Origin of the sequence: Stenotrophomonas sp. 1337, assembly GCF_031455455.1 — a bacterium.
GTDB classification, from domain to species: domain Bacteria; phylum Pseudomonadota; class Gammaproteobacteria; order Xanthomonadales; family Xanthomonadaceae; genus Stenotrophomonas; species Stenotrophomonas indicatrix.
The window spans coordinates 56,845-172,187 of the sequence record NZ_JAVDSR010000002.1; the positions used below are offsets into that span (position 1 = coordinate 56,845).

Genomic DNA, 115,343 nt, shown 5'->3' on the forward strand with positions numbered 1-115,343 from the left:
GTCGGTGACGATGGCACGCTCGCTACCGGCCAGCGCGTTCAACAGCGAACTCTTGCCGGCATTCGGTGGGCCGATCAGCACCGCATGCAGGCCATCGCGCAGACGACGGCCACGCTCTGCGTCGCGACGCAGCAGGGCCAGATCGCTGCGCGCCTGTTCCAGGCCACGCCGCACCTGTGCACCGCCGAGTGTATCCAGCGGTTCGTCGGCGAAATCGATGGCCGCTTCCACGTGGATGCGCAGCAGCACCAGCTGTTCGACCACCGCCTCGATGCGGCGCGAGAACACACCGTCCAGCGAGCGTCGTGCTGCGCGCGCCGCTCGGTTGTCACCGGCGGCGATCAGATCGGCGATGGCTTCGGCCTGTGCCAGGTCGAGCTTGCCGTTGAGAAACGCGCGCTCACTGAACTCGCCGGGCCGCGCCTGCCGCGCCCCCAATGCGATGCAGCGTGCGACCAGCTGCTGCAGCAGTACCGGGCTGCCATGGCCCTGCAGTTCCACCACTTCTTCGCCGGTGAAGCTGTTCGGCGCCGGGAACCACAACACGATGCCATCGTCGATCACTTCACCGTCTGCATCGCGCAGGCGCGCGTAGTGCGCATGCCGCGGGCGCAACGTCGGTGCGCCGAGTGCGTTGGCAATGGCTGCGGCACGCGGGCCTGACAGGCGCAGCAGGCCCACGCCGCCCGCGCCGGGCGCGCTGGCAATGGCCACGATGGTCTCGGTGCGCTTCATATCGTTCATCGCTCAGAGCTTCTCCAGCTGCGCGCGGGCCTGCGCCGCACCGCTGCCTTGCGGCTGCAGCGCCAGGTAGGTGGTGTAGGCCTGCTTCGCCTTGGCCTTGTCGCCAACGTGGAAGTAGGCATCGCCCAGGTTGAGATGGGCCACCGCGCGCGACGGATCGATCTTCAGCGTGTTCTCCAGCCAGCGCGCCGCTTCGGCGTAGCGCTGCTGCCGGTAGTAGACGAAGCCGAGGTTGTTGGCCGCCTGGGCAAAATCCGGGCGCAGCTTCAGCGCCTCGGCGAACTGCACGGCGGCTTCGTCGTAGCGCTTCTCGCGGTACAGCTGCAGGCCACGGTCGTTGGCCTGCTGCGAGCGCTGGCGGTCCGAGGCCGGTCCGGCCGTCGGCACCACCAGCTTGGCCTTGCCGCCCTGCAGGTCGGCCACGGTCACTGGCGCTTCACTGTTCTTGGCGTCCTGGGCAGCGTCGACCTTGTTGTTCAGGGCGATCGCATCGGCGGTCAGCTGGCGCGTATCGGCGTTGAGGTATTCCTGGCTGTCCGGCACCTGGAACACGAACTCGCCCCCCTGCGAGCCGGGCAGGCTGCCGAACGCCGGCGTCTGCTGCGAGACCGCCGACACCGCCGGCGCCACATAGGCCGCCAGCTCGGTACCGGTGATCAGGCCATCGCCATTGAGATCGCCCTTGCCAGCCAATGCCTGCAGCAGCACCCAGGTAAACACCGAGTGGCCGTTCGGGCCCGCATCGGCCACCTGCTGGTCGGCACCGCCGGCGGTCAGCATCTGCCGCGCGCTGCGGCGTGCGTTCTCGCGCAGGAACGACGATGACGACGGGCCGCCGCGGGTCAAGCCCAGACCGCTGTAGCAGGCGTCCATCACGAACATCACATGCTTGGCCTGCATGCTCTCGGCGATGTTCTGGATGTCGGTCATCGCGATGGCATCGGTGGCGAATTCCTTCGGGTCCGAATCAACCGGAATGATGTAGCCGAGGTCGCGCCCGGATGCCAGCTGACGGGTAGCACCGTGGCCGGCGAAGAACACGAACACGCGATCATTCCTGCCGGTGCGGTCGTCGGACAGCCGGTCGTGGAAGGCGGCCAGGATGTTGTTGCGGGTGGCCTGCTCGTTCTTCAGCACGATCACCTGCGAGGAGGGGAAGCCGAACCGCCCGGTCAGCGTATCGGCCACGGCCTGGGCATCGTGGCTGGCGTATTCCAGCTTCGGCCACTTGGCGTAGTTGTCGATGCCGACCACGATCGCCCACGATTTTTCATAGCCGGTGGTGACGGTGGCATCGCGGTCGCTGCCCTTGCGCGGTCGGGCGACGCTGAAGTCGCGGCCATTCCAGCCGGCGAACTGGTAGCCGTCGGCGATCAGCCGGTCCAGGATCTGCGGCAGTGCCTTCACCGCGCGGTCGTGGATATCGTGGAACAGGATGATGCCGCGCTGTTCCTTGTTCACCTGGTCGAGCACGCGCTGCACGATCGATTCGGGCACCGGGTCGGCCCAGTCCATCGAATCGATGTTCCACATGATCGACTTCAGGCCCGCCTCGTTGAGCAGCTGCAGGCCTTCGGCGTTGCGTGCGCCATACGGGAAGCGGAACAGCGGCGCGCGCTTGCTGTCCACGTCCTTCAGCAGGGTGTCGGTGTCCAGCACCTGCTGGCGCAGCGCATCGCCGGTGGTGCGCGACAGCTGCGCATGGGTCAGGCTGTGGTTGCCGACGGCGTAGCCCTCTTCCATCAGGTTGCGGCTGATCTTCGCCATCGGCCCGAGGCTGACCTTGCCGTCGGTGTCGACCTTGCCCAGGTTGCGACCGACCTCGAAGAACACGCCCGGTACGTCGTAGCGCTTGAGGATGGCCACCACTTCATCGGTATAGGCCTTGTGCGGGCCATCGTCGAAGGTCAGCACCACCGTCTTCGGCGGCAGGTCGCGGCCGAAGATCTCGCGGTCGCTGTCCTTCATCGACATCGGGTACGGCTCGATCACGCCGTAGTCGCGCAGGATCGCTTCGCGGCTGTAGTCCTTGTGCAGGTGCGCGATGTAGTCGTCCCACTTCTCGCGCTTCAGTTCGATGGCACGGGTGCGCTCGAAGCGGCTGAAGATGCGGGTCAGTTCCTGGTTGTAGTTGCGCTCGATCTCGTCCAGCGCCTCCAGGTCTTCACCGATGCGCTGGTGCAGCTTCACCGCCGGCAACGAGGAATCGGCGCCGATGCGTTCGTGCAGGTCACGCAGCACCTCGCGGAACGCCAGGCGATCGGCATCGAACAGTTCGGGCGCCGACTCGATGTAATCCAGCACCGTGCCCAGGGTAGCGAAGCGCTGCGGGCTGGTGCCGCGCAGCAGGGTGTCGAACTGCGTGGCAATGGCGCCGCGCTGTTCCAGGCCATCGTGGAACAGCTGCTGGCCGATGCGGGTGGAGGTGGTGCGATCGGCCGCGGACTGCTGTTCCTCATCGGCCAGCAGCACGATGATCCGTCGATAGCCGTCGAGCTGCTTCTGCAGTGCGCCCAGCAACGGCGCGGCGGCCGGGTCGGCGGCAGCGGCAGCCTGTGCGCTCGGCTGGGTAACCGCCGCTGGTGCCTGCGCGTCGTTGTCGCCACAGCCAGCCACGAGCAGGGTCAACAGCAGGCTGGGCAGAAACAGGCGGAACGACGGCGCACGCGGCATGGCGGACTCGAACAAAGGGGAATGGTGTGCCGGCGATTCTAACGCCGCATGCGAAAAGCCCGCCTTGCGGCGGGCCTTTGCTGGGTCAGCCGGCCAGCGGCCGGCGCTACCCGTCGGCGCAGACGCGCCTTACTTTTTCTTGGCCGGAGCGGTGGCTGCCGTGGCCGGCACCGGATCGCTGCCGTGGCGCTTGGTCATCCACCACTGCTGCAGCAGGCCCAGTCCACCATTGACCACCCAGTACAGGACCAGGCCGGACGGCATGAAGGCCATCATGACGCCGAACACCAGCGGCATGAACTGCATCATCTTCTGCTGCATCGGGTCCATGCCCGGTGCCGGCGTCAGCTTCTGGGTGAACCACATCACCGCTACGTTGATCACCGGCAGGATGAAGTACGGGTCACGGGCGGTCAGGTCCTGGATCCAGCCGAACCAGGGCGCCTGGCGCAGTTCGACCGATTCCACCAGCACCCAGTACAGGGCGAAGAAGATCGGCATCTGGATGAGGATCGGCAGACAGCCGCCCATCGGATTGATCTTTTCCTTCTTGTACAGCTCCATCATCGCGGTCTGGAACTTCTGGCGGTCATCGCCATAGCGTTCCTTCAGCTGTGCGATGCGCGGCTGGAAGCGACGCATTTTGGCGCCACTCTTGTACTGCGTCGCCGACAGCGGGTACAGCACGATCTTCAGCAGCACCACCAGGCCGACGATGGCCCAGCCCCAGTTGCCCACCAGCTTGTGCACTTGGTTGAGCACCCAGAACAGGCCCTGGCCGATCACCGCCATCATCGAGAAGCGGCTGTAGTCGACCACACGGTCCAGACCCGGCACGTCTTCCTTGGCGATCAGGTTGACCAGCTTCGGGCCGACCCACAGGCGGGCCTCGGTGCTGGTGGACTGGCCCGGGGCCACGGTGAAGGCCGGGCCACGCGCTTCGATCAGGTCACGACCGGCCACCTGCGACAGCACGTAGTGTGCGGTCTGGTCCTTCTGCGGGATCCAGGCGGTGAAGAAGTGGTGCTGCAGCATCGCCAGCCAGCCGCCGGTGATGTTCTGGTTCAGCGCGCCATCGTCCAGGTAATCCTTGAACGCACGACGCTGGTACTTCTTGTCGTTGTCGTACCAGGTGGCACCGTTGAAGCTGAACGAGTCCGGGTTGGTCATGCTCCGCGACAGGATCGTCGGGCTGCGGTCCAGGGTGCGGTAGACGTAGCCGTTCCACGGCGCGGCGCCGGCATTGCTGACTTCATCCTTGAAGCGGATCGCATACTCGTTGCGGCCCACGATCAGGGTGCGCTTGATGGTCACGCCGTTGTCGGCGGTCCATACGAACGGAACCTGCAGTTCGTTCTGGCCCTTGGCCAGCACGAAGTCGCGGGTGTCACCGACCAGCTTGAAGCCGTCGGCACCCGGCACCGGGGTGTTCTTGTCTTCGCTGGCCCAGCCGCTGATCGCGCTGTAGGGATGCGCGGGATCTTCGGTCAGCAGGCGCACCGGCGGGCTGCCTTCGTCCTTGCTCTGCGGGAACTGCAGCAGTTCGGCGTCGAGCACGCGGCCGCCATCGAGCTTCAGGCGCAGCACGTCGGTGGTGATGGTCACGGTCTGTGCGGACGGGGTGGCGCTGGCCTGGGCCTGTGCAGCGGCCTGACCCGGGGCACCGGGAACCTGCGCGCTGGGGATGCTGCCCGGGGACGCGCCGGGGACGCTCTGGGCGGCGGCCGGGGCCGAGCTGGTCGTCGGCGCCGGGGTCGGGGCGGACTTCTCACGGCTCCACTCCATCCACAGCAGCACGGCCACCATCAGCCAGGCAAAGATCAGGAAAACACGGGTCTGGTTCATCAGCAGGCAGGCTCAGCGGGGCCGGGACGCGGTGCCGGCTCGGTGACGGAGGAAATGGCAATGCCATCAGGCGGCGGCATTGTGCCGTCCACGCCCGGCGCGGGCAATGCGCGCAGGCGCCGCAGCAGGCGCAGGAAGGCCTGGCGGATATCTTCGTTGCTGGCATGACGCGCAGCAGTACGAGCCACGACGACGAAGTCGCCTGGCTGTATGTCGGTTCGTGTCTGACGCAAGGCGTCGCGCAGGACGCGCTTGATCCGGTTACGCCCAACGGCGTGAGGATCGACCTTGCGGGAAACCGCCAGACCCAGCCTGGCCGGCCGGTCAGCCGGTAGCCAGTGCAGGGTCATCAGCGGATCGGACACACGGCGGGCGCCGTTGAAGACCGTTGAATATTCGGCACGCGTGCGAACCCGCGCAGAGCGAGGGAATCGCTTGCGCGGGTCTGCAGTATTCACTGTCGAATGGATTGCGTCTGCCGCTGGATGCGGCATGGCAATCAGGCGCTCAGGACTTTGCGGCCCTTGGCGCGGCGACGCGACAGGATCTTGCGGCCGTCAGCGGTCTTCATACGGGCACGGAAGCCGTGGTCGCGCTTACGCTTGAGGTTGCTGGGCTGGAAGGTGCGCTTGGTGGCCATGTGGGCCTCTCGTATGAATGGGACGGAAAGAACCGGAAATTTTAGAGAGGTGTCCCCCCTCCCGTCAACCCCTGTCTGCTACGCCAATTCACCGGGCTGTGCAATAGCTGTGGATCTTTTTGTGAATAAGTAGGGGACAAGCATTCCGAAGGCGGGCGCTCGGTGGTAGGCTGAGCCATCCATTTCCCCCCTTTCAGGCCTGTGTTTGGGCGCCTTTTCGCGCCTATGCATCGGCCACCGGACAATTATTGCTGATGGATGCCTGGTCACGTAGTCTCGAGCGACTCGAGGCGGAGTTCCCGCCCGAGGATGTTCACACCTGGTTGAAGCCGCTGCAGGCAGATCTGCGCGCTGACAGCCTGGTGCTGTATGCACCGAATGCCTTCATTGTCGATCAGGTGCGCGAACTGTACCTGCCGCGGATCCGCGAGCTGGTCACCCACTTTGCCGGTTTCGGCGACGTATTTCTTGAAATCGGCTCGCGTCCGCGGCCCGTGGACGCGCAGATCGCGCCGGTTTCCAGCCATTCGGCGCAGGCGCCGGTGCAGCCGCAGGTCCCCTTTGCCGGCAACCTGGACAACCACTACACCTTCGCCAACTTCGTGGAAGGCCGCAGCAACCAGCTGGGCCTGGCCGCAGCATTCCAGGCGGCGCAGAAGCCGGGCGACCGCGCGCACAATCCGCTGCTGCTGTACGGGGGCACCGGCCTGGGCAAGACCCACCTGATGTTCGCCGCCGGCAACGCGATGCGTCAGGCCAATCCGGCCGCCAAGGTGCTGTATCTGCGTTCGGAACAGTTCTTCAGCGCGATGATCCGGGCCTTGCAGGAAAAGACCATGGATCAGTTCAAGCGCCAGTTCCAGCAGGTCGACGCGCTGCTGATCGATGACATCCAGTTCTTCGCCGGCAAGGATCGCACCCAGGAAGAGTTCTTCCACACCTTCAACGCGTTGTTCGATGGCAAGCAGCAGATCATCCTGACCTGCGACCGCTATCCGCGCGAAGTCGAAGGCCTGGAAGCGCGCCTGAAGTCGCGGCTTGCCTGGGGCCTGTCGGTCGCCATCGAGCCGCCGGACTTCGAGACCCGCGCTGCGATCGTGCTGGCCAAGGCCCGCGAGCGTGGTGCCGAGATTCCCGATGACGTTGCGTTCCTGATTGCCAAGAAGATGCGCTCCAATGTGCGCGACCTCGAGGGTGCGCTGAATACCCTGACCGCCCGCGCCAATTTCACCGGCCGTGCGATCACCACCGAATTCGCCCAGGAAACCCTGCGCGACCTGCTGCGCGCCCAGCAGCAGGCGATCAGCATTCCCAACATCCAGAAAACCGTTGCCGATTACTACGGGCTGCAGATCAAGGATCTGCTGTCCAAGCGTCGGACCCGGTCGCTGGCCCGTCCGCGCCAGGTTGCCATGGCGCTGACCAAGGAACTGACCGAACACAGCCTGCCCGAAATCGGCGACGCCTTTGCCGGTCGCGATCACACCACGGTGCTGCATGCCTGCCGGCAGATCCGCACCCTGATGGAAGCCGACGGCAAGCTCCGCGAGGACTGGGACAAGCTGATCCGGAAGCTGAGCGAATGATGCACGTACGCCGATGAGGCGTCACCGCATAAAACGGTGCAGAATCCGGTAGCAAGCGCGGGACAGGGTGTGGATAAAAATGCCGTTGGATTTCCCGGAAGATTTATCCACAGCTTTCCCCACCCCTTGGGGGCTGGTAATGCAGAGGGTTTCGAAGCCTGAAACCCTTTTGTTTACAAATACTTAGCTGTGTTTTCCAGCGATTCTGGCTGTACCAGCACCACCAAGCTTTTGATTTATTCCACATTTTTTTAAAGCATAGGGGCACGGAACCACATGCGTTTCACACTGCAGCGCGAAGCCTTTCTCAAGCCGTTGGCACAGGTCGTCAACGTGGTCGAACGCCGCCAGACCCTTCCGGTTCTGGCCAATTTCCTGGTGCAGGTGCAGAACGGCCAGCTGTCGCTGACCGGTACCGACCTGGAAGTGGAGATGGTGTCGCGGATCGCGGTTGAAGATGCCCAGGACGGCGAAACCACCATTCCCGCCCGCAAGCTGTTCGAGATCATCCGCGCCCTGCCTGATGGCAGCCGGATCACCGTCTCGCAGACCGGTGACAAGATCACCGTGCAGGCAGGACGCAGCCGCTTCACCCTGGCCACCCTGCCCTCCAACGACTTCCCGTCGGTGGACGAAGTGGAAGCCACCGAGCGTGTCGCGATCGGCGAAGCAACCCTGAAGGAGCTGATCGAGCGCACTGCGTTCGCGATGGCCCAGCAGGACGTGCGCTACTACCTCAACGGCCTGCTGTTCGACCTGCGCGGAGATGCGCTGCGCACTGTCGCCACCGACGGTCATCGGCTGGCCCTGTGCGAAACCGATCTGGCCAAGCCCAGCGGTTCCAAGCGCCAGATCATCGTGCCGCGCAAGGGCGTGACCGAGTTGCAGCGCCTGCTGGAAAGCGGTGATCGCGAGATCGAACTGGAAGTCGGCCGTAGCCACGTTCGCGTGAAGCGCGACGATGTGACCTTCACTTCGAAGCTGATCGACGGTCGCTTCCCGGATTACGAGGCAGTGATTCCGATTGGTGCCGACCGCGAGGTGAAGGTTGATCGCGAAGCACTGCGTGCCTCGCTGCAGCGTGCTGCGATCCTGTCCAACGAGAAGTACCGCGGCATCCGCGTGGAAGTTTCGCCGGGCAACCTGAAGATCAGCGCGCACAACCCGGAGCAGGAAGAAGCCCAGGAAGAGATCGAGGCCGACACCACGGTTAGCGACCTGGCCATCGGCTTCAACGTGAACTACCTGCTGGATGCCCTCTCCGCCCTGCGCGACGAAGAAGTGATCATCCAGCTGCGCGATTCCAATTCCTCGGCGCTGGTGCGCGAATCCAGCAGCGAGAAGTCGCGTCATGTGGTGATGCCGTTGCGTCTCTGACAGCTGCGCCGTTCCACGTGGAACACATGGACGCCCGGGATCTCCCGGGCGTCTTTTTTTTGTTCCACGTGGAGCATCGTTGCGAATGCTACCGCCTCCCTCGTCGCTCCTTGCCGATGAGAGCATCCGCGTTGCCCTGATGGGTTGTCGGCGCATGGAACCCACGGTCCCGCGAAGCCAGCTGTGGAATCCACATGCTGAGATGACGAGACACGTTGGATATGAGCGCGCAGCGGGATCCGATCCAGCGGCTTCCGCTTGCGTGCTGACCTCTCTGTCCACAGGCCTCGTTCGTAGGAATTCGGCGCTTCCCTAGCTTCTAAATCTGGGTATAAATCAAAAGCTTGGTGGTGATGGTAGGGCCAGATTTCATGTAAAAGTAGGCTATGTGCCTGTTTTAAAAAGCTTTTATAGGGTTGAAACCCCCTGTATATAGGCCATCAAGCCTGGGGGGGAACCTGTGGATAGTTTTACAGCCGAGGAAAAGTGCCTTTTTTATCCACAGCTCGCCCACACCTTGTGTATAAGTCATACAGACCCGCTGTGGATGGCGTGGAACTGCCGCCTTGAATTTCTTGAAATCTGTGGAACCTGGCAGGGGCCTTGGTCGCAGATTTCAAGAAATCTGGGGAGCACTGACTGCATTCTCGGTGTGGAGTCAGGCCATGAGCCGGGGAAACCGTCTTCGGAATGGCGAAATCTGGACGCCTTGAGCCTTGGCTTCCTGCTGGATTTGAACGATTTCGGCCACTGTCTCCGGCCGCCTGCATGCCGGCTGGCCTCCGCCACGTGGAACCCGTGTTCTCCAAGGCTGCAACGCTCCGCTGATGCCGGTCCACGTCCGATCCACGCTGGCTGGCTTGACCAATGCAGTAAGCTGGGTGATTCCCCGCCCCTCTACCGCCATGTGCGGATGGTCTGTCGCATCCCATGCAGATTCGTCGTCTTGCCCTCCACCACTTGCGTCGTTTCGATGCGGTGGAGCTGTCGCCCCAGCCAGGGGTGAATCTGCTGACCGGTGACAACGGCGCTGGCAAGACCAGCGTCCTGGAAGCGTTGCATCTGATGGCCTATGGGCGGAGTTTCCGCGGGCGGGTACGCGATGGCCTGGTGCGTCAGGGCCATGAAGCCCTGGAAGTCTTCGTGGAATGGGACGAGCAACGCGGTGATCTGCCCGTGCAGAGGCGAAAAGCCGGGTTGCGGCATAGCGGGCAGGAGTGGAAGGGGCGGCTGGATGGCGAAGACGTCGCCCAACTCGGAAACCTGTGTGCCGCCCTGGCTGTGGTGACCTTTGAACCGGGCAGTCACGCCTTGGTGAGTGGTGGTGGCGAGCCGCGACGGCGCTTTCTGGATTGGGGTCTGTTCCACGTGGAACCAGACTTCCTTTCCTTGTGGCGGCGCTATTCGCGCGCGTTGAAGCAGCGCAATGCCCTGCTCAAGCAGGGCGGGCCGTCGCGGATGCTCGATACCTGGGATCACGAGCTGGCCGAGGCGGGAGAACCGCTGACCAGTCGTCGGCAGCACTACCTGGAGCGGCTGCAGTCCCGAACCATCGCCCTGGCCGAGGCACTCGCTCCGCAACTGGGAATCGTGGGCCTGAATCTGAGTCCCGGCTGGCGCCGGCACGAGGTTCCGCTGGCAGATGCCCTTCTGCTGGCGCGCGATCGCGACCGTCAGGTGGGTTACACCTCGCTGGGCCCACACCGGGCGGACTGGAGCGTGGCGTTCCAGAGCATCCCGGGGCGCGATGCGCTGTCACGCGGCCAGGCCAAGCTCACCGCCCTCGCCTGTCTACTGGCCCAGGCGGAGGATTACGCCGAGCAGCGTGGCGAGTGGCCCGTCATCGCGCTCGACGATCTGGCCTCGGAGCTGGATCGCACCCACCAGGCCCGGGTACTGCACCGCCTGTTGGCGGCACCGGCGCAGATATTCATCACTGCAACAGAAACGCCTGCAGCACTGGAGACTCTGAGCAACATCACCCGGTTCCACGTGGAACATGCACTGATCGTGGCTGTGCCATAGTGGGCACGGCAAGGCCGCTCAGCCCCGGCTGGTATAATTCAGGCTGCTATCCCTTCATTCTCGGCACATCGCTCACAGCGGTGTCCGACCTGCGGAGCCTACGGCAAGCGCAATGACCGACGAACAGAACACCCCGGCAAACAACGGCAACTACGACGCCAACAGCATTACGGCCCTGGAAGGCCTGGAGGCTGTCCGCAAGCGCCCAGGCATGTACATCGGCGACGTCCATGACGGCACCGGCCTGCATCACATGGTGTTCGAGGTCGTCGACAACTCGATCGACGAAGCCCTCGCCGGCCATGCCGACCACGTGTCGGTGACGATCCATGCCGACGGCTCGGTCGGAGTGTCCGACAACGGTCGCGGCATTCCGACGGGCAAGCACGAGCAGATGAGCAAGAAGCTCGACCGCGACGTGTCTGCAGCCGAAGTCGTGATGACGGTCCTGCACGCAGGCGGCAAGTTCGACGACAACAGCTACAAGGTTTCCGGCGGCCTGCATGGCGTGGGCGTCAGCGTGGTCAACGCGCTGTCGCAGAAGCTGGTCCTGGATATCTACCAGGGCGGTTTCCACTACCAGCAGGAATACGCCGACGGCGCAGCACTGCATCCGCTCAAGCAGGTCGGTCCCAGCACCAAGCGCGGTACCACCCTGCGCTTCTGGCCGTCGGTAAAGGCTTTCCACGACAACGTGGAATTCCACTACGACATCCTGGCCCGTCGCCTGCGCGAACTGTCCTTCCTCAATTCCGGCGTCAAGATCGTGCTGGTGGACGAGCGTGGTGATGGCCGCCGCGACGACTTCCATTACGAGGGCGGCATCCGCAGCTTCGTGGAGCATCTGGCGCAGTTGAAGACGCCGTTGCACCCGAACGTGATCTCGGTAACCGGCGAATCCAACGGCATCACCGTGGAAGTGGCGCTGCAGTGGACCGACTCCTACCAGGAGACGATGTACTGCTTCACCAACAACATTCCGCAGAAAGACGGCGGTACCCACCTGGCCGGCTTCCGTGGCGCGTTGACCCGTGTGCTCAACAACTACATCGAGCAGAACGGCATCGCCAAGCAGGCCAAGATCAACCTGACCGGCGATGACATGCGCGAAGGCATGATCGCGGTGCTGTCGGTGAAGGTGCCGGACCCGAGCTTCTCCAGCCAGACCAAGGAAAAGCTGGTCAGCTCGGATGTGCGTCCGGCCGTGGAAAGCGCATTCGGCCAGCGCCTGGAAGAGTTCCTGCAGGAAAACCCGAACGAAGCCAAGGCCATCGCCGGCAAGATCGTCGACGCTGCCCGTGCCCGCGAAGCCGCGCGCAAGGCCCGCGACCTGACCCGCCGCAAGGGTGCGCTGGATATCGCCGGCCTGCCGGGCAAGCTGGCCGACTGCCAGGAAAAGGATCCGGCGCTGTCCGAACTGTTCATCGTCGAGGGTGACTCGGCAGGTGGTTCGGCCAAGCAGGGTCGTAACCGCAAGAACCAGGCGGTGCTGCCGCTGCGCGGCAAGATCCTCAACGTGGAACGTGCACGCTTCGACCGCATGCTGGCGTCCGACCAGGTGGGTACGCTGATCACCGCGCTGGGCACCGGCATCGGTCGCGACGAGTACAACCCGGACAAGCTGCGTTACCACAAGATCATCATCATGACCGACGCCGACGTCGACGGCGCGCACATCCGAACCCTGCTGCTGACGTTCTTCTACCGTCAGATGCCGGAGCTGATCGAGCGTGGTTATGTCTATATCGGCCTGCCGCCGCTGTACAAGATCAAGCAGGGCAAGCAGGAGCTGTACCTGAAGGACGATCCGGCGCTGGACAGCTATCTGGCCAGCAGCGCAGTGGAGAACGCTGGGCTGGTGCCGGCCAGCGGCGAGCCGCCGATCGATGGCGTGGCGCTGGAAAAGCTGCTGCTCGCCTACGCTGCCGCGCAGGACACGATCAACCGCAATACCCATCGTTACGACCGCAACCTGCTCGAAGCGCTGGTCGACTTCATGCCGTTGGAGCTGGAAAACCTGCGCAACGCAGGTCCCGGCGAAGGCCTGGACGCGCTGGCCAAGCACCTCAACCAGGGCAACCTCGGCAGCGCCCGTTTCACCCTGGAACTGCAGGAACCCAACGAGCAGCGTCCGGCTGCGGTGCTGGTCACGCGCAGCCACATGGGCGAACAGCACATCCAGGTGCTGCCGCTGTCCGCGCTTGAAAGCGGCGAGCTGCGTGGCATCCACCAGGCAGCGCAGCTGCTGCACGGTCTGGTCCGCGAAGGCGCGGTCATCACCCGTGGCGCCAAGTCGATCGAGATCGAGTCGTTCGCGCAGGCCCGCAACTGGCTGCTGGACGAAGCCAAGCGCGGCCGTCAGATCCAGCGATTCAAGGGTCTGGGCGAAATGAATCCGGAACAGCTGTGGGACACCACCGTCAATCCCGATACCCGTCGCCTGCTGCAGGTGCGTATCGAAGATGCGGTGGCCGCTGACCAGATCTTCAGCACCCTGATGGGTGATGTGGTCGAACCGCGCCGCGACTTCATCGAAGACAACGCGCTGAAGGTCGCCAACCTGGATATCTGACACAATCGGATGGTGGCCGGCGCGCGGGGAGGCGCGCCGGCTTTTGTCCCTTGATCGCAGGTAATCGATGTCCGCTTCCGCCCCGGTTTCCGCTCCGCCGCCGGTTCCACCGGCTACTGTCACGCCCCGCGCCTCCTCGCCGCTGGCGGGCTTCTTCATCGATCTGGGAATCGCGACAGTCGCCTTGTTCGGTCTGAGTGTCGTCTGCGGGGCGATATGGGGGCTCTACCGCAGCCTGCAGATCAGCGCGGCCAATGCGCAAGGCGCTGCCGCCGGTACTATCGCCTCTGTTGGCCAACCCGGTGCGCTGGGGCAGATCCTGATGGCATTGATCGCCACCGGTGGTGCGGCCCTGCTGGTCTACTTCTGGCGTCGCCCTGCCAATGCCGCTGAGCGCCAGCATTCGCGCCAGGCTCTGCAGCGACCTTCCACTTGGGGCTGGACTCTGCTGGTCGCCTTGCTGATCGTGCTGGGAAGCAACGGCATTGCCTTCCTTGCCAAGCAGATGGGCATCGAGCCGGTTCCCACCAATCTCGAACTGATGCAGAACGCGATTGCGCGTTTCCCTGTATTCCTGGCGCTGTTTGCAATCGTGCTGGCACCCGCCTACGAGGAACTGCTGTTCCGTCGCGTCCTGTTCGGGCGCCTCTGGCAGGCCGGGCGTCCATGGCTTGGCATTGTCCTCAGCAGCCTGGCCTTTGCCCTGGTCCATGAAGTGCCCGGGGTCAGCAAGAACTCCCTGCTCGGTACTGCCCAGCTCTGGCTGGTCTATGGCGGCATGGGCGCTGCGTTCTGCTGGCTGTACCGCCGCACCGGCACCTTGTGGGCAGCGATCGCCGCCCATGCGCTGAACAATGCCGTGGCGCTTGCGGCCCTGGTGTTTTTCGGGGCAACGTAAGGCGCTGTCCGCTTGACGAAAGATTAAGCAGACCCGTTACACACTGGGCTTCTGAACACGGGGGTGGGTCCATGAAACAACTGCTGCTGGCCATCGTCATCACCACTCTGGTCAGCGCCTGCGCGACCACCACTTCACCCACCGGCCGTCGGCAGATGGTGGGCGGTGTGTCGCAGGCACAGCTGGACCAGCTGGGTGCGCAGGCGTTCGCCGAAACCAAGCAGAAAGAGAAGATCAGCAGCGATGGCCGCCAGAACGGCTACGTGCAATGCGTGGTCAACGCGCTCGTTGCACAGCTGCCGCCTCAGTACCGTGGCGTACGGTGGGAAACGGCGGTGTTCGTCGACAAGGAACCAAACGCCTTCGCCCTGCCCGGCGGCAAGGTCGGGGTCAACACCGGCATCTTCAGCGTTGCCAAGAACCAGGATCAGCTGGCAGCGGTGATCGGCCATGAAATCGGCCACGTGATTGCCCGCCACCACGAAGAACGCATCACCCGGCAGATGGGCGCGCAGACCGGATTGGCGGTGCTAGGGGCGCTGGCCGGCGCCTATGGCGGCGAAGGCGCAGCCAGTACGGTCAACCAGCTGGGCGGGATGGGGGCGCAGACCGCGTTCCTGTTGCCCGGCTCACGCACCCAGGAGAGCGAGGCTGACGTGATCGGTCAGCGGTTGATGGCCGAGGCCGGATTCAACCCCGCCCAGGCCGTCGATCTGTGGCAGAACATGATGGCCGCCAGTGGCGGTCGCAGCCCGCAATGGTTGTCGACCCATCCCGATCCAGCCAATCGGATCAGGGAGTTGCAGCGTGATGTGCCGGCGCTCGGCCCCGTCTATCAGCAGGCGCAGGCGGCCGGACGCCGGCCAAAGTGTGGCTGAGTGCGCAGATTCATGCTGTATTGCAGCACATAAAACGATTTCTCACGCCATCTGTTTCTGATACGTTTGGCGGCTCAGATTTTTCTGACAGTCCGACTTTGCCGCTACCGGCGGTTCGATCGAGGTGAACGATGATTTTCCGTAACCACAAAGCTGTGCTTTCCGTCCTCATCGCCACTGCCCTGACCGGCGCCGTGGTCACCGACGCGTTCGCGCAGTCCTCGCGTTCGTCCGAGCGTGGCAACCGTGGCGGCAAGCAGGCCAAGGCCGAAGTGCTGTTCCCGAACGCGACCCGCCAGGAACCGGCAGCGAAGTCGTCGGCCAAGCTGGGCAGCAAGCTGCAGAAGATGATTGACAGCTACAACAAGGAAAAGTTCCCGGAGACCCGCACGCTGGCCGACGAGATCCTGGCCACCGACGGCGCCAACGAGTACGACAAGTCGCTGGCCGCGCAGCTCGCCTCCCAGGCCGCCTACCAGACTGACGACACCGCAGCCGCCATCGCGTACCTGAAGCAGGTGCTGCAGTTCAACGGCCTGGACAACAACGGCCACTTCCAGTCGATGCTGATGCTGGGCCAGCTGCAGATCCAGGAAGACCAGACCGCTGAAGGCCTGGCGACCCTGGACAAGTACTTCGCCGAGAGCAAGTCGACCAAGCCGGAAGAGCTGATCATCAAGGGCCAGGCGCTGTACCAGCTGGAGCGCTACCAGGAAGCGATCCCGGTGCTGAAGCAGGCCATCGCCGGCGCTGCCGAGCCGAAGGACAACTGGAACCAGCTGCTGATGGCCGCACTGTCCGAAGCCGGCCAGACCGGTGAGGCCGTGCAGGCCGCCGAGGCGCTGGCGGCCAAGAACCCGAACGACAAGAAAGCGCAGCTGAACCTGGCCAACATGTACATGCAGGCCGATCAGATGCCGAAGGCCGCCGCGGTGATGGACAAGCTGCGCAGCAGCGGCCAGCTCACCGAAGAGCGCGAGTACAAGCAGCTGTACTCGATCTATGCCAACACCGAGAACAAGGAAAAGGACGTCATCGCGGTCATCAACGAAGGGTTGCAGAAGGGCATCCTGAAACCGGATTACCAGGTCTACCTGGCGCTGGCCCAGTCCTACTACTACTCCGACCAGGTGCCGCAGGCGATCGACGCGTGGCAGAAGGCCGCCCCGCTCTCCAAGGACGGTGAGACCTACCTGAATCTGGCACGCGTTTTGCACAGTGAAGGTCGTGTCCCGGAGGCCAAGCAGGCCGCCCAGCAGGCGCTGGCGAAGGGCGTGAAGAACCAGGCGGATGCCAAGAAAATCATCAACCTGAAGTAAGTAGGAATAACGCCTGAACGCCTGCCCAGTTGATGCGCAAGCGCTCAGGATTGGTATAAGCTTGGAGGTTCCTGCGGTGTCATGCACCGCTGATCAGGGATCCCGCCCCCGGGATTCCGGCCCCACTATTGAGCTCTTGGCGCATGACGGAACAACTAGTCGTTCACCGGTACGAACAACCCGATGACAAGGGGCTGAGCTGGCCTCGCATCGTCGGTATCGCGTTTGTAATCGCCCTGCATCTGGCCGCCTTCATGATGCTCCTGATTCCTGCCGTGGCTCCCAAGGCCGTGGCGGAGAAGGAGCGCAACGTCATGGTGACCATCGTCGACGCACCGCCGCCGCCGCCACCGCCGCCGCCGCCGCCGCCGCCGCAGGACACCCCGCCGCCGCCGGTGAAGAATCTGTCGCCGCCGAAGCCGTCGCCCGTCCCGCCGCCGCCGCAGGCGCCGGTCGTCGACGTGCCGGAACCGCGCCCGAACGATATCGTCACCCCGCCGTCGCCGCCGTCGCCGCCGGCACCGCCGACCTCGATCGAGGCCAGCGTGGACATCTCGTCGAAGGCCATGAATCCGCCGCGCTATCCGCCGGCCGCCTTCCGCGCTGGTATCCAGGGCGAAGTGATCCTGATCATTGATGTCGATGCCAGCGGCAACGTCACCAATGTCACGGTGGAAAAGTCCAGCCGTAACCGCGATCTGGACCGTGCTGCGATGGAAGCTGCCCGCAAGTGGCGTTTCAACGCCGCCGAAGCTGGCGGTAAGAAGGCTGCTGGCCGCGTCCGCGTCCCGGTCAACTTTGCGCTGAACTGATGCGCCCGGGTGGCCGCCTGGCCACCCTCGCCTCCAGTTCGATTGTTTAGCTTAGCTACACCCTTTATCACCACACACAACAAAGGTAAGCGTCATGCTGCAGGAAATTTTCATCGCCGCTGCTGCCGGGGGCAATCCGTCCAACGCCCTGTCGCAGATGGGCTTCGAGCATCTGATCCACGAAATGACCACCAAGCCGGGTGATTTCGCGGTTTCCTGGGTCGTGCTGCTGACCCTGGTCGTCATGTCCGCCATGTCCTGGTACTGGACCGTCATCAACATCTTCCGTGCTACCCGCCTGAAGAGCGCCGCTGATCGCGTCGTCAGCCTGTTCTGGGATACCCCGAACGCGCAGGACGCCATCCGTGCAATGGAAGAGCAGCCGGCTTCGGAGCCGTTCTCGAAGATCGCACTGGACGCTGCACAGGCTGCTGCGCACCACCAGCGTGCTGAAGGCGGCGCTGTCGGCGGCGTGGGTGAGAACCTGAGCCGTTCGGAGTTCGTCGACCGCGCTCTGCGCCAGGCCGTGACCCGCGAAAGCAACAAGCTGCAGTCGGGCATGACCCTGCTGGCCACCGTCGGTGCAACCGCTCCGTTCGTCGGTCTGCTGGGTACCGTGTGGGGCATCTACGGCGCGCTGATCAAGATCGGTGCTACCGGCTCCGCTTCGATCGACGCCGTTGCCGGCCCGGTGGGTGAAGCACTGATCATGACCGCCATCGGTCTGTTCGTCGCGATCCCGGCCGTGTTCGCCTTCAACTTCTTCAGCAAGATCAACAGCGCGACCATCAGCAAGTTCGATACCTTCGCGCACGACCTGCACGACTTCTTCGCCACCGGTTCGCGCGTCCGCTAATTGCGACGCGCTGTACCCGCGAGAACGTAGTCACCAAGATCTAGACGGAGCCCGTTATGGCTTTCAGTAGTGGTAACAGCGGCGGCCCCATGGCCGACATCAACGTTACGCCCCTCGTGGACGTGATGCTGGTGCTGCTGATCATCTTCATCATCACGGCGCCGCTGATGTCCCACAAGGTCAAGGTGGATCTGCCGGAGGCCAATCTGGTCCAGAAGCCGGACGACACCAACGACCGCAAGGGTCCCATCACCCTGGCAGTCAAGGAAGACGGTTCGATCTACTGGAACGACGAAGAGATCGACAAGCAGACCCTCGAGTCGCGCTTGGCGACCGCCGCCCAGCAGACCCCGCAGCCGCCGTTGAACCTGCGTGGTGACCGCACCACCAAGATGCGTGTCATCAACGAGATGACCAAGGTCGCGCAGGAACAGGGCATGCTGGACGTCGGCTTCGTGGCGACCAAAGAGAAGGGGCAATAAGCCATGGCATTCAGTAGTGGTGGTGGCAAGGGCCCCATGGCCGACATCAACGTCACGCCCCTCGTGGACGTGATGCTGGTGCTGTTGATCATCTTCATCGTGACCGCGCCGATCATGACGTACCCGATCGCCGTGGACCTGCCGCAGCGCGTGCTCAACCCACCGCCGCAGCTGGTCGAACCGCCGCCGCCGATCGAGCTGAAGATCGACGCCAGCAACCAGGTCTCGTGGAACAACAGCCCGATCGGTACGCATGAACTGCAGCAGCGGATGGAGCAGGAGGTCCAGCGTGACCCGACCAACCAGCCGGAACTGCGGATCGATGCCAGCCCGGATTCGGAGTACGACGTGATGGCCAAGGTTCTGGCCGCCGCGAAGAATGCTCAGATGAAGAAGATCGGCTTCGTGCAGCAGTAAATCGCTACACCGCAATACATCAGTCATGACGCGACTGCAGACGCCCCTGGAAACAGGGGCGTCTTTTTTTGTGCGTGCAGGCGTCTTCCCGGCAACGCCGTTGGCAATGAATGCCTCTGGCCGGTGCCTGTCCCCGCTATGATCGGCGGATGCTCGCCCTCTTCGATTCCGTGCGCCATTGGCTTGATGGCATCGCCCACCTGGGAACGATCCTGGCGGTGGCCTATCTGCTGTATCTGCTGGCGTTGACGGGCTGGATCATGCTGCAGAAGCGCGAGCCGGTGGCCACGTTGAGCTGGATCCTGTCGCTGGCGCTGCTGCCCTACCTGGGCCTCTTCATCTATTACCTGCTGGGCCCACAGAAGGTGAAGCGGCAACGGCTGCGGCGCGGTCGCGCGCGCTCGGGCATGGAGCACTACAGCGATGTCTGCCCGCCCGATGCCGACTGCACCGAACTGGCCAAGATCGCGCAGGCGACCACCGGGCTGGCGCCAAGCACGGCCACCGAAGTGACCTGGCTGGTCGACGGCGCGGCCACCTACGCCGCGCTGCTGGAAGCGGTGGCACAGGCGCAGGACCATGTGCATCTGGAGTACTACATCTTCAATCCTGACCACGCCGGCACCGCGTTGCGGGATGCGTTGGTGGAACGGGCCAGCGCCGGCGTGCAGGTGCGGCTGCTGCTGGATGCGGTAGGTTCTTCGGCCGTGCGTCAGCACTTCCTGCAGCCGCTGTTGAACGCCGGCGCTGAGGTGATCTGGTTCCATCCTCGGCAACTGTTGAAACCATTCAAGCGACCCTGGTTGAACCTGCGTACGCACCGCAAGCTGGTGATCGTAGATGGCCGGCTGGCATTCACCGGCGGCATCAACATCACCGACGACGAAGACGAAAGCCGCAACCCGGATGCTTACCGCGATCTGCACATGCGCCTGCGCGGGCACGTGGTGCGCAGCCTGCAGCTGGTGTTCGCCGAGGACTGGCTGTACGCCAGCGGCCAGGACCACTCGCGGTTCGATATCGCCCGGCTGTGGCCCAGCGACATGCCCCTGCGCGGCGACGGCGCGATCAACGCGCAGGTGCTGGTGTCCGGCCCGGATTCGGGATGGGAGACCATCCATCGCCTGCACGTGGCCGCCATCCAGGAAGCACGTGAGCGGGTCTGGCTGGTCACCCCTTACTTCGTACCCGGTGAGGCGGCGCGGATGGCGCTGACCTCGGCCGCACTCGGTGGCCTGGACGTGCGCCTGCTGGTGCCGAAGATGAGCGACTCCTGGTTCGTGACCCAGGCCGCACGCTCCTATTTCGACGAGCTGCTGCATGCGGGGGTGAAGATCTACGAGTACGGTCCACGCATGCTGCATACCAAGGCATTCATCGCCGACGACGACGTCTGCATCGTCGGCAGCGCCAACTTCGATCACCGCAGCTTCCGCCTGAATTTCGAGCTGTCGATGATGATCAGCGACCGTGGCCGGGTGGCGGAACTGTCTACGTTGCTGCAGTCCGAATTCGAGCGTGCCACCCGTGTACATGACCAGGCAGGACGCTCGCTGTGGCTGCACCGGCTGCCCGAAGCCTTCGCGCGATTGGCCTCGCCGCTGCTGTGAGGCAGCGCTACACTGCGGCGGTGGCCCGGGGAGACTGACAATGTACTGGCTGTACCTGCTGCTGGCGCTGGGCTGCTTCACCTTTGCGCTGAAAACACCGAACATGGGCCTGATGTCGCTGGCCCTGCTGGGCACCCTCGCCTTCCTGCTGGCATGGGTACGCGGGAGATACGCCGCACGCTTCGGCGACCTTCAGCGTGATCCGGCGACACTGGTGGACAGCGATGAACTCAGGCGTCTGCGCGAGCAGGCCAAGGTTGCTCCGACCGACGGCAGCGACCCTCCCTCTCACTCCCCGTAGTCCCGTTCCATGACCCAGCTCAGCGTCAACGTCAACAAGATCGCCGTCCTGCGCAATTCGCGTGGCGGTGCCGAACCGGACGTGGTGCGTGCCGCCCAGGCCTGCCTGGATGCCGGCGCGCATGGCATTACCGTGCACCCGCGGCCCGACCGCCGGCACATCACCGCCGAGGACGTGCTGGCGCTGTCGGCGCTGACCCGTGCCCGTGGTGTGGAGTTCAACATCGAAGGCAACCCGTTCGCGCCGCCGCGTGAGGGCTACCCCGGGTTGCTGCCGCTGTGCGCGCAGACGCGCCCGGCGCAGGCCACGCTGGTTCCCGATGGCGATGGCCAGATCACCTCCGACCATGGCTTCGACTTCGAACGCGATGCCCAGCGCTTGCGCCCGCTGGTGGCCGAGCTGAAAGCGATGGGATGCCGGGTGAGCCTGTTCGTGGATGCCGGCAACCCGCTGCTGGAGCAGGCCGCCGATGTCGGCGCCGACCGCGTCGAGCTGTACACCGGCCCGTATGCCGAGGCCCATGCCGCCGGCGACGCCCGCGCCATGCTGGAACTGTTCGCCACCGCCGCGCGCCGTGCACAGGCCGTCGGCCTCGGTGTGAATGCCGGGCACGATCTGTCGCAGGACAACCTGCGTGACTTCCTGGCCGCCGTGCCGGAGGTGCTGGAGGTGTCGATCGGCCACGCGCTGATCGGCGAGGCGCTGTACGACGGCCTGGATGCCACGGTGAAGGGCTACCTGGCACTGCTGTAGCAGTGCATGGGACTTCCCCGCTGGGTTGAAGTCCGAAGACGTGCGGCAGGTCCCCGTGTTCCGGCCTGGCAAGCGCCCCTGTAGCCGATCTTCCCATCGCAGCTGCTGAGACACCCGTGGCTCATGCTGGCCTGCTGCGGCGATGGCGCGTGCCCGGTTCCAAGCCAGACGACCCTGTGGACAAGTCTGGGGTCAACGTGTCGCCCAATGCGCCTGCGCGCCTACAGCTACGTGAATCCTGGCCGCTTGCGCTGCCTGTGGTTAGCAATAATACTAATATCTCGTAACGGCCGGAGGGCAATATGCAGCACCCCCCTCGCAACGCCCAGGCCGCCATCAAGGGCCGGGGTTCCACGTCCCATCTTGCGGGACGTTTTGAAAGCACCGTCAGCGAAGCGGTGGACGACGGCTGGGCAGTGGACGACAGCGAGGAGTTCCTCGCCCCGCGCCTGCGCACCGAAGTACGCGCGGAGACCGCCCGCAGCATCATCAGCCGCAACAACTCCCCGGACGTCGGCTTCAGCCAATCGGTGAATCCGTATCGCGGCTGCGAGCATGGCTGCTCCTACTGCTTCGCCCGCCCTTCGCATGCCTATCTGAACCTGTCGCCTGGCCTGGACTTCGAGACCAAGCTGTTTGCCAAGACCAACGCGCCACAGCTGCTGCGCAAGGAACTGTCGAAGCCGGGCTACGTGCCGCAGCCGATCGCGCTGGGCATCAACACCGACGCCTACCAGCCGATTGAACGCAAGTTCAAGCTGACCCGCCAGCTGATCGAAGTGATGCTGGAGACGAAGCATCCGTTCTCGCTGATCACCAAGAACGCGTTGGTCGAGCGCGACATCGATCTGCTCGCACCACTGGCGGCGGAGAATCTGGTCAGCGTGCATTTCTCGGTGACATCGCTGGATCCGCATCTGTCGGCGAAGCTGGAGCCGCGCGCCTCGGCACCCCATGCGCGGCTGCGTGCGATGAAACGCCTGCACGAAGCGGGCATTCCGGTGGGCGTGATGGTTGCGCCGGTGATTCCGTGGATCAACGACAGCGAACTGGAAGCCGTGCTGGAGGCTGCGCATGATGCCGGCGCCAGCACTGCAGGCTACGTGCTGCTGCGCCTGCCGCTGGAAGTGGCGCCGCTGTTCCGCGATTGGCTCGATACTCATCATCCCGATCGCGCCGCGCATGTGATGAGCACCATCCAGCAGCTGCGAGGCGGCAAGGATTACGACAGTCAGTTCGGCACGCGCATGCGCGGGCAGGGTGTATATGCGGAGCTGTTGAGCAATCGCTTCAAGCTGGCGCGCAAGCGCCTCGGCTTCAATGCGCAGAACAGCCACTGGCCGAAGCTGGATTGCAGCCGGTTCGAGAAGCCGCTGCCGCCGAAGGTGGATACGCCCCAGGGTTCGCTGTTCTAGAGCACTGGACCGCTGTGCGATGTACCGGCAACAATCTGCACTTGGCCGGAGGGCCTGCAAACCAGGGAAGGGAGCAGATGGGTTACCTACGATCGGCGATGGCGCGATTCGGTCCGCATGGCGACGAATCGATTTGTCCATGAAGCGTCTACCTGCCCTCGGCTGTGGTGCGTTTCTGTTTGCCTGCAGCGCCGATGCAGAAGCTGCCCGTGCGTTTGTGGTTGAAGACGCTGCCATGCGTGACCTCGCCTGCCTCGGGGTGGAGCCCCGCCAGCTGCTCTTTTCCTGTCACCAGATCGTTGCCGGCAACAATCGTGTGGTCGGGCTTAGACGATTCCGGTCTTCGTGGCGGATCGACCATTCCACATTCAGCAAGCTCACGATCCAGCTCCCTGCTGATGCGAAGGCAGGAGACCGATTCGCTGCCGCAGGCGATCGAGTACGGATGTTCCATAGCAGCGGTTCCAGCGCATTCGCCGGAAAGACCGGCTGCTACGGAGTACCCGTCGCAGGGCAGATCACCGTGGTCTCCACCGGAGATTTCGGCATCGAGATCCAGATCGACGCAACGTTCCGCGCCACAAGCCCACTGCAATGGCCGGGAGAGTGCGACGCACCGACGACGGTGTCAGAGCGTTTGAGAGCCTTGCCGCTGTCGCTGCAGCATCTTGATGCATGGACGGGAGCGCATGATCCGGACGCATCACCCTTCGATCAGGCACACCCCTCCAATCGCTTGCATGACTGAACTCAGATCAGCAGTTTCTACACGATGAAACGTACTTGCTGCCTTCCGGCTAGCGCTCTCATGCTCTGCGTTGTGGCCCTGCAGGCGCAGGCCCGCGACATCCACGAATGCATCGTCGTTCCGCAGGCCACGATCGTCACTGACATGCCGGCTGGCCTGGACGAGTTCGAACAGCGTCTGTGGGTGGCGAATACAGGTCAGAGGGTGCGCAAGGGCACGGACACCCTCCTCCTGCTGCGCCTCTTCTCGGAGTCGCCGGGCGTGATCGATTCCCAGCAGTACATCAAGATCACGGGCAGCCTGAAGCGATACGCGCCTTCGTCGAAAGGGACGCCGGAGGTGGTGGATGCGCGCTTGACAAGTGGCGGCGCGGGCTTCGCGCACAAGGGAGACTACTGGCTGTCCGATTCAGCGGACGTCGAACTACATCAGCCGCACAGGGGCGATAGTCAGATCGAAGTCAAAGTGACGGCTGTTGGGTGGAACAGCTATCGAAAAGAAGACCGTTCCTTCTATCTCCAGTTCACCTGTCAACTCAAGGAAATCCCTGTCGAGAAGCTTAGTGCCTGGCAAGGAGGCAACGACAATCTCTGGGGATCCTTTGGACCCGCCAGATAACTGAGCGGCATCAATCTGTACCCAGCAACCACTGCACGCTATGGAATAGACAAGCGCCAGCTGCGGGGGCTGGAGAGAGGAGAGTTCAGCATCATGGATGCGGAACATATCCGCCTGCTGGTTCAAGTCGACGTATCCGAACCCATGAGCACATGACATGAAGATCATCTACTGGCTGGGCATCGCGTTCCTGTGGATGCTTCCGTTGAACGTTCTGCTGCTGACGGCCGGCACGCTGATGGCGGGTGAGGCGCTTGGAGAACAAGAGTTCGTCGGCCTGGGTGTGGCCGTGTTCGGTACCGTGGCGGGCGCGATTCTCTATCGCCGCCGCCCGCGGTAGCGCCGAGCAAGCGAGGGTTAGCAGCACGCGCGACCCTTACCCTCCAAACAGCTTCTGCGCGCTCTGGAACAGGATCCAGCTGGTGGCGATGAACTTGTCGCCGCCCTGCGGCCGGTTGCCGCGATGGGTATGGGTGAACGCAGTCGGCGCGATCAGCAGGCTGCCGGTACGCGGTGCGATCTTCCGCCCTTGGAACAGGAACTCGGTTTCGCCCTCTTCGAAGTCGTCGTTGAGGTACAGGGTCCACAGCACATGCCGGTGCAGGGTCTCGGCCTGCGCGTCCTTCGGGTACAGCTCGCAGTGCCAGTACGGGTAACCGCCCTCGCCCGCCGCATACCACTGCAGATTGATCGCGCCCGGGCGCAGGCAGGTGCGCGCCAGATCCGCCAGCTGCTCCGGCGCCATGTCGGGGAAATCCTCGGCCGACAGGCGTCGCGGCTGGCCGTTGCTGTCCTGGATCTGCAACATCAACGGCGCGATCAATGCCTGTGGATAACGGCGTAGATAAGTCTGCAGACCCGCAAATACCGCCTGTTGCAGCTGCTGGTCCACATCCTGCCAGCCATCCACGCCGCTGATCCGCAGATCCTTGCTGTGCTTGAGTTCCGGGAACACACCGCTGCCCACTGCGCCTGGTTTCAGGCTCTGGCTTGCACGCATGCGCGCGACGATCGCAGCGCACACGTCGCTGGGGACGGCGTTGTGGATGACCTCGATGAAATCGACCGGGCCCGGCTCGTGCATGCGTGCATTCCTTCGACGGCAAGGGCTTGATGGTGCCGTTTGCAGCTGCTGCTGTCACCCTGCGGTCATGTCATCAATCTGCCATGACCGCTGTAGGGATGGCCGCTGTCAGACGCTCTTTGCGTCATGCTCCTGGTGATAACGCACGGCCTCGGCGACCTCTTCGCGCGAACCGAGGAACACCGGCACGCGCTGGTGCAGCTGGTCGGGTTGCACATCGATGATGCGCTCGCGACCGGTCCAGGCAGCGCCGCCCGCCTGCTCCACCAGCAGGCCCATCGGGTTGGCTTCGTACATCAGGCGCAGCTTGCCGGCCTTGCCCGGTTCCTTCTTGTCCCACGGGTAGATGAAGATGCCGCCGCGGGTCAGGATGCGATGCACGTCGGCGACCATGCTGGCGATCCAGCGCATGTTGAAGTTCTTGCCGCGCGGGCCTTCCTTGCCGGCCAGCAGATCTTCCACGTAGGCCTGCATCGGCGCTTCCCAGTGCCGCTGGTTGGACATGTTGATGGCGAACTCCTGGGTGGCCGCCGGGATCTGCATGTTCTCGGTGGTCAGCAGGAACTCGCCGGTTTCGCGGTCGAGGGTGAAGGCGTGGGTACCGTGGCCGACGGTCAGCACCAGCTGCGTGCTGGGCCCGTAGATGCAGTAGCCGGCGGCGATCTGCTTGCTGCCCGGCTGCAGGAAGGCGTCATCGCCGGGCAGTTCGACGTTGGTCGGGCAACGCAGCACCGAGAAGATGGTGCCGACGGAGACGTTGACGTCGATGTTGGAGCTGCCATCGAGGGGATCGAACAGCAGCAGGAAATCGCCACGCGGGTAGATGTCCGGCACCGGCTGGCTGTGGTCCATCTCCTCCGATGCGCAGGCGGCGAGGTGGCCACCCCAGGCGTTGGCCTCCAGCAGGATCTCGTTGCTAATGACATCCAGCTTCTTCTGCGCTTCGCCCTGCACGTTGCCGGTACCGGCCTCGCCGAGCACGCCACCGAGGGCGCCCTTGCTGACGGCGATGGAGATGCTGGTGCAGGCGCGGGCGACGACCGCGATCAGCTGGCGCAGGTCGGCGTTGATGCGGCCGGCGTGCTGCTGCTGGATCAGGAAGCGGGTCAACGAGGTACGGGACATGGGCGGGCAGGTCTCGGCAACGGGAAAACGCCTATTGTCGCTGGTCTGACTTGCGCGTGGGTGAGCGGGGGTAGGCGTAATCGTTTCCAGAGGCGTTGCGGTCGTGGCGCCTTCCCTTCGTCGAGGCGCGCGGGAGGGGGAGACAATGCAGGACACGCTGCAAGTACGTCCATGTAAGCTCGATGGCGCCTTGCTCGTGTGCGCTGTCCTGCGCACACGGCAAGACCGGGGTTGGGCATCCTGCCCAACCCGCCCGAGGCATGCCTCGCGCCCATGGCGCCAACGGTCCTGCATTGCCTCCCCCTCCCGCGCGCTTCAGGGTTGGCCGCGAGCGCGGAGGGGGTGGCAAGGCAGTGCAAAAACAAAGGCGCCTTTCGGCGCCTTTGTTTCTACAGCTTGCTGGAGCGGTCGATCAGCCCTTGGCGACGGTGGCCACGGCCTTGGCGACGTATTCCAGGTTGTTCTGGTTCAGCGCGGCCACGCAGATGCGGCCGGTGCCGACGGCGTAGATGCCGAACTCGTCGCGCAGGCGCTCCACCTGTTCGCGGCTCAGGCCGGAGTACGAGAACATGCCCGCCTGTTCGTTGATGAAGCCGAACTGCGGGGCGCCGGCGGCGGCCAGCTTCTCGACCAGGCCCTGGCGCAGGGCGTGGATGCGCTCGCGCATCTCGGTCAGCTCCTGCTCCCACATCGCGCGCAGTTCCGGATTGGTCAGCACACCGGCAACCAGTGCAGCACCGTGGGTGGAGGGGCTGGAGTAGATCGTGCGGATCACGCGCTTGACCTGCGACTGTACTGCCTTGGCGTCAGCGGCGGTCGGCGCGACCATCGACAGCGCACCCACGCGCTCGCCATACAGCGAGAACGACTTGGAGTACGAGTTGGCGACGATGAAGCTGTCGATGCCCGCCTCGGCGATGATGCGCACCGCGGCGCCGTCCTGCTCGATGCCCTTGTCGAAGCCCTGGTAGGCCATGTCGATGAAGGGGAACAGTTGGCGGTCCTTCAGCAGCTGTGCGACCTGCTTCCACTGGCTGACGGTGAGGTCGGCGCCGGTGGGGTTGTGGCAGCAGGCGTGCAGCAGCACCACGGTGCCCGCTTCCAGCTTGCCCAGGTCGGCCAGCAGGCCGTCGAAGTTGACGCCATGGGTGGTCGGGTCGAAGTAGGTGTAATCGACCACCTCGAAACCAGCGGCGCTGAACACGGCGCGGTGGTTTTCCCAGCTCGGGTTGCTGAGTGCGATGGTGGCGTGCGGCAGCAGCTTCTTCAGCACGTCGGCACCGACGCGCAGCGCACCGCTGCCACCGACGGTCTGGGCGGTGGTGACGCGGCCGGCGGCCAGCAGCGGCGAGTCCTTGCCGAACACCAGCTCACGGGTGGCCTGGGTGTACGCCGGCAGGCCATCGATCGGCAGGTAGCCGCGCGGTTTGGCTTCGTTGGCGAGCTGCTGCTCGATCTGCTTGACGGCGCGCAGCAGCGGAATGCGGCCGCTCTCGTCGTAGTAGATGCCCACACCCAGGTTGACCTTGGTCGGGCGGCTGTCGGCGTTGTACGCCTCGGTCAGGCCCAGGATCGGGTCGCCTGGGACCAGTTCCACGTTTGCAAAGAAGGACACGGCGGTACTCGTTCGGTAGACGGAAAGGGGGAGGAATTGCGCCACGCGGCTTGCGGCCTGTCGGCCGAAACCGACCCATCGTAACAAAGCCTGCCGGGGCTGGCCGCCGCCATCGTCATCCGCTTGCCCGTACCATGGCGTGCGTTGCCGCCCGATCCATCAACCTGAATCATGAATCCCAGCGCACGACGCCAATGCCTGCCGCTTTCCGCCCTGCTGCTGCTGCCCTTGGTGGTGACGGCCGAGCCATTGCCGACCGCCCTGCCGACGGTGCAGGTACAGGCCGCGCGGGTGCCCGGCGTCGACCCCTTCGCCCTGCCCGCCAGCCTGGATACGGTGTGGATCGACGCCGACCGTACCGGCCCGGGCACGCAGCTGTCCGAGGCGCTGGGCGGAGTGCCGGGCCTACTGGCCCGGGACCGGCAGAACTTCGCGCAGGACACCCAGCTGTCGATCCGTGGCTTCGGCGCTCGTTCGACCTTTGGCGTGCGCGGGGTGCGGGTGCTGATCGATGGGGTGCCGGCGACCATGCCCGATGGTCAGGGCCAGCTGTCGCACGCCAGCCTGCTCGGTGCCGAGCGCATCGAGGTGCTGCGCGGGCCGTTCTCGGCCCTGTATGGAAATTCGTCCGGGGGCGTGCTGCAGGTGTGGAGCGCGCAGGGCCAGGCCGGTGACCCGTGGCGGCTGCGGGTGAATGCCGGTGCCGACAACACGCTCAGCGTCGGCGCGCAGCTGCGCGGGGCGGGCCCTGGCGTCGACTACAACGTGGCCGCCAACCATTTCAGCACCGATGGCTGGCGTGCCCACAGCCGCGCGCGGCGTGAATCGCTCAACGCGCGCCTTGGCACCGAGCTCGCTGGCGGCCGCCTGGAGCTGCTGCTCAATGCGCTGCACGCGCCCAACGCGCAGGACCCGCTGGGCCTGACCCGCGCGCAGGTGGCGGCCGATCCACGCCAGGCCACGGCGGTGGCTGAGCAGTACAACACCCGCAAATCGGTGCGCCAGCAGCAGGCAGGCCTGCGTTGGACCCGTGAAGCCGGTGCGCAGCGCTGGCAGCTGATGGGCTATGCCGGGCAGCGCGCGGTGACCCAGTACCTGCCGATTCCGCCGGGACCGCAGGCCAACCCATTGCATGCCGGTGGCGTGATCGACCTGGACGGCGGTTATGGCGGGTTGGACGCGCGCTGGGGCTGGAACGGCGATCTGTGGGGGCGCCCGCTGGACCTGGTGGTGGGCGTGAATGCCGATCGCCAGCGCCAGCACCGCACCGGCTACGAGAACTTCGTCGGCACCACCGTGGGGGTACGCGGCCGCCTGCGTCGCGACCAGATCGACATCGTGCAGAACGTGGACCAGTTCGCCCAGGCGTGGTGGCAATGGAGCCCGCGCTGGTCGCTGCTGGCCGGGGTGCGCCACAGCGCGGTGCGCTTCGAATCGGATGATCGCTACATCGTCGGGCGCAACCCGGACGACAGTGGTCGCCGTCGCTACCAGGCCACCACGCCAGTGGCGGGTGTCAGCTTCGAGGCAAGCCCGCAGTGGCGCCTGCACGCGGCGATCGGGCGTGGCTTTGAAACCCCGACGTTCAACGAGCTGGGCTACCGCGCCGACGTCCAGGCCGGGCTGGCGCTGGATCTGGCGGCCGCCCGCAGCCGCAGCGTGGAAGTGGGCAGCAAATGGCATGCGCAGGATGGAAGACAGCTCGATATCAGCCTGTTCCGTGCAGATACCGACGATGAGCTGGCCGTTGCCAGCAACACCAACGGCCGCAGCACGTACCGCAACATCGGCCGTACCCGCCGCCAGGGTGTGGAGCTGCAGTACCGGCAGCCGTTGGCCGAGCAGCTGGAGCTGCAGCTGGCCTGGACCTGGCTGCAGGCGCAGGTGCGTTCGCCCTATCTGGCCTGTGCGGCCAGCAATTGCGCAGTGCCCGACACCGTGGTTGCCGCTGGCAGCCGCCTGCCCGGCGTGCCCCGGCAGCAGGCGTATGCCCGCCTGCAGTGGTCGCCGGGGCAGTGGCAGTGGGGGTTGGAAGCTGCCGCCAGCAGCGATGTGGTGGTGAACGACATCGCCACCGAGCGCGCACCGGGATACGCGCTGCTGAACCTGGAAGCCGGTCGCCGCTGGACGCTGCAGTCGGGTGACCTGCGCGCATTCGCACGTATCGACAACGTGCTGGACCAGCGCTACATCGGCTCGGTGATCGTCAATGACGGTAACGGCCGGTTCTTTGAACCGGGGCCGGACCGCCGCGCCAGCGTTGGCCTGCAGTGGTCATGGCGTTAGGCGGGCCCCGGTAGCGCCGGCCCATGCCCGGCGAGCGCGCAGCGCGGACGTGACGGATCTGCCGGGCATGGCCCGGCGCTACCGATCAATCCGGGGCCTTGGCGGGCACGAACGGCGAGGTGGGATCGCTGGCCGGGAAGGTCTCTTCCAGCGCCTCGTCCTGGTTGTCGCTGGCGTGCTGCTTGCGCTCGCGCCGCTTCAGCGGACTTTCCTGGCCACCGCGATTGCGGTCACCGCAGTCCTTGCGGTCCTGTGCGGCCTGTTCAGGCCGGCGCACGACGGGCAGTACGCCCTCGTCCGGTGTCGACATGCCGGCGCCACGGTCCTCGGCGTCGGCCAGATCGTGTTTGCCGCGCTGCTCGCCCGGCTCGGGGGTGTGGTTCTCACGCAGGGGGTCACGGGTGGGGGTCATGGGGCGTTCCTCCGGTAGGCCTCCACTAGAGCGCGGACGAAGTAAAGCCACTGCGAACCTGGCGTCATGAACATCTTTGTCACGACTGGATAACGGCGGCGCGCGTATTCCTGCCCACCCGCCCTGCTGCAGGAGCCGGCCATGCCCCGTCTTGAACGCCCCGCCCCGTCCGTGTTCAACGCCCTGCTGGATCCGCTTGGCCAGCGCAGCACGCAGCGCCGGACGCGCCGCCTGGAGGATCCGCAGGCGGTGGCGCAGGATTACCTGCAGTACATGCTGAGCGACTACGAGGAACGCCGCGGGCAGGGGCATCGCAACTGGCGCGATCTGTGCCCGGTGTACGCTTTCGCGCTGACCACCCACGCCGCTGACTGGCCGCGTGGCGGCGAGGCCGATACCAGTGGCGAACTGGCCGAGCACTGGGACCAGATGCGCGGACAGTCGCGCCTGAACTGGGCACAGGCGCAGCCGGTGGTGGAAGATGCCTGGCGCGCGCTGGACCATATCCCCGCCGCTGCGGTGAGGCCGCTGCTGCAGTAGTGCCGGTCGCTGGCACGCATCGCCAGGATTCAAGGAGCTGCCGGCCAGCGGCCGGCACTACCGCATGGTCTGCACGTGGCCGACACGGTTGTTTCACGGTAGCCGGCTGAAGCTGGCTACCCCTGCTGAAACACAGGTGCGCATCATGGCCCGCCCGATCTGGACCGGTACGCTTTCCTTCGGCCTGCTCAACGTACCGGTCTCGCTGATGTCCGGCGAGCGCAAGGTCGACCTGCACTTCCGCATGCTGGATTCGCGCGATCGCAAACCGATCCGCTTCGAACGGGTCAACGCCGACACCGGCGAGGAAGTGCCGTGGAAGGACATCGTCAAAGCCTACGAGTACGACAAGGGCAGCTATGTCGTGCTGGAGGAAGACGATATCCGTTCGGCGGCGCCGGAAAGCCATGAAACGGTGGAGGTGGAAACCTTTGTCGACGCCAGCCAGATCGACCCGCGATACTACGAGAAGCCCTATCTGCTGGTGCCGGGTAAAAAGGCCGAGAAGGGCTACGTGCTGCTGCGGGAAACGCTGCGCAGCACTGGCAAGGTCGGTATCGCCCGGGTGGTGGTGCGCACGCGCGAGTACCTGTGCGCGGTGATGCCCAACGATGACGCGCTGGTGCTGATGATCCTGCGCTATCCGCAGGAACTGGTCGAGCCTGACGACTACAAGCTGCCCAGTGGAAAGCTTGCCGATTACCGCATCACCAGCAAGGAAACGGCGATGGCCGAGCAGTTGATCGAGTCGATGGCCGGTGACTGGGATCCTTCGCAGTACCACGATGAGTTCCGCGAACGCCTGCAGCAGGTGCTGAACAAGCGCATCAAGTCCAAGGGCGGCACCACCCAGGTGGAGGACGAGCCGGCACCGCGCGAGGACGCAACCACCAACGTGGTGGACTTCATGGCGCTGCTGCAGAAGAGCCTGGATGCCAACAAGCGCACGCCGGCGAAGAAGGCGGCCGCGCGCAAGGCTCCAGCCAAGAAGGCAGCGGCGAAGAAGGCACCGGCAAAAAAGGCCGCCAAGAAGGCGGCAAAGAAAACCCCTGCGCGACGCAAGGCAGGTTGAGCCATGTCGTTGCATCAGTACCGCCGCAAGCGTCGGCTGGGCGGGGGGAGCGGACAGACCCCGGAGCCGGACGATGCACCGGCACGAGGCAATCCGAAGCGGCGGCCGATCTTCGTGGTCCAACTGCACCACGCCAGCAGCCGCCACTACGATTTCCGCCTGGAAATGGATGGCGTGCTGAAAAGCTGGGCGGTGCCGAAGGGGCCGTCGCTGCGGGTGGGTGAGAAGCGCCTGGCGGTGGAGGTGGAAGACCACCCTCTGTCCTATGCCGGCTTCGAAGGTGATATTCCGCAAGGCCACTACGGCGCCGGCCACGTCGATGTGTTCGACCACGGCAGCTGGGCCTGCGAAGGTGATCCGCTGCAAGCACTGGCGGCGGGCAAGATCGACTTCGTGCTGCACGGGCAGCGCCTGGCCGGTGGCTGGAAACTGGTACGCACGGCGATGAAGGGCCGCCAGGTGCAGTGGCTGCTGATCAAGCGCGATGACGCGCAGGCACGGGATGCGGAGGCGGACGATCTGCTGCACACGCCAGCACTGAAATCCGCGAAGAGGTCTCGGGTTTCAGCGAAGAAGACGCCTCCAGCGCCACGTGCCGCACACTCACGCAAGGCCGATGCACGCTGGCATGCGCGCGCGCTGCAGCTGGACGAGGCGCGCGACAGAAGCTACCCGCACCAGTTCAAGCCACAGCTCACCGATCACCGCGACACCGCGCCCGATGGCGAGCGTTGGCTGCATGAGATCAAGTGGGATGGTTACCGGTTGCTGGCCGATCTGCACGAAGGTGAGGTGACGCTGCGCTCGCGCAATGGCCTGGACTGGACTGCCGATTTTCCCGAAGTGGTGCAGGCGCTGCAGGCGCTGCCGGTGCGCGATGCGCGTCTGGACGGGGAACTGGTGGTGCTGGACGACAACGGCCGCAGCGACTTCGCCGCGCTGCAGCGGGTGATCGACGGCAGCTCGAAACAACCGCTGCGCTACATCGTGTTCGACCTGCCGGGCGTGGCCGGGGTCGACATCAGCCGCGCGCCGTTGCTGCAACGCAAGGCACTGCTGAAGGAACTGATCGGCGATGCAGTTGGCACGTTGGCCTTCAGCGAGCACGTCATCGACCACGGCCCTGCCGTGTTCGAAGCCAGCGGCAAGGCGGGCTTCGAAGGCATCGTCAGCAAGCAGGTCGATGCGCCTTACGTGAACACCCGCGCACGCAGCTGGGTGAAAGTGAAGCACGAGGACACCGATGAATTCCTGATCATCGGCCACACCGCACCCAAAGGCTCGCGGGTGGGATTTGGTTCGCTGCTGCTGGCCACGCCGGACAAGGGCGGCCTGCGCTATGTCGGCCGCGTCGGTACCGGCTTCGACGATGAGGGGCTGCGCGCGCTGGCGGCCACGCTCGCGCCGCTGGTGGTGAAGGAGGCGGTGCTGGAGCTGCCGGCGCACGTGCCGTTGCGTGCGGCGAGCGTGCGCTGGGTCAAGCCGGTAACGGTGGCCGAGGTCGCGTTCCGCGGCTGGGGCAAGGAAGGGTTGCTGCGCCAGGCCAGCTTCAAGCGGCTGCGCAGTGACAAGAAGAAGGAGGACCTGGCGATGAGTGCAACACCGGCCGATGACGGCGACGACGTTGCCATCACCCATCCCGAGCGCGTGGTGTTTGCGAAGAAGAAGCTCAGCAAGGGTGACGTCGCCGACTACTACCGGCAGATGGCACGCTGGATCCTGCCGGAAATCAGTGGGCGACCGCTGTCGCTGCTGCGCTGTCCCGACGGCGTAGGCAAGGCGTGTTTCTTCCAGAAGCACCATGGCCAGGGCCTGGGTGATGCGGTGCATGCGGTGCCGCTGCAGCAGAAGAGCGGGCGCGAGGACTACGTCTATATCGATGACGAACGCGGCCTGCTGCAGCTGGTGCAGATGAACACCCTGGAACTGCATCCGTGGGGCGCGACGGTGGCCGATCCCGAACATCCCGACCGGTTGGTGTTCGATCTTGATCCGGGTGAGGGCGTGAGCTGGGCCGACGTGAAGCGCGGCGCGCGCGATGTGCGCGATCGACTGCAGCAAACCGGGCTGCAGAGCTTCGTGCGGCTGTCGGGCGGCAAGGGCGTGCATGTGGTGGTACCCCTGCAACCCGCAGCCGACTGGGACGACGCGAAAGCGTTCTGCGAAGCGTTCGCGCAGGCGATGGCCGAACAGGCGCCGGACCACTACGTGGCGACGATGAGCAAGGCCAAACGCAGCGGGGTGATCTTCATCGACTGGCTGCGCAATACACGGGGAGCGACCAGCGTGTGCTCGTGGTCGCTGCGCGCGCGGGAGAGCGCGGGAGTCGCGGTGCCGCTGCGCTGGGAAGAACTGGCGCGCGTGAGCGCGGCCGATGCGTTTCCGATGGACAAGGCGTTGGCACGGGCGAAGCGCTTGAAGGCGGATCCGTGGCAGGGCATCGACGCGCTGAAGCAGACGCTGCCGACGCTGCAGCGGTAGTGCCGGCCGCTGGCCGGCAACTGCAGGTTTGCTGGGCTTGCCGGCCAGCGGCCGGCACTACCCGTACCCGGGCATCGACGCGTTGAAGCAGCGGTTGCCGATGTTGCCTATGTCTGGACATTCACGGGCTGAAACAGCGGCGTTGCAGTGGTAGTGCCGGCCGCTGGCCGGCAACTGCAGGATCATCGAGGTTGCCGGCCAGCGGCCGGCACTACCGGTATCCGCTCAGCGCCGATCGCGCGATGCGCGGCGGCCGAACCACCAGCCCAGCAGCAACTGCACCGGCAGCGAAACCAGCAGGCCGATGACGAACCAGTGCGGGAAGTCGCCGCCCATCACCCACAGGCCATAGCCCGCGCCGAGCACCAGCAGAGACCAGATCGAGGTGCCATGCGCGCGTGGCCAGCACGGCGCGTAATAGGTGGCGAAGGCAATGGCGGCGATGCCACCCAGCACGGTGAATGCCAGGTCCCAGCCGAGCTGGGCCTCGCTTCCCGGCGTCATGCGCAGCAGCGATGGCAGCCAGCCCGCGGCACTGCTGACCAGGGCCAGCGCGAGCAGCGCGCCGATCAGCGCGAGCAGGGAGAGAAAGACGGTCTTGAGCGTGCCGGGCATGCGCGCATTGTACGGCCGCCGGGGTGCGCGGCGCTGCCGGCAGATCGGCATGGCCGCCGTGCCCGTGGGAGAGGGAAACGGACACGGCGGCCATGCACAGGGGGGTCAGGCAGCGAAGTCGATCACCACGCGGCCTTCGATGGTGCCGGCGTGCATGCGCGCGAACACCTCGTTGACGTTCTCCAGGCGGTCGGTGCTGACCGTGGCGGCAACCTTGCCTTCGGCGGCGAACTGCAGCGATTCCTGCAGGTCCAGGCGGGTGCCGACGATCGAACCGCGTACGGTGACGCCGTTGAGCACCATGCCGAAGATGTCCAGTGGGAAGTTGCCCGGTGGCAGGCCGTTGAGCGAGACCGTGCCGCCGCGACGCACCATGCCCAGCGCCTGTTCGAAGGCCTTGGGCGAAACCGCGGTGACCAGCGCACCATGCGCGCCACCGATCTCCTTCTTCAGGAACGCGGCCGGATCGGTGGTGCGCGCGTTGACGGTGACCTGTGCGCCCAGGCGCCTGGCCAGGGCCAGCTTGGCGTCGTCCACATCCACCGCTGCCACGTTCAGGCCCATCGCGCGGGCATACTGCACGGCCATGTGGCCGAGGCCGCCGATACCGGAAATGGCCACCCAATCACCGGGCTTGGTGTCGGTGACCTTCAGGCCCTTGTACACGGTGACGCCGGCGCACAGCACCGGTGCGATCTCCACGAAGCCCACTTCCTTCGGAAGCAGGCCGACATAGTTGGCATCGGCCAATGCGTACTCGGCGAAGCCGCCGTTGACCGAGTAGCCGGTATTGCGCTGCGTTTCGCACAGCGTTTCCCAGCCACCCAGGCAGTGTTCGCAATGGCCACACGCCGAGTACAGCCAGGGGATGCCGACCCTGTCACCTTCCTTGATGTGCCCTACCCCGCCTCCCACGGCCACGACGTGCCCCACGCCCTCGTGGCCGGGGATGAACGGCGGGTTCGGTTTCACCGGCCAGTCGCCCTCGGCGGCGTGCAGGTCGGTGTGGCAGACGCCGCAGGCCTCGATCTTGACCAGCACCTCGCCCGCCCCCGGGCGCGGTACCACGACTTCCTCGATGACCAGCGGCTTGCCGAACTCACGGACGACGGCGGCCTTCATGGTTCTGTTCATGCGTGCTTCTCCGTAGTGCGCTTGCAGACAGGATGGCGCCGGCCCCATGCCCGCGCCTTGATCCCGATCAATCCTCAGAAGAAGCCGAGCTTCTTCGGTGCGTAGCTGACCAGCAGGTTCTTGGTCTGCTGGTAATGGTCGAGCATCATCCGGTGGTTCTCGCGGCCGATGCCCGACTGCTTGTAGCCGCCGAACGCGGCGTGCGCCGGGTAGGCGTGATAGCAGTTGGTCCATACCCGCCCGGCCTGGATCGCGCGGCCCACCCGGTACAGCCGCGCGGCATCGCGGCTCCAGACGCCGGCACCCAGCCCGTACAGCGTGTCGTTGGCGATCTGCAGTGCTTCTTCTTCGGTCCTGAATGTGGTCACCGACACCACCGGCCCGAAGATCTCCTCCTGGAACACGCGCATGCCGTTGTGGCCCTTGAACACGGTCGGCTGCACATAGAAGCCGCCGGCCAGGTCGCCACCGAGCGCGGCCTTGTCGCCACCAATCAGCACCTCGGCGCCTTCCTCGCGGCCGATGGCGATGTAGGACAGGATCTTCTCCAGCTGTTCGCCCGATGCCTGCGCACCCACCATGGTGTTCGGGTCCAGCGGATTGCCCTGGCGGATCGCCGCCACGCGTTCGAGCACACGCTCCATGAAGCGTTCGTAGATCGATTCCTGCACCAGTGCGCGCGACGGGCAGGTGCAGACCTCGCCCTGGTTGAAGGCGAACATGACGAAACCTTCCACCGCTTTGTCGAGGAAATCATCGTCCTCGGCCATTACGTCGGCGAAGAACAGGTTCGGCGATTTGCCGCCCAGCTCAAGCGTCACCGGAATCAGGTTCTGGCTGGCGTACTGCATGATCAGGCGGCCGGTGGAGGTTTCACCGGTGAAGGCGATCTTGGCGATGCGCGGGCTGCTGGCCAGCGGCTTGCCCGCCTCCAGGCCGAAGCCGTTGACCACGTTGAGCACGCCCGGCGGCAGCAGGTCGCCGATCACCTCCATCAGCACCAGGATCGACGCCGGGGTCTGTTCGGCAGGCTTGAGCACCACGCAGTTGCCGGCGGCCAGCGCCGGCGCCAGCTTCCAGGCCGCCATCAGCAGCGGGAAGTTCCACGGGATGATCTGCCCGACCACGCCCAGCGGTTCGTGGAAATGGTAGGCCACGGTGTCGTCGTCGATCTGCGACAGGCTGCCCTCCTGCGCACGCAGGCAACCGGCGAAGTAGCGGAAGTGGTCGGCCATCAACGGCACGTCGGCGTTGAGCGTCTCGCGGATCGGCTTGCCGTTGTCCCAGGTCTCGGCGTGGGCCAGCAGTTCCAGGTTCTGTTCGATGCGATCGGCGATGCGGTTGAGCAGCAGCGCACGGTGGGCGGCCGATGTGCGGCCCCAGGCGTCCTTTGCGGCGTGCGCGGCATCGAGTGCGGCGTCGATGTCCTCGGCGTTGGAGCGGGCAACTTCAGTGAACACCTGGCCGTTCACCGGCGAGATGTTGTCGAAGTACTGGCCGCTGCGCGGGGCGATCCATTCGCCACCGATGTAGTTGCCATAGCGCGGCTTGAACAGGGAGCGCGGATCGGTGGCATGCGGGCGGGTGGACGGTACGGCGTTCATGACGGCTCCTGCGATGGACGTGGTGTTTCCACAGGCGCAAGGACGATGCCAATCCTGGCCTGCTGCGCTGCATCACGCCTTCATCGCCCGGCCGTCGGTGATCCTGTCGCGCACCCTGCGGCAGTGCAGCAGGTATGGCCGTTGCAGGCCGACACAGGGTGTGCTGTTAATCGGGACAGGTCCCGCAACAACTGTCGCAATGTGCGACACAGGAGGCTGTCGGTGTCCCCGCTTGCTCCCGATCCCCGCCTGGGAAGTGCCCGGCGCAGTTTCTTCGAGCGCGGCGCTGCGCCCGTCGGCGCGGTGCCCGAGGCGATCCTGCATTCCTGGCAACGCTGCCAACGGCACGGCCTGCTGGTGGATGCGCAGCCGGCCGCCGAACCACTGACCGACAACCGCCTGCGCGAACTGCGCCAGCGCCGCGAGCGCCTGTGGCGACAAGCGCGCCCGGAGCTGGACGGACTGGCGGCGGAAATGACCCACAGCGGCAGCATCGTGCTGCTGACCGATGAAGACGGTTGGATCCTCGACGCCGAAGGCAGTGCCGGTTTCCTCGACAAGGCGGGTCGTGTCGCGCTGATGCCGGGCATGCGCTGGGACGAGGGCACGGTCGGCACCAACGCGATCGGCACCGCGCTGGTGGACGGGCGCGCGCTGCAGGTGCGTGGCGGCGAGCACTACTTCGCCCCGCACGGCATCCTCACCTGTTCGGCCGTGCCGATCCTCGATCCCTACGGGCAATGCCTGGGTGTGCTCGATGTGTCCGGCGACGCGCGGCTGCCACATGTGCACGCGCTGGCGCTGGTGCGGCAGGCGGTAGCGCAGATCGAGCACCGCGGTTTCGCCGACGGCCTGGCCGACTGCGAGCTGCTGCGCCTGCATCATCAACCCGCGCTGCTGGGCAGTGCGCGCGAAGGCGTGCTCGGCTTCCGCGGCGGTCGCCTGGTCGCGGCCAATCGTGCCGGCCTTGCCTTGTTCGGGCTGGATCGCCAGGACATCGGCCGCACGCCGTACGAAGCGCTGTTCGAACAACCGCTGTCGCGGCTGGCAGATGACGGCGTACTGCTTGATCGCCAGGGCCGTCGTCTGTACGGCGTGCGCGAGGCCCGTGCGTCGCGACGCAGTGTGGCTACGCCTGGACCGACCGCGCCGTTGCCGGCGAGTGCGCAGGGCCCACTGTTTGATAGCGGGCAGCAACAACAACTGGCCACCGCAGGACGCGTGCTGCAGGCCGGGTTGCCGGTGCTGCTGCAGGGCGAGACCGGCACCGGCAAGGAAGTCTTCGCGCGGGAACTGCACGCACGCAGCACGCGTGCGGGAAAGCTCTTCGTCGCGGTGAACTGCGCGGCGCTGCCGGAAGGGCTGATCGAAGCAGAGCTGTTCGGCTACGAGGAGGGTGCCTTTACCGGTGCGCGCCGGCAGGGCAGCCCGGGCCTGCTGCGGCAGGCCGAGGGCGGTACGTTGTTCCTCGATGAGATCGGCGACATGCCGCTGGCGCTGCAACCGCGCCTGCTGCGCGTGCTGCAGGAACGCGAGCTGTCACCGCTGGGCGGCGGCAAGCCGGTGAAACTGGATTTCGCACTGGTCTGCGCCAGCCACTGCGAACTGCCGCAGGCGGTGGATGCCGGTCGCTTCCGTGCGGATCTGTATTACCGCATCGCCGACCACGTGGTGACCCTGGCGCCGTTGCGGCAGCACCCCGATCGCGCTGCCGTGGTGGATGCCCTGTGGCAGCAGCTGGGACAGGGCCATGCGTTGTCGTCGCAGGCCCGCGCGGCGCTGGCCGCCCATGCCTGGCCCGGCAACCTGCGCCAGCTGAGTGCCTGCCTGCGCACGCTGGCCGCACTGGCTGAGCCGGGTCAACCGGTGGGCCCGCAGCTGCTGCCCGCGGACGTGCGTGCTGGTACGTCCACCGCGCCAGCAGTGCCTGCCAGCGGAGCATTGGAGGAGATCGCCGAGGCGGCCATGCGCCAGGCGCTGGCCGAGTGCCAGGGCAACGTCAGCGCGGCCGCCAAGCGGCTGGGAATCAACCGCAGCACCCTGTACCGCCGGCTGGGTACGCCACGCGGCTGAACGGATGCGCTGGCGCCGGGTCTGTGCCCGGCCCCAGCAGGGGCCGAGGGATCAGCCCGCCAGCACCGCGGCCTCGCGTGCCAGGCGCTCGACGCTGTCCCAGTCGCGGGTCTGCATCAGCGCGGCGGTGGTCAGCCACGAACCGCCCACGCACAGCACGTTGGGCAGATGCAGGAACTGGCTGGCGGTCTGCGCACTGATGCCGCCGGTCGGGCAGAAGCGCACATCGCCGAACGGGCCGTGCCACGCCGACAGCATCGCCGCACCGCCGGCCTGCACCGCCGGGAAGAACTTGAAGGTATCCAGGCCGTGTTCCAGGCCGACGATCAGCTCCGAACCGGTGGCCACGCCAGGCAGGTAGGGCAGATCGGCATCGCGCGCGGCGGCATACAGCCGTGGGGTCGCCCCGGGCGACACCGCGAAGCGGCCGCCGGCCTGTTTCACCGCCTGCATCTGCGCGGCATCGAGCACGGTGCCGGCACCAATCACCGCATCCGGCACGGCCTCGACCATCGCCTGGATGGCTTCCAGCGCGCGCGGCGTGCGCAGGGTCACCTCGATCACCGGCAGCCCGCCACGGAACAGCGCCTGCGCGACCTGTACCGCATCGTCGATGTCATCGGGGGTGAACACCGGAATCACCGGTGCCAGTTTCAGTACCGCACGAACGCGTGGATCAGCGCCGGACATCGAATCGCTCCTCGCCCACCAGGGCCAACACATCAGCTTCGCTGACGGGATTGAAATCGCCGGGAATGGAATGCTTCAGGCCCCCGGCGGCCAGGCCGAAGCGCACGGTGGCGTCGGCATCGAAGGCCGACAGGATGCCATGCAGGATGCCTGCCGCGAAGGCATCACCGCCGCCGATGCGGTCGACGATGCCCTGCAGCTGGCGTACCGGGGCCTGTGCGCGGGTGCCATCGCGGCCCAGCAGCAGCGCGCCCAGCGCATGGTGGTCCACGCTCAGCGTCTGCCGCTGGGTGCAGGCCATCCACTGCAGCTGCGGGAACGCTTCGAACGCGGCCGCTGCCGCCGCTTCCACACGCGCGACCACGTCGGCCTGTTCGAAACGCTGGCCGAGGATGACCTCGATATCGCGGTAGTCGGCAAAGACGATGTCGGCCTGCGCGAACAGTTCGTGCAGGATCGCCCGCGCATCGCCACCCCAGCGTTGCCACAGCTTCGGCCGGAAGTTGCCATCGAAGGACACGCGTACGCCCAGTGCACGCGCGGCGCGCGCTGCGGCCAGGGTGGCCTGCGCCACGTCCGCGCCCAGCGCCGGGCTGACCCCGGACAGGTGCAGCCACTGCGCGCCCTGCAGCAATGCGGGCCAGTCGTAGTCGGCGGCGGTGCTGTTGGCGAATGCCGAATCGGCACGGTCGTAGACCACTTCGCTGGCCCGTTGCACCGCGCCGGTGGTCAGGAAGTACAGGCCCATGCGGCCCTCGGCATCTTCGCGCACGCCGCGCGTGTCGACCCCATGCCGGCGCAGTTCGGCCAGCGCATGCGCGCCGAGCGCGTTGCCGGCAACGGTGCTGACCATGGCCACGTCATGTCCAAAGCGGGACAGCGAGACAGCCACGTTCGCCTCGGCGCCGCCGACATGCACCTGCAGCTGCGGCGACTGCAGCAGCAGTTCGCGACCGGGCGCACCCAGGCGCAGCAGCAGTTCCCCGAAACACACGATACGACCCATTTCTGCTCCTTCACGCGTGCCGCCCGCATGTGACACTGGGCGGCGTGGTAGTGGACCACGCGTGGGGCGTGGAATTGGCTAGCGGTGTCATTTCAATCCCGCCCATCCTTGCCCTTAGCCTACCAAACTGTTGGAAGCATTGTCCTGCAAGCGTCTTGGAGACATTTCAGATCTGTTGCGGTGCAAGATGCCGGATCGGGAACGTGCTGTTAACGTCCGGCCTGACCAGCGGTGTCATCCCGCTGAAACAGCCGCGATACCAGACCTTTGGGAGAGGGGAAAGGCATGCATTCTCGGAACCATGAAAAAAAGACACCGGTTACCTTGCTCGCGTTGGCCGTCGCACTGGCCCTGGCAGGCAACGCCGGCGCGCAGCAGCAGAGCGCCAACCCGAACGCCACCGACCTGGATACGGTCACCGTCACCGGCTACCGCGCCAGCGTGGAGAAGGCGCTGGACATCAAGCGCGGCGAAGCCGGCGTGGTCGATGCCATCGTTGCCGAGGACATCGGCAAGTTCCCGGACCTGAACCTGGCCGAGTCGCTGCAGCGCATCCCGGGCGTGGTCATCACCCGCGAGGCCGGCGAAGGCCGCAACATCTCGGTGCGTGGCCTCGGCCCGGAATTCACCCGAGTGCGCATCAATGGCATGGAAGCGCTGACCACGGTCGGCGCCGGTGACCAGAGCGGCGGCACCAACCGCGGCCGTGGCTTCGACTTCAACGTCTTCGCCTCGGACCTGTTCTCGCAGCTGCTGGTGCGCAAGACCGCCTCGGCCGACGTCGAGGAAGGCTCGTTGGGCGCCACCGTCGATCTGCGCACCGCGCGCCCGTTCGACTACGACGGGTTCACCTTCGCCGCCAGTGGCCAGGCCAGCTACAACGCGATGGCCGAAAAGGCCGACCCGCGCATTGCCGCACTGGTCTCCAACACCTTCGCCGATGGCACCTTCGGCGCGCTGCTGTCGGTGGCCTATTCCGAGCGCCAGGCGCTGGAGGAAGGCTCCAACACCGGTCGCTGGGCCAACGGCCCGAGCAACGGCAACTTCGCCGCGTCCTCGCCGTTCGCCGCCGCGCGTGGCGCCGATGTGTTCCATCCGCGCTTCCCGCGCTACGTGCAGATGGAGCATGAGCAGAAGCGTCTGGGCGTGACCGGTTCGTTGCAGTGGAAGCCGAACGACGCCACCGAGATCTCGCTGGATGCGCTGTACTCGAAGATCGACGCAACGCGCGACGAGCACTACATCGAGGCGATTTCCTTCAGCCGTGGCGCCAATGCGAGCGCACGCCTGTCGGGCAAGCCGACCACCATCGTCAAGAACGGCGAGATCCGCGACAACGCACTGCTCTACGGCGAATTCGACAACGTCGACATCCGCACCGAGAACCGCCACGACGAGTGGAGCACCGAGTTCAAGCAGATCGCGCTGAACGGCCAGCACCGCTTCGGTGATGACTTCACCCTGTCCGGCAAGATCGGCATCTCGCGCTCCAAGCACGAGAACCCGGTGCAGACCACCGTCATCATGGACAAGTACGACGTCGACGGTTACAGCTACGACTACCGTGGCAACAGCCGTGCGCCGATCCTCAACTACGGCATCGACCCGACCAATCCCAACGGCTGGGAACTGGCCGAGATCCGCCTGCGTCCGCAGTACGTGGACAACGACTTCGACACCGGCCAGATCGACTTCAACTGGAACATCAGCCCGGGCTTCCGCCTGAAGGGCGGCGTGCTGGCCAAGGACTACACGTTCAAGACCGTCGAACTGCGCCGCGCCAGCGAACTGGCCGTGCCCAACTTCGCCGGCGGCACAAAGATCGTGCCGGTGAACCTGACCGAGCAGGCCGGACTGAAGGGCATCAGCGGCAGTCCGTCGAACTGGGTCGTGCCGGACCTGGATGCGATCGCCGAACAGCTCGACATCTACAGCAACAGCGGCACCTTCGCCGTCGCCCCGCGCGCCAACAACGTGCGCAGCGTCGAAGAGAAGGACCGTGGCGCCTACCTGATGGGCGAGTTCTCCACCGAACTGGGCTCGCTGCCGTTGTCGGGCAATTTCGGTGTGCGCTACGTGCGCACCAAGCAGTCGGCCACCGGGCAGTCGACGCTGGCCAACGGCACCGTCGAAACCACGGTCAGCCGTACCTACGATGACACCCTGCCCTCGTTCAACCTGGTGGCGGAAGTCACCCCGGACTTCCTGATCCGGCTGGGTGCGGCCAAGGTGATGAGCCGTCCGGGGCTGGGCAGCCTGACCCCGGGCGCGACAGTGGCCGTGGCCGGTGGTGCACGCACCATCTCCAGCGGCAACCCGATGCTGGATCCGATCCGCGCAACCAATGTCGACCTTGGTTTCGAGTGGTACTTCGCCGAGGGCGCAATGGCCGGCATCGGCCTGTTCTACAAGGACATCGAGAGCTTCGTACAGACCACCCGCGAAGTGCGTCCGTACAGTGACAGCGGCCTGCCGGCTTCGCTGCTGGTCGGCACCGGCGCCTCGGCCACCGATGACTTCACCTACAGCAAGCCGGTCAACACCCCGGGCGGCGAACTGCACGGCGTGGAGGCCAACTACACCCAGCCCTTCACCTTCCTGCCGGGCAAGTGGGCCAACCTGGGCATGCAGTTGAACTACACCTGGGTGGAATCGAAGATCCAGTACATCAACGCGGCCGGGCAGCCGGTGATGAAGACCGACCTGACCGGCCTGTCGAAGTCCTCGTGGAACGCCACGCTGTTCTATGAAGGCGAGAAGTTCGCCGGGCGCATCTCGGCCACCAACCGCGATGACTACCTGACCCAGGCACCGGGCCAGGAAACCGGCTTCAACCTCGATGGCTACCACGGAATGACCGGTACCACGGTGTTCGATGCATCCATCCGCTACAAGATCAGCGACCAGCTGGAACTGAGCCTGGAAGGCATCAACCTGACCAACGAAGCGTCCGACGAGTGGGTGTACTCGCCGCTGACCGGTCGCCTGCCGCTGCAGTACACCGAGACCGGCCGCCAGTACCTGCTGGGGCTGCGCTACAAGTTCTGAGCAACGCCGACGGCGTGCCACCCGGCACGCCGTCGTTCGCCACGACCGCTGCTGCGCCGCAAGGTGCCGTCGCGGCGTGGCCTTGCTACGGTCCGGCGGCCCTCGCCGGCCGTCGCCCGTTGAAAGGAAACGCCTGATGCCGCACCGCTCGACCCTGTCCCGCTGCCTGTTGCTGGCGGTGGCCCTGGCTGCCGGCCCCGCGATGGCCGCCGCCGATGCGCCCACGCTGCTGTTCCATGTCGATGCCGGCAAAGGCCTTGAGGCCGTGGTGGCGCAGGGTGAGGCGGTGCCGAACTTCCGCGACAAGGTCGACATCGTCGACGACGGAGCGCGCGGCAAGGCCATCCAGTGGCAGGACGACGGCGTGCTGGCCTGGGATGCACCCGGCAACATCCTCGCCCAGCGTGGCACCCTCGCCTTCGACTGGCGCGCGCGCTACGCGGTGGGCGAAGCACCGTTCGTGATCTTCCGCGTCGGCTATGCCGACCACAGCAGCTGGGACATGGCCTGGCTGCGCATCGACTGGAACGGGCATGGTTTCGATGCGTTCGTCACCGATGCCAACCTCGCCCGCACGCGCGTGTCGTTCCGCATGGACACGCCGCCACGTGCGGACCAGTGGCTGCACCTGGCCTTCGCCTGGGACGAAGACCAGGATGTACGCCTGTTCGTCGATGGCCGCGAGGTGGCGCGTGTGCAGGCCAGCGGCGATTACGATGCCGCGCTGGACCAGCTCGGCCTGGCCGGGCGGGTGATGGCGCCCTACCAGGTGCAGAGCCGCTACAACTTCCTGCGTGGCAGCGATTTCCAGCACATCCGCGTGTATGACCGCATGCTCGATGCTGCGGCCGTCAGTGCGCTCGCGCGCGGCAAGGCCGCCGAAAGCGCCGTTGCCAGCACTGCCGATGACCGTGCCTGGCGCCATCGCTTCGGCTGGGAAGGCGCGCCGCCACCGCCATTGACCGCAGCCAGCACGCGCATCCGCAAGATCGAATTCGACGATGCCCGCGACCTCAAGGCGTGGATGTGGAAGGCCACCGACGGCATCGCCGAGACCACCTGGCCGGGTGTCTACAACCGCTCGCGCCTGCCCGGCCGCAACGACTATTTCCAGTTGCCGGACTGGAACACGTATGTGGAAAGCGGCCAGCATCTGGACCTGACCGTGCCGGCCGGCGAGACCGTCAACCGGGTGGAGATCCGCGGCGCGGCCTTCGGCACGCTGGCCCATGGCCGCGACGCCGCGCACGCCACCCAGGTGCTGGCGACGCGTCCGCAGGGTGTGGTGCGCAGCGTGGACGACATCCCCGCACAGACCGGTGGCGTGCTGCGCTTCAGCAACGTTGAACAGGAAACGCCGATCCAGGAGATCTGGGCGTATGGCGTGAGCGAAGGTGCCGAGCCCGACGGCACGGTCAAGCAGACCTATGTCATCGACAGCCAGGCACTGCCGGACTACACCAACCTGGACACACTGCGCCGCTACATCGAAGGCCGCTACCCGGCGGCCGAACGCAGCACGGTGATGGCGCTACCCAAGGGGGCGGGCTCGCGCCGGCGCCCGGCCGATTCGTTGCCAACGCAGCCCAAGCCCATCGTGCACGTGCTGATTCCCTCCGGCGTGGGCGATGCGCCGGCCAACCAGCCGTTGATCCGCAGCTGGGCCTACAGCTGGGAGAACATGCATGACGGCCTGGATGGCGTGGCCATCGATATTCCCGCGCTCGACCTGCCGGCCACGCACGATGGCCTGATCCCGCTGAACCTCCGCATCAAGGATCCGATCTGGCCGGCGCGCGACATGATCGATGTATCGGTCTCGGTGCAGCCGGGGCAGAAGCGCACGCTGTGGCTGGACCTGCGCGACCGCATCCTCACCGCCGACAGCCTGTGGTTGAGCATCGCCTCGGCTGCGCCCGGCTTCGACGCCAAGGCACTGGACGGTGCGCAGGTGCGGCTGGTGTTCAAGCCACGCGCCGATGCGCTCAAGGAACACGTGGCCGACCGCTTCAACCAGGTGCGCGACAACTGGGGTTTCCTCGTGGAGGAACACACCACCTCCAAGCGCCAGCGCCTGTACGCGCGCGTCTACGCGGACCTGAGCGATCTGCTGCGCGTCGACCCGGACCACGAACTGGGCCGGTTGTACTGGAACTACATCAGCTACAACAGCCAGGGGCGACCGCCGTACACCGCGCCGGAGGTGCCCAAGGGCGTACCGACGTGGGCCTTCCACCAGGTGCAGGACCTGGCGCAGGTGCGGCAGTTCGTCGACTGGTGGATCGATCAGCGGCAGGTGGCCTACGGCGATTTCGGTGGTGGCATCTCCGATGATTCCGACCTGACCCAGCAGTGGCCCGGCCTTGCCCTGATGGGCGTGCAGCCGGACCGTCTGAATGCCTCGCTGACCGCATTGTCCGACGCGGTGTACCGCAACGGCATGTTCAGCAATGGCCTGAGCACCATCGAGACCGACGAGCTGCATGCCTACGAGGAAGGCATCAACACCAACAGCGCGATGCTGTACCTCAACTGGGGCGATCCGCTGACCCTGGAACGGCTGATGGAAACGGTGAAGGCGTTCGACGAGCGCATCATCCTGCGCAACCCGCAGGGCCATGTGCTGTTCTCCAGCAACTGGTTCGGTGGCAACAAGGTCTACCGCGAACCCAACTGGCAGTGGCAGAAGCCGTACTCGTTCCCGGTGCTGCACCCGGCGTTCCTGCTGGGCCAGTACAACGCCGACCCGACCGGGCGCCGGCTGGTGATCGGCCTGGCCGATGGCTATCTGGCCCACGCCGGCACCGACGACAAGGGCCGCTTCACCCTGCCCAACGAGATCAACTGGGCCACGGGTGCGACCCGCGGCGGCGAACTCAACAACGGTTCCGGCAGCGGTGACACGATGCACACCTTCTGGGCGGCATGGCGCTGGACCGGTGATGCGAAGTACCTGCAGGCACTGGACTATCGCGTGCAGCGCGGCGGCCCCGGCGCGCTGGCCAACCTTGGCGAGAACTATGTAGAGGCACTTGGCCGGCAGCAGGACTGGTACCCGCTGCTGACCGCCGAGGCCGACGCCGGAAAGACCGGTTTCGCCAGCCTGATGGCATGGCAGGCCAGCGGCGAGCGGAAGTACATCGATGCGCTGCATGCCGAGGGCCTGCAGGCCAAGGCACAACGCGCGTACATGAACACCGAGGGCCATTGGTGGTCCGACCGGGTGGAAGCACCGAGCGAGTTCCTGCAGCGTGCGCGGCTGGGCGGCATCGCCCTGAAGCGCAACCAGAGCTGGCCCGGGCACACCGTCAGCTGGCGCTTCGATCATGAGGGCGCCGCGGAACAGGTGGCACTGCTGGTGCATGCGCCCTCGCGTGAGCGCTTCACGATCACCAGCCACAACCTCGGCGCGCGCGTGATCGCCGCCGACATGACCGGCTGGAACGTGGGCAGCGGTTCCTGGCGCGTGCGCAGTGGCATGGACGCCGATGGCGATGGCCGCATTGACGGTAGGCCGCGCGAGCGCACGGTGCAGCTGGAGACGAGTGTGTCGGTACCGATGCAGTTCCAGCCGGGTCGCACCGAGGTCTTCGAATTCGAGCGTGTGTCTGCGGGCACGCCGGTGGAAATGCGTCCGGACCTGGGCGTGGGCCGTGGCGATGTGCGGGTGGACGGGCGCCAGGTACACGTGACCGTGCATGGCCTTGGGCATGTGGCCAGCGGTGTGGGCGTGGCGATACTGGAAGATGCGCGGGGCCGCGAGATCGCACGTACCGAGGTGCCGGCGATGGCGGCACCGATCGACCTGCTGCCGAAGACGGCGGTGGTGTCGTTGCCGTTGCCGGCAGGGGATCGCGGCGGCCTGCGCGTGCGAGTTGCGCTGGCCGATGGCGGAGAGGAAGTCACGCGGCTCAACAATGTGGTGGATGTGCCGCGATGAATTCCGCCTTCCGCCGGGCATGGCCCGGCGCTACCGATGAATCGGTGGGCCACAAGCCCTGATAGATAGCGCCGGGCCACGCCCGGCGGAACGCAATCAGGACGCCTCGGTCTCCATCACCTTCACCCGGCGCTGGTACCAGCCGTCATCCAGCGGATCGAACACCGCGCTGCGCTCCATCACGCCCTGGTAGACATGCACGGACACTGCCACGTCCTCGTCGCTGGCGTTGCGCAGCGTGTGGTACTCGTGCGGCGGAATCAGGCTGCCGGCGCTGCCACGGTGCCCGTACAGCGTGTCCTGCGCAGCGAAGCGGTGACGCTCGCCACGCTGTTCCAGCAGCGCGTACGGGGTCACGATCAGCTCGCCCTGCCAGACGCCCTCCACGCACCACATCGCATCGTGGTCGTGCAGTGGCGTGCCCTGCCCCGGCCCCCAGCACATCGCGATCACGCTGTAGCCCAGCGTGGCGCTTCGGTACAGTTCACGGCGCGCGTAATGACCATCCACGGGGCGACGTACGCAGGGCGGCAACTCGATCAGCGGATCGACGATGGCTTCACGCAGCACCCGCTGCAGCGCACCGGTGATCGCCTGCGGATCGACCAGGCAGACGGCGGCATCAATCCCTGCAATCAAGCGCTCGCGGCCGGTGAACGGCGGTGGCGTGAACATCGCTTCCATGAACCGACTCTAGCCGAGGCGGGTTAACAGAATGTTTGCACCGCGGTGTCATCACTGCGTGCCGCGCTGCACGAACGGCACTTTTGCATAGAGCGCACGCTCGCCGGCACGTGGATCGTCAACCACGTGGCTGTGCCGATCGAACACCATCGTCTGCCGTTGTGGCACGCCATAGGGAGCCCATTGCGACATTCCCGCGTGATTGGGATCGCCGGTACGCGCAAAGGCGATCAGCGCATCGCTCATCGTCGCTGCCAGTGCTCGGGCGTCTTCACCACCGCCGGTACGCGCGCCCGGCAGGCCGGCGTTGTCGAACACCAGCGGAATATCCAGCGTATGGAAGGCACGCAGGCGTCCGTCTTCCACCGGTGATGGCCAATCGAGCTGGTAGGCCCAGGTGGGTGCGGCCCCGGTTGTCTGCCGAGCGCGTGCTTCCAGTTCCTCCACCGCACCACGCCACGAGCGGCCGGCGGTGGTGGCCGCGAAGAACACCTCTGAGGGCGTGTAGTGCGGATACAGGCGTCGATATTCTGCGATCACTACCGAGGGCAGCAGATCGACGAACTGCTGCTTCTCCAGCTGCGCCGGCAGATCCTCCCAGGTCAGCGTGAAGTTGGCCGGGTCGTTGCCAAGGAACGCGCGCGTCTCATCGCGGGTGTTGCCGATCACCATCGGAATCGACGCGGACTGCGCCGGTGCCTGTGGCCAGAACGGGTGCACCGGCAGCACCACCTCATCCAGTACCGGGCCGAAGTACAGCGCGCTGCTTTCCACCCGCGAGGGATCGCGTGCGCGGGTGGCGGCCAGCAGCTCGGTCGCCGGCAGTCGCAGCAACGCCTGCAGGTCGCGCGCGGCCACGGTTTCCATCGCAATCGAAGTCCGTTGCGCCGCCGCACGTGGACCGGCGGCGGTCACCTGCTGCCCGCTCATCGTCCACGCGCGCTGGAACAGGCCTTTCGCTGCGGGCATCGCCATCAGCGTGGCGATCTTGGCGCCGCCACCGGATTGCCCGAACACGGTGATGTTGCCGGCGTCGCCGCCGAACACCGCCGCGTGCTCGCGCACCCACTGCAGCGCCTGCACCAGGTCGAGCTGGCCGACGTTGCCGGAGGCCGCATAGCGCGGATCGCCGAGCGCGCCCAGGTACAGGTAGCCGAAGGTGTTCAGGCGATGATTGACGGTGACCACCACCACGTCGCCGCGTCTGCACAATGCGCTGCCGTCGTACAGCGGATCGCTGCCAGAGCCGTTGTTGAAGCCACCGCCATGGATGTAGACCAGGATCGGCCGCTTGCCGCCGTCGCCCAGTGCCGGCGTCCAGACGTTGAGGAACAGGCAATCTTCGCTGCCCGGCCCGTCCGCTCCGCTCTGTGGCGCAGATGCGGCGTATTCCAGGGCGTCGGCGATACCACGCCAGCCCGTCTCGCGCCGTGGCGGCTGGAAACGGTAGGCGGAGGTGTCAGCGCCATAACGCAGACCACGGAACACGTGCACGCCGTGCTCGCGCTGGCCACGCACGCGGCCGGCACGCAGGCGTGCCACCACCTGTGTGTCATCACGTGGCCCAGGCACCGCGGAGGCAGGAAGCGCTGCGAGGGTGGCCGTGGCCAGCGCCCAGCGTGCACTGTCGCGCAGGAAACGGCGGCGCTGCAGGTTGGCATCCCCCTGGTTCAATGTGCCGCCTCCGTCGCCTGCAGCCAGCGTTGTGCCAGCAGCGGCCACACGGCCAGCGTTGAATCAGGCGGCATGCGCATGCCGAAGCCATGGCCGCCATGGGCGAACAGGTGCAGCTCGTGTTCGACACCCGCCTTGGCCAGTGCCTGCGCCATCACCTCGCTGTTGTGCACGTTGACCACCCGATCATCGTTGGCATGGATCAGCAGCGTCGGCGGCATGTCCGCGCGTACGTGCTGCTGCATCGAATACTGCGCGGCGAACGCCACATCGGGCTGCTCGCCCAGCAGGCGTCCGCGTGAGCCGCTGTGTGCATGCGCGCCCATGTCGATCACCGGATACACCAGCACCGCGCGTGCGGGACGCGCGCTGAGGCGATCGATGGCATCGCGTGGCGGGTAGACCGGCGCATCGAAACCGGTGGCCAGCCGTGCGGCCACATGGCCGCCGGCCGAGAAGCCCATCACCGACACACTGTCGGCATCCAGCCTGCGCCGTGCGGCCTGGTCGCGCACCACGCGCAGTGCGCGCTGCGCGTCGGCCAGCGCCGCCTGGCGGTCGCGGCCGGCCTGCGGCAGGCGGTAGCGCAGCACGAACAGGGTGTAGCCGGCACGGTCCACCCACTCCGGCACCAGCGCGCTGTCCTCCTTGTCGATCACCACGCGCTGGTAGCCGCCACCGGGAATCACCAGCAGCGCGCGGCCGTTGGCACGGGCCGGCGTGTGCACCAGCAGGTAGGGCGCATCGACCTGGTCGATGAAGCGATCGGGGTGGGCTGGATCATCGCTGCGCTCGACCACGCGCGCCGGCCGCGCCGTGCCCGTTTCACCGGGGACCTGCCCCGCCTGCCACAGCGGCAGCTGCTCGCCGGCAAGCTCCCGGCCCAGGTGTTCGCCTGCGCGCAACGGCACATCGGCCGCGGATGCGGGGACGGTCAGCAGCAGGCCTGACAGCAACAACAGCACACGGGAAAAACGCATGGTGGAAAGGGCTCCAACGGGGAGACAACAGAGTGGCCGAGGTCACCGGAAAGCGCTCGTGATGCGCTGCGGCTTGCACGATGACACCGGTTTACCATATACACCTCCTGCAGACGCTGTCGATGGGCAGTGCAACAACGCCAGAGGGAGACCGTTCTTGAGCAACGAACACGGCATACATGGGCAGACGCCGGCGCCGGACGATGCGGCCGCGATCGCCCACGCTTTCACCACCGCGCGCCGCGGCGGCCAGGCCCTGCCCGGCTTCCCGGGCCTTGTCCCGCCTGACCTGGTGGCTGCCTACCAGGTGCAGGATCTGGCCATTGCCAGCTGGGATGACCAGGTGGTGGGCTGGAAGGTCGGCTACATCGCCGCCGAGCGCCGCGATGCGTCCGGGGACGACCGCCTGCTGGGCCCGGTTTTCTCGCGTCAGCTGAAAAATGCTACCGGTGGAACAGTGGACATTCCGGTGTTCGTCGGCGGCTTCGGCGCGGTCGAGGCGGAGTACGTGCTGGAGCTGTTGGAGGACGCTCCCGCCGCACAGTTGCACTGGACGCCCGAGCAGGCTGAAGCGCTGCCGGCGCGCCTGTACATCGGCGTGGAAGTGGCCAGCAGCCCGCTGGCGACGATCAACGAGCTCGGCCCGCGCGTGGTGGTGTCCGACTTCGGCAACAACAACGGCCTGGTGCTGGGGCCGGAGATTGCCGATTGGACCGCCCGCGACGAAACCGACCTGCGCGCCGAAACCCTGATCGAGGGCGAGGTGGTCGGCACCGGTGGTGCCACCCGGCTGCCCGGCGGCCTGCGCGCGGCGTATGCGTTCGCGTTGTCCCGTTCGGCGCTGCGCGGCCGGCCGTTGCGACGGGGCGACCTGATCGCCACCGGCAATGCCACCGGCATCCATGACATCACCGTGGGGCAGACGGCGCTGGTGCGGTTTGCCGGCTTCGGCGAAATTGCCTGCAGGGCCGTGCCGGCCGGGTAACCGCCGCACGATCCGGTGAACACGCGCGGGAGGGCGCAGATGATCACACGACGACATTTCCTGGCCGGCGGCGCTGCTGCGCTGGCCACCCCGATGCTCGCGGCCTGTGGCCGCGGGCCCACCGATGCCATCGACGGCGGCCAGCTGCTGACGGCCACCGACGTGCACGTGGCCGACTATCCCACCGTGACCGCGGTGAAGTGGATCGGCGAAACCCTGCAGCGCGAAAGCAACGGTCGCCTGCGCCTGCGGCAATACCATTCGGGCCAGCTCGGTCGCGAATCGGAAGCGATCGACATGGCCCGTTTCGGTGCCATCGACATCACCCGCGTGTATGCCGGTGCGTTGAACAACGCTTTCCCGCTCACCCAGGCGCTGTGCCTGCCGTACGTGTTCGAGTCGGTGGCGCACCAGCGCGCCGCACTGGATGGCGGCATTGCCGATGCGGTGCTGCGTGGTTTCGAGAGCCGCGACCTGGTCGGCCTGGCCATCTATGATTCCGGCGCACGCTGCTTCTACAACACCAAGCATCCGATCGTGCAGCCCGGTGATCTGCACGGGCTGAAACTGCGTGTGGCGTCCTCGGACATCTTCATCCAGCTGATGCGCCTGCTCGGCGCCAACCCGACGCCGATGTCGCTGGGCGATACGTTCTCCGGCATGGAGACGCACATGATCGACGGCGCCGAGAACAACATGCGCAGCTTCCACTCCAGCCGCCACTTCGAGGCCGCGCACTACTGGTCGCAGAGCGATCACTCGTATGCGCCGGACGTGCTGTTGATGTCGCGCGCCAGTTTCGAGCGCCTGCAGCCGGCCGACCGCCAGCTGCTGCTGGAGACCGCGCGCGCCTCGGTGAAGGTGATGCGCGAGCAATGGGATGCGTCCGAAGATGCCGCGCGCCGCGCGGTGCTGGCCTCGGGCGTGAAAGCCAACGAGGTGGACCTGCCCGCCTTCCGCGCCGCCGCCCAGCCGCTGCTGCAGCAGTACCTGCAGCAACCCGAGCTGGCTGCGCTGGTCGCCCGCATCCGTGCCGCCGCCTGAGGACACTGCCATGACCGAGACGACGATTTCCACCGGACCCGGACCCGGACCCGGCCAACGCCTGCTGGACCGCATCGCCGACATCGCCATCCATGTCGCCGTGGCCGCGCTGCTGGGGCTGGTGGTGGTGCAGGGCTGGCAGGTGTTCGCCCGCTACGTGATCAACGATTCGCCCAGCTGGACCGAGCCGGTGACCCTGCTGCTGCTGGCCACCGCCATGAGCCTGGGCGCGGCCTGCGGCGTGCACACCAATCGCCACTTCGGCTTCTTCCTGCTGCACGCCTACATGGGCCCCGGCCTGCGCCGGGTGGTGGATGTGTTCACCCAGCTGGTGGTGGCCGTGCTGGGCGGTTTCATCGCGTTCTGGTCGGCCGACCTGCTGCTCGATGGAATGGACATCAAGACCGCAGGCGCCAACCTGCCGCAGAGCATCAACTACCTGCCGCTGGCCGTGGGCGGTGCGCTGATGCTGTTGTTCGCGCTGAACCGTGCGTGGAAAGCGCTGCATGCCACGGCAGCCGATGCCGACGACGCTGAAGGAGATCGTTGATCCATGGGCATCACCATCCTGTTCTCTGTTTTTGCCGCGCTGCTGCTGTTGGGCGTGCCGGTGGCCTACGCGCTGGCCGCCGCTGCGCTGGCCACCCTGCTCTACCTGGACATTCCCAGCATCGTGCTGGTCCAGCAGATCTCCGCAGGTACCGGTTCGGCCTCGTTGATTGCCATTCCACTGTTCATCTTCGCTGGCGAGATCATGATGCGCGGCGGCATCTCCGAACGCCTGATCGCCCTGGCGTCATCGCTGGTCGGGCGCATGCGCGGCGGCCTGGGCCAGGTCTCGATCCTGTCCTCGCTGTTCTTCGGCGGTGTATCCGGCTCGGCCATCGCCGATGTGTCGGCGGTGGGCGGCACGATGATTCCGCAGATGGTCAAGCGTGGCTACGACCGCGATTTCGCGGTCAACGTCAGCATCACCGCTGCGCTGGTGGCGCTGCTGGTGCCGCCGTCGCACAACCTGATCCTGTTCTCGGCCGCCGCCGGTGGTGGCCTGTCGATCGCTGATCTGTTCGCTGCCGGCATCGTGCCGGCGCTGCTGATGACCCTGGCGTTGATGATCACCGGCTACGTGGTCGCGCGTCGCCGTGGTTATGGCGTGGAAGTGTTCCCGGGCTGGCGCGCGGTGCTGCTGCGCATCGTCTCCGCCCTGCCCGGCCTGGGCCTGGTGGCGCTGATCTTCGTGGGTATCCGCGCCGGCATCTTCACTGCGGTGGAAAGCGCGGCCATCGCCGTGGTCTACGCCCTGCTGGTCACCACCGTGCTGTACCGGCAGCTGCGCTGGCGTGAGTTCTTCGACACCGTCATCCATGCCGCGCGCAGCACCGGCGTGATCCTGTTCGTGATCGCCACCGCGGCGGTGTTCGGCTGGTTGCTGGCCTACCTGCAGGTGCCTGCGGCGGCGGTGGACTTCCTGCAGTCGTTCGCGCACAGCCAGTTCATGGTGCTGCTGATGATCGTGGTGATGCTGCTGCTGCTGGGCACCTTCATGGACCTGGCACCGATGATCCTGATCTGCACGCCGATCTTCCTGCCGGTGGCCAAGGCCTATGGCATCGATCCGATCCACTTCGGCCTGGTGCTGGTGCTGACCGGTGGCCTCGGCCTGGTCACGCCGCCGGTGGGCTCGGTGCTGTTCATCGGTACCGCCATCGGCAAGATCAGCGTCGGCCAGAGCATGCGCACGATCTGGCCGTTCTGGTTTGCCGCGCTGGGCGTGCTGCTGATCGTCACCTTCTTCCCGTCGCTGTCGCTGTGGCTGCCCGCCGCGCTGCGCGCCTGATGAGCGGAGGCAATCACATGACACCGACGCTGCACCGCGCTGCTGCAACCGCCCTGCTCGGCCTGCTGCTGGCCGCGCTGCCTGCCCTGGCTGCAGATCCCGCGCCCGCGCAGTGGAAGCGCGGCATCGAGCACCAGCGCCAGGGTGACCTTGGCAACGGTACCTTCCTCAACCCGGTGCTGGCCGGTGACAGGCCCGATCCCTCGGTGCTGAAGGACGGCGAGGATTACTACCTCACCCTGTCTTCGTTCGACGCCTACCCCGGCCTGCCGATCTGGCACTCGCGCGACCTGGTCAACTGGCAGCCGCTCGGCCATGCGATCACGCAGAACGTAGGTGCGATCTGGGCGCCGGACATCGTCAAGCACCAGGGCCGCTACTTCATCTACTTCCCGGCGCGCACCGGTGAGCGCCGCAGCAACTTCGTGGTCTGGGCCGATGACATCAAGGGCCCGTGGAGTGCGCCGATCGACATCGGCCTGGGCGGCTACATCGACCCCGGCCACGCGGTTGGCGAGGACGGCAAGCGCTACCTGTTCCTCAGCGGCGGCGACTACGTGCAGCTGGCCGATGACGGCCTGAGCGTGGTGGGTACGCCCAAGCATGTGTACGACGGCTGGCGCTACCCGGAAAGCTGGGACGTGGAGGCCTACGCGCAGGAAGGCCCGAAGATCCACTTCCGCGATGGCTGGTACTACATGACCACTGCGGTGGGCGGCACCGCCGGCCCGCCGACCGGGCACATGGTGATCACCGCGCGCTCGCGCTCGATCCACGGCCCGTGGGTGAACGCGCCGAACAACCCGATCATGCGCACCCGGTCGGCCGCTGAACCATGGTGGTCGCGTGGCCACGCCACGGTGATCGAAGGCACCGACGGCCGCTGGTGGATGATGTACCACGGCTACGAGAACGGCTTCTGGACGCTGGGCCGGCAGGCGCTGCTGGAACCCATCGAATGGACCGCCGATGGCTGGTTCGTGGCCAAGGGCGGCGATCTCGGGCAGCCGCTGCGCAAGCCATCGGGCAGCGCGCTGGCACCGCACGGCATGGCCCTGTCGGATGCTTTCACCGGCCGTACGCTGGGCCCGCAGTGGGCGTTCTTCAACCCGGCGCTGGATGAATACCGGCGCCTGCGCTTCAGCGGTGATGGCCTGGTACTGCAGGGCAAGGGCAGCACGCCGCGCGACGCCTCGCCGCTGACGACCATTGCCGGGGATCCGGCCTACCAGTTCGAGGTGCAGATGGAGATCGCCCCCGGCGCGGTGGGCGGTGCCCTGCTGTTCTACAGCGACCGCCTGTATGTGGGCGTGGGCAGCAACGGCGAGCAGTTCGTCATGCACCGCTACGGCGAGGAGCGCCCCACCCGGCTGGCGGCCAGCGCCAAGGGCGGCCGGCTCTGGCTGCGGGTGACCAACAACCGCCACATCGTCACCATCCATTCCAGTGCCGATGGCCAGACCTGGCAGAAGTATCCGGTTCAGATGGAAGTGTCCGGTTACCATCACAATGTGGCCGGCAAGTTCCTGGCACTGAAACCGGCCCTGTATGCGGCCGGCAACGGTGCGGTAACCTTCCGCAGCTTCCGCTATCGCGCGCTGGACTGAGCGCGCGCTGGAATCCCCAGGCTTATCGGGTTCACTACATGTCAGTGCGCAACAAGAACGATGCCGCTACGCCGGCATTGGCAAAGGGCAAGGCAGCCACGATCAACGACATCGCGCGACTGTCGGGTGTATCCAAGAAAACGGTTTCAAGGATCATCAACAACTCGCCGCTGGTGCGCAAGGACACGCGCGACAAGGTGGAAGCGTTGATGCGCGAAGTCGGCTACACCCCCGACCCGCTGGCCCGTGGCCTGGCCTTCCGCCGCTCGTTCCTGATCGGCATGGTCTACGACAACCCCACCGCGCAGTACATCGTGGACATGCAGTACGGCGCGCTGGATGCGCTGCGTGGCTCCAGCTTCGAACTGGTGGTGCACCCCTGCGACAGCCGCAGCCCGGGCTACATCGACGGCGTGCGCCGCTTCGCCCAGCAGCAGAAGCTGCATGGGGTGATCCTGGTGCCGCGTGCGTCCGAAGACCAGGCGCTGGCGGACATGCTGGACGAGATCGGCTGCCGCTTCACCCGCGTGGCTGCGCTGCCGCTGGATGAAACCTCGCAGATGGTGGTCACCCACGACCGCGATGGCGCCGCCGAAGCGGCCGACTACCTGCTTTCGCTGGGCCACCGTGACATCGCCCTGGTGACCGGCCCGAGTGCATACCGCTCGGCGCACGAACGCACCGCCGGCTTCATCGAGGCGCTGTCGCAGCGTGGCATCGAGCTGCCGAAGGATCGCATCATCGAGGCCGGCTACACCTTCGAATCGGGTGTGGCCGCCGCCGAGAAACTGCTGCTGGGCAAGCGCCGGCCGACGGCGATCTTCACCGGCAACGATGAAATGGCCGCCGGTATCTACAAGGTCGCGCTGCGTGCGGGCATCAACATTCCGCGCCAGCTGTCGATCGTCGGTTACGACGACAGCCCGCTGGCCTCGCGCCTGTGGCCGTCGCTGACCTCGGTGCGCCGGCATACCCGCGACACCGGCCGCACCGCTGCGGCCATGCTGATCCAGCCCGAAGGCCAGCCTGCGCTGCAGATCGCCAGCGTGCGCCCGCACCTGATCGTGCGCGATTCCTGCCAACCGCCCGAGGATTGATCCCGCAGGGATCAATCCTGTAGGTCACGACCGTTGGTCGTGACACCTTCACGGATCAGTCCGGTAGGTCACGACCGTTGGTCGTGACACTCCACCCGCCCTCCCCCCAACGATCGCACCTGCCGATGCCGTCCAACCACCATCGTGCAGCGCAAAATGACACCGGTTTCCTGTCTGGCTAGAATCGACCGTGAACCGTGCCGGGGCCGAACCATCGGCCCGCCCCCTGCTCTGGAGAAGCCATGTACTGCAAGACCCATTACGCCACCCATCCCGACGCCATCAAGGGCGCCAGCAACGATCAGCTGCGCGAGCTGTACCTGCTCGATGGCCTGTTCAACGCCGATGCGGTGACCCTGAAGTACACCCACTACGAGCGCTTCGTGCTGGGCGGTGCGGCGCCGATCAACGGCCCGCTGTCGCTGCCGGCGCAGACCGAACCGGCGTCGGCCGCTGGCCATCCGTTCCTGGAGCGTCGCGAGCTGGGCATCATCAACGTCGGCAGCGGCACCGGTACGGTCACCGTCGATGGCACCGTGTACACGCTGGGGCCGAAGGATGGCCTGTACGTGGCGATGGGCAGCAAGGACGTCGTCTTCGCTTCGCAGGACGCCGCCAACCCGGCGCAGTTCTACCTGGCCTCGACCCCGGCGCATGCGCGCTTTGAAACCAGGCAGCTGTCGATCAAGGACGCGGTGGCACTGGATCGCGGCGCGCTGGAAACCAGCAACGAGCGCACCATCTACCAGTACATCGTGCCGGCCACCTGCCAGTCCTCGCAGCTGCTGCTGGGCCTGACCGTGCTCAAGCCGGGCAGCGTCTGGAACACCATGCCGCCGCACCTGCACGACCGCCGCAGCGAGGTCTATTTCTACTTCGACCTGGGCGACAGCGACCGCGTCTACCACTTCATGGGCGAGCCGGACGCACAGCGCCACGTCGTCATCCAGAACAACGAAGCGGTGGTGTCGCCGCCGTGGTCGATCCACATGGGCGCCGGCACCAGCAACTACGCCTTCATCTGGGCGATGGGTGGCGAGAACCTGGATTACACCGACATGCAGGTGCTGGACATCTGCCAGCTCAAGTAAGCGCCGGGCGGCCACCGCGCACGCTGTGCCGGTGGCCACCTGCCCCGCATCACGCACGCCTCTACCAAGGAACGCATACGCAATGACCAATCCCTTCAGCCTGGAAGGAAAAGTCGCTCTGGTAACCGGTGGCAATACCGGCCTGGGCCAGGGCATCGCAGTGGCGCTGGCTGCCGCAGGCGCCGATGTCGCCGTGGCCGGCATCGCCCCGCCCACCGAAACCATCGAGAAGATCACCGCGCTGGGCCGCCGCTGCCTGGCGGTGGAAGCCAACCTGATCAGCATCGAGCCGGTCGAGCGCGTGGTGCGCGAAACGCTCGAAGGCCTGGGCGGGCTGGACATCCTGGTCAACAACGCCGGCCTGATCCGCCGCGCCGACGCAGTGGACTTCAGCGAGCAGGACTGGGACGACGTGATGAACGTCAACATCAAGTCGGCTTTCTTCATCTCGCAGGCTGCCGGCCGCCACTTCATCGCCCAGGGCAGCGGCAAGATCATCAACATCGCCTCGATGCTGTCGTTCCAGGGCGGCATCCGCGTACCGTCGTACACCGCCAGCAAGAGCGGCATCGCCGGCATCACCCGCCTGCTGGCCAACGAGTGGGCGGGCAAGGGCGTGAACATCAACGCGATCGCACCGGGCTACATGGCCACCGACAACACCGCCGCGCTGCGCGCCGACCAGGACCGCAACAAGGCGATCCTCGAGCGCATTCCGGCCGGCCGTTGGGGTACGCCGGAAGATCTGGCCGGCGCGGCGGTGTTCCTGGCCTCGTCGGCGTCGGATTACATCAACGGCGCGGTGCTGCCGGTCGATGGTGGCTGGCTGGCGCGGTAATGCTTGGTTTTCGGAAGTGCCGGCCACTGGCCGGCATTTCCACCGACGCTCAACGCATCCATGAAGTTGCCGGCCAGCGGCCGGCACTACCGGGGCCCGGCCATGCGGAAGCTGTTGTTGCTGTTGCTGCTGTCGAGCGCCGCCGCGCATGCGGCGCCGGTGCGGTTGTTCATTGCCGGTGACTCCACTGCGGCCGAATACGGGCCCGAGCGTGCGCCGCAGGCGGGGTGGGGCCAGGCGCTGCAGAGCTACCTGGATCCGGCGCGCTTCGAAGTGCGAAACCACGCCAAGGGTGGGCGCAGCACGCGCAGCTTCATCGACGAAGGACGCCTGGATGCCATTGGGCGCGAACTGCGTCGCGGCGATGTGCTGCTGATCCAGTTCGGCCACAACGATGCGAAGTTCGAAGACCGGACGCGCTACACCGATCCGGACAGTGACTACCCGCGGATGCTGATGCGCTACGTGCAGGTGGCGCGTGACAAGGGTGCCACGCCGGTGCTGGTCACGCCGGTGGCACGGCTGCTGTACGACTTCGGTTCGCTGCTGGATACGCACGCGCGTTACACGTTGGCGATGCAGCAACTGGCCACACGCGAGCACGTTGCACTGATCGACCTCAACGACCGCAGCATGCGCTGGATCCGCGCGCTGGGCGAGCAGGGTGCACGCCCGTACTTCCTGTTCGTGCCCGAGCAGAAGAAGGCCGACGGCACCCATTTCAGCGTGGCCGGTGCGAATGCCGTGGCGTGCCTGGTGCTGCGCGAGGCGGTGCAGGTTCTGCCGGCGCTGCAGCCTGCACTGGTGCGCGATATCGACTGCGATGTAATGGCGGTGGGGCAGGGCGGCGATCCTGCGCGTGCCTGGCAGGTGGTGCACGAAGACACGCTGGCGCGCGCACAGCCGGGCCCGCATGGCGGCGCCGGGCCGACCACGGCGTACCCGTTCTTCGCCGATGCGCAGGGCCTGCCGTTCGTGCTGCGCAAGCGCGTGCTGCACAAGGGCGCGGGCATCGGCCTGCATCCGCAGCACAAGGATGAGATCTACTACATCGTGAGCGGGCAGGGCAGCTATGTGCTGGATGGAAAACAGCACGACGTGCGTGCGGGGCATGCGCTGCTGACGCGCAAGGGCAGCAGTCATGCGCTGCAGCAGGTGGGTGATGAGGATCTGGTGGTGCTGCTGGCGTATCCGCGGTAAGAGAAACGCAGCCGAGCGTGGGCTCGGCTCTACAACGGCTCCGGGCCGAAATGCTTCAAGCCCAGCCGGGCCAGATCTTCCGGGCGGGCGTAATAGTCGTCCTCGAAGGCATGCAGCGCCTCCTGCTCCTGCTCGCTCATCGCGCCGTACAGGTCGGTCAGTTCCTTGATCGCCGGGTCGTCTTCCAGCCGGTCCAGCAGACCACGCATGCCGGCCAGGATCGCGTGCGTCTGCGTTGCGCCCATCGCCTGCAACGCGCGCAGCGCCAGCTGGCAGGTCGGGTCGCCCCAGTTGCACAGGAACTGCATGAAGCCGCCGTTGTTGATGTCCGCTTCCATCCGCCACAGCGCCACCAGCTGCTGGTCCTCATCGGACAGCGCATCGAGCGACCATGCGGCCGCCTTCAGGCGCGCCAGCGCGGCTTCATAGCGGTCATCCCACACCTGGTTCGGAACATCGACCACGCCGCGTTCCTGCGCCGGCAGCAGCGCGGGCCAGTTCACGCCCAGCCCATCGGTCGTGAGCACCCACTGCGCACGCTGTTCAGCCGTGGCCTCGAACAGCGCAGGCGCCCAGCGCAACGGCTGCCGGGTGCGGCGGCCGTCGGCCAGGGTCAACAGGATGAAGTCGTCGTTGAAGGCGACGTCGGTCACGCGCAGGGTGGCAAACACATCAGTCATGCCGTGCAGGATAGCGGAGACCCAGGATTGACCCCCTAATCTTCAAAAGCTGCAGACGCTTTTGAAGTTTAGCCGGACCTCGGCTGTCGCCTCACACATCCCCGCCGTCCGCCCAACCCTCACCCGTACCCGCCTGGAACACGCGGTCGTCGGCCTGCACGTCGCCCGCCGGCAGGTGCGCCTGGTCGGCCAGCGCGGCATAGATCGGGGTGAAGTCCGGCGACGTCGCCTGCATCAGCTGCTCGAAGCTGTCGATGACGAAGTAGGTCTTCTGGAAGGTGTCGATGCGGTAGCGCGTGCGCATGATCCGCTGCAGGTCGAAACCGATGCGGTTCGGTGCGGCCGACTCCAGCGAGTACAGCGATTCACCCTTCGAGGAGACGATGCCGGCACCGTAGATGCGCATGCCTTCGGGCGTGTCGATCAGGCCGAACTCCACCGTGTACCAGTACAGGCGGGTCAGGTTCTGCAGCGCCTCCGGGCCGATCGCATGTGCTTTTACGCCGCCGCGGCCGTAGGCCTCCATGTAGTTGGCGAACACCGGGTTCATCAGCAGCGGCACGTGGCCGAACAGGTCGTGGAACAGGTCCGGTTCGGCGATGTAGTCGATCTGGTCGGGGCGGCGGATCCACCACGTCACCGGGAAGCGGCGGTTGGCCAGGTGGTCGAAGAAATCCAGTTCCGGCAGCAGGCCTTCCACGCCGACCAGGGTCCAGCCGGTGGCCGCGCCCAGCACTTCATTGAGCTGGTCGAAGCGCGGGATCATGTGCGCGCTCATGCCCATCTCGTCCTGCGCATCCAGGAACTCCTGGCAGGCGCGGCCGACCAGCAGTTCGCGCTGGCGCTGGTACAGCGTGCTCCAGGTGGCGTGGTCGTCGGCGGTATAGGTGTCCCACGGCTGCTCGACGAGCGCGGTGGTGTACACCGGCACGTAGCCCTTGTCGGTCTGCTGGTGTTCGACGCGGCGGGGCTGGGCGAGGTCCATGGAAGACTCCTTGACGGGATACCCACGATGCTAGGGCAGGGGGCGCGCAACAGGGTTGCAAAAGTTGCGCGGATTGACCTTGTTGGCGCAATATCCTTGCGTACTCACCATGTTGCGGGGCAACAATGGCCGGAGAAGTCCAGTTCGATCGCACGGATATACGTCTGCTGGCTGAAATCCAGCGTGATGGTCGCGCCACCAACGCGGAGCTGGCGACGCGGGTGAACCTGTCGCCGTCGGCCTGCCTGCGCCGCCTGCAGCGGCTGGAAAGCGAAGGGGTGATCGTCGGCTATGGCGCGCGACTGGAGCCACGCCGGCTCGGTCTGGGGCTGCAGGCGTTCGTGCGCGTCCAGCTGGAAAAGCATGACCAGGCCGCGATCGGGCACTTCGTCGACAGCGTGCAGGCCTGGGATGAAGTGGTGGCCTGCCACGCCCTGACCGGCGACATGGACTATCTGCTGCATGTGTATGTGCGCGATCTGGAGCACTTCTCGCGTTTCCTGCTGGACAGGCTGCTCAACGCCGGTGGCGTGGCCGATGCCAATTCCAGCTTCGTGCTGCGCACGGTGAAGGGTTTCCAGGCGTTGCCGTTGTCGCAGCTGGAATGAACCGGCGGCCGCGGTGATGTTTGACGGCGCGCGCGGGCTGGCCGAGCATCGTGGCCCGCGGCGGCCGTACACACGCAGGCCGCGCAGTGATTCCCTCTGGCTCCGGCATGTCTGATACCCCATCCCCGACGTCTTCCCCGTTGTTCCTTCCGCTGCGCGAGCAGAGCCTGCTGCGGCACCTGAGCGACGGCACGCCGCCGGACACACCGCTGGAGCAGGCCGGCCTGCTGGTGGCCATGCTGTGCCGCCGGCAGAGGCCACCGGCCACCCAGCTGCAGCGGTTGCTGCACGACGCCTGTGCGCTGTTCGCCGCCGATGATGGCCCTGCTGCGCAGGCGCAGCTGGCGGCCAGCGCTGGACAGGACGCGCGGGCGCTGGAGGCGTGGCTGGGCGTGCTGGCCGCGCAGGACGTGCTGCTGGCACCGGACGAGGTGATGGAGGCGGTGCTGGCTGTATCGCCGGATGCGTATCCCGGCGCGGACTTCCAGACGGCGTGCAGGATCACCCTGGAAGAGCACACGATCCACTTTCCGGCGACATCGCTGGCCGAAGGCGATGACGAAGACGCCGGCGATGACGAACAGACAACGCATGCAACCCAGCACAACGGCCTGTTCACTTCCGAACAGGCACGCGTGCTGCGTGCGATCGCGGCCAATCCCGATGAATTGATCGACCTGCAGGCCTATGCCGGCACCGGCAAGGGCCATCTGGTGCTGGCGCTGCTGCAGGCTCGCCCGGGCCGTTATACCTACGTGGCGCCCACGCGTGGCCAGGTCGAGGCATTCCGCGCGCGGCTGCCGGCCGACGCCGGCACGCGCCTGCTGACCCAGATCGAGTTCGCCAACGCGATCGCCCGCCATGCCGCCGCCAACGGCCTGACCGGTGGCTTCGTACCGACCTACCGGCAGAGCACGCTGACCCTGCGCGAGGCGGCCGCCCGACTCGGCCTGCCGGCCATCGGTACGCGCCGGCCGGACCAGGTCCTGATGATCGCCCTGGACGCCATCAACCGGTGGTGCGCGTCGTCAGCGCCGAGCCTGCAGGCCTGGCATTTCCAGCGCTCGCTGGGCGCAGCGCAGCTGGAAGCCACGCCGTTCATCGCGGCCGCGGAGTTCGTCTGGCGCTGCATGTTCGATCCGGTGGTGCAGAAGGGTGGCTGCCTGCGCCTGGATGCCGGACACATCGGCAAATGGCTGGCCCTGCGTGCCGTGCCGCTGCCAGTGTCGCTGGGCATGGTGCTGGTCGATGAGGCGCACGATCTCAGCCCTGCATGGAAACAGCTGCTGGCCACCCACGCGCCCGGCGTGGTCAGCCTGGGCGATCCGCATCAGCGGCTGAGCGGACGCGTACAGCGCTGGTCATCGGCGAAAACGCTGGAGATGCACCAGTCGGTGCGGCAGGGGCGGCAGGTCGATGCCCTGGTCAACCAGTCACTGGCGTTGGACGATCTCGGCGAACCGGCGCCTTTCGTGGGGGCCAGCGACCGCGCCACCGGCCTGCGCCGCTATGACGACTGGTCGGCGGTGCCCAGCACCGGCGCCCGCCTGTACGGCAGCCTGTGGCGGATGCTGCTGGAAGCCAACGCGCTGGTCGCGCGCGGCGCGCGCGTGCATCTGCATCCTGCATCGCGGCAGGCGCTGTTGAAAGAGGTGGACGGTCCGATCGACGCCTGGCGCAGCGCCGCCGCTGGCGGCCCCGGACAACGCTGGGAAAGCTTCGTGCAGGTCTGTGCCAAGCGTGGACAGGCGGACATCCCCGCGCTGTTTGCCGGTGGCTTCGATGCTGCGGCGTTGCAGCGCCTGCTCGGGCAACTGGTCGATGCGGACGAGGCCAGCGTCGTGCTGTGCCTGGCCCAGCACGCCAAGAACCTGCAGTTCGCTACCGTGTCCATGGCGCCGTGCTGCTTCGACAGCGGCCATGATGCGCGCGCGCTGCACAGCCCGGTGCGCGCCGCCTATGTGGCGATCACCCGTGCCCAGCAACAGCTGTGGCTGCCGGGGGACGCGATGGAGCAGTTGCAGCTGAGCGCACAGCGGCATGACCGGGCGGTGGATGAGCGGCGCCGGCAGCGACGCCTGGCCAGTGGTTACCCACCACCGCGGCGCTGACCGCGGCGGCCGTTCAAGCGCCGCGCGTCAGCACTTTTCCTTGCGGCCCATCAGCTTGCCCAGGCGCGAAGGCTCGTCGCACTTGGGCGCAGCCACCGGTGCCGGTGCCAATGCGGCGGCGCGGGCCTTCTGCAGCTGCTGGATCTTGGCGCGGATCTGCGGCATCGCCGCCATCGCGGCCTTCTCGCCTTCAAGGATGGCCGTGCCACGCTGGCTGAAATCGGCAGCACCGATGTCCAGCACCTTCGGCCGGATCACGATGTCGGCGCGCGCCAGTTCCTGCTCGCCCAGGCGCTGGCCCATGATCGAGATCGACTGGTTGACGATGCCGAGCATGCCGGTCGGTGCCTTGCCGCTGGCCTTGCTGGAGATGTCCACGGCGATCACGAACTCGGCACCGAGCTGTCGTGCGGCATCCACCGGCACCGGGCTGACCACGCCGCCGTCGATGTAGTTGCGGCCACCGATCTTCACCGGCTCGAACACGCCGGGGATGCTGCTGGAAGCACGCACCGCCTGGCCGACGTTGCCGCGCACGAAGATCGAACGCTCGCCGGTCTCCAGCTGGGTGGCGACGGCGGCGAACGGCTTTTTCAGGCGCTCGGCCGGGCGGTTGGCCACCTGTTCGTTGACGTAGTCCTGCAGCTTCTGGCCCTGCACCAGGCCACCGGAGAACAGGCGCACGTCGCGGATGCTGGCTTCATCCAGCGCCACCGCCTTGCTCTGCATCTGGAAGGCGTCCATGCCGCTGGCATACAGGGCGCCGACCACGCTGCCGGCACTGGTGCCGGACACCACCACCGGTTCGAAGCCGTTGGCCTCGAGCATCTTGATCACGCCGATGTGCGCAAAGCCCTTGGCCGCGCCGCCGCCGAGCGCGATGCCGATCTTCACCGGCTTGGCCTGCGGAACCACGGTGGGCTGCGCGGGCGGGGTGGGGCGGACCTCTTCACCACCGCAACCGGCCAGCAGGCCGAGCAGGGCGACGGACAGCAGCACGCGGGGGCGGAACAGGCTCATCGGCAGTGCGCTCGCGGCGCCGGATTCAGGAAAGGGCGCCAGCATACCGAAGGCGTGGCAGGCCGGGCAGGGTGGGTCGGCTCCCCATTCATGAAATCGCCTGCCGCCGACTGGGTAGTGCCGGCCGCTGGCCGGCAATCGCTGGGATGCATGGGTTGCCGGGGTTGCCGGCCAGCGGCCGGCACTACCAGCCGTCCAGCCTTCCCGCTCAGCCCAGCAGCGAGCTCTCGCCGCGGCTCTTGCCGCCGCCCTGCGGCGCGGCCATCCACATGCGGCCGGCCAGGCGCGAGAACGGCAGCGACTGCAGCCAGACCTTGCCTGGCCCGGTCAGGGTGGCCAGGAACACGCCCTCGCCACCGAACAGCACGCTTCGGATGCCTTTGACCCGGCGCACGTCCATGTCCACGGTCGGGTGGTAGGCGACGATGCAGCCGGTATCGACGTCCAGGCGTTCGCCGGCGGCCAGCTCACGCTCGACCACGCAGCCGCCGGCATGGATGAACACCCAGCCATCGCCTTCAAGCTTCTGCATGATGAAGCCCTCGCCGCCGAACAGGCCGGTCATGATCTTGCGCTGGAACTGCACGCCGATCTGCACGCCGCGCGCGCCGGCCAGGAAGCTGTCCTTCTGGCAGATCAGGCGCCCGCCGTGCTGGTCCAGCTTCATCGCCAGCACGGTGCCGGGATAGGGCGCGGCGAAAGCGACCTTGCCGCGGCCCTGGCCGGTCTGCGTGTAGACGGTGGCAAACAGGCTTTCACCGGTCAGCACGCGCTTGCCGGCCGCCATCACCTTGTCCATGAAACCGCCACTCTGGCCGCTGCGCGCGCCGCCGCCGAAGACGGTGTCCATCTGCACCGAGGCATCCTTGAACATCAGCGCGCCGGCCTCGGCCACCGCACCTTCGCCGGGATCCAGCTCGATTTCCACGAACTGCATTTCATGGCCGACGATGCGGAAGTCGATGCGGTCGGCGCGGCCACCGGTTGACGCTGCTGCGGCTGCAGGGGTGACTGCAGGCATCGGCGGCGGAGGCGCGGTGCCGGTGCCGGCCTGCTGCATCGCGGCGATTTCGGACACCGGTGTCCACCCTGTCATGCCCTGGCACCAGGCCAGCGCGCGCGGATTGGCCTGGGCAAAGCGGCGCGCGGCCTCCTCGTCGAACGGACCGACACGGTCGGCCTGGCCGGGAGCATGGAAGTACCACTGGGTCATCGCAGCAGGTCCGTTGCGGGGGAAAACCCCGAGTCTAGCGGCAGCGTCCGGCGGCGCGCGAGGCGGCCATGAACGATCGGCATTTGCGAGGGAGGTGCTGTATTGCAACAATTATCTGGTAGCGCCGTTTTACCACCCCTCCAAACACAGCCTACCGCCATGTCTCCGACCCGTACTTCCCGTGGCCGCTCTCCGGTCGCGCGCCCGCTCGTTGTCGCTCTTTCCGCCCTGCTGCCGCTGGTAGCAGCCGCCCAGGAAACCCCCGCCGCCAAGGATCCGGTCGCCCTCGATGCGCTGCAGGTGACTGCACAGCGTCGTGTCGAGAACGCCAAGGACGTGCCGGTTGCGATCAGCGCGATCCAGGGCGAAAAGCTCGATGTGCTCGGTTCGGCGGGCGATGACATCCGCTTCCTTGCTGCGCGCGTGCCGAGCCTCAACATCGAGTCGTCCTACGGCCGTGCCTTCCCGCGCTTCTACATCCGCGGCCTGGGCAATACCGATTTCGACCTCAATGCATCGCAGCCGGTCTCGCTGGTGTACGACGATGTGGTGCAGGAAAGCCCGCTGCTGAAGGGCTTCCCGCTGTTCGACCTGGCCGGCGTGGAAGTGCTGCGCGGCCCGCAGGGCACCCTGTTCGGGCGCAACACCCCGGCTGGCGTGGTCAAGTTCGATTCGGCGCGGCCGTCGCAGGATGCCGATGGCTACGTGCGCGTGGGCTATGGCAGCTACAACAGCTGGAACGTGCAGGGCGCCTACGGCGGCCCGCTGACCGACCGCTGGTCCGCACGCGTGTCGGCCATCTACCAGCGTCGTGACGACTGGGTCGACAACACCCGTGCCGGTGCGCCCAACAGTGGTTTTGAAGGCTATGACGAAGCCGCCGGCCGCGTGCAGTTCCTGTACGAAGGCGATGACTTCGAAGCGCTGTTCAACCTGCACAAGCGCAAGCTCAACGGCACCGCGCGCCTGTTCCGCGCCAACATCATCGAGAAGGGCGGCAACGCGCTGGTCGAGAACTTCGACCGCGACAAGGTCGCCAACGACGGCGTCAATTTCTCCGACCTGGAAACCTGGGGCGGCAGCGCGCGCCTGCAGTGGAACCTCGGTTCGGTGACCCTGCATTCGATCACCGGCTACGAGACCGCCGAATCGCTCAACCGCGGCGACATCGACGGTGGCTATGGTGCGGCGTTCCTCGGCGCGGGCAACTCCGGCCCGGGCCTGATTCCGTTCTCGTCCGAGTCGGCCGACGGCCTGCCGCACCACCGCCAGTGGACCCAGGAATTCCGCGTGGAATCCAACGAATGGGGCCGCTTCGACTGGCAGGCCGGCGTCTTCTACTTCGATGAAGACGTCACCATCAACAACTTCAACTACGACTCGCTGACCCCGGGCAACCCGCAGACCGGCCACGTCGTGCAGCAGCAGCGCAACAAGGCGTGGGCGGTGTTCGCCTCGGGCGACTTCGATGTCACCGACCGCTTCAAGCTGCGTGCCGGCGTGCGCTATACGCAGGACAAGAAGGACTTCAGCGCCAGCGTGCTGCAGGCCGTGCCGTTCGGCACCCCGGTCAGCGGTCCGTACCTGGCCAACACCGACGTCAACGACGTCAGCTGGGATGTCAGCGGCGTGTACAAGCTGACCGACAACGTCAATGCCTACGCACGCGTGGCCAAGGGCTTCCGCGCACCGTCGATCCAGGGTCGCCTGGCGTTCGCACCGGGCCTGTCGCAGGCCGATTCGGAGAAGGTGATTTCGTACGAAGCCGGCATCAAGGCCGACCTGTTCGAACGTCGTGCGCGCCTGGGCTTCAGCGTGTTCCGCTATGACGTGGACGGCCAGCAGCTGATCGCCGTCGGTGGCACCAACAACACCGCCACCCTGCTCAACGCCGACAAGACCATCGGGCAGGGCGTGGAGCTGGACCTGGAAGCCTACCTGGCCGACAACGTGCTGCTGACCTTCGGCAGCAGCTACAACGACACCGAGATCAAGGACAAGAACCTGGCGGTGGCGGTCTGTGGCGGCGGCTGCACCATCACCGACCCGACCACGGTCATCAATGGCGGCACCTATGCGCTGGTCAACGGCAATCCGCTGCCGCAGGCACCGAAGTGGATCCACAACGCGACCCTGCGCGTGGGCTTCCCGCTCAGCGATGGCAGCGAGCTGTATGCCTACACCGACTGGGCCTACCGCAGTGCGGTCAACTTCTTCATCTACGAGTCGCCGGAATTCCGCGGCCGCAGTTCGCTGGAAGGTGGCCTGCGCCTGGGTTACAACTGGGATTACGGCCAGTACGACGTGGCCGTGTTCGGCCGCAACCTGACCAACCAGACCCGCGTGGTCGGCGCGATCGACTTCAACAACCTGACCGGCTTCCTCAACGAGCCGCGTACCTGGGGCGTGGAGTTCACCGCGAAGTTCTGATGCGGCTGCAGCAGTGATGCAATGACGAAGGGCCGGCGCAATGCCGGCCCTTCTGTTTTTCGCGTCCGCCGGGAACGGTCCGGCGCTACCCATGCGTCGCGCCCGGTAGCGCCGGGCCATGCCCGGCGAGCGCAGCGGCGGTGGATTACAAGGCGCTCTGCGGGCGCACCTTCAGCACGGCGTTTTCGGTGGCGCAGTCGCGGCTGGAATGCAGGCCGGCCTTGCGCGCAGCAGCGATCTCCCTGCGCGCGGCAAGCAGGTCGCTGTTGAACGCCGCGTTGTCATGCAGGCGGGCCACGGCGGCGGCGCCCATGAAGCGGCCTTCGAGGATGTCGCTCTGCCAGTGCACGTTGCACACCAGGCGGCTCTCGCCGTAGTTGCGGCCGCGCGCCTGGATGGCATCGGCGCGGTCCGGTGCGATCTCCGACAGGATCAATGCCCATGCCCAGCCGATCGAGGTGTGACCGGACGGATAGGAGCCGTTGCTGCGCAGCCCCTCCTCATCCTTCGGCGAGCAGGTCGGCTCGCCGTTGACCATGAACGGACGGGGGCGCTGGTACGTGTTCTTGGCGGCCTTGGTGGCAGCACTGGCGTCGATGCGGCTGCGCTCCAGCAGGCGGTACAGGGCCGGGGTCTTCACTGCATCCACGTCGATGTCGGCGGCACAGGAAAAATGGTTGGCACCTTCCGGAAAGCCGAGTTCGGCATCGACGCCGGCCTGGGCGAAACGCGGGCTGCCGCGCAGCGCACGTGCTTCACGGCTGACCTGCTCGTCCAGCGCAAAGGCCGCCGAGCCGGCGGCCGGTGGTGCCGGCACCAGATCGATGCTGGCCGGCACTGCGGTCTTGTCCAGGTAGCCCACGGCCTTGGTGGTGACGTTGGCTTCGACGGCGGTCGGTTTGCTGGCGGTGGTGGCGGCACAGCCGGCCAGCGACAACGCGATGGCCAGGCCCAGCAGCGGCCGGGCAGGGGGGAGGATCGACGACATGGGCAGACTCGGGCAGGGAACTCGCCGGCCATGATCGCAGCCTCGATTGCCGGCCGCAGCGTCCATCGGTCATACGGCCAGACCCGGCATGGTCCCGCTGCACTGGATGAAAACGGTCATCAATTGTCGGCAATCTGCTGAATCCGGGCGCAGCGCACGGACTTTCACGCGCTGCCGCCATGAGCATCAGGTCACAGCCGGGCCGGGGGGATCTGCTGAAAGGGAGAGACGCGATGCGCAGCACCGCAACAGGAAGTACCGTTCTGGCCCTGCTCCTTGGGGTGGCGACCGTACCGGCGCAGGCCGCCGATGTGTACGGCGTCGCCTTCGTGCACGGCACCGGCGCGCAGACCAATGCCACGCAGGACTACTGGCAGCCGGCGATCATCGACACCGTCCGCCAGGGCCTGCCGAACAGCAGCAACTACGTGGTCATCAACTGCGACTTCACCCAGTACATGTGGAAGCCGGAAGCGGCCGGCTGCCTGGCCAACCAGCTCACCGGCTTCATCGACAGCCGGGGCATCACCCAGCTGGTGGTGATCACCCATTCCAACGGCGGCAACGTGATGCGCTGGATCCTGTCCAACCCCACCTACGACAGCCGCTACCCGAAGATCATCAACCGGCTGCGCAAGGTCACTGCGCTGGCGCCCTCCTCGGCAGGTACGCCGCTGGCCGACGCCGTGCTCAACGGCAACACCTTCGAGACCTCGCTGGGCTGGCTGCTGGGCTACAAGAACGATGCCGTGCGCATGCAGCAGGTGGGGCACATGGCCACCTACAACGCGCAGAACCTGTACGGCACCGCCGGCCGTCCGGCCCTGCCCAAGCCGTTCCGCGCAGTGGTCGGCAGCGATGTCGAATCGGCGGTGTGGGACAGCAACAGCTACTGCGGCGGCTACTCCGCCAATGTCGGCCTGGAGTTCACCCAGAACTGGCTGTCGTCGTGCTCGGACGGTTTCCTGGAGTGCAGCAGCCAGAAGGCGGCCGGCACGCTGTGGTTCACCGACAAGGCGCGCACCCAGGGCGCCGAGCCGCTCAGCCACAACCAGAGCCGCCGTGAGTGCTTCGGCCTCGGCGGCATCCTGCGCAACGACCTGACCCAGTGAGGGAGATGACCATGACGATCCATTCCACCTTGCTGGCTGCCGCCGTGCTGGCGGTCCTTTCCACTGCATCGGCGCAGGCCGCGCAGCCGCTGCGTGTTGCCGCTGGCGACCAGATTCCCGCCGGCCTGGTTGCCGCGCCGCTGCCGGCCGATGAAAGCGAGCACGCGCCGCTGGCCTTCGCCTGGGCGCTGGACCCGGCACAGCCACTGCAGGCTCCCGGTCCCCAGGCCGCCATCAGCCGCAGCTACTGGCAGCAGGTCGACGCTGCCGAACTGCAGCGCGGCCTGGAACTGCCCCTGAGCGCACCGGATGCGGTGATCCAGCTCAGCCCAGCGCCGGGCGCCCGCGCACTGCCGGCAAGCTCGCTGCAGGTACGTGATCCGGCGGGGCGCAGCAGCGTCGCGCGCAGTGTCGACGCACGCCAGCTGCAGGATGCGGGCATGCCGGTCGGCGATGGCAGCAGCATGCTGCGCACCGGTACCACCAGCGCGGCCGGCGCTTACCGCCTGCAGAGCGCGCAGGCACAGGGCCGCTATGTGGTGCAGGTGCTGGAGCCCAACAGCCCGCTGCGGTTGGAAGTGCAGGCCAGCCAGGCGCAGGTGCTGGCCGGAGGCAACGTGCAGCTGCAGGCGCGTCTGCTGGAAGACGGGGCCAGCGCGGCGGCGTTGCGTGCACGGCGTGGCAGCCTCGGCGGCGAAGCGCTGCTGGTCGCACCCGATGGCCGCAGCTGGCCGCAGCGGTTGCTGCGCACCACCGATGGCAGCCTGCGTGCCCAGGTGAGGATTCCGGCCGAGGCCAGCAACACGCAGGGCCTGTGGGAACTGCAGGTGTTCGCCCAGGCCGACGGCGTGCTGCGCGATGGCAAGGTCGCCTTCGCGGTTGCCAGGCCGACTGCCCGCTTCGTCGGCCAGGCCATGCCCGATCCCTCCAGCCGCCAGGTCAGTCTGCCGTTGCAGGTGGCCGCCGCCGGCCGCTACGAGGCGCGCGGCACCCTGTATGCCACCGCAGCCAACGGCCAGTTGCAGCCGGTGGCGCAGGCGCATGCCGCAGCGTGGTTCGATGGCCCGGGCCGCGGCGCGCTGGTACTGCCCTTCGACCAGGCCGCGTTGCCTGCCGGCTTCGGTGCGCCCTATGAACTGCGCGACCTGCAGCTGCAGGACCAGAGCCGGATGGCACCCATCGAGTCGCGCGCGCTGGCGTTGCGGTTCTGAAGCAGGGCGTGGCGGGCCGGACGTCCGGCCCGCCACAGACGCGGTGTCACCCCGCGTACGCGGTCAGCCGTCCTTCCTGTTCCACCACCGTGATCGCGCCGCCGAACACGGCCGACAGCGGTTCGTCGCGCAGCAGCTCGGCGCGCGCTCCATCGGCCACTACGCGGCCTTCGCGCAGCAGCACCACGCGCTCGATCTCGGGAATCACTTCCTCGATGTGGTGGGTGACCAGCACCAGGGTGATGCCCTGCTGCGCAAGCACGCGCATGGTGGCGATCAACTGCTGGCGGGCCACCAGGTCCAGCCCGGTGGAGGGTTCATCCAGCAGCAGCGCCTGCGGCCGGTTGACCAGCGCGCGGGCGATCAGCACCCGGCGGGTCTCGCCGGCCGACAGTTCGGCGTAGGCACGCTCACGCAGGCCCGACGCACCGGTCATCGCCAGCGTCTCGCCCACCCGCATGCGCATATCGGCGGTGACCTCGCGGAAGGCCGGCACCATGTAGCTGGCGAAGAACCCCGACAGTACCGCCTGCTCCACCGTCAGACCCGGCATGTCGGCCAGGTTGCTGCTGAGATCACCGGTGACGATGCCCAGCTGCGAACGCAGCCGGTCGACCTGCCAGCGGTTCTGCCCCAGCACCTTCACCGCCACCGTGCCGTCGGCCTGCGCCAACGGGTACAGCTCGCGGGTGATCAGCTTGATGAAGGTGGACTTGCCACAGCCATTGGGGCCGAGCAGGGCGGTGTGCTGGCCCTGCGCGATGCGCAGGCTCAGCCCGTGCAGGACCTTCACCTGGCCGCGCATCACGCTGGCGCGGTCCAGTTCGATCAAGGGCGGCAGGTCCCCGGCGGATGGGGCGGGGTCTACGGCGCGGATGCGCGGATCAAGGGTCGACAACACGGGTCCCCAACTGTGAACGAAGCCACGGAATGGCGCTGCCAATCCAGCGGTGCAAGGTGCAGTTTGCAACGCAAGCGCCCATGATGTCTTCCATACCTGTGTCGCTCTGGAGAGTCGCCATGCCTGATGCCCTGATGTCCCTGCTGACCGGTGGCGTACTGGGCCTGGGCTGGTGGCAGCTGGCCCTGGTGCTGCTGGTCTTCACCCAGCTCACGATCTTCTCGGTCACGCTCTACCTGCACCGCAGCCAGGCGCACCGGGGCGTGGACTTCCACCCGGTGGTCGCGCACTTCTTCCGCTTCTGGACCTGGCTGACCACCTCGATGATCACCAAGGAGTGGGTGGCGATCCATCGCAAGCACCACGCCAAGGTGGAAACCGAGGACGACCCGCACAGCCCGGTTACCCGTGGCATCGGCCAGGTGTTCTGGCGCGGCGTGGAGCTGTACCGCGAAGCACGCGGCATGCGTGAGGACATCGAACAGTACGGTCGCGGCACTCCGGACGACGCGATCGAGCGCCGCCTGTACACCCCGTATGCAACCCTCGGCCCGGTGCTGCTGTTTGCCATCAACACGGTGCTGTTCGGCCTGCCGGGCGTCGCCCTGTGGGCGATCCAGATGGCGTGGATCCCGTTCTGGGCCGCCGGGGTGGTCAATGGCCTGGGCCACTGGTGGGGCTATCGCAACTACGAGTCGGCCGACACCTCCACCAACCTGACGCCGTGGGCGTTCTGGATTGGTGGCGAGGAACTGCACAACAACCACCATGCGTTCCCCAGCTCGGCGCGCTTTGCGATGCGGCGCTGGGAATTCGACATCGGCTGGAGTGCGATCCGCCTGCTGCAGGCATTGCGCCTGGCCAAGGTCCTGCGTGTCGCGCCGGCCATGGACGTGCGCCCGAACATCGCCGTGCCCGACGCCGATACCCTGAAGGCACTGCTGTCGCATCGCTTCCAGGCGATGACCGACTACCAGCGCAACGTGTTCATGCCGGCATTGCGCGAAGAAGCGCGATACGCGGGTGCAAAGCTGCGCCGGTTGCTGCCGCGCCGGCTGCGCCGTGGCCTGGTCAACGACGGCCGCTGGTTGAAGCCGGACAGCCGCGCCCAGCTCAGCGAATGGGTCGCCCAGCGCCCGCGCATCCGCACCCTGGTGGAATACCGCGCACGCCTGGCGACGCTGCTGGAAGCACGCGGCCATGATGCCGCCGAGCGCCTGCGTCAACTGCAGGCCTGGTGCCGCGAGGCCGAGGAAAGCGGCATCGCCGCGCTGCAGGCCTATGCCGCGCGACTGAAGGGCTACACCCTGGTGGGCGGATGAGGGCTGCGCTGACGGCATTGCTGCTGGCCGCCGTGTGCGCACCTGCCGTGCAGGCCCAGGTCAGCGACACTGCCAGTTACCTGCAGCGCATGGACAGCGATGGCGACGGCAAGGTCAGTGAAGCCGAGTACCTGCAGTGGATGCTGTATGCCTTCGATCGCATGGACCGCAACGGTGATGGCGTGCTGACCGCCGACGAACTGCCCGGCGGCAAGGGCAGGGCCATCACCCGCGAACAGCAGCGGCAGGTGATCGTGCAGCGCTTCCACAAGCAGGACGCCAACGGTGACGGATTCCTGGATGCACGGGAACTGGCTGCACCGCCGCGCTGAGCGGGCATAGAATCGTCCCATGCCCGAACTGCCCGAAGTAGAAACCACCCGCCGTGGCCTGGCGCCACACCTGCAGGGTCGCCGCGTGCACGGGGTGATCCTGCGCCGTGCCGACCTGCGTTGGCCGATTCCACCGGAAGTGGCCGAGCTGCTGCCCGGCCAGCGCATCGAAGAGGTGCGCCGCCGCGCCAAGTACCTGCTGCTGGATACCGCCATCGGCAGCGCCGTGCTGCACCTGGGCATGTCCGGCAGCCTGCGCGTGCTGCCCGGCGACACCCCGTTGCGCGCGCACGACCATGTGGACATCAGCCTGGACAACGGCCGCCTGCTGCGCTTCAACGACCCGCGCCGCTTCGGCAGCCTGCTCTGGCAGCCGGCCGGCGAGATCCACCCGCTGCTGCAGGGGCTGGGCCCGGAGCCGCTGGACGACGCCTTCGACGGCGACTACCTGTTTGCCCGCAGCCGCGGCCGCAGCGCGCCGGTGAAGACCTTCCTGATGGACCAGGCGGTGGTGGTCGGGGTGGGCAACATCTACGCCGCCGAGAGCCTGTACAAGGCGGGGATCAGCCCGCTGCGCGAGGCCGGAAAGGTCACCCGCGAGCGCTATCTGCGGTTGGCCACGGCAGTGAAGGAAACGCTGGACTACGCCATCACCCGCGGTGGTACCACCCTGCGCGATTTCATCAGCCCCGACGGCGCGCCGGGCTACTTCGAGCAGGAGCTGCTGGTCTATGGCCGCGATGGCCTGCCGTGCCCCGGCTGCGGCCGCCCGCTCAAGCACGCCATGATCGGCCAGCGGGCAAGCGTGTGGTGCAGCCGCTGCCAGCGCTGAACGTCTTCATGCGCTGCACACGTGCAGCGCTATAGTCCAGCCGACATCCGCTGCGGGGGAGCGTTGGCGATGGACGAAGGCCCGGATATCACCGTATGGCTGGATGCTGCGCGCGGTGGCGACCGCGCCGCGCTCGACCGTGTGCTGACCACCCTGTACCAGGAACTGCACAGCATGGCCCGGCGGCAGCTGGCCGGGCAGCAGGGACGCACCCTGGATGCGACCTCGCTGGTCCACGAGTCCTACCTGAAACTGCTGGGCAGCCGCGGTGCGGCGCGCTTCGAGGACCGTGCGCACTTCTTCGCCTATGCGGCGTCGGCGATGCGCAGCGTGGTCGTCGATTACGCGCGCAACCGGCTGGCGCGCAAGCGCGGTGGCGACCTCAAGCGGGTGGCCGAGATTCCCGAGAACAGCAGCAGCGGCGTGCGCCTGGACGAGGATCTGCTGGCCCTCGATGTTGCATTGGAACGCCTGCAGGCCGTCGATGCGCACCTGGCCAAGGTGGTGGAGCTGCGCTACTTCGCCGGCTTGTCCGAACTGGAGATCGCCGAACTGAGCCAGCGCTCGGAGCGCAGCATCCGCCGCGACTGGCAGAAAGCGCGGCTGTTCCTGCTGGCCGCGATGCGCAGCGACTGAGTCGCCGCCACCCACACCATGGATACCGCCCGCTGGCAGCAATTGTCGTCCTGGCTGGACCAGCTGCTGGAGCTGGCACCCGCCGCCCGCCAGCTGCGCCTGCAGCGCGTGAGCGCGCAGGACCCGACGCTGGGCCGCGAACTGGAACGCCTGCTGCAGCAGGAAGCCGACAGCCACGAGTTCATGGCCCAGCCCTTGTGGACCGCTACACCGCCAGGCCGCGCCGGAAGCGAGGTAGGGCCGTATCGGCTGCTGCATCCGCTCGGCGAAGGCGGCATGGGCGAGGTCTGGCTGGCCGAGCGCTGCGATGGCCTGTACCAGCGCCAGGTCGCGCTGAAGCTGCTGCGCAGTGGCGTCGCCGATCCCGGCCTGCGCCAGCGCTTCGGCCGCGAGCGGCAGATCCTGGCCCGCCTGCAGCACCCGCACCTGGCACAACTGCTGGACGCCGGGGTGGACCAGCACGGGCAGCCCTACCTGGCGCTGGATTACGTGGAAGGCGAGCCGATCAGCGACTACTGCCGGCGCCTGCAACCGCCGCTGGAAACGCGGCTGCAGCTGATGCTGCAGGTCTGCGCGGTGGTCAGCCATGCGCATGCGAACCTGGTGGTGCACCGCGACCTGAAGCCCTCCAACATCCTGGTACGCGCCGATGGCACGGTGAAACTGCTCGACTTCGGCATCGCCAAGCTGCTCGACCACGACGATCCGAACGCGGCCCATCCGGCTACCGAAATCCGCGCGTTCACCCTGCACTACGCCGCGCCGGAGCAGGTGCGTGGCGAGGCGGTGACGACCCTGACCGACGTCTATTCGCTGGGCGTGGTGCTGTTCGAGGTGGTCACCGGGCACAAGCCCTATCGCCTGCGCCGGCACAGTGACGCGGAATGGGAGCGCTCGATCCTGGATGTGCAGGCACCGCGTGCCTCGGCGCTGCTGCAACGGCTGGCCGCCGAGCCGGGGGCACCGAGACGGGCGCTGCTGCGGCAGGCCAAGCGACTGCGTGGCGATCTGGACGTGCTGCTGGAAAAGGCCCTGCAGAAAGACCCGCAGCAGCGCTACACCTCGGCCGAAGCACTGGCCGGCGACCTGCGCCGCTACCTGCAGGGGCAGCCGATCCAGGCGCGTCCGCCGGGCGTGGGTTACCGGGTGCGAAAGTACGTGGGCCGCCATCGCTGGGGCGTGGCGCTGGCCGGGCTGGCCGCGCTGGCCCTGCTGGGGACCACGTCCTTCGCCCTGTGGCAGTTGCGCCAGGCGCGGGCGGAAATGGCGCGTGCGCAGGCCATGCAGGATTTCACTGTTGGCCTGTTCGACAAGGCGGCCAGCCAGCGCCACGGCCATTTCGACGTGCCGCAGCTGCTGGCCACCGGCCAGCAACGGGGCGAAGCCGAACTGGCTGACCAGCCGCTGGCGCTGGCCGAGCTGCAAGGGGTGATCGGCCGCCTGCGCATCGGCCTGGGCGACTACCAGCTGGCGCTGCAGACCCTGGACCAGCAGCGCCGGCTGCTGCAGGAGGTGGGCGAGGTGCCGCCGGCGCTGCAGATCGAGGCGGTTACCCAGCGCGGGCGTGCACTGCGCATGCTCGGGCGCGGACGCGAGTGCCTGGCGCACCTGCAGCCACTGCAACCGCTGGCGGCCAGCCAGGCGGCGGCATTGCCGGCGGCGGTGGCCGAGTTCCACAGCCAGCTTGGGCGGTGCCAGGCCCAACTGGGTGACGCCGATGCGGCGCGACGTTCGTTCCAGCAGGCGCTGGCGCTGCGCCACCAGGGGATGGTCGAGCGCTTCGGGCGTGCTGAATCACTGGCCGATCTGGCCGCCCTGGACGCCACCGCCGGACGCCTGCCGGCCGCGCTGGCGGGGTACCGGCAGGCGCTGGCCCTGCTCGGCCAACGCGCCGACGCCAGCAGCCCGCAGGTGATCAGCCTGCATCGCCAGCTGGGCGATGTGCTGGCCCGGCAGGGCGACACGCAGGCGGCAGCGGCCGAACTGGAGCTGGCCTGGCAGGCGGCACAGGAGGCATGGGGACCGCGCCACCCGGAGGCACTGGTGGTTCGCCGCGCACGCGCGCTGTTGGCCCTGCAGCGTGGCCAGCACGCGCTGGCCGGCCAGGAACTGCGGCAGGTGCAGGCCCAGCTGCTCGGCGCCCTGGGCCCGGACCATCGCGAGATCGGCTACGGCGAGTTCGCCCTGGGGAAGTGGGCCAGCGCCAGCGGCGACCCCTCGGCAGCAGCAGCACACTATGCCCGCGCGGTGGCGATCTGGCGCCAACCGGATCACGTCGCCCTGCTGCCGCAGGCGCTGCTGGCACAGGGGCAGGTCCTGCAGCAGGCCGGCCAGATCGCGCAGGCCCGCACCGTGCTGGCCGAGGCACGGCAGCTGCTGCTGGCCCAGCGCGGTCCGCAGGCACCGGCCCTGCACGAGCTTGATGCCCGCCTTGCGGCATTGGCGCAGGCTGAACAGGGTATCGAGTCCACCGCTGCCCGTTAACGTTTGTCTGCCTATGATGGCCGACCTTCCCTTTGCTCCCGCGCCTGCATGCAACGACGCGACTTCATCCGCAATGCCTCCCTGGCCCTGGCCGCCTTCGGCCTGCCGTCACTGCCGGCCTGTGCGGCCAGCAAGAGTGGCCAGCTTGGGCTGCGCCGGCTTGGCCAGCCGCAGCCGTTCGATTTCGCCACCCTGAAGGGCCAGGCGCGCGCGTTGGCACAGGCGCCCTACCAGAGCCACAAGCGGGTGCTGCCGGGCAAGCTGGAGGCGCTGGACTGGGATCAGTACCAGTCGATCGGCTATCGCCAGGACCACGCCCTGTGGGCCGACCAGCCGGGTAAGTTCCAGGCCAAGTTCTTCCACCTGGGTCTGTACTTCCATTCGCCCGTGCGCATGTACGACGTGGTCGACGGCAAGGCGCAGGAACTGGCCTATGACGGCGCTGCGTTCAACTACGGCAAGAGCGGGTTGAAGAATGGTGAGCTGCCGGCCGACCTCGGCTTTGCCGGGTTCCGGCTGAACACGCGCAAGGACACCGACCGCGATTTCGCCGCGTTCCTGGGTGCCAGCTACTTCCGCGCAGTGGGCAAGGAAGGCCAGTACGGACAGTCCGCGCGTGGCCTGGCCATCGACACCGGCATGGGCAAGCCGGAGGAATTCCCAGACTTCATCGCCTATTACCTGGAACAGCCTGCGGCCGACTCGGACACCATCATCGTCTATGCGCTGCTGGATTCGCCCAGCGTGGCCGGTGCCTACCGCTTCGCCGTCACCAACGGCGACGTGCTGCTGATGGACATCGACAGCGCGTTGTACCCGCGCAAGACCATCGAGCGGCTGGGCATCGCTCCCTGCACCAGCATGTACCAGGTAGGCGAGAACGACCGCCGCATGGGTTGGGACTGGCGCCCGGAGATCCACGATACCGACGGCCTGTCGCTGTGGACCGGCGCTGGTGAATGGATCTGGCGGCCGCTGGTCAACCCGCGCAACCTGCGCTTCAACATGTTCGTCGACCGCAACCCGCGTGGCTTCGGCCTGCTGCAGCGTGACCGCAACTTCGACCATTACCAGGACGACGGCGTGTTCTACGAGAAGCGTCCGTGCCTGTGGGTGGAGCCGAAGGGCGAATGGGGCGAGGGTTCGGTGCAGCTGGTGGAGATTCCCACCGTCGATGAAACCTTCGACAACATCGTGGCCTTCTGGAACCCGAAGGAAAAGCCGCAGCCGGGCCAGGAACTGCTGGTCGGCTACCGCCTGTACTGGGGCGCACAGCCGCCGACGCATACGCCGCTGGCCCATTGCGTTGCAAGCCGCACCGGCCTGGGCGGGGTGATCGGCAAGAAGCGCGAGTACTTCTCGTGGCGCTTTGCGGTCGACTTCGAAGGCGGCGAACTGGCCAGCCTGATCGACAAGGCCGACGTCGAAGCCGTTGTCGAAACCAGCCGTGGCCGGGTGGAGATCGTCTCGGCGCGGCCGTTGCGTGAGATCAAGGGCTACCGCGCGATGTTCGACCTGGTGCCGCCGGAGGGCAGCAGCGAGCAGATCGACATCCGCCTGTACCTGCGCAGTGGCGGCAAGACCCTCACCGAAACCTGGCTGTACCAGTACACGCCGCCGCCGGCTGGTGCGCCGGAGCGCACGCTGTACTGAGTGATGCAGGGTGCCGGCTTGCTGCCGGCACCTTGGGTTATGGCTTGCCCTCGGTTGCCGCTGGAGGTGGCGTCTGGGTCGGCAGGCCGACTTCCACGGTGCCGCGACGTATTTTCATCCAGTTCTCGTCCTGCCAGCGCTGATAGCGGTCTGGATCCCAGTACGTGGGATCGTAGAGGCGGTCGGCTTTGATGGTTCGGCTCACGCCTCCATCCATGTAGACGATGTCGACGTTGTTGGACAGTGAGCCGGTCCGGCTCCCGGTCATCGCACGCTTGCCCCGCTGCAGCTCCGCGGCCAGGCGTGGGCGAGCCGCTGCATCGCCGTACTCATCGCGCAGCCGCAGCGCCTGCGCTCGTGCGATATCGTGCTGTTCCAACGGCAGTGCTGCCCAGTACTTGTCGCGCAGCTCGAGCATCAACGGGTATCCGCGCTCGGCCGCGACATCCATCCACGCAAAGGCCATGACCGGGTCCGCAGCACGTTTGACACCGTACCAGTACATCTCGCCCAGCAGCCCCTGCGCAGGCTTGTCGGCGTAGCGGGCAGCCTTGCGGAAGTTGTCCATCGCCGCTTCGGCGTCTCCGCGTTGCAGCGCATCCATGCCCCACTGCCGGAACTTCATGTCTGGATGCCCGTCCAGGAATCCGGCGCCAAGCAGTGCCGCATCATCCAGCGGAGCGGCGGGCCCCTGGCCGGAGGCGACGGCAAGTACAGGCAGGAACAACAGGGGAATCAACAGCAGGGCGGAACGCATGGCGGACTTCCAGTTCGGCAGCAGACGTTGCCGCAGCCTAGGCAGGTAGCCATCCACTTGTAAACGGCTGGATGCCATGCCCTACAACGGCAGCGGTGCCTGCGCCGGATCGATCCGCCCCTCGCCACGGGTGATCTTCTTGAACTCGGCGCGGCTGACCGACACGTAGCGCTCGTTGCCGCCGATCTCCACCTGCGGGCCGTCCTGCACGGCATGGCCATGTTCGTCCACGCGCACGGTCATGGTCGCCTTCTTGCCACTGTGGCAGATCGTCTTGATCTCCTGCATCTCGTCGGCCCAGGCCAGCAGGTACTGGCTGCCCTCGAACAGCTCGCCGCGGAAATCGGTGCGCAGGCCGTAGCACAGCACCGGGATGCGCAGCTGGTCGACCACTTCGCTGAGCTGCCAGACCTGGCTGCGGCTGAGGAACTGCGCCTCGTCCACCAGCACGCAGCCCAGCGGCCCGTTGGCCTGCAGATCCTGGCTGACCCACTGGTGCAGGTCGGTGTCGCGTTCGAAGGCCATGCCGTCGGCGCGCAGGCCGATCCGCGAGGCGACCACGCCCGCGCCGGCACGATCGTCCAGGCGCGGGGTCAGGATCGCCACGCGCATGCCGCGCTCGCGGTAGTTGTGCGCGCTCTGCAGCAGGGTGGTGGTCTTGCCGGCGTTCATAGCCGAATAGTAGAAATAGAGCTTGGCCATCGGCCGATTGTACGACGCCACCCGGCGCCGGCCGAAGCCGTTCAGCAAGCCCACCGGCCGGCGGCTGTGGCCGCCACCAACGCCCGCTACAATCGCACCCCAATGCACGGTCTCAATCCCCCCCAAGCTGCCGCCGTCCTCCACATCGAAGGACCGCTGCTGGTGCTCGCCGGCGCCGGCAGCGGCAAGACGCGCGTGATCGTGGAAAAGATCGCCCACCTGATCGGCTGTGGCCGCTACCCGGCCAAGCGCATCGCCGCGATCACCTTCACCAACAAGTCGGCCAAGGAAATGCGCGAGCGCGTGGCCAAGCGCCTGCGCGAGCAGGATGCCGATGAAGTGACCATCTGCACCTTCCATGCGCTGGGCCTGAAGTTCCTGCAGATCGAGCATGCCGCCGTCGGGCTCAAGCGCGGTTTCTCTATCTTCGATGCCGATGACGCGGCCGCGCAGATCAAGGACCTGATGTACGGCGCCAAGCCGGACGACATCGAGGACATGAAGAACCTGGTGTCGCGCGCCAAGAACGCCGGCCTGTCGCCGGAGCAGGCGATGGCCGCTGCGCGCAGCAACCGCGAGAAGGAAGCGGCCGGCATCTACGAGCGCTACCAGTTGCGCCTGAGCGCGTTCAACGCAGTGGACTTCGACGACCTGATCCGGTTGCCGGTGCAGATCCTGGAAGAGAACCCGGAGATCGCGCTGGCCTGGCGCGAGCGCATCGGCTACCTGCTGGTCGACGAATGCCAGGACACCAACGATGCGCAGTACCGCCTGCTCAAGCAGCTGGCCGGTGACAAGGGCAACTTCACCTGCGTGGGCGATGACGACCAGTCGATCTACGCCTGGCGCGGTGCCAACCCGGAAAACCTGCAGCAGATGGGGCGCGATTACCCGGCGCTGGAAATCATCAAGCTGGAGCAGAACTACCGGTGTTCCAACCGCGTGCTGCGCGCGGCCAACGCGCTGATCGCCAACAATCCGCACGAACACCTGAAGAAGCTGTGGAGCGACCAGGCCGACGGCGAGCGCATCCGTGTGTGGGAGTGCCGCAACAGCGAACACGAGGCCGAGAAGGTCGCCGCCGAGATCGCGTTCGTAGCGCAGACGCGCAACGTGCCGTGGAGCGATTTCTGCATCCTGTTCCGCGGCAACTTCCAGTCGCGTCCGCTGGAAAAGGCCATGCAGCTGCTGCGCATCCCCTACCACCTGACCGGCGGCACCATGTTCCTGGAGCGCCAGGAAGTGAAGGACACGCTGGCCTGGCTGCGGCTGCTGGTGAACCCGGACGACGACACCGCGTTCCTGCGTGCGGTGCAGTCGCCCAAGCGCGAGGTCGGCGCCGGCACCCTGGCCAAGCTGGCCGAACTGGCCTCGGAAAAGGACATGCCGATGGCGCAGGCCGCCGAGGCGATCGGCGCGCTGCAGCAGCTGCCACCGCGCGCGGCCAACAGCCTGGCGCGCTTCACCGACATCCTGCGTGACCTGCGCGCGCAGACGCGGCAGATCAGCTCCGGCGACATGATCCGCAAGGTCGCCAAGGAATCGGGCCTGCTCAGCGAGCTGCGGCAGCAGGCCAAGGAAGAAGCCAGCTACCAGCGTCGCGCCAACAACATCGAAGAACTGGCGCAGTGGTTCGAGGGTGGCCCGCGTGGTGCCACCGCGGCCGATCTGGCCGGCCAGCTGGCGCTGTTGTCGCGCAGTGACAAGGACGAGGGCGGCAACCAGGTGCGGATGATGACCATGCACGCCTCCAAGGGCCTGGAATTCCCCTATGTGTTCATCGTCGGCTGCGAGGATGGCGTGCTGCCGCACCAGGTCAGCCTGGACGAGGGCAATCTGCAGGAAGAGCGGCGCCTGCTGTACGTGGGCATCACCCGCGCCAAGATCCAGTTATGGATGAGCTACAGCAAGCTGACCCGCAAGTTCGGCGAGCATGTGCGGCTGAAGCCGAGCCGCTTCTTCGAGGAGATCCCGGCCGAGGAGATCCAGCGCGATGGCGCTGATCCGGTGGCGGATGCGGCGCGCAAGAAGGAGCGGGCGACGGCGGGGTTGGCGGCGATCGAGGCGTTGTTCGACTAAGGCGCTCCAACGGCGCCGCCCCTCCGTGGTCGAGCGCGCGTTGGCTACGCGGTGTGGCCGGTCGGGGTGGGTTCGCGGGGGACGCCGTGAACCCGTCCCTGGGGGCTTAGCCGCGCCATCCATGGCGCGGATACCCCCGCGAACCCACCCCGACCGGCCTCTGACAGATTCCGGGCGCGTCCTGCCACGGCAATGCAAAGAAAATCAAAATCAACAACCGGGGGCTGAGGCACAATCGGGGTCTCTGGCTGGAGACCTGTCCGTGCACCCGATTGAAACCGAACGCCTGCGCCTGCGGGCCATTGAACCGGACCGCGATGCGGCACCGATGCTGGCCCTGCTCAACGATCCGGGCTTCGTGCGATTCATTGGTGACCGCAACGTGCGCGACGAAGCGCAGGCGCGCGAGTACATCGCCCTGCGTGTGCTGCAGAGTTATGCGTTGAATGGCTTCGGCATGTATGCGATCGAGCGGCTGTCCGATGGTGCGTGGCTGGGCAACGCCGGGCTGGTGCGCCGCGAGGGGTTGCCGGCACCGGATATCGGCTACGCGGTGCTGTCCGCATACGTGGGACAGGGCTATGCCAGCGAGGCGGCACGGGCGGTGTTCAATCACGCGCGCACGGCGCTGGGCCTGCTGGATCTCTACGGCATCACCGATCTGGACAACGTCGCCTCGGCGAAGGTGCTGCTGGGCCTGGGCATGCACGAGCGCGGGGTCATCCAGCTGCCGGGCATCGACAGCCTGAGCCGCTTGTATGCCACTCCGGGTGCACCGGATTGATTGCAATGCAGTGCAGTGCACTGCAGATCAAGCAGCACGGTGCATGCAGGCGGTTCGTCAGAAACGTTGCAAAATCGCCGGATAGTGAAGTTGTTCGCCCCAGGGCTTGCGCATGGTGTGCCCAACTGGTGATCCGCAATCCGCGGGATCAACAGAAGGTACACACCCATGAAAGTTTCGATCATCACCTTCGGCCTGTTTGCTGCATTGGCCAGTGCATCCGTGGCGGCAGAAGAATCCAATGGACTACCGCTGATGATGATGGGCACGCAATCCTGCGCTGCCGCGTTCAATCAATCGGGTGCCAGCGGCTCCTGCCGCCTCACGAACGCCCAGGACTTTGGCAACAATTATTGCCAGATCACCGCCGATTGCCGCCGCCACGATGGCAGTATGGGCCATCCCCTCTATCAGGGAAGCAAAAGCAACGTCGCACGGCTGCAGAACTGCGACGGCAGTCTGAGAGTTGGTGGCTGCTGACGGCAAACACCCTGGTGTGTCGTTTGACAGATGCAAACGGCCACTCCGCCCGTCCGCGGTGGGTGCCGACCGTTGGTCGGCACTGCACCGGCAGGATATGGACGTTCAGCCGCGCAGCCCGGCCAGTTGGGCCTGCAGCTCGGCCACTGCCGCTTCCAGCTGCGCCACGCGCTCGGCCAGGCCGGGGTCGGCCGGCTCGGCGCCGCCGCCACTGCTGGCGTACTTCGCTGCCAATGCCGCGCCGTCCACTTCACCGCACAGCAGGTGCATGTAGCGGTCTTCGCGCTGGCCGCTGGCGCGCGGCAGCACCACCAGCAGGGCACGCTGCTGCAGGCGCTCGATGGCGTGGCGGGCTTCGTCGGCATCGGCGAAGCGGTGCAGGCGCTCGGCGCGGGTGACCAGTTCGCCCAGGGTCTGCGGCCCGCGCAGCAGCAGCAGGGCCAGCAGCACGGTCTGCTGCCGGGTCAGGTCCAGCGCGCTCTGCAGGCGGTGCTCGTAACGGTCGGCGCGCGAGGAGAAGTGCTGGCGCGCCAGGCCCAGGGTCTCCAGCTGGCGCAGCGCATGCTCCACGCTGCCGGCGCTCACGTTCATCACCGGCTCGCGGGCGGTCTTCTGGTTGGCTGCCGATTGCGCGGCGTTGACGGTCAGCGGGTAGGTGTCCGGGGTGGTGGCTTCCTTCTCCACCAGGCAGCCCAGCAGGCGCGCCTGTACGGCATCCAGCAGCGGAACGTCGGGGGTCTGGGCAGGTTCGGTCATGGCGGCTTCCGGAAGACAACGTGTCAACCGCCAAGCATAGCCGTCCCGGCGGCGCCTTTGCCGGTAAAATGGGCCGGTATATCTGATCGCCGGTGAATCCATGCGTCGTCCCGTTTCCTTGTCCCTGACCCTGCTCGCCACTGCGGTGCTGGGCCTGTCCGCCTGCAAGCGCGTGGAAGCGCCTGCCGAAGCCGCCACCCCGCAAGCCCCGGCCGCCGCCGCCAAGGCCGACGGCGCGCTGGACGCGACCGCCAACGACAACCTCAATGCCGTGCTGTGGATGCAGCGCGCGCAGGAATACAGGGCGATCACCGAGCAGACCTACCGTGCCGCCGCTGACCATCTGGACGTTGCGCTGAAGGAAGCCCACTGGGACGCGCTGGTGCCGGAAGAGCGCGGCAACGAGGCCAAGGGCCTGAAGCCGGCCGTGGTGCTGGACGTGGACGAGACCGTGCTGGACAACTCGCCTTACCAGGCGCGCCTGGTGCGTGATGGCAAGGAATACGACGAACTCAGCTGGGACCAGTGGGTGGCCGAAAAGAAGGCCAAGGCCATTCCCGGCGTGGTCGATTTCGCCAAGGCTGCCAATGCCAAGGGCGTGACCCTGCTGTACATCTCCAACCGCGCCGTGCACCTGAAGGACGCGACCCTGGCCAACCTGCGCGAGCAGGGCCTGCCGGTGGCCGATGACAGCGTGTTCCTCGGTCTGGGCACCGTGGTTGAAGGGTGCGAGCAGGCCGGCAGCGAGAAGAACTGCCGCCGCCGCCTGGCCGGGCAGAAGTACCGCGTGCTGATGCAGTTCGGCGACCAGCTCGGTGACTTCGTGGAAGTGACCGCCAACACCAACGATGGCCGCGACGCGCTGCTGCAGCAGTATCACGACTGGTTCGGCGAGCGCTGGTGGATGCTGCCGAACCCGACCTACGGCGGCTTCGAGCCGGCGCAGTTCAACAACGATTACGCGCAGTCGCGGCAGGCCCGTCATGACGCCAAGCGTGCCGCGCTGGACTACGCGCCGTGAGCCGCGCCCCGCTGCCGCTGCGTGACGACGAACGCCTGATCTTCGCGCTGGACGTGCCTGACCGTGTGCAGGCGCTGGCGTGGGTCGACCGCCTTGGCGACAGCGTGGCGTTCTACAAGATCGGCATGGAACTGCTCGCCTCCGGTGAGTACTTCCAGGTGCTGGACGAACTGGCACGCCGCGACAAGCGCGTGTTCGTCGACCTGAAGTTCTTCGACATCCCGGCCACCGCCGCGGCGGTGATCAAGCGCCTGGCGCAGTGGCCCGTCAGCTACGCCACCATCCACGGCTGGCACCCGGCGATGATGGAGGCCTGCGCGGCTGCCAACAGCGGCGACATGCGCCTGCTGGCGGTGACGGTGCTGACCTCGATGGGCCGCCCGGACCTGGCGCAGATGGGCATCGACCGCGAGCCGGTGGAGGTCGTGGTCGAACGCGCGCTGGCCGCACAGGCCGCTGGCATCGACGGCGTGATCGCCTCCGGCCAGGAAGCCGGCCCGATCCGCGCCGCGACCGGCGCCGGTTTCTCGATCGTCTGCCCGGGCATCCGCCCCGGTGGCCCGGTCGGCGATGACCAGAAGCGCACGGTGGGTGTGGCGCAGGCGTTTGCCGATGGTGCCGATGCCATCGTGGTCGGTCGTCCGATCCGCCATGCGTCCGATCCGCAGGCTGCAGCACGGGCGATCCAGCAGGAAATCGCGACGGCTTTGGCCGCGCGCTGAGCCCCGCCCCCACGGCGGTCACGCCGGCACCACGAACGCCATCCCGTCGAATGCGGGATGGCGTTCGCATTTGTGCCTGTTGCCCTGACGCACCCGACCCCAGCCGGGAAAACTGTGCGCCGCATCGCGCTGTAAGCGTGGAGCGCCCTCTATCAATCGATGCACCAGCACGGACCGCGGCCGTGCCGGTACCAACCATCGACAGAGGAATACACGGATATGTATCGCAGCACCTCTTTGTTGTTCGGCGGCCTGTTGGCGGCGGCCATCGTCTTTCCCGCCACGGCTGCACCCCAACCCCGCGAAGAACCGCGCATCATCGGCGGCGAGGATGCCAAGCCGGGCGACTACCCGTTCATGGTCAGCCTGCAGGGCATCTCCTACGGCGACACCGACCACACCCGGCACTTCTGCGGCGGCACGCTCATCTCACCGTCCTGGGTGCTGACCGCCGCGCACTGCGTGCAGGGCAGTTCGCCCGCCTCGATCGCGGTACTGGGCAATGTCACCAGGCTGTCCACCGAACCGTCCGCGCATGCATCCAACGTCAAGGCCATCCACGTGCACCCGGCGTTCAACAGCGGCAACACGCTGGAACATGATGTTGCCCTGATCCAGCTCAGCGCACCGTTGGCCGATGCGCAGCCGGTCGCGCTGCGGTTGCGGCCCGATGCCGGCTATCTCAAGCCAGGCCGGGAGTTCACGGTGATCGGCTGGGGCGACACCGACATCAGTGAAGAACGGCTCTATCCCACCCAGCTGCAGACGGTGCAGACCCCGTTCGTGCCCTTCGCCGAATGCCAGCAGGCCTACGGAGGCGAGCTCGCACGCGGCAAGGTCATCTGCGCCGGCCGCGAAGGGATCGACAGCTGCCAGGGGGATTCCGGTGGTCCGCTGCTGCTGCGCCTGCGCGAGGGCTGGACCCAGTTCGGTGTTGTCAGCTGGGGCGAAGGCTGCGCGTTGGCCGGCCACCCCGGCGTTTATGCCCGAATCGCCGAAAAACATGCCGTAGATTTCATTGAAGCAGTCTGGCAACGTGATTGATTCAATAAAATCAATGAGTTGAATGACATTTCATCATGTGTTGCGTTAACTTTACGGGCAGCGTAGGATCGCCGCCATCCGGTCTTCGGGCCGGACATGCGCCACAACACTGTCCACCGGCCTTGCGCCGGTTTGAAGAGCCTGCGATCCCTGTGGTCCGGGCTCTTTTTTTATCCGCCGGGTGCGGCAAGGGCCCATCGGCGCGGGGCGTGGATCCACCGCGCAGTGCGCGCCATGGCAGAAACCGTGACGCCCCGGCTTGCCGCTGTCACGTCGCAGGCCGCAAGATGCGGACCGGTCCGGGGAGTCCGATTGCATGAGCGTGGTAATGCGAGGAAGGTCTGCGCGGGGATGGGGGCTGGCGGCCATGCTGCTGCTGGCCATCGCCGCGTGCCGTGAATCCGGCAGTGATCCGGCCGCCGCGCCGGCTGAACCTGTCGCTGCGGTACAGGCGATGGCGCAACGGCTGGCCGAGGACGACCTGGTCGGCTATGCAAAGCTGTCGGTGCCCCCCAGCCAGTACCAGCGCCTGCAGCAGGCCTGGGCCGACGGCCACAGCCAGTGGCCGCTGACCGGACTGCCGCTGGGCGACCAGCTGCTGCCGATGCTGGCGGCGCTGCGTGAGCCCGGTGCCAGCGTGCAGCTGCAGCGCAGTTTCGACCGCCAGCTGGCCGGCCAGGCCCGTGCCGTGCGCCAGGCCGCGCAGTCGATGGGCAACTTCGGTGTGCAGTACCTGCGGCACCAGAAGGGCTATACGCCCGGCCAGCAGGCGCACTACATCCAGCTGGTGCAGACCCTGGCCGCCTGGGCGCAGGATGCCCCGATCAGCGACCGCGCCAGAGCCCGCAGCAGCATCGCCGCCCTCGTCGGCGCCGCCGCCCAGGTGGGTTTCCAGGACGATGCCGGTCTGCAGGCCGCAGGCATGGAAGGCAGCCTGCAGCAGCTGGCGCCGTTCATCCACACGCTGAAGGCGGTGCTGGCCAGCTATGGCCTGGGCGTGGACGAGGCGCTGCGCAGCGTGCGCGGTGAGCTGCTGTCGGTGGAGGGCGACAATGCCCTGGTGCGCCTGCAGTACGAGCTCGCCGGCCGCGCGATGACCGTGCAGGTGCCGCTGAGCCGGCGCGAGGGCCACTGGTACCTGACCCGCACCCTGGCCGATACCGATGCCCTGTTGCGGCAGGCCGATGCGGCGCGCGCTGCTGCCGCTCCGGACCCTGTGCCCGCCCCGACAACCGATGGGGAAGCGGCAACGCCATCGGCTAAGCCATAATGACGTCGATGTCGAAACAGAACCCGCTGCCGTTCCCCGGCGAAGAATCCCAGCCGACGCCCGCCGACACGGCGCCGGCGTCCCCCTCGACCGACGCCGGCACGCCGCCGGCGGCGACGCCTGTGCACGCGCGTCCTGCCGGCCGCCGCCCGCTGTGGGCGCGCCTGCTCGGGCGCCTGGTGGAACCCTGGCTGTCGCTGAAGATCGAGCCGGAAGACCCGGGCCAGTACAACGATGGCCGCCCGGTCATGTACGTGCTGGAAGACTACGGCCTGTCCAACGCGCTGATCCTGGACAAGGCCTGCCGCCAGGCCGGCCTGCCGTCGCCGCTGGTACCGCTGGCCGGTGACCCCACCGGCCGCAAGCGCGCCTACCTGGCCCTGTCGCGGCGCAGCTCGAGCAACTCGCTGATTCCCGAGCAGCGCGGCGCCAAGACCCATTCCGATTCGCTGGCCAAGGTCCTGCAGGCCCATCGCGTGCGCGACGACCTGGATGTGCACCTGGTGCCGGTGTCGATCTTCGTCGGCCGCGCCCCGGACAAGCAGAGCGGCTGGTTCGCCGTGCTGTTCTCGGAAAACTGGGCGCTGGTCGGCCGCTTCCGCCGCCTGCTCGGCCTGCTGCTGAACGGCCGCAACACCATCGTCCGCTTCGCACCGCCGATCTCGCTGCGCAGCACGGTCGACGAGGGCCTGGAGCCCGAGCGTACGGTGCGCAAGCTGCAGCGCGTGCTGCGTACCCATTTCCGCCGCATCCGCGAGTCGGTGATCGGTCCTGACCTGTCGACCCGGCGCCTGCTGGTGGACCAGGTGCTGGCCGCCGAGACGGTGCGCGAGGCGATCGCCTCGCAGGCCAAGCGCGACAACAGCAAAACCAGCGATGCCTGGAAGAAGGCGCACGCCTACGCCTGGGAAATCGCCGCGGACTATTCCAGCCCGGTGGTGCGCTCGGCCAGCTTCATGCTCAGCCATGTGTGGAACCGCATCTACGCCGGCGTGCTGGTGCACCACCTGGACAAGTTCAAGGCCGCAGCGCCGGGCCACGAAGTGGTCTACGTGCCCAGCCACCGCAGCCACATGGACTACCTGCTGCTGTCCTACCTGCTGTACGACCGCGGCATCGTGCCGCCGCACATCGTGGCCGGCATCAACCTGAACCTGCCGGTGGTGGGCACCCTGCTGCGCAAGGGCGGTGCGTTCTTCATCCGTCGCTCGATCCGCGGCAACGCGCTGTATTCGGCGGTGCTGAGCGAGTACGTGGCGCAGCTGGTCGCCGGCGGCTATTCCATCGAGTACTTCGTCGAGGGCGGGCGCTCGCGTACCGGCCGGTTGCTGCAGCCCAAGGGCGGCATGATCTCGATGACCCTGCGCGCGTTCCTGCGCCAGCCGCGCAAGCCGGTGCTGTTCCAGCCCATCTACATCGGCTACGAGAAGCTGATGGAGGGCGGCAGCTACCTGGATGAACTGTCCGGGCGGCCCAAGGAGAAGGAATCGATCTGGCAGCTGCTGTGGGGCATCCCCAAGGTGCTCAAGCAGAACTACGGCCAGGTGGTGGTGAACTTCGGCGAACCCATCGCGCTGAACGATGTGCTGGCCGAGAAGGCTCCGGAGTGGGGTGGCGAGGCGGTGTCCGAGGACGAGAAGCCCTCGTGGCTGTCGACCACCGTCGATACCCTGGCCGAGCGCATCCAGGTGCGCATCAACGGCGCGGCCGACGTCAATCCGATCAACCTGCTGGCGCTGGCCCTGCTGTCCACGCCCAAGCATGCGATGGGCGAGGCCGACCTGATCGCGCAGATCGAGCTGTGCAAGACCCTGCTGGTGGAGATGCCGTATTCGGGCCGGGTGACGGTGACTCCGCATTCGCCGGAGCGGATCATCGCCCACGCCGAAGAGATCAACGTCCTCACCCGCATCAAGCACCCGCTGGGCGACGTGCTCAGCGTCAGCGGCGATACCGCGGTGTTGCTGAGCTACTTCCGCAACAACGTGGTGCACCTGTTCACCGCATCGTCGTGGGTGGCCTGCTGCTTCCAGAACAACCGCCGCATGAGCCGCACCGGCCTGGTGCAGCTGGGCCGCACGGTGTACCCGTTCCTGCAGGCCGAACTGTTCCTGCCGTGGACCGAGGACGAGTTCGCCCAGCGCATCGACCAGACCATCGACGTGTTCGTGCGTGAGGGCCTGCTGCAGAACGTCAACGAAGACGACGGCGGCATCCTTGCCCGCAACACCGGGCAGACCGACGAAGTGTTCCGCCTGCGCGCGATCGGCCACTCGCTGCAGCAGGCATTCGAGCGCTACTACATCGCCATTTCGGTGCTGGTGAAGAACGGCCCGGGCACGCTCGGCGCCGCCGAGCTGGAAAGCCTGTGCCAGCAGGCCGCACAGCGCCTGAGCCTGCTCTATGCACCGGCTGCGCCGGAGTTCTTCGACAAGTCGCTGTTCCGCGGCTTCATCCAGAAGCTGCGCGAGCTGCGCCTGGTGTGGCCGGACGAGAACAGCAAGCTGCTGTTCGACGAGCGCCTGGACGCCTGGGCCAAGGATGCCAAGTTCATCCTCGGCCGCGAACTGCGCCACACCATCGAACGGGTCAGCCCGGAAGCGGCGCGCCCGGACGAACCGGCACCGCAGGATTGAACCTGCGACGACTGTCGGTCCTGGCCGCGTTGATCGCGGCCGGAGGCCTTGCGGCTACTTCGGTGCAGGCTGCCGAGATCTGCGTGGACGACAACCTGCCCGGGCGCCTGGCCGATGCGCCGGTGCACCTGTGTATCGAGGCCGGGCAACCGGTGCGCTACCGCTTGTGGTTGGCCGGCGAGGTGCGCATCAGCGGTGATGAATCCGCCGCTCGCCAGGGTCTTGCCGGTGACTGGTACGGGCACCCGCTGGGTCTGCGCTGTTCCGGTGCCGACAACGTGCGCCGCTGCGACCTGACCGTGGACGGTGAGGCGGCCTGGAGTGCGGAGCTGGCCCTGCCGCGTTGATGCAGAGCCCCATCCACGCATGGCGTGGATCCATAGGCTGCCGCTGTGCCATCGGCGTTCGGGGCGGCGTAGGCCAGTAGATCCACGCCATGCGTGGATGGGCCACCGGTTACGCCGGTTCGTCCGGAATCTGCAGGCTTTCCAGCTTGGTGATGCAGTCCTTCAGCTGCAGCTTGCGCCGCTTCAGGCGCTTGAACTCCAGCTCATCTTCGCCGTTGGCGGCCATGCGCGCGATCTGTTCATCCAGCGACCGGTGTTCGGCGCGCAGGGCGACGAGGTGTTCGACGATTTCGGCGGGGTTGTAGGTGTCCACGGTCTCCGAGCATACACAGCGACGATGACTGCCGGGAGAGGGGAATCCCGACCCCGGGTCCGGGCTGCCACAAGCCGGTAGAATGGGCGCCATGTCCGCCGTGATCTCCCTGCCCGATCCCCCGCAGCGCGTTCCGCGCGATCCGCGCGTGGACGGGCTCGGGGCGGACAAGCTGGGCAAGCGCCTGCGCCGCCAGGTCGGCCAGGCCATCGCCGACTTCGGCATGATCGAAGCGGGCGACAAGGTCATGGTCTGCCTGTCCGGCGGCAAGGACAGCTACACCCTGCTGGACCTGCTGCTGCAGCTGCAGAAAAAGGCGCCGGTGCCGTTCGAACTGGTGGCGGTGAACCTGGACCAGAAACAGCCGGGTTTCCCCGCGCACGTCCTGCCGGAGTACCTGGCCGGGCTGGGCGTGCCGTACCAGATCATCGAGCAGGACACGTATTCAGTGGTCAGCCGGGTCATCCCGGAGGGCCGCACGATGTGTTCGCTGTGCTCGCGCCTGCGCCGTGGCGCGCTGTACAACCACGCCAAGGCACATGGCTTCAGCAAGATCGCACTGGGCCACCATTGCGATGATGTGGTGGCCACGTTCTTCCTGAACCTGTTCCACCACGCCAAGCTGGCCGCCATGCCACCGAAGCTGCTCAGCGACGATGGCCAGCACGTGGTGATCCGCCCGCTGGCGTACGTGCGCGAGCACGACATCGCGCAGTACGCGCAGGCCCGCCGTTTCCCGATCATTCCCTGCACCCTGTGTGGCAGCCAGGAAAACCTGCAGCGTCGGCAGGTCGGCCTGATGCTCAAGCAGTGGGACCAGGACCATCCGGGGCGCATTGAACAGATCGCACGTGCAATGGCCGACGTGCGACCTGCGCAGCTGGCCGATGCCGCCCTGTTCGATTTCATGGCCCTGGGCCGCCGTGGCGATGCGGCGCATGCCGATGCCTGGCCGGCCGACGCAGTTCCCGAGACGCCTGCCGTTTAAGGTCGGGCGCCCTTCTTCTTCAGACACCGGAATTCCATGTTCTTTCGCAACCTGACGTTCTTCCGCTTCCCGACTGCCACTGATTTTTCCGAAGTCGACACCCTGCTGCCGCACGCCCTGCTCAAGCCGGTGGGCGCACTGGAAATGAACTCGCGTGGTTTCATCTCGCCATTCGGCCGCGAAGAGAAGGAAGTGCTCTCGCACCGCATTGCCGAACACCTGTGGCTGACCGTCGGTGGCGAGGACAAGATCCTGCCCGGCGCGGTGGTCAACGACCTGCTCGAGCGCAAGCTGGAGGAGATCGAAGAGAAGGAAGGCCGCCGCCCCGGTGGCCGCGAGCGCAAGCGCATGAAGGACGACCTGCTGCATGAACTGCTGCCGCGCGCCTTCGTGAAGTCCTCGCGCAACGATGCTTTCATCGACCAGCTGCACGGCTATGTGGCGGTGGACACCTCCAGCCGCAAGACCGGCGAATACTTCATGTCCGACATCCGCGGCCTGCTCGGCAGCTTCCCGGCGATGCCGCTGAACGCCGAAGTCGCGCCGCGTTCGATCCTGACCGGCTGGATCGCCGGCGAGCCCCTGCCCACCGGCTTCAGCCTGGGCGAGGAGTGCGAGATGAAGGACCCGGTGGAAGGCGGCGCGGTGGTCAAGTGCCAGCACCAGGAACTGCGCTGCGACGAGATCGACAAGCATCTGGATGCCGGCAAGCAGGTCACCAAGCTGGCCCTGGTGTTCGAGGACAACCTGTCCTTCGTGCTGGGCGACGACCTGATCGTGCGCAAGCTGAAGTTCCTGGACGGCGCGCTGGACCAGCTGGAACATGCGGACGAAGACGGCCGCCGTGCCGAGTTCGACGCCCGCTTCGCCCTGCAAAGTGCGGAGATCCGTCGCCTGTTCCTGCTGCTTGAAGAAGCCTTCAAGCTCAGCAAGGCTGACTGAACAGGCAGGCCGTCGGCCGCCGGTCATCCGGCGGCCTCGCACGGCGCTATGCTGGGACCATGAGCCGTCTGCTGCGCCGCCTGATCTCGCCGGTCCCACCCGCCACCGTGCAGCGCGACACCGTTCGCCTGCGCCTGGAGGATGTCGAGATCGAGATACTGCGCGTGCGTGATCCGCGCGCGCGCCGGATCAAGCTCAGCGTCGATGAGCGCGGCGCACGACTGACGTTGCCGCCGCGTGCCAGCCTGGTGATGGGCGAGCGCTTCCTCGAACTGCATCGCGAATGGCTGGGGCTGCAGCTGCGCCACTACCAGGGGCATGGTCTGCCCGCCGCGTTGCAGCCCGGCGTTGAAGGGGTGCTGCCGCTGCGCGGCGAGTTGTTGCCACTGCGCTGGCAGGAAGGCCGCTACGCGCGGCTGGAAATCGACGGGCACGGTGCCTGTGTGCAATGGCCGAGCCGGGGCGGCGATGCGACCCTGCGCCGCCTGCTGCGCGAATTCTACGAAGCACAGACCCGCGCCGATGTCGGCCGCTGGTTGCCGAAGTACCTGCCCGGCCTGCCGCGCGCGCCCAGCCGCCTGCGGTTGAAGGTGATGTCCTCGCAATGGGGCTCGCTGGCCCCCGACGGCAGCATGGCGCTGGACCTGGCACTGGTACTGGGCCGTCCCGCCGCCTTCGAGTACGTGCTGGTGCACGAACTCTGCCACCTGATCCAGGCCAACCACTCGCCAGCGTTCTGGCACGAAGTGGAACAACGCTTCCCCGACTGGCGCGAGCAGCGCGACTATTTCCAGCTGGAAGGGCGCAGATTGAAAGCAATGCTTCGGCAGCTGCTGTAGCGCCTGCGCTACAGCACCTGCCCACGCATTCCTCCTCTACCCCCGCCTTCGGCGCGCCCCTTCAACAGAAGGGGCTCCACTCCATAGAGCCGGCGGCGCAGTCGAGCAAAATCGGCTCTACAGAAGCGCGCACAGCGCGCGACCCGCTTCTGCTCCTGCTCTTCCTTTTCTCTTCCGTGGTGGCACGGAACTGTCTGAGGTCGGGCGGGTGGGCCATGCAGGGGCGTTGGCGCCATGGATGGCGCCATCGAGCTTACAAGGGTGAGGGCGCTTTGCTTGCGAAGCACTGCTCCGCAAGCGACCGAACGCACAGCCGCCAGCGGCTGGGCCGGGCCCCGGAGGGGGACTTGCAGCGTCCCCTGCATGGCCCACCCGCCCGGCCAAGCGCGGCTTTTGATTGTGCCCCTGCGCCACGAGGGGCTCAGCCGTTGGCCGCAAACCTCATCGACCCGCGCGCAGGGCCGCCGCCTCCGCCCACCGCGCCGCCACGCGCGGCGCAGTGATGCACACCGCCTGATCGGTCACCGTGGTCACCGCCCGTTCCAGCAGCTGGATGTCCGCTTCGTGCTGGCGCGCCACGTGCGGATCCTCGAAGAAGATCGCGCGCTGGCAACGGCCTTCCAGCACGCGGTCGGCAATCTGCGCATCGCCGCCCATCGGCCCGCTCTGGTAGCGCGTCACCCACGCCGCATCCGCTGGCCAGCCGCGGCTCCAGGCCAGCTCGTTCAAGCGCTGGCCGGTGGTACCGGTGGCGACGCGTTCGCCAAAGCGCGCCAGTACGTCGAAGTGTTCATCGGCGAACGCCAGCATCGCCGGCTTCATCGCATCGTGCGCGATCAACGCCAGCGTCTGCCCTTCGAATGCATGCAGGTCGTTGGCGCCTGTATCGGCAGCCAGGCCAGCATGGATGCGCTCCACCTCGATCCAGTCGCGGGCGGTGGCCACGGTGGAAATGAAAGGCTTGCCGTGGATCACGCACTGGCGCTTGAGCGCGGTCGCCTCGGGGAAAACCGAGGAAGGGTCCACCGGATCCATCAGATAGACCGCACCGTCCAGCGTACGCTCGGCGCCCATGCCCACCACTTCGGCCACCAGTTTCATCAAGCCGCCGTCGCGACCGTAGGGATAGCGCTGCAGGCCGTCGTAACCGGCAAGGAAGCCGTTGCGCTGGATCGCGTCGTGGGTGCGGCCGACCGCACACAGTGTCATGCCCAGTTCGCGCAGCCCGGGTTCGCTGGCGCGCAGCCAGCGGAACAGTGCCGCGCGCGCGTCGTGGTGATGGAGACGGTTGACGGCCAGGCCGATGCGCATCGAAAGCTCCGGGATCGGTAGAAGCGGCAGTGTATGTCGCTATTGACGGTTTCGGAGGGTTTTACAAATTTCCTCATTGTTGCTGGCAGGGGCGTCGCTAGCGTGGCAGGAGGTCGCACCGCGATGCGGCCATGCCCCTGCCTGCGACATGAGGATGTCCACCGTGAATGTCGCTGGCCCTTTGGCCCGCATCGCCGCCCTGTCGCTGTTGTCGGCGCCGGCCTGGGCCGGACAGTGCGAAGGCCCCATCCTGCTTGCCTATCCCGCTGACCGTGCGCCGTTGTCGTCCAGTCAGGACGACACGCCACAGGGGCTGGTGGCCGCCTACCTGGCGCTGCTGCAGGAGCAGGTGCCCACGCTGCGCGCCACACCGGTCGCGGCGACGACGCTGGCCGCTGCCGCGCTGCCTGCCGGGACCCACGCCGTGCTTGGCTGGCCGCGCGCGCAGACGCCGAAAGGCTGGGTGGCCAGCGTGCCCTACCTGCAGGTGCCGCAGGTGATCGTGCGACGCCCTGACGCGCTGCCGATCCATGGCCTGGACGGACTGCACGGTCGCGGCGTGGCCAGCCTCGACACCGTGCCGCTTGCCAGGGTGCTGGAGGAGTCGGGCGCGCATGTGCCGCTGCTGCAGGTGGCGGCATTGGACAAGGCGCTGCAGCTGCTGATCAGCGGCCAGATCGATGCAGTGGTGGGCAACCTGGTGGAAGTGGAAGCGGCGCTGCGCGATCAGCCTGGCGGCGCGCTGGACGTGGCGGCGCCGGCCGGCTTCAGCGACGCACTGGTATTGGCGGCGCTGCCGGCGTGCGCGCACCTGGTGGAACGCTTCAACCAACTGCAGGCAGGCATGACGGAGGAGCAGCGCGAGGCATTGCGGGCCCATTGGGTCTCGACATCCCCTCGCCGCGGCCAGGTGCCGCCGGTGTCGCCCCTGCGCGGCTTGATCGCGGTGCTGCTGATGCTGCTGACAATGGGCCTGGTGCATGCATTCGGTTACTGGCGACTGCACCGCGAAGGCCTGCGCAGGCAGGCGCTGGAGCAGCGTCTGCAGGAGGTCACCGCCAACCTGCCGGCGGTGGTGTACCAGGCGCGGCGCAGCAGCACCGGCGAGTACAGCGTTCCCCACATTGCCGGCGATGTGCATGCCCTGTTCGGGATCAGCGTAGATACCGCGCGGGTCGACCATGGAAGCCTGCTGGCAGCAGTCCATCCGCAGGACCGCCGCTCGGTGCTGGCCTGCGTTGATGCCGCCGCGCTGGTGCGCGGGCCCATCGACATCACCTTCCGCACGCGCGGCCCCAACGGCTGGCGCTGGGTACGTTCGCACGGGCGCCCGATTGCCTGCAGCGACAGCGGCGTGGAATGGAGCGGATACTGGATGGATGTCACCGAGGCGCGCGCACGTACGCAGGCACTGAACGATGCTCGGCGTGATGCCGAGCAGGATGCTGCCGCCAAGAGCCATTTCCTGGCCACCATGAGCCACGAGATCCGCACGCCGATGAGCACCATGCTGGGAATGCTGGAGCGCTTGGGCAACGGCGCGCTGGATGCGCGCCAGCGCCAGGTACTGGCGACCATCGATGATGCCGCGCAGATGCTGCGGCAGATCCTTGATGACGTCCTGCACAGCCAACGCCTGCAGTCCGGCCCACAGCCACCGCAGTGCCTGCCCACCGACCTGGCCGGGCTGCTGCGTGCGGTGCAGCGCCTGCTGGTGCCGGTGGCAGCAAGCAAAGGGCTGCATCTGCGCTGCGAGGTGGATCCTGCGCTGCAGCGTGGATCGTTGGCCGATGCGCTGCGCCTGCGCCAGATCCTGTTCAACCTGGCAGGCAATGCGCTGAAATTCACCCTGCACGGTGGGGTGGACCTGCAGGTGCGGGTGCTGCAGCAGCGCGAGCGTGGCCAGCAGCTGCGCCTGCAGGTGAGCGATACCGGCGTGGGCATCAGCCGGGAGCGCCAGCGGGCGGTATTTGCAGCATTTACCCAGGCCGACGCCTCCACCACCCGGCGCTTCGGTGGCAGCGGCCTGGGCCTGGCGATCTGCCGGGACCTGGCGGCATCGATGGGCGGGCAACTGCACCTGTGCAGTACGCCGGGCGCGGGCACCACGGTGTGGCTGGACCTGTACCTGCCGGCCTGCGAGGCGCCATCGGTGGAGCATCGTGATGATGCGGCTGGCCTGCACGAATTGCCGCCGGTAAGGGTACTGGTTGCCGAAGACCATCCCACCAACCTGCAGCTGCTGGTGCGACAGCTGCGGGATCTGGGCCTGCAGGTGCATGCCGCAGCCAATGGCGAGCAGGCCTGGCAGGCGTGGCAGACGCAACGGTTCGCGCTGGTCATCACCGACTGCCACATGCCGGGCATGGACGGCTTTGCCCTGGCCCGCGCGATCCGCGCCGACCCTCGTGCCGACGCGGCAAGGGTGCCGATCATCGCGTTGACCGCCAGCGCGCTCGACAGTACCCGCCAGGCCTGCCTCGACGCTGGCATCGATCATTTCATCGCCAAGCCGGTCGACCGCCAGGCACTGCATGCCACCCTGGCCGCAGTGCTGATGCCGCTCGATCTGTCAGTGCGCCAGTAGCCGGGCGATGCTGGCGGCGGCGTCGCGACCTTCGGCCACGGCGGTCACCACCAGATCGGCACCGCGCACTGCGTCACCCCCTGCGAACAGACGGGGATGTGCGGTCTGGAAGGGCAGCTTGCCCTTGCCTCCGGCGAGGATGCGGCCGTTGGCCTGACCCTCCACGCCATGCTCGGCCAGCCACGACGGCACGCTGGGCGAGAAACCGAACGCGATGATCACCACGTCCGCTTCCAGCAGCGACTCGCTGCCCTCGATCTGTACCGCGTTCTGGCGGCCGTTGGCATCGGGTTCGCCCAGGCGCGTCTCGATGACGGTGACGCCGATCACTTCGTCATCGGCGCCGGCTTCGATCGACAGCGGCTGGCGGTTGAACAGGAAGCGCACGCCTTCCTCGCGCGCGTTGGCCACTTCGCGCGCGCTGCCCGGCATGTTGGCTTCGTCGCGGCGGTAGGCACAGGTGACCTTGGCCGCGCCCAGTCGCACCGCGCTGCGCACGCAGTCCATGCCAGTGTCGCCACCGCCGAGGACCACCACGCGCTTGCCATTGAGGTCGGGCAGGGCGATCTGGTCTTCCCAGCCGGCGATCGGGCGACCCTGCGGATCATCGCCGCCGACGATGCGGCTGTTCTGCACCAGGAACGGCAATGCCGGCAGCACGCCCTTCAGGTCCTGGCCGTCGAGGCCACCATCGGTGTAGCGATACGCGCCGGTACCGACGAACACCGCATCGTGGGTGTCCAGCAGCTGCTGCAGGCTGATGTCGCGGCCGATCTCCACGCCGAGGCGGAACTGCACGCCCATGCCTTCAAGCACGTCGCGACGACGACGGATCACGTCCTTGTCCAGCTTGAAACTGGGGATGCCGAACTGCAGCAGGCCACCGACCTGTTCGTAACGGTCGTAGACCACCGCGGTGATGCCGGCATGCGCCAGGCGGTCGGCACAGGCCAGCCCCGCGGGGCCGGCACCGATCACCGCCACCGTGTGGCCGGTGGGCTGCACCGCCGTCATGTCCGGCCGCCAGCCGGTAGCCAGCGCGGTATCGACGATGTACTTCTCCACCGCGCCGATGGTGACCGCACCAAACTCTTCCAGCGTGCAGCTGCCCTCGCACAGGCGATCCTGCGGGCACACCCGGCCGCACACTTCCGGCAACGGGTTGGTGCTGTGGCACAGCGTGGCTGCTTCGTGGATGCGGTTTTCCTGCACCAGCTGCAGCCATTGCGGAATGGCGTTGTGCACCGGGCACTTCCAGCTGCAGTACGGGTTGCCGCAGTCCAGGCAACGGCCGGCCTGGTACTGCGCATCTTCCTTGCCGAACTTTCCGTACAGCTCACCCCAGTCGCCCGAGGTGCGCAGTTCAACCGGGATGCGCTGCGGCATGGTCCGGGGCAGGTCGAGGAACTGGAAGGCGTGCTTGCGGCTCATGGCGGACTCTGTGGATTTCCGGATGCCGGCCAGCGGCCGGCACTACAGCGGTGGGGAAGCCGGTGCGCCCAGTGCATGCGGCGCATCCGTCACGTGCGGTGTGTCACGCCGCGCGGCGCAGGGTTTCGGTCAGCGACTCGATGCTGGCGGCCTTGGGTTTGACCAGCCAGAACTTGCCGATGTAATCGCGGAACTCGTCCATGATCTGCTGCGCCCAGATGCTGCCGGTCAATTCGCGATGACGGCCGATCAGGCGGTGCAGATGCTGGCGGTAGTTCTCGAACCCTTCGGCGGAGACGCGATGGATGTCGATCAGCTCGTGGTTGTAGCGGTCGACGAAATCGCGGTCCACGTCCAGCACGTAGGCCAGGCCACCGGTGAAGCCGGCACCGAAGTTCAGGCCGACCTTGCCCAGCACCAGCACCACGCCGTCGGTCATGTACTCGCAGCAGTGGTCGCCTGCGCCTTCCACTACCGCCAGTGCGCCGGAGTTGCGCACGGCGAATCGTTCACCGGCACGGCCAGCGGCGAACAGCTCGCCACCGGTTGCGCCATACAGGCAGGTGTTGCCGATGATGGCGGTGCTGCGTGCCTCGAAGCGTGCGCCACGCGGCGGACGCACCACCAGGCGGCCACCGGCCATGCCCTTGCCGACGTAGTCGTTGGCTTCACCCTCCACTTCCAGGTGCAGGCCGCCGACGTTGAAGGCGCCGAAGCTCTGCCCGGCGCTGCCGCGGAAGCGCAGTTCCAGCGGCGATTCGGCCATGCCCTGGTTGCCGTGCGCGCGCGCCACGGCGCCGGCCAGGCGGGTGCCGATGCTGCGGTCGGTGTTGTGGATCAGGAAGCGATGCTCGCCACCGCGCTTGTGTTCGATGGCCTCGGCCAGCAGGCCGTCCATCTGCGTGGCCAGGCTGTCCGGAGATTCATACAGGCGCTGTGCGGCGCAGTGGCTGCCCGGGTAACTGGCGTCGGCCAGCAGCCGCGACAGGTCCACGCGCACGTCCTCGCGCGGCGAGACCTCAAGCTGGCGCAGCAGGTCGGTGCGGCCGACGATTTCCTGCAGCGAACGTGCGCCCAGCACCGACAGCCAGCCGCGTACTTCCTCGGCCAGCAGGCGGAAGAAGTTCTCCACGCGCTCGGGCTGGCCGGTGAAGTGGTTCTCGCGCAGGCGCTCGTCCTGGGTGGCGACGCCGGTGGCGCAGTTGTTGAGGTGGCAGATGCGCAGGTACTTGCAGCCCAGCACGATCATCGGCGCGGTGCCGAAGCCGAAGCTGTCCGCACCCAGCAGCGCTGCCTTGACCACGTCCAGGCCGGTCTTCAGGCCGCCATCGGTCTGCAGCAGGGTGCGCCCACGCAGGTCGTTGGCCACCAGCGCCTGGTGCGCCTCGGCGATGCCCAGTTCCCACGGCACGCCGGCGTAGCGGATCGAGCTGACCGGGGAAGCACCGGTACCGCCGTCATGGCCGGAAATGGTGATCAGGTCAGCACCGGCCTTGACCACGCCCGCCGCGATCGTGCCGACGCCGGCATGGCTGACCAGCTTCACCGACACCAGCGCGGTCGGGTTGACCTGCTTGAGGTCGTAGATCAGCTGCGCCAGGTCTTCGATGGAGTAGATGTCGTGGTGCGGCGGCGGCGAGATCAGGCCGATGCCCGGCCTGGCATAGCGCAGGCGTGCGATCAGTTCATTGACCTTGTGCCCGGGCAGCTGGCCGCCTTCGCCGGGCTTGGCGCCCTGCGCAACCTTGATCTGCAGCACTTCGGCGTTGACCAGGTATTCGGCGGTGACGCCGAAGCGGCCCGAGGCCACCTGCTTGATCTTGCTGCGCTTGTCGGTGCCATAGCGCGCCGGGTCTTCGCCACCTTCGCCGGAATTGCTGCGGCCGCCGAGGCGGTTCATCGCAATGGCCAGCGCTTCATGCGCCTCGGGAGAGAGCGCACCGAGGCTGATCGCGGCGGTATCGAAACGCGGGAACAGATCGCTGGCGGGTGCCACTTCGTCCAGCGGTGTCGGCGTTGCCGCCGGCACCAGCTGCAGCAGATCGCGCAGCGCCGACGGCGGGCGCGCATGCACGGCATCGCAGTACTGCTGCCACGCACGCGGGTCACCGCTGCGCGCTGCGCGCTGCAGGGTGGTTACCACGTCCGGGTTGTACATGTGGTACTCGCCGCCGTGCACGTACTTCAGCAGGCCGCCGACATCCACGCCCTGCTGGGCGTCCCAGGCCTGCGCGCACAGTTCGCGCGCGTCGGCATCCAGGCGCGCGAAGCCGGCGCCACCGATGCGCGACGCGGTATCGGGGAAGCACAGGTCCACGACCTCCGGCTCCAGGCCGATGATCTCGAACAGCTGCGCACCGCGGTAGCTGGCCACGGTACAGATGCCCATCTTCGAGATGATCTTGGACAGGCCCTTGTAGATGCCCTTGCGGTAGCGGCGGCCGATCTGCGACTGCTCACCGCCCTTGCTGAGCTTGAGGATGCCGCGTCGGCCGAGGTCGAACAGGGTCTGGTAGGCCAGGTACGGATACACCGCCGTGGCACCGAAGCCGAGCAGGCAGGCCATGTGGTGCGCGTCGCGCGCGGTGCCGGTTTCCACGATCAGGTTGACGTCGCAGCGCAGGCCCAGCCGTGACAGGTGGTGGTGGATGGCGCTGGTGGCCAGCAGCGCATGCACCATCGGCCGCCCGGCCACCGGGTAGCGGTCGGACAGCAGCAGCATCACCATGCCGTCGCGCGCAGCCTGTTCGGCTTCGACGCAGATGCGTTCGATGCCGGCACGCAGGCCTTCCTCTTCGCTGTAGGACAGGTCGAGCAGGCGGTTGGCCTGCACGTACTGGTCCATCTTCAGCAGCTGGCGCAGCTTGCGCTGGCTCAGCACCGGCGAGTTGAGGATGACGTGGTTCACCGTCTCCGGGCCGGCATGGAAGATGTTGGTCTCCTTGCCGAGCTGGGTGGACAGCGACATCGCGCAGTCTTCGCGCAGCGGGTCGATCGGCGGGTTGGTGACCTGCGCGAAGGCCTGGCGGAAGTAGTCGTACAGCGGACGGCTGCGCTGGCTGAGCACGGCCATCGGCGTGTCATCGCCCATCGAGCCGGTGGCTTCCTGCTCGGTCTCGGCCAGCGGCCGCAGCACCTGTTCCACTTCCTCGCTGCTGAGCTGGTACAGCTTGTGGTAGCTGCGCAGGGTGCTTTCGTCGAACGGCTCTTCCACCAGCGACGGGTCGATCAGTTCGGTCTGCAGGTAGGTGACGCCCTGCTGCAGCCACTGCTTGTACGGTGCACGGCCGCGGTTGATGCGGTCGATGGCCTCCGAATCGAGCAGGTCACCGCGCTTGAGGTCGATGGCGATCATCTCGCCCGGGCCGAGCTTGCCCTTGCGCACCACGCGCTCGGTCGGTACTTCCCAGACGCCTGCTTCGGAGGCGACCAGGAAGTGACGATCGGCGGTCAGCATCCAGCGCGCCGGGCGCAAGCCGTTGCGGTCGAGGGTGCACACCGCGTAGCGGCTGTCGCAGGCGACGATGCCGGCCGGGCCGTCCCACGGTTCGCTGTTGAGGCCGTGGAACTCGTAGAACGCAGCCAGGTCCGGGTCCTTGAATTCCAGCGACTGCGTTGCCGGCGGCACCAGGATGCGCAGGGCCTGGATCAGCTCCATGCCGGCGGACACCATCAGTTCCAGCATGTTGTCCAGGCTCTGCGAATCGGAGCCGTGCATGGAGATGACCGGGTCGAACTCGCCGATGTCGAAACGGGGCGTCTTCCACACCTTGCTGCGCGCCTGTGCCCAGCGCCGGTTGCCTTCGATGGTGTTGATCTCGCCGTTGTGGGCGAGCATCCGGAACGGGTGCGCCAGCGGCCAGCGCGGCAGCGTATTGGTGGAGAAGCGCTGGTGGAACACGATGGCGCTGGAGGCCAGTTCGCGCCGCTGCAGGTCCGGGAAGAAGCGGCTGAGCTTGTCCGGCAGCACCATGCCCTTGTAGCTGATGGCGTTGGGGCTGAGCGTGGTGACGTAGTAGTCGGCGTGCGCGCGCAGCTGCTGTTCGCTGCGGCGGCGGGCCAGGAACAGGGCCAGGCCGAAGCCGGCGTCATCCTGGCCGACGCCGGCATCGACGAACACCTGCTCGATGCGCGGCAGGGTGTCGCGTGCCAGTTGTCCGCAGACGCTGTCGTCGGTCGGTACCTCGCGCCAGCCGGCCACCTTGCAGCCCACCGCTTCGATCTGCTGCTGCAGCTGCGTGCGGCAGGCCTGCGCGGCATCGGCATCGTGCGGCAGGAACACCAGGCCCGCAGTGAAGCGCGCGCCGACGGCGATGCCGGCTTCACTGGCCAGCAGTTTCAGGAAGGCATCGGGGCGGCGCAGCAGCAGGCCACAGCCATCGCCGGTGAGCCCATCGGCGGCGACACCACCACGGTGGGTCATGCGCGAGAGCGCAGCGATGGCGGTATCCACCAGCAGGCGCGAAGGCTGGTCGTCGAGCTGGGCGACCATGCCAAATCCACAGGCATCGCGCTCGGAGCGCGGGTCGTAAAGCCCTTGGCGGTTGCGGGGGGCCATCTCTACCTCGATGCAGATTGAAATGAACGGGGACACTCCTGCCCGCTCTGTAGAGCACGCCCTGTACGTCATGGTGGAGTGTGCCGCGCATGGCGCGGCCCGTCGGGAAGCCGCTTGGCGCACGCCCATACGGCGTTGCTCACCTTGCGCAGGCACTCGCCTGCGCGGCGGCGCGCGCCTTGTCTGGCCGCACGCCAAGTGCCTTCACACTCACCCTGACGCACACGCCGTGCTCTTCCTGGAGCGCATCATGAGGCCACCGGATGCCTCGACTAGATCACAGGTTGCTGCAACGCCGCAATACACGGTTGCAGGCGCAACCAAAGCGCCGGCAAACGCTTGCCGGCGCGGGGTTCCTCAGCCGCAGCGGACGCCGCTTACCACGTCCTTTGCGTCCACTTCGATGTTCAGGCGGTCGCCCAGGAACTCCATCGTGGTGACGTCATTGGGGTGCAGCACGCGCAGCTGCTTGGCCGCGGCATCTTCCTGGGCCTGCTTGCCGAGCGCTTCGGTGTAGGGCTGGCCGACCAGGCTCTGCACCTGGCTGGCATCGCAGTTGCCGACCGGCGGTGCTTCGGTGGCCTTGCCGGCTTCGTCGGCCGGCGCCTTGGCGGCCTCGGCGGCCTGCTGTGCGTGGGCGGTGGCCGAATCCTGCTCATCCAGCGACGGCGCCTGGCAGGCGGTCAGGGCCAGCACGGCCGGCAGCAGCAGGGCGGAGAGGGAACGGGCGCGGATCGGGAACGACATCATGACTCCGGAATGGAAGGGACGGTGAAAGGCCGAGCATAGCGGCGAACCCGCCCTCACGTGTTTGTCTTGCGTTATTGACGTGGCCACGCCGCGCCGATCGGCAGACTGCAGGCATGCCAGCGACCCCCACACCCGAACGCCAGGCCGCGCGCGCCGCCGGCCTGCGCTACGTCGATGACACCCAGCCCGGTTTCAGCCGCGTCCGCGCCGGCAAGGGTTTTTCCTATCGCGATGCCGATGGTCATGCCGTGCGCGATGCCGCCACCCTGCAGCGCATCCGCGCGCTGGCCATTCCACCGGCCTATACCGCCGTGTGGATCTGTGCCCGCGCCGATGGCCACCTGCAGGCCACCGGCCGCGACGCGCGTGGGCGCAAGCAGTACCGCTACCACGCCGACTGGGCGGCCGTTCGCGACGCCGGCAAGTTCGACCGCACCATCGCCTTCGGCCAGGCGTTGCCGGCGCTGCGGCGGCGCCTGGGCCGCGACCTCAAGCGCAGCGGTTTCCCGCGCGAGAAGGTGCTGGCGGTTGTGGTCGCGCTGCTGGCCGACACGCTGGTGCGGGTGGGCAATGAAACCTATGCGCAGGAGAACAAGTCGTACGGCCTGACAACGTTGCGCAACCGTCACTTGGACCTGCTTCGGGGTGGCCGGGTGCGCATGCGCTTCCGGGGTAAGTCCGGGCAGTTGCAGGAGGTGGTGGTCGGTGACCGTCGGCTGGGCGCGCTGGTGCGCAGCGTGCAGCAGCTGCCGGGTCAGGCCCTGTTCCAGTACCGCGATGACGCGGGCGAGGTGCAGCCGGTGGATTCGGGCGCGGTGAACGACTACCTGCGCGAGGTGATGGGCGAGGACTTCACCGCCAAGGACTTCCGCACCTGGGGCGGCACGATGGCGGCGGTGCAGGCCTTCGCCGCCACCGAGCTGCCCGAGCCGGCCAGCCAACGCGCGCTGGCCAAGGCGCAACGCGAGGTGGTGTGCCAGGTGGCTGCGCGCTTGGGCAATACGCCAGCGGTATGCCGCAAGGCCTACATCGATCCCTGCGTGTTCGCCGGTTGGGAACGCGGCGAACTGACCGCACTGGCGGGCCTGCGCGGCCCGCGGCAGTGGGAGCAGGCGACACTGAAGGTGCTGCGCCGGGCCCGGCGGCTCAGCCGCAAGGCAGGTCAGCCGCAGTAGATGGCGGTGATGTTGTTGGTGCGGCCGGTTTCGATGGTCAGGCGATCCCCACCTTCCGTGGCTGCGCCAGCGGCCGGATCGGCAGCGCCGCTGGCGGTGTTGCCGCTGCGCTCGCGGCTGCCGCGGGTTACCTGCACGTGCAGGCTGTCGCTGTCCACGCGCGCACGTTCGATGGTCATGCCCGAAGCGGCCAGGCCGACTGCGCCGCGCACCTTGTCGGTGTGGCACTGGCCTGAAATCACCCCATCGATCGGCTGGACCTGGGCGACTGGGCTGCTGCTGCAGGCGGCGAGAGCGAAGCAGACGGCGGCGGTGGCAATGGCATGTTTCATGGGGGACGTTCCTCGTGTTGTGGCCTGCAGGGTGCGACGACACGCGTGGTGGCGGAATGAATGCCGTGCACGCGATGGACACAGTGCGCTCACTGCCGCCAACAGCCTGCGTGGAGACACTGCACGAGCGGCGCACGCCGCCCCCGGTACTGCGGCGCACGCGCCCCGGTAGTGCCGGCCGCTGGCCGGCAACCCCCATCCTCCCGAGGAGACCTGCATGGCCACCACCAAGAAGACCCCCGCCCGCCGCAAGGCATCGCCGAAGGTACGCAAAGGCACCCAGGCAGCGCCCGCCGCCGCCGAAGCCACCACGTCCGATCGCCCGCGCGTGGTGAAGACCGCCACCCGCAAGGCCGCCGCTTCCGATCCACGCGCGGCGCGTGTCGCAGCGCGGCAGCGGCGCCTGCAGGACCAGGAAAAGGCGAAGGATGTACGCGTAGCGAAGAAGGCGGCAAAAAAGGCGACCAAGAAGACCACCACCCAGGCTGGCCCGCGGCATCAGCCGGAGAAGATGCCGGCGCAGCATCTGGCCAAGCCCGGCCATGAGCACGCACTGGAACTGGCGCCGCGCTTCCTCGCGCCGGATTACGTCGGCAGCGGCAAGCTGCAAGGGATGCGAGCCATCGTCACCGGTGGTGATTCCGGCATCGGCCGTGCGGTGGCGGTACTGTTCGCCCGCGAAGGCGCCGACGTTGCCGTGCTGCATCTGGATGAAGCCAAGGACGCCGAGTTGACGCGTCAGCACGTGGAAAAAGAGGGCGGCCGCTGCGTGGTGATCGCCGGCGACGTGCGCGACCCGCGCTTCTGCAACAAGGCAGTCAAACAGGTGGCCAAGGCGTTTGGTGGCATCGACATCCTGGTCAACAACGCGGCGTTCCAGCTGCACTGCGAGCGCCTGGAAGACCTGGAAGATGCGCACCTGCAGGAAACCCTGCAGACCAACATCGGCGGTTACATCCAGATGGCACGTGCAGTGCTGCCACACCTGGGCGAGGGCGCCAGCATCATCAACACCGGCTCGGAAACCGGCCTGTTCGGCAGCAAGGCACTGATCGATTACTCGGCTACCAAGGGGGCGATCCATGCGTTCACCAAGGCGCTGGCCAGCCAGTTGCTGCCACGTGGCATCCGGGTCAACTGCGTGGCGCCGGGTCCGGTGTGGACGCCGTTGAACCCGGCCGACAAGCAGGCCAAGGACGTGGCCGAGTTCGGCAAGGACAGTGACATGGGGCGGCCGGCACAGCCCGAAGAGCTGTCGCCGGCCTATGTGTTCCTGGCCTCACCGGCCTGCGCCAGCTACATCAGCGGGGTGATCCTGCCGGTGATGGGCGGGCCGCGCGGTTAGCGCGCGGCGGCAACGCCCTTGGGCGCGGCAGTGTAGAAACCGGCGATGCGCGGTATGAACTGCTGCGGATTGGCGCCGACCAGATTGGTCAGCACGACAACGGCGAGCTCGCGCTCTGGGTAGACGATGAAGGCCGAGCGCGCGCCGCCCATGCCACCCACCTGCAGGTCGGGTGCGGTGTTGAACACCGGCCAGCCTGCGGCCCAGTCGCCGGCACTGCCATCATTGAGGCGTTCGGCCGTCCACATCTGCTGCACCGCGCGCTGCTCCAGCAGGCGTCCCTCCTGCAATGCAACCAACCAGCGCGCGGTGTCATCGGCCGTGGTGAGGATGCCGCCGCCGGCCCACAGGCCGGGCGGCATGTCGTAGAACCAGTGCGACAGGCGCGGCGGCGCATCCTTTGCATCGGTGGCGCGTGGCAGGTAGCTGTACATCGTCGCCACATCCGGGATCAGGTCGTAGCTGTCGCCGAACGTGGTGCGTGCCATGCGCGCGGTGGAGAACTGGCCGGTGGCCAGGAAGCGTTCGTAGGGCATGCCGGATTGCCGCGCGATGATCCTCGCCAGCAGCAGGTAGTTGGTCTGGTTGTACTGGAAGCGCTCGCCGGCCCTGGCCTCTGCCGGCAGCGCGCGGACCGCCTGCCATGCGTCCTGTTCCGAACCCCCACCCAGCAATCCCTCTGCATCGAGGATGTCGGGCAGGCCGGAAGTGTGGGCGAGCAGCTGGCGCACCCGCACCGCCCGCCAGCTTTCGGGCAGGTCGTCGAGATAGCGCGCGATGGGCGCGTCCAGATCCACCCGCCCGTCCTGTGCCAGCTGCGCCAGAGCGACGCCGGTGAAGGATTTGGTGGCCGAGTTGAGCGGGAACCGGGTGCTGCGGGTGGCGACCACGCCGTTCTCGACGTTGGCCAGCCCATAGGTTTCCGACAGCACCACCTGGCCATCCTTGACCACCGCGATCTGCAGGCCCGGGATGCGCTGTTCCTGCATGGTCTGGCGGATGAAACGACGGGTCTGGTCGTTGGCCTGGTCCTGGTTGGCGGAGACGGCGGCGAAGGGCAGCAGGCTGATGATCATGAGCAGGGTTCGTAGCGTCTGGCGAGGCATGCGGGTTCCCGGAGGGCGGAAAGATCGGCGGCGGTGACGGCCGCCGCAGGCGACAGGCCATGGGTCGGATGCGCGCCCGGCGTAAAAGGTTTAAGCCGGCTGCGCGCCCTACCGTTCGTCGGCCCATGACTTCCGGGGGGTTGACTACAGGTGTCGTCATGGCAACAGTAGCGACACGTGTAGTCAAGGGAGTGTTGTCATGCGTGGCAAGACCATCGGGGACCAGGAACTGGCCCTGCTGCAGTATGTGGATGAGCAGGCACCGGCCAGCGTCGGCGAGGTCGCCAGCGGCTATGGCGAACCGCGCGGACTGGCCCGGTCCACGGTGTTGACGATGATGGAGCGCCTGCGCGCCAAGGGTTACCTGCAGCGCAGGCAGCAGCAGGGTGTCTACCGTTACCAGCCCACCCGTGGCCCGGAGAGCGTGCTGCAGGGCGCCGTTGCCCAGTTCGTCGACAACACGCTGCAGGGCTCGGTGTCGCCATTCGTGGCGTACCTGTCGCAGCGGCAGAAGGTCAGCGACAACGAACTGGCCGAACTGGAAGCGCTGGTGGCCGAACTGCAATCGCGTCGCCAGGAGGACTGAGCCATGGATACCTCGATGTTGATTCCGATGCTGGAACGGCTGGGTTGGACCAGCCTGCAGACCGTGCTGCTGGTGGCGCTGGTGTACCTGCTGTGCCGCGCGCTGCCGGCACTGTCGGCGGCCACCCGTTGCCGGTTGTGGTGGCTGGTGTCGCTGCAGGCGGTGGTCGGTCTGTTGTGGAGCCAACCGCTGCAGCTGGCCTGGTTGCCCGCACCCGATGCGGTGGCAGTGACGACCGTGGATCTTGCGGCGGACGCGATATATACGATGGCACCGGAGGCATCGGCGCACCTGCTGGCGAACACGCCGATGGGTGATGTCGGCAGCACCCCGGTGGCCTGGTGGGCGTTGGCCCTGGCCGCGCTGTGGATGTCCGGTGTACTGCTGATGGCGTTGCGGACCTTCGGCGAATGGCGCCGTTGCCGTGCGCTGCTGGCGGCGTCGTATCCGTGCGAGGACCAGGCGCTGGTGCAGGCGCTGCAGCTGGCCTCGGATGCGCACGGCCTGCGCCGCGCGCCGCGCCTGTGGATGAGCGACCAGGTGGACGCGCCGCAGCTGGTCGGGCCGTTCCGTCCGGTGCTGCTGCTGCCGGCGGGAATGAACGCGCTGCAGGGCGATGCGCTGGACCTGGCGCTGACCCACGAGCTGCAACACCTGCAGCGTCGTGACCTGCAGTGGGGGCTGCTGCCTGCCTTGGCCCAGCACCTGTTCTTCTTCCATCCGCTGCTGCGCCTGGCCGTGCGCGAATACGCCCAGGCCCGCGAGGAAGCCGTGGATGCGGCGGTGGTCGGCCAGCACGGTGCCAGCCGCCACGCCTATGGCCGGTTGCTGCTGCAGCTGGGTGTGGCGCCGCAGCCACACCTCGGCGTGGCCAGCGCAGCGCCCAGCACCACCAGCCTCAAGCGCCGCCTGCTGTCGCTGCAGTCGCACCGGGCGTGCCCACGCCTGCTGGCCGTCGGCTTGACGCTGGTTGTATTGGCCGTGGGTGTGGCGCCGATGCGGCTGGTGGCCGCGCCGGTCCCGCCTGCACCGCCGGCACCGCCGCGCGCTGTGCCAGCGCCGCCGCCGTCGCCCGCAGCACCCCCGGCACCGGCAGCGCCGCCTGCCGCAGCGGTACCGGCAGAGCCGGCCGACTGGGCCGAGCCGGCAGAACCGGCCGAGCCTGAGGAACCTGCCGACGTCAATGAAGACGAGGAGCAGGACGCAGGCACCCATGCGCACTCGCAGACCACCATCGTCACCCATGGCCAGCTGGATCTGGGTACGCCGCCGCAGCAGGCCTTCGTCCTCGTTGATCACGGCCAGGCGTTCGCCAATGCCGGCATGGACGATGTGATGCAGGCGCGCAGCCGGCTTGGTGACGGCCCCGCCCTGTGGTTCCGCCAGGGCGACAAGCGCTACGTCGTGCGCGATCCGATGCTGATCCAGTCGTTGCAGCGTGCCTATGCCGGCGCCGTCGACCTGAGCCGCCAGCAGAGTGAACTGGGGCGCCAGCAGAGTGTGCTGGGTCGTCAGCAGGGCCAGCTCGGCCGCGAGCAGGGCGAGCTGGGCAGGCTGCAGGGCGAAGAGGCGCGTGAAATCGCCCTCGCCGCCGCACGGGCTGCACGCAGTGCGATCAACGATCGCGACATCA

Annotated in this window: 95 protein-coding genes (2 of these 95 only partly in view); 62 read left to right on the forward strand and 33 right to left on the reverse strand. The window is 67.0% G+C overall.

Going from position 1 to position 115,343, the window contains the following annotated elements; translation table 11 throughout:
• The 5 genes from mnmE to rpmH form a co-directional block, all read right to left on the reverse strand.
• Positions 1-744, reverse strand: the 5' portion of a protein-coding gene (gene mnmE / locus J2X70_RS04200; RefSeq protein ID WP_025875586.1) for a tRNA uridine-5-carboxymethylaminomethyl(34) synthesis GTPase MnmE. It extends 606 nt beyond the left edge of the window; the window shows 744 of its 1,350 coding nt (coding positions 1-744); its start codon is at positions 742-744; its stop codon lies off the left edge, out of view.
• A gap of 3 nt (positions 745-747) precedes the next feature.
• Positions 748-3,417 (reverse strand): polysaccharide deacetylase family protein, encoded by a 2,670-nt coding sequence (locus J2X70_RS04205; protein WP_309909112.1) that lies wholly within the window; start codon positions 3,415-3,417, stop codon positions 748-750.
• 129 nt (positions 3,418-3,546) lie between these two features.
• Entirely contained in the window at positions 3,547-5,262 is a 1,716-nt protein-coding gene (yidC, locus tag J2X70_RS04210) for a membrane protein insertase YidC (protein ID WP_025875582.1), read from the reverse strand.
• Positions 5,262-5,756, reverse strand: a complete 495-nt coding sequence (gene rnpA / locus J2X70_RS04215) for a ribonuclease P protein component (RefSeq protein WP_025875580.1) — start codon at positions 5,754-5,756, stop codon at positions 5,262-5,264. Before rnpA ends, yidC begins: the two co-directional genes overlap by 1 nt.
• A gap of 5 nt (positions 5,757-5,761) precedes the next feature.
• The gene (gene rpmH, locus J2X70_RS04220; RefSeq protein WP_006404565.1) at positions 5,762-5,902 is read right to left on the reverse strand and encodes a 50S ribosomal protein L34; all 141 of its coding nucleotides are present in this window, start codon (positions 5,900-5,902) and stop codon (positions 5,762-5,764) included.
• A gap of 254 nt (positions 5,903-6,156) precedes the next feature.
• Here rpmH and dnaA point away from each other — a divergent pair, with 254 nt between their 5' ends.
• The 18 genes from dnaA (at position 6,157) to J2X70_RS04310 (ending at position 24,909) form a co-directional block, all read left to right on the forward strand.
• A complete protein-coding gene (gene dnaA, locus J2X70_RS04225) occupies positions 6,157-7,488 on the forward strand; it encodes a chromosomal replication initiator protein DnaA (protein ID WP_025875573.1) in 1,332 nt (443 codons plus the stop codon).
• 276 nt (positions 7,489-7,764) lie between these two features.
• Positions 7,765-8,865 carry a DNA polymerase III subunit beta gene (gene dnaN, locus J2X70_RS04230; protein WP_005411731.1) on the forward strand — a complete coding sequence of 367 codons (1,101 nt, stop codon included), beginning with the start codon at positions 7,765-7,767 and terminating at the stop codon, positions 8,863-8,865.
• Between the two features lie 930 nt (positions 8,866-9,795).
• Positions 9,796-10,890, forward strand: a complete 1,095-nt coding sequence (recF, locus tag J2X70_RS04235; protein ID WP_309909116.1) for a DNA replication/repair protein RecF — start codon at positions 9,796-9,798, stop codon at positions 10,888-10,890.
• A gap of 112 nt (positions 10,891-11,002) precedes the next feature.
• A complete protein-coding gene (gene gyrB, locus J2X70_RS04240; RefSeq protein ID WP_032978484.1) occupies positions 11,003-13,462 on the forward strand; it encodes a DNA topoisomerase (ATP-hydrolyzing) subunit B in 2,460 nt (819 codons plus the stop codon).
• A 67-nt stretch (positions 13,463-13,529) separates the two neighbouring features.
• Entirely contained in the window at positions 13,530-14,360 is an 831-nt protein-coding gene (locus J2X70_RS04245) for a CPBP family intramembrane glutamic endopeptidase (RefSeq protein ID WP_025875556.1), read from the forward strand.
• Between the two features lie 71 nt (positions 14,361-14,431).
• On the forward strand, positions 14,432-15,238 hold the full coding sequence (locus tag J2X70_RS04250) for a M48 family metallopeptidase (RefSeq protein WP_025875555.1): 807 nt from the start codon (positions 14,432-14,434) through the stop codon (positions 15,236-15,238).
• 131 nt (positions 15,239-15,369) lie between these two features.
• Complete coding sequence (locus J2X70_RS04255) at positions 15,370-16,557, forward strand: tetratricopeptide repeat protein (RefSeq protein ID WP_025875554.1); 1,188 nt, start codon at positions 15,370-15,372, stop codon at positions 16,555-16,557.
• A 254-nt stretch (positions 16,558-16,811) separates the two neighbouring features.
• Positions 16,812-17,369, forward strand: a complete 558-nt coding sequence (locus tag J2X70_RS04260) for an energy transducer TonB (RefSeq protein WP_025875553.1) — start codon at positions 16,812-16,814, stop codon at positions 17,367-17,369.
• Positions 17,370-17,463: 94 nt separating this feature from the next.
• Positions 17,464-18,225, forward strand: a complete 762-nt coding sequence (gene exbB, locus J2X70_RS04265) for a TonB-system energizer ExbB (RefSeq protein WP_025875552.1) — start codon at positions 17,464-17,466, stop codon at positions 18,223-18,225.
• Positions 18,226-18,281: 56 nt separating this feature from the next.
• Complete coding sequence (locus tag J2X70_RS04270; protein WP_025875550.1) at positions 18,282-18,707, forward strand: biopolymer transporter ExbD; 426 nt, start codon at positions 18,282-18,284, stop codon at positions 18,705-18,707.
• A 3-nt stretch (positions 18,708-18,710) separates the two neighbouring features.
• Positions 18,711-19,124 (forward strand): biopolymer transporter ExbD, encoded by a 414-nt coding sequence (locus J2X70_RS04275; RefSeq protein ID WP_025875547.1) that lies wholly within the window; start codon positions 18,711-18,713, stop codon positions 19,122-19,124.
• 149 nt (positions 19,125-19,273) lie between these two features.
• Positions 19,274-20,734 (forward strand): cardiolipin synthase, encoded by a 1,461-nt coding sequence (gene cls, locus J2X70_RS04280; RefSeq protein WP_309909118.1) that lies wholly within the window; start codon positions 19,274-19,276, stop codon positions 20,732-20,734.
• A 40-nt stretch (positions 20,735-20,774) separates the two neighbouring features.
• Positions 20,775-21,035: a hypothetical protein gene (locus J2X70_RS04285; protein ID WP_309909120.1), complete on the forward strand. Its 261-nt coding sequence runs from the start codon at positions 20,775-20,777 to the stop codon at positions 21,033-21,035.
• A gap of 9 nt (positions 21,036-21,044) precedes the next feature.
• Positions 21,045-21,788: a pyridoxine 5'-phosphate synthase gene (locus J2X70_RS04290; RefSeq protein WP_025875542.1), complete on the forward strand. Its 744-nt coding sequence runs from the start codon at positions 21,045-21,047 to the stop codon at positions 21,786-21,788.
• Positions 21,789-22,090: 302 nt separating this feature from the next.
• The gene (locus J2X70_RS04295) at positions 22,091-23,203 is read left to right on the forward strand and encodes a PA0069 family radical SAM protein (protein WP_080150204.1); all 1,113 of its coding nucleotides are present in this window, start codon (positions 22,091-22,093) and stop codon (positions 23,201-23,203) included.
• Between the two features lie 139 nt (positions 23,204-23,342).
• Positions 23,343-23,951: a hypothetical protein gene (locus tag J2X70_RS04300; RefSeq protein ID WP_139784979.1), complete on the forward strand. Its 609-nt coding sequence runs from the start codon at positions 23,343-23,345 to the stop codon at positions 23,949-23,951.
• Positions 23,952-24,011: 60 nt separating this feature from the next.
• Entirely contained in the window at positions 24,012-24,569 is a 558-nt protein-coding gene (locus J2X70_RS04305) for a hypothetical protein (protein ID WP_258954816.1), read from the forward strand.
• 157 nt (positions 24,570-24,726) lie between these two features.
• Complete coding sequence (locus tag J2X70_RS04310) at positions 24,727-24,909, forward strand: hypothetical protein (RefSeq protein ID WP_025875534.1); 183 nt, start codon at positions 24,727-24,729, stop codon at positions 24,907-24,909.
• A 36-nt stretch (positions 24,910-24,945) separates the two neighbouring features.
• Here J2X70_RS04310 and J2X70_RS04315 read toward each other — a convergent pair whose 3' ends face one another.
• From J2X70_RS04315 to J2X70_RS04325, 3 genes are all read right to left on the reverse strand, one after another.
• The gene (locus tag J2X70_RS04315) at positions 24,946-25,653 is read right to left on the reverse strand and encodes a 2OG-Fe(II) oxygenase (protein ID WP_140226688.1); all 708 of its coding nucleotides are present in this window, start codon (positions 25,651-25,653) and stop codon (positions 24,946-24,948) included.
• Positions 25,654-25,761: 108 nt separating this feature from the next.
• Complete coding sequence (locus J2X70_RS04320) at positions 25,762-26,778, reverse strand: class 1 fructose-bisphosphatase (protein WP_025875529.1); 1,017 nt, start codon at positions 26,776-26,778, stop codon at positions 25,762-25,764.
• 412 nt (positions 26,779-27,190) lie between these two features.
• Entirely contained in the window at positions 27,191-28,393 is a 1,203-nt protein-coding gene (locus J2X70_RS04325) for an amino acid aminotransferase (protein WP_117309125.1), read from the reverse strand.
• A gap of 171 nt (positions 28,394-28,564) precedes the next feature.
• Between J2X70_RS04325 and J2X70_RS04330 the strand changes: the two genes are divergently transcribed.
• The gene (locus tag J2X70_RS04330) at positions 28,565-30,679 is read left to right on the forward strand and encodes a TonB-dependent receptor (protein ID WP_309909126.1); all 2,115 of its coding nucleotides are present in this window, start codon (positions 28,565-28,567) and stop codon (positions 30,677-30,679) included.
• 85 nt (positions 30,680-30,764) lie between these two features.
• On the opposite strand, the gene J2X70_RS04335 is transcribed toward J2X70_RS04330, so the two are convergent.
• Positions 30,765-31,091, reverse strand: coding sequence for a hypothetical protein (locus tag J2X70_RS04335; protein WP_309909128.1), 327 nt, complete (start codon positions 31,089-31,091; stop codon positions 30,765-30,767).
• Between the two features lie 141 nt (positions 31,092-31,232).
• Between J2X70_RS04335 and J2X70_RS04340 the strand changes: the two genes are divergently transcribed.
• From J2X70_RS04340 to ligD, 3 genes are all read left to right on the forward strand, one after another.
• On the forward strand, positions 31,233-31,631 hold the full coding sequence (locus tag J2X70_RS04340) for a hypothetical protein (RefSeq protein ID WP_025875521.1): 399 nt from the start codon (positions 31,233-31,235) through the stop codon (positions 31,629-31,631).
• A gap of 145 nt (positions 31,632-31,776) precedes the next feature.
• Positions 31,777-32,703, forward strand: a complete 927-nt coding sequence (locus J2X70_RS04345; protein ID WP_025875519.1) for a Ku protein — start codon at positions 31,777-31,779, stop codon at positions 32,701-32,703.
• A 3-nt stretch (positions 32,704-32,706) separates the two neighbouring features.
• Positions 32,707-35,184, forward strand: coding sequence for a DNA ligase D (gene ligD / locus J2X70_RS04350; protein ID WP_309909131.1), 2,478 nt, complete (start codon positions 32,707-32,709; stop codon positions 35,182-35,184).
• Between the two features lie 225 nt (positions 35,185-35,409).
• Here ligD and J2X70_RS04355 read toward each other — a convergent pair whose 3' ends face one another.
• The 3 genes from J2X70_RS04355 to adh all read right to left on the reverse strand — a co-directional run bounded on the left by J2X70_RS04355 (position 35,410) and on the right by adh (position 38,537).
• Positions 35,410-35,799, reverse strand: a complete 390-nt coding sequence (locus tag J2X70_RS04355) for a hypothetical protein (RefSeq protein WP_025875515.1) — start codon at positions 35,797-35,799, stop codon at positions 35,410-35,412.
• A gap of 105 nt (positions 35,800-35,904) precedes the next feature.
• Complete coding sequence (gene adhP / locus J2X70_RS04360; RefSeq protein ID WP_025875513.1) at positions 35,905-36,933, reverse strand: alcohol dehydrogenase AdhP; 1,029 nt, start codon at positions 36,931-36,933, stop codon at positions 35,905-35,907.
• A gap of 74 nt (positions 36,934-37,007) precedes the next feature.
• Positions 37,008-38,537, reverse strand: a complete 1,530-nt coding sequence (gene adh, locus J2X70_RS04365; RefSeq protein WP_080150213.1) for an aldehyde dehydrogenase — start codon at positions 38,535-38,537, stop codon at positions 37,008-37,010.
• Positions 38,538-38,759: 222 nt separating this feature from the next.
• On the opposite strand from adh, the gene J2X70_RS04370 reads away from it, so the two are divergent.
• Positions 38,760-40,610: a sigma-54-dependent Fis family transcriptional regulator gene (locus tag J2X70_RS04370; RefSeq protein ID WP_309909134.1), complete on the forward strand. Its 1,851-nt coding sequence runs from the start codon at positions 38,760-38,762 to the stop codon at positions 40,608-40,610.
• Positions 40,611-40,661: 51 nt separating this feature from the next.
• On the opposite strand, the gene eda is transcribed toward J2X70_RS04370, so the two are convergent.
• Together eda and J2X70_RS04380 are read right to left on the reverse strand one after the other, a co-directional pair.
• Complete coding sequence (gene eda, locus J2X70_RS04375; protein ID WP_080150216.1) at positions 40,662-41,300, reverse strand: bifunctional 4-hydroxy-2-oxoglutarate aldolase/2-dehydro-3-deoxy-phosphogluconate aldolase; 639 nt, start codon at positions 41,298-41,300, stop codon at positions 40,662-40,664.
• Positions 41,287-42,306: a sugar kinase gene (locus J2X70_RS04380; protein ID WP_080150218.1), complete on the reverse strand. Its 1,020-nt coding sequence runs from the start codon at positions 42,304-42,306 to the stop codon at positions 41,287-41,289. Before J2X70_RS04380 ends, eda begins: the two co-directional genes overlap by 14 nt.
• Before the next feature lie 285 nt (positions 42,307-42,591).
• Here J2X70_RS04380 and J2X70_RS04385 point away from each other — a divergent pair, with 285 nt between their 5' ends.
• Both J2X70_RS04385 and J2X70_RS04390 read left to right on the forward strand, forming a co-directional pair.
• Positions 42,592-45,354: a TonB-dependent receptor gene (locus J2X70_RS04385; protein WP_309909136.1), complete on the forward strand. Its 2,763-nt coding sequence runs from the start codon at positions 42,592-42,594 to the stop codon at positions 45,352-45,354.
• A 136-nt stretch (positions 45,355-45,490) separates the two neighbouring features.
• On the forward strand, positions 45,491-49,294 hold the full coding sequence (locus J2X70_RS04390; RefSeq protein ID WP_309909137.1) for a LamG-like jellyroll fold domain-containing protein: 3,804 nt from the start codon (positions 45,491-45,493) through the stop codon (positions 49,292-49,294).
• A gap of 96 nt (positions 49,295-49,390) precedes the next feature.
• Here J2X70_RS04390 and J2X70_RS04395 read toward each other — a convergent pair whose 3' ends face one another.
• Genes J2X70_RS04395 through J2X70_RS04405 form a run of 3 tightly spaced genes read right to left on the reverse strand, consistent with a single transcriptional unit; the run spans position 49,391 to position 52,632 of the window.
• Positions 49,391-49,978 carry a cysteine dioxygenase family protein gene (locus J2X70_RS04395; RefSeq protein WP_080277671.1) on the reverse strand — a complete coding sequence of 196 codons (588 nt, stop codon included), beginning with the start codon at positions 49,976-49,978 and terminating at the stop codon, positions 49,391-49,393.
• A 51-nt stretch (positions 49,979-50,029) separates the two neighbouring features.
• On the reverse strand, positions 50,030-51,652 hold the full coding sequence (locus J2X70_RS04400; protein ID WP_309909139.1) for a carboxylesterase family protein: 1,623 nt from the start codon (positions 51,650-51,652) through the stop codon (positions 50,030-50,032).
• The gene (locus J2X70_RS04405) at positions 51,649-52,632 is read right to left on the reverse strand and encodes an alpha/beta hydrolase (RefSeq protein WP_309909141.1); all 984 of its coding nucleotides are present in this window, start codon (positions 52,630-52,632) and stop codon (positions 51,649-51,651) included. The genes J2X70_RS04400 and J2X70_RS04405 overlap by 4 nt, the downstream gene beginning before the upstream one ends.
• A 175-nt stretch (positions 52,633-52,807) precedes the next feature.
• Here J2X70_RS04405 and J2X70_RS04410 point away from each other — a divergent pair, with 175 nt between their 5' ends.
• The 9 genes from J2X70_RS04410 to J2X70_RS04450 all read left to right on the forward strand — a co-directional run bounded on the left by J2X70_RS04410 (position 52,808) and on the right by J2X70_RS04450 (position 62,331).
• Entirely contained in the window at positions 52,808-53,617 is an 810-nt protein-coding gene (locus J2X70_RS04410) for a 2-keto-4-pentenoate hydratase (protein WP_162887713.1), read from the forward strand.
• A 39-nt stretch (positions 53,618-53,656) separates the two neighbouring features.
• On the forward strand, positions 53,657-54,661 hold the full coding sequence (locus tag J2X70_RS04415) for a TRAP transporter substrate-binding protein (RefSeq protein ID WP_208082055.1): 1,005 nt from the start codon (positions 53,657-53,659) through the stop codon (positions 54,659-54,661).
• A 10-nt stretch (positions 54,662-54,671) separates the two neighbouring features.
• Positions 54,672-55,211: a TRAP transporter small permease gene (locus J2X70_RS04420; protein ID WP_309909146.1), complete on the forward strand. Its 540-nt coding sequence runs from the start codon at positions 54,672-54,674 to the stop codon at positions 55,209-55,211.
• Positions 55,212-55,214: 3 nt separating this feature from the next.
• Positions 55,215-56,498 (forward strand): TRAP transporter large permease, encoded by a 1,284-nt coding sequence (locus J2X70_RS04425; RefSeq protein WP_025875489.1) that lies wholly within the window; start codon positions 55,215-55,217, stop codon positions 56,496-56,498.
• 17 nt (positions 56,499-56,515) lie between these two features.
• Positions 56,516-58,105 (forward strand): family 43 glycosylhydrolase, encoded by a 1,590-nt coding sequence (locus J2X70_RS04430; RefSeq protein ID WP_032978574.1) that lies wholly within the window; start codon positions 56,516-56,518, stop codon positions 58,103-58,105.
• A 38-nt stretch (positions 58,106-58,143) separates the two neighbouring features.
• Entirely contained in the window at positions 58,144-59,202 is a 1,059-nt protein-coding gene (locus tag J2X70_RS04435) for a LacI family DNA-binding transcriptional regulator (RefSeq protein WP_025875485.1), read from the forward strand.
• Between the two features lie 242 nt (positions 59,203-59,444).
• On the forward strand, positions 59,445-60,293 hold the full coding sequence (gene kduI / locus J2X70_RS04440; RefSeq protein WP_309909149.1) for a 5-dehydro-4-deoxy-D-glucuronate isomerase: 849 nt from the start codon (positions 59,445-59,447) through the stop codon (positions 60,291-60,293).
• Positions 60,294-60,375: 82 nt separating this feature from the next.
• Positions 60,376-61,131 carry a 2-dehydro-3-deoxy-D-gluconate 5-dehydrogenase KduD gene (gene kduD, locus J2X70_RS04445; RefSeq protein ID WP_033832661.1) on the forward strand — a complete coding sequence of 252 codons (756 nt, stop codon included), beginning with the start codon at positions 60,376-60,378 and terminating at the stop codon, positions 61,129-61,131.
• Between the two features lie 102 nt (positions 61,132-61,233).
• A complete protein-coding gene (locus tag J2X70_RS04450) occupies positions 61,234-62,331 on the forward strand; it encodes a GDSL-type esterase/lipase family protein (protein WP_309909151.1) in 1,098 nt (365 codons plus the stop codon).
• A 29-nt stretch (positions 62,332-62,360) separates the two neighbouring features.
• Here the strand turns inward: J2X70_RS04450 and J2X70_RS04455 are convergent, their stop codons facing one another.
• Positions 62,361-63,011 carry a DUF4375 domain-containing protein gene (locus J2X70_RS04455; protein ID WP_263930299.1) on the reverse strand — a complete coding sequence of 217 codons (651 nt, stop codon included), beginning with the start codon at positions 63,009-63,011 and terminating at the stop codon, positions 62,361-62,363.
• Positions 63,012-63,102: 91 nt separating this feature from the next.
• On the reverse strand, positions 63,103-63,996 hold the full coding sequence (gene phhA / locus J2X70_RS04460; RefSeq protein WP_025875475.1) for a phenylalanine 4-monooxygenase: 894 nt from the start codon (positions 63,994-63,996) through the stop codon (positions 63,103-63,105).
• Positions 63,997-64,121: 125 nt separating this feature from the next.
• On the opposite strand from phhA, the gene J2X70_RS04465 reads away from it, so the two are divergent.
• Together J2X70_RS04465 and J2X70_RS04470 are read left to right on the forward strand one after the other, a co-directional pair.
• Positions 64,122-64,604 carry an Lrp/AsnC family transcriptional regulator gene (locus tag J2X70_RS04465; RefSeq protein ID WP_025875473.1) on the forward strand — a complete coding sequence of 161 codons (483 nt, stop codon included), beginning with the start codon at positions 64,122-64,124 and terminating at the stop codon, positions 64,602-64,604.
• A gap of 107 nt (positions 64,605-64,711) precedes the next feature.
• Positions 64,712-66,715 (forward strand): hypothetical protein, encoded by a 2,004-nt coding sequence (locus J2X70_RS04470; RefSeq protein WP_309909154.1) that lies wholly within the window; start codon positions 64,712-64,714, stop codon positions 66,713-66,715.
• 27 nt (positions 66,716-66,742) lie between these two features.
• Here the strand turns inward: J2X70_RS04470 and J2X70_RS04475 are convergent, their stop codons facing one another.
• Both J2X70_RS04475 and J2X70_RS04480 read right to left on the reverse strand, forming a co-directional pair.
• Complete coding sequence (locus J2X70_RS04475; RefSeq protein WP_025875469.1) at positions 66,743-67,735, reverse strand: patatin-like phospholipase family protein; 993 nt, start codon at positions 67,733-67,735, stop codon at positions 66,743-66,745.
• A gap of 208 nt (positions 67,736-67,943) precedes the next feature.
• Positions 67,944-68,948 (reverse strand): TIGR00266 family protein, encoded by a 1,005-nt coding sequence (locus J2X70_RS04480; protein WP_105163200.1) that lies wholly within the window; start codon positions 68,946-68,948, stop codon positions 67,944-67,946.
• Between the two features lie 159 nt (positions 68,949-69,107).
• Between J2X70_RS04480 and J2X70_RS04485 the strand changes: the two genes are divergently transcribed.
• Entirely contained in the window at positions 69,108-71,378 is a 2,271-nt protein-coding gene (locus tag J2X70_RS04485; RefSeq protein ID WP_032978438.1) for a TonB-dependent receptor, read from the forward strand.
• A 145-nt stretch (positions 71,379-71,523) separates the two neighbouring features.
• Here J2X70_RS04485 and J2X70_RS04490 read toward each other — a convergent pair whose 3' ends face one another.
• Positions 71,524-72,366, reverse strand: coding sequence for a phosphatase PAP2 family protein (locus J2X70_RS04490; protein WP_059063090.1), 843 nt, complete (start codon positions 72,364-72,366; stop codon positions 71,524-71,526).
• Positions 72,367-72,599: 233 nt separating this feature from the next.
• Here J2X70_RS04490 and J2X70_RS04495 point away from each other — a divergent pair, with 233 nt between their 5' ends.
• The gene (locus J2X70_RS04495; RefSeq protein WP_033832663.1) at positions 72,600-73,478 is read left to right on the forward strand and encodes a hypothetical protein; all 879 of its coding nucleotides are present in this window, start codon (positions 72,600-72,602) and stop codon (positions 73,476-73,478) included.
• Between the two features lie 11 nt (positions 73,479-73,489).
• Positions 73,490-74,689 (forward strand): DUF4785 domain-containing protein, encoded by a 1,200-nt coding sequence (locus J2X70_RS04500; protein ID WP_279208603.1) that lies wholly within the window; start codon positions 73,490-73,492, stop codon positions 74,687-74,689.
• Positions 74,690-74,735: 46 nt separating this feature from the next.
• On the opposite strand, the gene J2X70_RS04505 is transcribed toward J2X70_RS04500, so the two are convergent.
• Positions 74,736-75,494 (reverse strand): ATP-binding cassette domain-containing protein, encoded by a 759-nt coding sequence (locus J2X70_RS04505; RefSeq protein ID WP_309909423.1) that lies wholly within the window; start codon positions 75,492-75,494, stop codon positions 74,736-74,738.
• A 215-nt stretch (positions 75,495-75,709) separates the two neighbouring features.
• On the opposite strand from J2X70_RS04505, the gene J2X70_RS04510 reads away from it, so the two are divergent.
• From J2X70_RS04510 to J2X70_RS04535, 6 genes are all read left to right on the forward strand, one after another.
• Positions 75,710-76,912, forward strand: coding sequence for a fatty acid desaturase (locus J2X70_RS04510; protein ID WP_025875457.1), 1,203 nt, complete (start codon positions 75,710-75,712; stop codon positions 76,910-76,912).
• Positions 76,909-77,244, forward strand: coding sequence for an EF-hand domain-containing protein (locus J2X70_RS04515; protein ID WP_025875455.1), 336 nt, complete (start codon positions 76,909-76,911; stop codon positions 77,242-77,244). The genes J2X70_RS04510 and J2X70_RS04515 overlap by 4 nt, the downstream gene beginning before the upstream one ends.
• Positions 77,245-77,263: 19 nt before the next feature.
• Positions 77,264-78,076, forward strand: a complete 813-nt coding sequence (mutM, locus tag J2X70_RS04520; protein ID WP_059063092.1) for a bifunctional DNA-formamidopyrimidine glycosylase/DNA-(apurinic or apyrimidinic site) lyase — start codon at positions 77,264-77,266, stop codon at positions 78,074-78,076.
• Positions 78,077-78,145: 69 nt separating this feature from the next.
• On the forward strand, positions 78,146-78,712 hold the full coding sequence (locus J2X70_RS04525; protein WP_025875449.1) for an ECF-type sigma factor: 567 nt from the start codon (positions 78,146-78,148) through the stop codon (positions 78,710-78,712).
• 18 nt (positions 78,713-78,730) lie between these two features.
• The gene (locus J2X70_RS04530; RefSeq protein WP_025875447.1) at positions 78,731-81,196 is read left to right on the forward strand and encodes a serine/threonine-protein kinase; all 2,466 of its coding nucleotides are present in this window, start codon (positions 78,731-78,733) and stop codon (positions 81,194-81,196) included.
• 48 nt (positions 81,197-81,244) lie between these two features.
• Positions 81,245-82,849 carry a glucan biosynthesis protein D gene (locus J2X70_RS04535; RefSeq protein ID WP_309909162.1) on the forward strand — a complete coding sequence of 535 codons (1,605 nt, stop codon included), beginning with the start codon at positions 81,245-81,247 and terminating at the stop codon, positions 82,847-82,849.
• Positions 82,850-82,886: 37 nt separating this feature from the next.
• On the opposite strand, the gene J2X70_RS04540 is transcribed toward J2X70_RS04535, so the two are convergent.
• A complete protein-coding gene (locus J2X70_RS04540) occupies positions 82,887-83,606 on the reverse strand; it encodes a sel1 repeat family protein (protein ID WP_025875444.1) in 720 nt (239 codons plus the stop codon).
• Between the two features lie 81 nt (positions 83,607-83,687).
• Positions 83,688-84,308: a thymidine kinase gene (locus J2X70_RS04545; RefSeq protein ID WP_059063218.1), complete on the reverse strand. Its 621-nt coding sequence runs from the start codon at positions 84,306-84,308 to the stop codon at positions 83,688-83,690.
• A 102-nt stretch (positions 84,309-84,410) separates the two neighbouring features.
• Here J2X70_RS04545 and J2X70_RS04550 point away from each other — a divergent pair, with 102 nt between their 5' ends.
• The 3 genes from J2X70_RS04550 to J2X70_RS04560 all read left to right on the forward strand — a co-directional run bounded on the left by J2X70_RS04550 (position 84,411) and on the right by J2X70_RS04560 (position 87,651).
• Positions 84,411-86,387: a UvrD-helicase domain-containing protein gene (locus tag J2X70_RS04550; protein ID WP_025875440.1), complete on the forward strand. Its 1,977-nt coding sequence runs from the start codon at positions 84,411-84,413 to the stop codon at positions 86,385-86,387.
• A gap of 262 nt (positions 86,388-86,649) precedes the next feature.
• The gene (locus tag J2X70_RS04555; RefSeq protein WP_279208599.1) at positions 86,650-87,171 is read left to right on the forward strand and encodes a GNAT family N-acetyltransferase; all 522 of its coding nucleotides are present in this window, start codon (positions 86,650-86,652) and stop codon (positions 87,169-87,171) included.
• 168 nt (positions 87,172-87,339) lie between these two features.
• Positions 87,340-87,651, forward strand: a complete 312-nt coding sequence (locus tag J2X70_RS04560) for a hypothetical protein (protein ID WP_309909167.1) — start codon at positions 87,340-87,342, stop codon at positions 87,649-87,651.
• Positions 87,652-87,756: 105 nt separating this feature from the next.
• Here J2X70_RS04560 and J2X70_RS04565 read toward each other — a convergent pair whose 3' ends face one another.
• Entirely contained in the window at positions 87,757-88,407 is a 651-nt protein-coding gene (locus J2X70_RS04565; RefSeq protein ID WP_223483141.1) for a DUF480 domain-containing protein, read from the reverse strand.
• Positions 88,408-88,507: 100 nt separating this feature from the next.
• Here J2X70_RS04565 and J2X70_RS04570 point away from each other — a divergent pair, with 100 nt between their 5' ends.
• The 6 genes from J2X70_RS04570 to J2X70_RS04595 all read left to right on the forward strand — a co-directional run bounded on the left by J2X70_RS04570 (position 88,508) and on the right by J2X70_RS04595 (position 95,447).
• Positions 88,508-89,428 (forward strand): 5'-nucleotidase, lipoprotein e(P4) family, encoded by a 921-nt coding sequence (locus J2X70_RS04570; RefSeq protein ID WP_025875432.1) that lies wholly within the window; start codon positions 88,508-88,510, stop codon positions 89,426-89,428.
• Positions 89,425-90,150 carry an orotidine-5'-phosphate decarboxylase gene (gene pyrF / locus J2X70_RS04575; protein WP_025875430.1) on the forward strand — a complete coding sequence of 242 codons (726 nt, stop codon included), beginning with the start codon at positions 89,425-89,427 and terminating at the stop codon, positions 90,148-90,150. The genes J2X70_RS04570 and pyrF overlap by 4 nt, the downstream gene beginning before the upstream one ends.
• Positions 90,151-90,369: 219 nt before the next feature.
• Positions 90,370-91,194 (forward strand): serine protease, encoded by an 825-nt coding sequence (locus J2X70_RS04580; RefSeq protein WP_309909170.1) that lies wholly within the window; start codon positions 90,370-90,372, stop codon positions 91,192-91,194.
• A 316-nt stretch (positions 91,195-91,510) separates the two neighbouring features.
• Positions 91,511-92,464, forward strand: coding sequence for a hypothetical protein (locus J2X70_RS04585; RefSeq protein WP_025875426.1), 954 nt, complete (start codon positions 91,511-91,513; stop codon positions 92,462-92,464).
• Positions 92,464-95,100, forward strand: a complete 2,637-nt coding sequence (plsB, locus tag J2X70_RS04590) for a glycerol-3-phosphate 1-O-acyltransferase PlsB (RefSeq protein ID WP_025875424.1) — start codon at positions 92,464-92,466, stop codon at positions 95,098-95,100. The genes J2X70_RS04585 and plsB overlap by 1 nt, the downstream gene beginning before the upstream one ends.
• On the forward strand, positions 95,097-95,447 hold the full coding sequence (locus tag J2X70_RS04595) for a hypothetical protein (RefSeq protein WP_309909173.1): 351 nt from the start codon (positions 95,097-95,099) through the stop codon (positions 95,445-95,447). The genes plsB and J2X70_RS04595 overlap by 4 nt, the downstream gene beginning before the upstream one ends.
• Positions 95,448-95,556: 109 nt before the next feature.
• On the opposite strand, the gene J2X70_RS04600 is transcribed toward J2X70_RS04595, so the two are convergent.
• Positions 95,557-95,760 carry a YdcH family protein gene (locus J2X70_RS04600; protein WP_032978412.1) on the reverse strand — a complete coding sequence of 68 codons (204 nt, stop codon included), beginning with the start codon at positions 95,758-95,760 and terminating at the stop codon, positions 95,557-95,559.
• A 91-nt stretch (positions 95,761-95,851) separates the two neighbouring features.
• Here J2X70_RS04600 and ttcA point away from each other — a divergent pair, with 91 nt between their 5' ends.
• From ttcA to J2X70_RS04615, 3 genes are read left to right on the forward strand one after another with little or no spacing between them, the layout of a single operon-like run.
• Positions 95,852-96,748 (forward strand): tRNA 2-thiocytidine(32) synthetase TtcA, encoded by an 897-nt coding sequence (gene ttcA / locus J2X70_RS04605; RefSeq protein WP_088100834.1) that lies wholly within the window; start codon positions 95,852-95,854, stop codon positions 96,746-96,748.
• Positions 96,749-96,784: 36 nt separating this feature from the next.
• On the forward strand, positions 96,785-97,690 hold the full coding sequence (locus J2X70_RS04610) for a recombination-associated protein RdgC (RefSeq protein ID WP_025875418.1): 906 nt from the start codon (positions 96,785-96,787) through the stop codon (positions 97,688-97,690).
• 59 nt (positions 97,691-97,749) lie between these two features.
• Positions 97,750-98,529, forward strand: coding sequence for a SprT family zinc-dependent metalloprotease (locus J2X70_RS04615; RefSeq protein ID WP_059063103.1), 780 nt, complete (start codon positions 97,750-97,752; stop codon positions 98,527-98,529).
• A 441-nt stretch (positions 98,530-98,970) separates the two neighbouring features.
• Here the strand turns inward: J2X70_RS04615 and J2X70_RS04620 are convergent, their stop codons facing one another.
• The gene (locus J2X70_RS04620) at positions 98,971-99,840 is read right to left on the reverse strand and encodes a methylglyoxal synthase (protein ID WP_309909177.1); all 870 of its coding nucleotides are present in this window, start codon (positions 99,838-99,840) and stop codon (positions 98,971-98,973) included.
• A 154-nt stretch (positions 99,841-99,994) separates the two neighbouring features.
• On the opposite strand from J2X70_RS04620, the gene J2X70_RS04625 reads away from it, so the two are divergent.
• Positions 99,995-102,427 (forward strand): response regulator, encoded by a 2,433-nt coding sequence (locus J2X70_RS04625; protein ID WP_309909179.1) that lies wholly within the window; start codon positions 99,995-99,997, stop codon positions 102,425-102,427.
• Here the strand turns inward: J2X70_RS04625 and J2X70_RS04630 are convergent.
• The 3 genes from J2X70_RS04630 to J2X70_RS04640 form a co-directional block, all read right to left on the reverse strand.
• Positions 102,413-103,858: an FAD-dependent oxidoreductase gene (locus tag J2X70_RS04630; RefSeq protein ID WP_025876048.1), complete on the reverse strand. Its 1,446-nt coding sequence runs from the start codon at positions 103,856-103,858 to the stop codon at positions 102,413-102,415. The two genes, J2X70_RS04625 and J2X70_RS04630, sit on opposite strands and share 15 nt — an antisense overlap.
• 103 nt (positions 103,859-103,961) lie before the next feature.
• Entirely contained in the window at positions 103,962-108,416 is a 4,455-nt protein-coding gene (gene gltB / locus J2X70_RS04635) for a glutamate synthase large subunit (RefSeq protein WP_025876046.1), read from the reverse strand.
• A gap of 357 nt (positions 108,417-108,773) precedes the next feature.
• Positions 108,774-109,163 carry an I78 family peptidase inhibitor gene (locus tag J2X70_RS04640; RefSeq protein ID WP_025876043.1) on the reverse strand — a complete coding sequence of 130 codons (390 nt, stop codon included), beginning with the start codon at positions 109,161-109,163 and terminating at the stop codon, positions 108,774-108,776.
• Positions 109,164-109,279: 116 nt separating this feature from the next.
• Here J2X70_RS04640 and J2X70_RS04645 point away from each other — a divergent pair, with 116 nt between their 5' ends.
• Entirely contained in the window at positions 109,280-110,341 is a 1,062-nt protein-coding gene (locus tag J2X70_RS04645) for a DNA topoisomerase IB (RefSeq protein WP_032978407.1), read from the forward strand.
• On the opposite strand, the gene J2X70_RS04650 is transcribed toward J2X70_RS04645, so the two are convergent.
• Positions 110,329-110,673 carry a hypothetical protein gene (locus J2X70_RS04650; protein ID WP_025876040.1) on the reverse strand — a complete coding sequence of 115 codons (345 nt, stop codon included), beginning with the start codon at positions 110,671-110,673 and terminating at the stop codon, positions 110,329-110,331. The two genes, J2X70_RS04645 and J2X70_RS04650, sit on opposite strands and share 13 nt — an antisense overlap.
• A 217-nt stretch (positions 110,674-110,890) precedes the next feature.
• On the opposite strand from J2X70_RS04650, the gene J2X70_RS04655 reads away from it, so the two are divergent.
• Positions 110,891-112,018: an SDR family oxidoreductase gene (locus J2X70_RS04655; RefSeq protein ID WP_059063108.1), complete on the forward strand. Its 1,128-nt coding sequence runs from the start codon at positions 110,891-110,893 to the stop codon at positions 112,016-112,018.
• Here J2X70_RS04655 and J2X70_RS04660 read toward each other — a convergent pair.
• Complete coding sequence (locus tag J2X70_RS04660; protein WP_309909184.1) at positions 112,015-113,094, reverse strand: serine hydrolase domain-containing protein; 1,080 nt, start codon at positions 113,092-113,094, stop codon at positions 112,015-112,017. The genes J2X70_RS04655 and J2X70_RS04660 overlap by 4 nt on opposite strands.
• Positions 113,095-113,323: 229 nt before the next feature.
• Here J2X70_RS04660 and J2X70_RS04665 point away from each other — a divergent pair, with 229 nt between their 5' ends.
• The gene (locus tag J2X70_RS04665; RefSeq protein ID WP_025876036.1) at positions 113,324-113,710 is read left to right on the forward strand and encodes a BlaI/MecI/CopY family transcriptional regulator; all 387 of its coding nucleotides are present in this window, start codon (positions 113,324-113,326) and stop codon (positions 113,708-113,710) included.
• Positions 113,711-113,713: 3 nt separating this feature from the next.
• On the forward strand, positions 113,714-115,343 hold the 5' portion of the coding sequence (locus tag J2X70_RS04670) for a M56 family metallopeptidase (protein WP_309909186.1). Its footprint extends 314 nt past the window's final position; only the first 1,630 of its 1,944 coding nucleotides appear in the window; the start codon lies at positions 113,714-113,716; its stop codon lies off the right edge, out of view.

Coding starts and splice junctions, on each gene's coding strand:
- J2X70_RS04205 (WP_309909112.1), bottom strand. CDS start 3,417: ATGCCGCGTGCGCCGTCGTTCCGCCTGTTTCTGCCCAGCCTGCTGTTG.
- yidC (WP_025875582.1), bottom strand. CDS start 5,262: ATGAACCAGACCCGTGTTTTCCTGATCTTTGCCTGGCTGATGGTGGCC.
- rnpA (WP_025875580.1), bottom strand. CDS start 5,756: ATGCCGCATCCAGCGGCAGACGCAATCCATTCGACAGTGAATACTGCA.
- rpmH (WP_006404565.1), bottom strand. CDS start 5,902: ATGGCCACCAAGCGCACCTTCCAGCCCAGCAACCTCAAGCGTAAGCGC.
- dnaA (WP_025875573.1), top strand. CDS start 6,157: ATGGATGCCTGGTCACGTAGTCTCGAGCGACTCGAGGCGGAGTTCCCG.
- dnaN (WP_005411731.1), top strand. CDS start 7,765: ATGCGTTTCACACTGCAGCGCGAAGCCTTTCTCAAGCCGTTGGCACAG.
- recF (WP_309909116.1), top strand. CDS start 9,796: ATGCAGATTCGTCGTCTTGCCCTCCACCACTTGCGTCGTTTCGATGCG.
- gyrB (WP_032978484.1), top strand. CDS start 11,003: ATGACCGACGAACAGAACACCCCGGCAAACAACGGCAACTACGACGCC.
- J2X70_RS04245 (WP_025875556.1), top strand. CDS start 13,530: ATGTCCGCTTCCGCCCCGGTTTCCGCTCCGCCGCCGGTTCCACCGGCT.
- J2X70_RS04250 (WP_025875555.1), top strand. CDS start 14,432: ATGAAACAACTGCTGCTGGCCATCGTCATCACCACTCTGGTCAGCGCC.
- J2X70_RS04255 (WP_025875554.1), top strand. CDS start 15,370: ATGATTTTCCGTAACCACAAAGCTGTGCTTTCCGTCCTCATCGCCACT.
- J2X70_RS04260 (WP_025875553.1), top strand. CDS start 16,812: ATGATGCTCCTGATTCCTGCCGTGGCTCCCAAGGCCGTGGCGGAGAAG.
- exbB (WP_025875552.1), top strand. CDS start 17,464: ATGCTGCAGGAAATTTTCATCGCCGCTGCTGCCGGGGGCAATCCGTCC.
- J2X70_RS04270 (WP_025875550.1), top strand. CDS start 18,282: ATGGCTTTCAGTAGTGGTAACAGCGGCGGCCCCATGGCCGACATCAAC.
- J2X70_RS04275 (WP_025875547.1), top strand. CDS start 18,711: ATGGCATTCAGTAGTGGTGGTGGCAAGGGCCCCATGGCCGACATCAAC.
- cls (WP_309909118.1), top strand. CDS start 19,274: ATGCTCGCCCTCTTCGATTCCGTGCGCCATTGGCTTGATGGCATCGCC.
- J2X70_RS04285 (WP_309909120.1), top strand. CDS start 20,775: ATGTACTGGCTGTACCTGCTGCTGGCGCTGGGCTGCTTCACCTTTGCG.
- J2X70_RS04290 (WP_025875542.1), top strand. CDS start 21,045: ATGACCCAGCTCAGCGTCAACGTCAACAAGATCGCCGTCCTGCGCAAT.
- J2X70_RS04295 (WP_080150204.1), top strand. CDS start 22,091: ATGCAGCACCCCCCTCGCAACGCCCAGGCCGCCATCAAGGGCCGGGGT.
- J2X70_RS04300 (WP_139784979.1), top strand. CDS start 23,343: ATGAAGCGTCTACCTGCCCTCGGCTGTGGTGCGTTTCTGTTTGCCTGC.
- J2X70_RS04305 (WP_258954816.1), top strand. CDS start 24,012: ATGCTCTGCGTTGTGGCCCTGCAGGCGCAGGCCCGCGACATCCACGAA.
- J2X70_RS04310 (WP_025875534.1), top strand. CDS start 24,727: ATGAAGATCATCTACTGGCTGGGCATCGCGTTCCTGTGGATGCTTCCG.
- J2X70_RS04315 (WP_140226688.1), bottom strand. CDS start 25,653: ATGCACGAGCCGGGCCCGGTCGATTTCATCGAGGTCATCCACAACGCC.
- J2X70_RS04320 (WP_025875529.1), bottom strand. CDS start 26,778: ATGTCCCGTACCTCGTTGACCCGCTTCCTGATCCAGCAGCAGCACGCC.
- J2X70_RS04330 (WP_309909126.1), top strand. CDS start 28,565: ATGAATCCCAGCGCACGACGCCAATGCCTGCCGCTTTCCGCCCTGCTG.
- J2X70_RS04335 (WP_309909128.1), bottom strand. CDS start 31,091: ATGACCCCCACCCGTGACCCCCTGCGTGAGAACCACACCCCCGAGCCG.
- J2X70_RS04340 (WP_025875521.1), top strand. CDS start 31,233: ATGCCCCGTCTTGAACGCCCCGCCCCGTCCGTGTTCAACGCCCTGCTG.
- J2X70_RS04345 (WP_025875519.1), top strand. CDS start 31,777: ATGGCCCGCCCGATCTGGACCGGTACGCTTTCCTTCGGCCTGCTCAAC.
- ligD (WP_309909131.1), top strand. CDS start 32,707: ATGTCGTTGCATCAGTACCGCCGCAAGCGTCGGCTGGGCGGGGGGAGC.
- J2X70_RS04355 (WP_025875515.1), bottom strand. CDS start 35,799: ATGCCCGGCACGCTCAAGACCGTCTTTCTCTCCCTGCTCGCGCTGATC.
- adhP (WP_025875513.1), bottom strand. CDS start 36,933: ATGAACAGAACCATGAAGGCCGCCGTCGTCCGTGAGTTCGGCAAGCCG.
- adh (WP_080150213.1), bottom strand. CDS start 38,537: ATGAACGCCGTACCGTCCACCCGCCCGCATGCCACCGATCCGCGCTCC.
- eda (WP_080150216.1), bottom strand. CDS start 41,300: ATGTCCGGCGCTGATCCACGCGTTCGTGCGGTACTGAAACTGGCACCG.
- J2X70_RS04380 (WP_080150218.1), bottom strand. CDS start 42,306: ATGGGTCGTATCGTGTGTTTCGGGGAACTGCTGCTGCGCCTGGGTGCG.
- J2X70_RS04385 (WP_309909136.1), top strand. CDS start 42,592: ATGCATTCTCGGAACCATGAAAAAAAGACACCGGTTACCTTGCTCGCG.
- J2X70_RS04390 (WP_309909137.1), top strand. CDS start 45,491: ATGCCGCACCGCTCGACCCTGTCCCGCTGCCTGTTGCTGGCGGTGGCC.
- J2X70_RS04395 (WP_080277671.1), bottom strand. CDS start 49,978: ATGGAAGCGATGTTCACGCCACCGCCGTTCACCGGCCGCGAGCGCTTG.
- J2X70_RS04405 (WP_309909141.1), bottom strand. CDS start 52,632: ATGCGTTTTTCCCGTGTGCTGTTGTTGCTGTCAGGCCTGCTGCTGACC.
- J2X70_RS04415 (WP_208082055.1), top strand. CDS start 53,657: ATGATCACACGACGACATTTCCTGGCCGGCGGCGCTGCTGCGCTGGCC.
- J2X70_RS04420 (WP_309909146.1), top strand. CDS start 54,672: ATGACCGAGACGACGATTTCCACCGGACCCGGACCCGGACCCGGCCAA.
- J2X70_RS04425 (WP_025875489.1), top strand. CDS start 55,215: ATGGGCATCACCATCCTGTTCTCTGTTTTTGCCGCGCTGCTGCTGTTG.
- J2X70_RS04430 (WP_032978574.1), top strand. CDS start 56,516: ATGACACCGACGCTGCACCGCGCTGCTGCAACCGCCCTGCTCGGCCTG.
- J2X70_RS04435 (WP_025875485.1), top strand. CDS start 58,144: ATGTCAGTGCGCAACAAGAACGATGCCGCTACGCCGGCATTGGCAAAG.
- kduI (WP_309909149.1), top strand. CDS start 59,445: ATGTACTGCAAGACCCATTACGCCACCCATCCCGACGCCATCAAGGGC.
- kduD (WP_033832661.1), top strand. CDS start 60,376: ATGACCAATCCCTTCAGCCTGGAAGGAAAAGTCGCTCTGGTAACCGGT.
- J2X70_RS04450 (WP_309909151.1), top strand. CDS start 61,234: ATGCGGAAGCTGTTGTTGCTGTTGCTGCTGTCGAGCGCCGCCGCGCAT.
- J2X70_RS04455 (WP_263930299.1), bottom strand. CDS start 63,011: ATGACTGATGTGTTTGCCACCCTGCGCGTGACCGACGTCGCCTTCAAC.
- phhA (WP_025875475.1), bottom strand. CDS start 63,996: ATGGACCTCGCCCAGCCCCGCCGCGTCGAACACCAGCAGACCGACAAG.
- J2X70_RS04465 (WP_025875473.1), top strand. CDS start 64,122: ATGGCCGGAGAAGTCCAGTTCGATCGCACGGATATACGTCTGCTGGCT.
- J2X70_RS04470 (WP_309909154.1), top strand. CDS start 64,712: ATGTCTGATACCCCATCCCCGACGTCTTCCCCGTTGTTCCTTCCGCTG.
- J2X70_RS04475 (WP_025875469.1), bottom strand. CDS start 67,735: ATGAGCCTGTTCCGCCCCCGCGTGCTGCTGTCCGTCGCCCTGCTCGGC.
- J2X70_RS04480 (WP_105163200.1), bottom strand. CDS start 68,948: ATGACCCAGTGGTACTTCCATGCTCCCGGCCAGGCCGACCGTGTCGGT.
- J2X70_RS04485 (WP_032978438.1), top strand. CDS start 69,108: ATGTCTCCGACCCGTACTTCCCGTGGCCGCTCTCCGGTCGCGCGCCCG.
- J2X70_RS04490 (WP_059063090.1), bottom strand. CDS start 72,366: ATGTCGTCGATCCTCCCCCCTGCCCGGCCGCTGCTGGGCCTGGCCATC.
- J2X70_RS04495 (WP_033832663.1), top strand. CDS start 72,600: ATGCGCAGCACCGCAACAGGAAGTACCGTTCTGGCCCTGCTCCTTGGG.
- J2X70_RS04500 (WP_279208603.1), top strand. CDS start 73,490: ATGACGATCCATTCCACCTTGCTGGCTGCCGCCGTGCTGGCGGTCCTT.
- J2X70_RS04505 (WP_309909423.1), bottom strand. CDS start 75,494: ATGCGCGGCCAGGTGAAGGTCCTGCACGGGCTGAGCCTGCGCATCGCG.
- J2X70_RS04510 (WP_025875457.1), top strand. CDS start 75,710: ATGCCTGATGCCCTGATGTCCCTGCTGACCGGTGGCGTACTGGGCCTG.
- J2X70_RS04515 (WP_025875455.1), top strand. CDS start 76,909: ATGAGGGCTGCGCTGACGGCATTGCTGCTGGCCGCCGTGTGCGCACCT.
- mutM (WP_059063092.1), top strand. CDS start 77,264: ATGCCCGAACTGCCCGAAGTAGAAACCACCCGCCGTGGCCTGGCGCCA.
- J2X70_RS04525 (WP_025875449.1), top strand. CDS start 78,146: ATGGACGAAGGCCCGGATATCACCGTATGGCTGGATGCTGCGCGCGGT.
- J2X70_RS04530 (WP_025875447.1), top strand. CDS start 78,731: ATGGATACCGCCCGCTGGCAGCAATTGTCGTCCTGGCTGGACCAGCTG.
- J2X70_RS04535 (WP_309909162.1), top strand. CDS start 81,245: ATGCAACGACGCGACTTCATCCGCAATGCCTCCCTGGCCCTGGCCGCC.
- J2X70_RS04540 (WP_025875444.1), bottom strand. CDS start 83,606: ATGCGTTCCGCCCTGCTGTTGATTCCCCTGTTGTTCCTGCCTGTACTT.
- J2X70_RS04545 (WP_059063218.1), bottom strand. CDS start 84,308: ATGGCCAAGCTCTATTTCTACTATTCGGCTATGAACGCCGGCAAGACC.
- J2X70_RS04550 (WP_025875440.1), top strand. CDS start 84,411: ATGCACGGTCTCAATCCCCCCCAAGCTGCCGCCGTCCTCCACATCGAA.
- J2X70_RS04560 (WP_309909167.1), top strand. CDS start 87,340: ATGAAAGTTTCGATCATCACCTTCGGCCTGTTTGCTGCATTGGCCAGT.
- J2X70_RS04565 (WP_223483141.1), bottom strand. CDS start 88,407: ATGACCGAACCTGCCCAGACCCCCGACGTTCCGCTGCTGGATGCCGTA.
- J2X70_RS04570 (WP_025875432.1), top strand. CDS start 88,508: ATGCGTCGTCCCGTTTCCTTGTCCCTGACCCTGCTCGCCACTGCGGTG.
- J2X70_RS04580 (WP_309909170.1), top strand. CDS start 90,370: ATGTATCGCAGCACCTCTTTGTTGTTCGGCGGCCTGTTGGCGGCGGCC.
- J2X70_RS04585 (WP_025875426.1), top strand. CDS start 91,511: ATGAGCGTGGTAATGCGAGGAAGGTCTGCGCGGGGATGGGGGCTGGCG.
- plsB (WP_025875424.1), top strand. CDS start 92,464: ATGACGTCGATGTCGAAACAGAACCCGCTGCCGTTCCCCGGCGAAGAA.
- ttcA (WP_088100834.1), top strand. CDS start 95,852: ATGTCCGCCGTGATCTCCCTGCCCGATCCCCCGCAGCGCGTTCCGCGC.
- J2X70_RS04610 (WP_025875418.1), top strand. CDS start 96,785: ATGTTCTTTCGCAACCTGACGTTCTTCCGCTTCCCGACTGCCACTGAT.
- J2X70_RS04615 (WP_059063103.1), top strand. CDS start 97,750: ATGAGCCGTCTGCTGCGCCGCCTGATCTCGCCGGTCCCACCCGCCACC.
- J2X70_RS04620 (WP_309909177.1), bottom strand. CDS start 99,840: ATGCGCATCGGCCTGGCCGTCAACCGTCTCCATCACCACGACGCGCGC.
- J2X70_RS04625 (WP_309909179.1), top strand. CDS start 99,995: ATGTCCACCGTGAATGTCGCTGGCCCTTTGGCCCGCATCGCCGCCCTG.
- J2X70_RS04630 (WP_025876048.1), bottom strand. CDS start 103,858: ATGAGCCGCAAGCACGCCTTCCAGTTCCTCGACCTGCCCCGGACCATG.
- gltB (WP_025876046.1), bottom strand. CDS start 108,416: ATGGCCCCCCGCAACCGCCAAGGGCTTTACGACCCGCGCTCCGAGCGC.
- J2X70_RS04640 (WP_025876043.1), bottom strand. CDS start 109,163: ATGTCGTTCCCGATCCGCGCCCGTTCCCTCTCCGCCCTGCTGCTGCCG.
- J2X70_RS04645 (WP_032978407.1), top strand. CDS start 109,280: ATGCCAGCGACCCCCACACCCGAACGCCAGGCCGCGCGCGCCGCCGGC.
- J2X70_RS04650 (WP_025876040.1), bottom strand. CDS start 110,673: ATGAAACATGCCATTGCCACCGCCGCCGTCTGCTTCGCTCTCGCCGCC.
- J2X70_RS04655 (WP_059063108.1), top strand. CDS start 110,891: ATGGCCACCACCAAGAAGACCCCCGCCCGCCGCAAGGCATCGCCGAAG.
- J2X70_RS04660 (WP_309909184.1), bottom strand. CDS start 113,094: ATGATCATCAGCCTGCTGCCCTTCGCCGCCGTCTCCGCCAACCAGGAC.
- J2X70_RS04665 (WP_025876036.1), top strand. CDS start 113,324: ATGCGTGGCAAGACCATCGGGGACCAGGAACTGGCCCTGCTGCAGTAT.